Origin of the sequence: Reichenbachiella sp. MSK19-1, from assembly GCF_003590315.1 — a bacterium.
GTDB classification, from domain to species: Bacteria; Bacteroidota; Bacteroidia; order Cytophagales; family Cyclobacteriaceae; genus Reichenbachiella; species Reichenbachiella agariperforans.
Window position 1 is genome coordinate 1,153,429 of sequence record NZ_MIER01000002.1, and the last position, 115,343, is coordinate 1,268,771.

Sequence of the window (115,343 nt, forward strand, 5' to 3'; positions counted from 1 at the left end):
TGCGTAAATCGTTTTCTCAATTCTGGATTGTTCACTACTTCCTTCCATTCACATTTGTAGGTGTCTACCATGAACTCCATTTCCTTTTCTAGGTCAGCAGCTATGCCCAAAGAATCGTTGACGACCACATCGATGAGATAGTCGAGTCCTCCGTCTAGTTTGTTGAGCCATGTGGCTGTCCTGTTGAGCGGCTCAGCAGTTTTGATGTAGAACATGAGGAATCTGTCGATGTACTTGAGGCATGTTTCTGAATCAATATCTCCAGCCAATAGCTGTGCGTGCTGTGGATTAGATCCACCGTTTCCACATACGTATAGGTTCCAGCCTTCTTCGGTAGCGATGATACCGAAATCTTTACTTTGCGCTTCGGCACATTCTCTTCTACAGCCTGATACACCTCCTTTGAGTTTGTGGGGAGACCTGAGTCCTCTGTACCGTTCTTCCACCTCGATAGAGAAGGATACAGAGTCGTGTAGACCGTATCTACACCATGTAGACCCAACACAACTTTTGACTGTACGTAGTGACTTGCCATAGGCATGGCCGCTTTCGAATCCTGCGTTGATCAACTCCTCCCAGATATCTGGCAACTGATGAATCTGCGCACCGAATAAGTCGATTCTCTGTCCACCAGTTACTTTGGTGTAGAGATCATATTTTTTAGCTACCTGACCTATCACGATCAATTTGTCTGGTGTGATCTCTCCACCTGGTATTCTAGGTACTACAGAGTACGATCCACCTTTTTGGATATTGGCTAGGTACTTGTCATTGGTGTCTTGTAGCGAATCTTTCCCTTTGTCGAGGATCATCTCGTTCCATGTACTGGCTAGGAGTGAAGCGACCAATGGACGACAAGTTTCACATCCATCACCCGTACCGTGATCATTGAGCAGCTGGTTGTAGTCTTGAATCTTCTTGATTTTGATGATGTCTAGAATCTCCTGTCTACTGTAGTCAAAGTGTTCGCAGATGACGTTTTTGACGGTTTTTCCCATCTTGGCCAATTGCTCGTTGAAGATGTCTTTGACGATAGGGTTACAAGCGCCACAGCCAGTGCCCGCCTTGGTGCACGTTTTGACTTGCTCGATATCTTCGAACTCATTGTCGATGACTGCTTGGCATATATCGCCTTTGGTGACATTCTCACACGAACAAACCTGGGCACTATCTGGTAGCTCCATCTTGGTCTCTTCACCACCTCGACTACCTAGGATTAGATCCTCAGGGTTAGGAGGGAGCGCCATCCCGTTGAGGGTGACCTGGAGTAGCATGTTGTACGCCTCTGCTTCGCCGACGAGGATACCACCGAGTAGACGTTTACCATCTTCAGAGATGTTGATTCTTTTGTAGATACCTGTGTGTTTGTCTTCAAAGACAATAGGTTTATGATCTTCGTTTTCACATAAGGCATTGCCAAAACTCGCCACATCTACACCGATCAACTTTAGTTTGGTGGACATGTCATAGCTTTTGAAGCTTTTTTCTTCACCACCTATGAGTTGGTTTACCACGACATCTGCCATTTCGTACCCAGGCGCTACTAATCCATAAATGAAGTTCTTGTGCAAAGCACACTCACCAATCGCGAAAATGTCCGTGTCATCTGTTTGCAACAGATCGTTCACTACGATTCCTCCTCTTTGTCCTACAGCCAGACCACACTGAGTGGCCAACTCGTCTCTCGGTTTGATACCGGCAGAGATTACGAGCATTTCTACATCTAGATTAGAATCATCGGCGAACTCCATGCCCGTCATTTGACCTTCTCCAGCTATATTTCTTGTGTTTTTATTTAAGTGTAATTTGATGCCTAGCTCTTGCATTTTGGTAAGTAGGGCATCAGAACCTGCATTGTCTAACTGTCTCGGCATTAGACGTGGGGCAAATTCGATTACGTGTGTTTCTTGTTTGAGGTCCATCATGGCTTTTGCAGCCTCTAGCCCCAGTAGACCACCACCCATGACGGCAGCTTTTTTGGTCTTCTTACTATATTCTATAATTGCGTCGAGATCTTCGATCGTTCGGTAGACAAATACCCCTTCTTTTTCAACCCCTTTGATAGGAGGGACGAAAGCGCTCGATCCAGTAGCAAGGATGAGTTTGTCGTAGGGCAACTGTGTACCTTTGTGTGAGGTCACGGTTTTGTTGTTTCGGTCTATGGCGTTGATCATTTCGCCTGAGATCAGGTTAATGTCGTTTTCTTCGTACCAAGACCTTGGAGCCATTTCGAGATGTGATACAGAGGGATTGGTAAAGTACTCGCTCAAATGCACTCTGTCATAAGCTGCATGAGGTTCTTCTCCAAAAACTGTGATCTCAAATTTGTTCTTGTCAGCTTTGGCTCTTAGTTTTTCACAAAACTTGTAGCCCACCATGCCGTTACCGATTACAATTATTTTCTCCATGATTTTAATGTTATTACGTAATAGTACGTATTAAATTCTGATATGGAAACAAAACTACGTATTAAATGTATAAAAAGCTATATCAACTACGTAATTATGTTAGGGTGTAAACTGATAATTGACAGGAAAACACAGGAATTATAGAACACGAAAGAATATGACGTATGATAGATAAACTGAAAACAATCTTTGCACAAATAGATGAGGTCAATACACAAGACCCAAATATGGAGGCAGTAGATGGTCAACTCATTCCTAAAGAGTTGATATATGGCCAACGAATGACCGATATGCTCCAAGTGTATGAGGCAGATGCTTCTCCAGAATTACAAATAGCCGCTAGAGGGCAGCATATCAAAAGATGGCACATCCCACGCAGTGATTATCCCATGGATAGAAAGGGGTATCTCAAATGGAGGACGATGCTCAAAATATACCATGGAGAATTGCTCTCCGAAATGATGGAAAAGCAGGGGTTCTCTTCTGACTCTATTGATCAGGTCGTAGAACTGGTCAATAAAAAGAAGCTCAAGACGGATGATGAGTCCAAAAAACTGGAAGATGTTGTGTGCTTGGTCTTTTTGAAGTACTACTTCCATGCGTTTGGAGCGAAACACGATGAGGCTAAACTCATCGATATCGTACAGAAGACGTGGGGTAAGATGACGGAAAAGGGGCATGCGATGGCGTTGGAGCTGGACTACTTAGATGAAGATCTGGCGTTGATTCAAAAGGCACTGGCCTAGAACAACAGCTGGGCGATGACTGATGCAGGTCAAACTGTGTCATAAAATCAACAGGTGTGTAGGAAAGGGGACGGATTGAGAGTCGAAATGGTCTTGAATTCTTATCCTAGACTACAATTGGCGCATGGCGTGGTTTTGGGTGTATCTTGTTAGTCGGTAGACCATGAAGGTCTGCTGACTAGTGTATACTCAAACCTTATTTCATGACCTTATCATTCAAGAAGCTGTTTTTTGTCCTTGCCACGGTGCTGCTCAGTATATATATGCTGTTTGCGGCTAAGTCTATTTTAATCCCCGTGGTTTTTGCCATGCTGGTGGCTTTCATTCTCTACCCACTGGTCAAATGGCTAACGAAGCGAAACATCGCGTTGATCTGGTCTGTCATTTGGACAATGGCCAGCGTGACCATTGTCGTATTGGGGGTACTGTTTCTATTTTCTGCACAGATCGTATCGATCGTCAAGGAATACTCAGGCTTTCTAGCACGCCTACAAGAGGTGATGGACAAAGTCATTGTATTCCTCAATGAAAAGGTTAGTATCATCCCACCCATTGACTCTCAGATGATCAATGAGCAGATCACCCAACTGTTTTCGGACAGTGGTCTGTTGATCGTGTCGGATACCATAGGCGTGACGAGTACGTTGTTCACCTATCTTGTACTGACTTTCATCTATTCCTTTCTAATTCTACTCTATCATAAGCACTTAACCAAAGCTTTGATCCATTTCAATCCAAAGGAGGATCAACCTGCTTTTAGGGAGATGCTGAAGGAAGTGCAGGAGATCGGGCAGAAGTACCTTACTTCTATGCTGACGCTAGTACTGGTGCTGGGAGGGCTCAATAGTCTCGGACTGTGGCTCATCGGTATTGAGTATGCGCTGTTCTTTGGCTTCTTAGCGGCACTACTGGCCATCATACCTTATGTAGGTACTGTCGTAGGTGGATTGATCCCAACACTGTTTGCGTTGATCACTTATGATAGCTATTGGTATGCGATTGGCGTGGTAGCCATGTTTTGGTTTGTTCAGTTCTTAGAGGGGAACTTCTTGAATCCCAAAATCGTAGGGGGCAACCTGAACATCAACGCATTCTTTTCTATACTATCATTGATCGCTGGCGGTTTGCTTTGGGGTATCCCTGGAATGATACTGTTCTTGCCTATGGTGGCGATACTCAAAGTCGTCTGCTCATACTACACGGAGCTAAAGCCTGTGGCTTTGCTACTGGGAGACTCTGAAGAGAAGAATAGCCATCCGATATTCGAACGAATAGAGCAATGGGGGCAATCCATTATATCCAAAATCACTAAAAAGTAACTTCTATGAAACAACTTAGACCATTCATTATACTGGCTTTCGTTATCATCACGACTATATGGCCTGCACAGGCACAGTCGGATTACGAAAAAGCGGAACGTTACTTTGCAGACCGTGGAGATAGTGCTCAGGGGCTAGTGGCACGCAAGCGAATGATCAATCGTGCCATTAAATATTACAAACGTGCGGATCAGACACCTGAGACTGTTGCGGCACTACTCCGTGCCTACGAGTTCAAGGGGAGCTTTACGCGATTGAGCGAAAAGAAAAAACTAGAGACTTACAAGGCAGCGGTAGACTTGGGTAGAGAATACATCCATCGATATGCCTCTGATGTGGGGGTAAAATACTACTACATGACCAATCTGGGTCGCTGGGGCAATACCGTAGGCGTGATGACGGCTGCCCAAGAAGGAGTATCAGATGAGATCAAAGCACTCGCCGAAGAGGTCATCGAGATGGATGATCTGTTTGCTGAGTCGGGCGCACAGCGTATTCTTGGGATTATGCACCTCAAGTTGCCTCAAATCCCCTTTGTACTCTCTTGGCCCTCGGAAGACGAAGCACTACGTCTCTTAGAGACTGCCTACAGCCAATCACCCCAAGATCCTGCCAATGCACGCTTCTTTGCCGAAGCATTGATCGCGCATGATCAAAAGGATAAAGCGCAAGAAGTATTACGAATGGCACTGAAAAGCGAACCCAGAACCTCAAAGCTGATAGAAGACCGAAACAACCTAGATGCCATCGAGAAGATGCTCTCTCAGAATATCTGAGTGTGAGTGGTAGGCTATGGGGTTTTGTTGAGGTATCCCTTCTAGGGGTTGTTACTAATTTATGATTGCCAATACGCTCATACTCTATTGACCTGAGTTCGGTTCTAACAAAGAACTCAATAGCAGTATTAAAGCCTTTTTGTTATTTCGAAGCACAGTAGAGAAATCTAAGGTACTATCGCATAGATTTCTCCTATCATCGAAATGACATCCTGTCTAGGGCAGAAGTATGCTGATAAGAGGCTCAGATAACCAATACAACAATAATTAGTCGAACACAGGTTGTTGGGTTCGATAGACCTTGAAAGGGGGCTATGTATTATAAATACTGAGCCCCTCCAAGGATTAGGTATTTTTAATGAACCGTACGGGTATGAATGATAGCCTTGATTTTATTGCTAAACCCTTGGAGGGTTTTCTAGATATTGGTTTGAATGTGATTGCTCTGCCTAATGCATTATTCAGGCTCTAGTATTCATAAATCTAATTTATCTTAGAGGTGAAAACACAAATCTAAACCCACCTAAGATGAGTCAAGAATCGACACCAGAGGAACTAGCCGAAATAGAAAGACAGCTCAGTTGTCCACAGGGAGAGAATGGTATCAAGATGGCAGCAATGATGAACGAGACCAATGCGGGCATGATTACTACCACGATAGAGTCTTTGGAGATCACAGAGAATAATTATGTGTTGGAGATAGGGCATGGCAACTGTGCCCATCTGTCGACGATACTGGAGCAGGCACATGGGTTATCCTATATAGGAGTGGAGATATCTGAGACGATGCATGAGGAGGCGTGTCGTATGCATGCTGCTTTGATTGAGTCTTCTGACATAGCGTTTGAGCGCTATGACGGAGCAATCATTCCATTGGCAGACCATAGCGTAGATAGAATACTGACAGTGAATACGCTCTACTTTTGGGGTGATCCTGTGGGATTTTTAGAGGAGCTATACCGGGTGCTCAAGCCCAATGGAATACTCTCTATTGGTTATGCACAAAAACAATTCATGGATCAATTGCCCTTTGTAGCAGATAGGTTTACACTCTATGACAATCATGATGTGAAGACGCTGGTAGAGCAGACCGATTTTGAGATCATAGATATACTGGATCATCAAGAGCGTGTCAAGAGCAAGGCAGACGAGTGGGTGGATAGAGATTTTTCAGTGGTGAGATTGACCAAAGCTTAAGCCTTGCTTTTATGTAAGCATCTATAGCATACGAAATCACTGCTTCGGACTCAATTTTACATAACCTTTTTGGATCATCCGAGTTTCTAATTGAGGAATAGATTAGGTGTCGCCTTGACACCCGTTAGGATGAATATAAGTGTAGTAAGCCATTCGAGTAAATGAACAAAGATTTTAAGCAAATACCCTTATCCGTTTTGGATCTGGCAGTAATATGTGAAGGATACACTCCTTCGGATTCTTTTCGCAATAGCCGTGATCTGGCACAGCATGTTGAGCGACTGGGCTATCAGCGCTACTGGCTGGCTGAGCATCACAACATGCCCAGTATAGCCAGCTCAGCTACTTCGGTGCTGATCGGTGATGTAGCTGGAGCGACCTCTACGATACGTGTGGGCTCTGGGGGAATCATGCTCCCCAACCATTCGCCACTGATGGTCGCAGAGCAGTTTGGGACTTTGGCATCTCTCTATCCAGGACGGATAGACTTAGGGCTGGGGCGTGCCCCTGGCACGGATCAGCATACTGCTGCAGCACTACAGCGAGACGATCAGGCAGCCTACAAGTTCCCTACGTCAGTGCGTGAGTTACAGAACTATTTTTCTGCCGATAACGAACATGGTCGTGTACGGGCCATACCAGGAGAGGGGTTAGATATACCGATGTGGATACTGGGGTCTAGTACGTCTAGTGCGCACATTGCTGCTTCACTGGGCTTGCCGTATGCCTTTGCTAGTCACTTCTCACCAGTACAACTGCATCAGGCACTGGATATATACCGCAGTACCTTTAAGCCCTCATCAGTTTGCAAAGAACCCTATGCCATCGCCTGTGTCAATGTCACAGCAGCAGATACGAGCGAAGAAGCGCATCTATTAGCTACATCGATGCGAAAGATATTCATGGGTATACTGACCCAAAACAGAAGTCCACTACAGCCACCAGACAAAGACTTTGTACTACCGCCAGAGTTTGAGCAGGCATTGCAGCAGTTCTTGACCTATTCATTCATAGGTAGTCCAGATGAAGTAGAGGCTTCTATCTCTCAGTTCGTAACAGATACAGCCATCGATGAACTGATGGTGGTCTCTCATATCTATGACCATCAGGCAAGGCTTAGGTCTTATGAAATCCTAAAACAGCTACAGGATAATTAAGGTTAGACACTTGATTGTTTGTAGGTAGATTTTAGATGGGTATCATACCATCTGCATAGTCTTAGAAACGAATATAACAAAACAGCCCCTATGAAAGTACTTTCATAGGGGCTGTGTAGTATAATGGGATGGTCAATGATGCATCTAGAGTTTATCCTTCTAAGACTACACGATCACTCCTTAGTAGGCTATAGTTCTAAGCCTTCTAAGACTAATGTTCGGTGCCTTCTAAGGCAAAAGTCTGTAGTGTATCATTGTCAGTTACTTTAATCCGAATGATAACCAAGCTTTACTGTACTGTCAAGTCAGTAGAGAGTGTACCACTCCGTATGGTTTTGCTCTTTTGGAATATCGTACGAATATCTATTTGATAGATACCTGCCGTCAGTGTGTCAGGTATCATAAAAATCAGATTGCTGGGCATGTTTCGGATATAAGTCGTCACACGAGTCTCTGTGCCATCTGCTCCTATGATGAATATACCCTGCTGAGTGTCCTCTTGATTGACTTTGAGTCGACTACCTGTGAGTACACCTACTCCGCCTGGGCTTAGGGTTTCGTTAGAAGTCGTTTTGACATCTGTAAAGTCAACAGGTGTAGGTTGAGGCGCTTTGGCTGTTACTTTCTCTACTTTTAGTACATTAGATATTTGGGAGATTCTACTACCAGAGGTGACATTGAGCCTTAAGATATGACGACTCCTATCAAAGTTGTCTTGAGGATCAGTAAATACACCTTGAATCGACGGTGATATTCTCAAAAGTGGAGTGGATATACTATAGCCCTCTTCTAATGCCTCCTGTACAGATGCCTGATATTCCTCTAATACGGCGAGGGCTTCTGCTTTGGTAACGGTACTCCCTCTACCGATCATACGATCTATGAGTTCATCTAGTGTTTTTGTCTTTTGGTTTTGAACCACCGCCATATAGTCTTCTGAATTGGTGAGGTGGTTAGCGTATAGCGAATAATTTATAGCCATTGTTGTATTGTTTATATTGTAAAAGAAACCATTTCTCAAGCTGCTGGGTTTAAAAAGGGTTCTTACATACAGTCTAGCTAAGGGGGATGATGTATAGGATAACTCAGGGTATAATCACCGATGGTAGTAGTTGTGATACTAGGCATCTTTTGACCTGAGATGTTTGGGGGTATGTTGTATTACAAAAGAATCGAATACAATAGATCGTGCCATCTAAGCGGGTTGGTTTAGGCATGGAGGTTGGTCTTTCAGGTAATGCTTGATGAAATATAATCAAAAGTGACTGAAATACAAACATATAGATAGTCTCTTGACAGGACTATTGCATAGAAATCATGATACAGAAATCTCTCCAAGGGTTTAGCCATACCACGATTAACACTACCACTACTGTCGTATCCAGATGTAAGATTGAGGTATCTTTCACGTCTAGCAGGATGATGGATTTATCATTTATCACTAGTGGATTCTCATGTCAGGCGAGGACATGGGAGAGAGGAAACAAACTAAAAAGGGAGTCCACATTATGTGGACTCCCTTTTTAGTTTGTTCTAGTTAATGAAGGAGGGGAGATGATTATGGATTTACAATCACTCGCTTCGTTACTATACTGTTATTGGTTGTTAGCATCACTAAGTAGATGCCCGACGCATAGTCTTCTACATTGACCACCAAGCCCTGTGCGCTGATGTTTTCTTGAAGGAAATATTGTGCGCCAGATACGTTTGTGATGCGTACAGATAGCTCACTGCCACTATAGTTAGACAAATCAATGTTTAACTGATGACTGGTAGGGTTAGGATACAGCGCGATCTCCGTTAGCTGTAGTTCGTTGCTAGGAGTACTTGTAATCACCTCATCTACTTCATCCACATCAGTGACAGTGATGGTCACGTTTTGGTTTGCGGTATTCAGCCCATCACTTGCAATCACATTGATGACATAGTCATTGTCTTCATCCGTATCCGCAGGGCTCTCAAAGTCAGGAGAAGTCTTGAAAGTGACTACCCCTGAAGTTGAAATTATATTAAATATGGATTCGTCATTACCTGAGCCGAGGCTATAGGTAATCGTGTTTGCATCAGTAGCAGTCACGGTGTAGGCTGTACCTGTTTCGTTCTCAATGAAACTGGCTGTAGTTGCAGAGGTGAATACAGGATTGGTATCATCCACATCAGTGACAGTGATGGTCACGTTTTGGTTTGCTGTGTTCGTACCATCACTCGCAATTACATTGATGAGATAAGCATTGTCCTCATCTATATCCGCAGGGCTCTCAAAGTCAGGAGCAGCCTTGAAGGTTACAACTCCCGTGCTACCTACTATATCGAATAGTGCTTCGTCATTGCCAGAACCGAGGCTATAGGTAATCGTGTTTGCATCAGTAGCAGTCACGGTGTAGGCTGTACCTGTTTCATTCTCTATGAAACTAGCTGTAGTTGCAGAAGTGAATACAGGATCGGTATCATCGACATCAGTGACAGTGATGGTCACGTTTTGGTTTATGGTATTCACTCCATCACTTGCAATCACGTTGATGACATAGGCATTATCCTCATCCGCATCCGCAGGGTTCTCAAAGTCAGGAGCAGTCTTGAAAGTGACTACCCCTGAAGTTGAAATTATATTAAATATGGATTCGTCATTACCTGAGCCGAGGCTATAGGTAATCGTGTTCGCATCAGTAGCAGTCACCGTGTAAGCTGTACCTGTTTCATTCTCTGCAAAGTTGACAGCAGTAACTGAAGTGAATACAGGATCGGTATCATCCACATCAGTGACAGTGATGGTCACGTTCTGGTTTACGGTATTCACTCCATCACTCGCAATCACATTGATGACATAGGCATTGTCCTCATCCTCATCCGCAGGGTTCTCAAAGTTAGGAGCAGTCTTAAAGGTTACAACTCCCGTGCTACCTACTATATCGAATAGTGCTTCGTCATTGCCAGAACCGAGGCTATAGGTAATCGTGTTTGCATCAGTAGCAATCACGGTGTAGGCTGTACCTGTTTCGTTCTCTATGAAACTGTCTGTAGTTGCAGAGGTGAATACAGGATCGGTATCATCCACATCAGTGACAGTGATGGTCACGTTTTGGTTTGCGGTATTCACTCCATCACTCGCAATCACGTTGATGACATAGTCATTGTCTTCATCCGTATCCGCAGGGCTTTCAAAGTCAGGAGCAGCCTTGAAGGTTACAACTCCCGTGCTACCCACTATATCGAAGAGTGCTTCGTCATTATCACTACCTAGACTATAAGTCAATGTATTTGCATCAGTGGCAGTCACGGTGTAGGCTGTACCTGTTTCGTTCTCTATGAAACTGGCTGTAGTTGCAGAGGTGAATACAGGATCGGTATCATCCACATCAGTGACAGTGATGGTCACGTTCTGGTTTGCGGTATTCACTCCATCACTCGCAATCACGTTGATGACATAGTCATTGTCCTCATCCGTATCCGCAGGGCTCTCAAAGTTAGGAGCAGTCTTAAAGGTTACAACTCCCGTGCTACCTACTATATCGAATAGTGCTTCGTCATTGCCAGAACCGAGGCTATAGGTAATCGTGTTTGTATCAGTGGCAGTCACGGTGTAAGCGGTACCTGTTTCATTCTCTATGAAACTGGCTGTAGTTGCAGAGGTGAATACAGGATCGGTATCATCCACATCAGTGACAGTAATGGTCACGTTTTGGTTTACGGTATTCACTCCATCACTCGCAATCACGTTGATGACATAGTCATTGTCCTCATCCGTATCCGCTGGGCTCTCAAAGTCAGGAGCAGTCTTGAAAGTGACTACCCCTGAAGTTGAAATTATATTAAATATGGATTCGTCATTACCTGAGCCAAGGCTATAGGTAACCGTGTTTGCATCAGTAGCAGTCACGGTGTAAGCTGTACCTGTTTCATTCTCTGCAAAGTTGACAGCAGTAACTGAAGTGAATACAGGATCGGTATCATCCACATCAGTGACAGTGATGGTCACGTTCTGGTTTACGGTATTCACTCCATCACTCGCAATCACATTGATGACATAGGCATTGTCCTCATCCTCATCCGCAGGGTTCTCAAAGTCAGGAGCAGTCTTGAAGGTTACAACTCCCGTGCTACCTACTATATCGAATAGTGCTTCGTCATTACCACTACCTAGACTATAAGTCAATGTATTTGCATCAGTGGCAGTCACGGTGTAAGCTGTACCTGTTTCATTCTCTGCAAAGTTGACAGCAGTAGCTGAAGTGAATTCAGGATCGGTATCATCCACATCAGTGACAGTGATGGTTACGTTTTGGTTTGCGGCATTCACTCCATCACTCGCAATCACGTTGATGAGATAAGCATTGTCCTCATCTGCATCCGCAGGGTTCTCAAAATCAGGAGCAGCCTTGAAGGTTACAACTCCCGTGCTACCTACTATATCGAATAGTGCTTCGTCATTGCCAGAACCGAGACTATAGGTAATCGTGTTTGCATCAGTAGCAGTCACGGTGTAGGCTGTACCTGTTTCGTTCTCTATGAAACTGGCTGTAGTTGTAGAGGTGAAGACAGGGTCGATGTTGTCGAGGTATTCATAAGCTCCCATATCAATGATATCTGTACTAGGTATGCCATCATAGAGACGTGCGTTTCCTGCTATGTCCACATCATTGGCTAAGTCCCCACCAGCGTCGGTGTATAAGGTATTGCTTCCTGAGTTTACGGCTATACTGGTGCTTTTAAGACTATAGTCCCCGTTGGCAGGATCAGTAAAGATGTCCGTATCAGTCAAGTCAGTAGCGTCTAGGTTACCATTAGAGGTATCGCTAGTTCCTTTGATTAGGCTGTTCTGAGCTGTGTAATCTCCAGTGACCACATCCCAAATGATACAGTTGTTTAGCGTGAGAGAGGAGTTTTGAGATACACAACTAGGCACTTCCTCACTGCTAACAGAAGCCTCATTGCCTACAATAGAAACATTGGTAAGCGTAGGTTCTGATTCATCTACATTGTACATTCCGCTACCATTTTCACTCGCATTGTTGCTTTGAATGGAGACATTCAAAAGTGTAGGAGAAGAACTCTCTTGGTTTGTTATTCCCCCGCCATCTTTGGCTTGGTTGTTTTTTAGAATAACCAATTGAAGAGCTGGTGAAGACATGTAACTAAACATCCCTCCACCAGATTCTGTACAGCTGTTGTTGTGTAGTGTTACATGCTTATAAGTGGGCGAAGAGACCGAGTTGTAGACTCCTGCACCAGAGCATTTGAATATCTGCTTACCATTGACATAAATGTCAGAGTAATCATTGGCATATCCATCCGTGATGCTAAACCCATCTAGGCTAGCGGTACCTACATCTCCGGCACTCACGAGTACGTTGTAGGTGTTGTCGGTCGCATCATCTGCAGTCCCAATATCACCACTCAATATCGTCCCTGCTGTTTCGTCAGAGGAGGGGAGGATACGTGTGTCAGTTAAGTCTTCAATTCCGTTTGCTGGATCAAAACCGCCATACAACTGGATATTTTTGACCATAGAGAAGCTATTGTTACGCCCTTGGTCAGTACCGAAGTTGGCACCATCCTCAGGACTGTACAGGGGCTTATAAGTACCTTTGGCCACATATATTTTTAATGGGGTAGTAGCCCAAGCATCATCGTAGTTGTCTTTGGCCCATACGAGCGCATCGGCCAATTCAGGAACGGCATTGATCCACGAACTACCTCTTTCATCACCACCACTTGCATTTTTGTTGACGTACAGAATATTGCCCGTACCGATAGTCCTACCTTTAGCGACTTTTAGTACAAAAGACTGTGTGGCTGTTCCTCCCTTACCGTCACTAGCAGTAAGTGTTACATTGTGATCTCCTATTTGATCTGTTGCATCTCCTGCAAGTACTGTTTTGTTACTAATCTGTCTAATTTTCTTATTCATCAAATCAGACACATACAAATGGCCATTCTGACCTACAGCTACTGTAACTGGGGTATTGAAACTTGCATTAACTCCATTCTCATCCGTACTGCCCGGGTTTCCTGAGCCTGCCAAGGTCGTTACATCACCATCGGTGCTGATCTTGCGTATTTTATGGTTTTTGGTGTCAGCCACATATAGATTGCCCGAACCGTCTACAGCAATTCCTACTGGCTCATTGAAGCTTGCACTGGTTCCATTGTCATCTGTATTGCCTGCAGTTCCTGATCCTGCTAGTGTTGTCACGTCTCCATCAGGAGTTATCTTACGCACCGCATGACCATAAATACTTGTAACATATAGGTTGCCAGCAGCGTCTATGGTCAATCCACGGGGACTTATGAAACTAGCATTCAGTCCATTGCCATCAACACTTTCATTGACTCCAGAGCCTGCGAAGGTCGTTACCTCTCCGCCGGGGGTGATCTTACGTATTTTTAGCCCCCCATCATCAGCTACATAAACATTGCCTGTAGCATCTACAGCTAATGCAGCTGGATAATTGAAACTAGCACTCACTCCACTACCGTCAATACTCGCCACATTTCCTGATCCTGCTAATGTAGTTACGTCTCCACTAGGGCTTATTTTTCTGATTTTGAAATTATAAGTGTCTGCTACATATACGTTACCTATGGCATCTATGGCTAGCCCCTTTGGAAGATTAAACGTAGCGTTTACACCATTGCCATCGGTATCTCCAGCAACTGCTGAGCCTGCTAGTGTGGTGACATCACCGCTGGGGCTTATTTTTCTTATTGTATTGGCATCAGTGACGTAAATATTCCCTGATGCATCTATCGCCATTCCAGAAGGGTTATTAAAACTGGCGCTAGTGCCGTGACCATCTTCGCTTCCTGAACTACCTGAACCTGTAAAGGTGGTGACCTCAGCATCAATATTGGTTAAGGCTAACCAACTGGGTTTAGTTGTCGCAGTTACTGTTACCCTATCACGGTCAGAGTCAGAAGTAAGGGCAGTGTATGAATATGCTACATTGTCATTTGTTTCAATAACAGGTATAGAGGTGAATACTGGTGCTTGATTTTGGGCATAGGATACTGAGACCATCGACAGGATGGCGAGCATCAAGAGAAAACGACGTAGGTTATCAAAGAACTTAATTTTACACAGGGTGGAGTGTTTGTACATTGTGACCATTGAAATTTGCTGTTTGTTTAACTGTGCAGCAAGCTATCGCAATGGCTAGGTCAACGACAAAAAAGGAGGGGGTGGTTTTTCCCACCCGTTCGGGTAATTATCTTATTATGAGAGGGTTAAATTTGAGTCGTTGTTGAGGGGGCATCAGCGGGATGCATGAGTTTGTTTCCGGCTTCTTTGCGGTTGTTTACATTCAGTTTTTCGAAGATGTGCCTGATGTGGTACTTGACTGTATTTTGACTGATGAAGTGTTTGTCTGCGATTTCTTTGTTGGTGCACCCGTCTGCTATATCCTGGAGAACTTCTACCTCTTTGAGCGTGAACCGGTAGCGCTTGATGAGTTCTAAGGTTTGCGCTTCCTTTTCATTGGGCTTGTCATGTAGCTTGTTGAGCTGATTGGTATAGTCCACGATCGTTTGTCTCATCTCTTGGTTTTTCAAGGCTATCTTTTTGGATTGAAACATAATGGCGTAGGTGAAAATCGCCATTTCGAATACAGACCCGACCTTGTACCACATAAATGATATATTCATAAAGTCTAAGCCGAAGTAGGGACTCAGATAGTATCCATGCGCTACAAAGAGCGGTATGCCATACGCCACGGAAAACCAGCCAGACTCTATGGTTTTCGTTTTCCTCCAAAGCAAAAAGCCTGATAGCCAGAATGTGTCTAATGCCAACAGAATAGCCAAGTCGGTGGAGACATAGAGGGAGAAAGCCCCATGTGTCAGGAGTACGCCAATATTGAGCAACTGTGACAGGACGACAAAAGCAATGCCGATTCGATACAATCGGGGATAGTGTCGGTTGATACTGAGGTAGCTCTCAATACAAAAGACACAAGTGATCGCCAAAATACTGTTGAGGGTAGGTTCGATGTATTCATTGAGACCTATAGAACCAAACAGAAGCGCAAAAATGCCGTCTTTGTACACAGAATTGATGGACATACCGATGGGCATGAATAGGTATTGAATATAACCCTTGTTTCCGAAGATAATGAAGGAGATGAGATTGATAAAGACCACACAAATGACCACTCCGTAATAGACCCCCATGCTTAGGAATTCATATTGTTCGGATCTATGATAGCGCATTGATGGCTCTATTTGTAGCGGGATTCTGGCTTCCAATCGACAGTTGACCCTCAGGTAGTAAGTGGTTGCGCTAGGAGAAGGGGCGATCGAGAAGCTCCTATAGCGTGTGTCAGCTAAGGGCAGAATCTCGTCTTTCCCCTGATAGAGTGATGCTCTAGTGATATGAGATTCGGGAATGGTGACTATATGAGATTCCGTTGATGCGGGAATTTCTATCCTAAACCAGTAAATGCCATTGGCAGTTCCTTCATAGACAGGCTCTGTATAATCTATCCACTGGTCTTCATGTAGTTGTTTGATCTCATGCAGAGAAGCGTCCTTCTTGAGGTACTGTATCGTATGCGGGTTTGCAAATAATTGGGTAGACAGGAGGATTAAAAACAGCACTAAATGCGATGATTTTAATGGCATTATTTGTAGGGTTAATTATGTCTCGCAAGTATAGTTTCTAAGTAGTAGGAATGAAACACCAAGACTCAAAAATGTCATGGAAAAGAGAGGTTGTTATTGTGAAATAGTAAGGGATTCTGGTTGGTTCGATGCGAAGGGTATTTGTACTTACGACTAGAGGATTCATCATATCAACCTTGGTGCTATGATTACGCTTACTGGTTACTCCAAGACGCTACTGATTTTCCTTGTTTTATGACTAGCGAGTATATCGAGACCTGGAAATAATAAAGGCGGCCCCAGAGGAGTCGCCTTTGCATGTGCGGTAGCACACGCGCCTTAGTTCACCTTCACTACTTTTCTCACTGCTCGTTCTTGCCCTTGGCTAATTTCCATCAAATAGGTGCCATTCTCCAGATCTCCGATATTCAGTTTTTGATGGCTCACGGTCGCTTCTTTTACGAGTTTCCCGTCCAAGGAGAACATTTTCACTGCACTGTGCTCTGCTCCAGTGATCACCAATTCGCTGATCGCAGGATTTGGATACACACTTATTTTTGAGTCGAAAGTGGAAACGGCAGTTATGAGCTGTACTTCAAACGTTATGCTTTCAGATGCTGCGTTGTGATTGATGTCTCCTGCCTGTGTCACAGTGAGCGTCACGGTACCATGAGTGCCATGGAGGCTAATGGTCGTTCCAGTGATGGTCGCAGGGCCAGAGATGTCATAGGTGAGCGTCAAGCCAGAGGTCACAGATGCCACCACGTCAAAGTCTACATCCGTTGGCGCCTTGTCATCAATCTGATCTATACTGATAACCTGGTCTACCTTGTTGATTGTCAAGGTACCATCCTGTAGCGAAATGTCGTAATTATCTGAAGCACCACCTGAAAGCGTGATAGGGTAAGTTCCCGCATCACTGGTGTTGTTTGTTGTTGTGATAATGGTTGGTTCAGATAATAAATCATTTCCGCTTTCGCCATTTACTAACCCCGCGTAAGTAAATGTTAATGAAGGAATGGCATCACCATAAGTGATGGACAGGTCATCTGCTGTGACGCTCAATGGAGCTTTGTCTACCACAAAACTCTGCTGTGCTACTGCTGCGAGGAAATCGGTATCTCCAGCTTGAGTCGCTTCGACTACTACCGTGCCAGTGCCTGTAATCGATAGTGTACTTCCGTTTAGCACCGCAGGGCCTGATATTACATGGAAATCGATCGATAATCCAGAGGATGCGGTGGCAGTCATGGTTTGATCAAGTGCCCCGTAGGTCAAATCAGGAATGTCAGTAAACACAATGGTCTGAGCTTTCTTTTCTACTACATCGAAACGAATCGCGTCTGAAACCGCATGGTAGTTGCTATTCCCTGTTTGGCTTACCGTCACTTCTACAGTGCCTAACGATCTATCTAAAGTAACTACATTTCCCGATAGGGTGGCAGGACCTGTCACGGCATAGTCCAAGGCTAATCCAGTGTCTACCGATGCATTGATCGTTATGGGTGAAGCACCTATCGACTGGTTGGTAACATTCTCGATGTTAAGTATTTGCTCAGCTTTGTCTACAGTGATTGTAATGGTTTCCTGTAGGGGCGCATAGGTGTCATCTCCGTTGTTGGAAACGGATATCGTGGCGATGCCTGCACCGTCTACGGAAACTGTTGCTGAATTTGAGTCAGATGTGACAATACTCAGATTTCCGCTAGTTACTGAGAAGGTTACAGGTAGTCCACTATCGACCGATGCAACGATGTTGAAATTTGAATCGCCAAACACTTTGTCCGCTATACCAGTAAAGGTTACGTTCTGTTGCTCTTTTTCAGAAACAGTGACGGTTGCAGTACTCGTATTGTTATTGCCATTGGCGTCTGTTACAGTCAAGGTTACGGTGTTTTGCCCAAGATCATTGATGTCAAAAGTGGTTACATCCAGACTAAGTATTAGGTTAGATACAGCTGTGCAATTATCACTGGATCCATTGTCAATATCCGCAGGAGTAATAGATGCATTTCCACTTCCATCTAATACGACTGTAATATTTTGTGTATTAACTGTTGGTTTTGTTATATCCACTACCGTCACATCGGCTGTTTCTGTGGTGGTGTTTCCACTGAGATCGGTAATTGAAAGGGCTACTTGACTGGTCGTACCGATGTCCGTACAATCGAAGGATGTCACATCAAGACTCATGACTAGATCATTAACTGTAGTGCAATCGTCCGTTGACCCATTGTCTATGTCTGATGGACTGATAGTAGCTGCACCATTGGCGTCCAATTCTACTGTGATGTCCTGAGTCACTACGGTCGGAGCATTTCCGGAGATGGTTACGGTCACGTTCTCTGTTGCCGTGTTTCCATTTTCATCCATCACCGAAAAAGTCACTATGTTTTCTCCAACGTCAGTACAGTCAAAGGCAGTTTGGCTTAAGCCAAAAGTTAGCGTAGCGCTACAATTGTCGGATGAAGACGTATTGATAGAAGCAGGATCAACGGTGATATTACCAGTGGCATCAAGTGCAACGGATAGGTTTTGGGAAGCGACCGTAGGAGCGGTAGTGTCTACGACTGTCACCGTCGCTGTGGCTGTGGACTGATTGCCACTGCCATCCTCAGCTGTGAGGATCACGGTATTCGCTCCCAGGTCAGCACAGGTAAAGGTGCTGTTGCTAAGGTTCAGGGTCAATGTAGAGCAATTGTCTGATGATCCATTGTCAATGTCGGCAGCAGCTATGCTCGCATCGCCGTTTGCGTCCAGCGCGATGGTGATGTCCTGAGTCAAGGCGTCTGGATCGGTATTGTCCGCTATCGTGATACTCACCTCGGTGCTCATTTCTAGTTGGCAGCCGGGTGTATGCTCAGAGAGCCAATCCGTGGATGGATCCATGTTGGTCAGTGATGCGTGGATTGCCGTAGCGGAAGCATCGGTGGCTGTGGTGCCAGCAGTTTCGTCAAATGGGAAATAGCCAACAAGGTTAGACTCTGACCCAGTGATGCCGTTGACCATGTTACTTTGAATGGTCGCTTGATCCAAGGCGGTGTTCCAGAAGGTCAATTGATCAATCGCTCCCTCAAAAAAGAATGTTGAGTACGACCCAATGATGAGATCCGCAGTGGTCGCCAAAGTTGCTCCCGATACATTCATTGTACTATTCTCCAGTACACCGTCTACATAGATCGCCCAGAATCCGGTGGATATATTTATCGTACCTGTCACATAGTGCCATTCATTGTCATTGACGGCAGTGGTGGAGAAGTTGGATGTCTTATAGGCATTGCCATCACCTGCTGTGATGGCTACCGCACCTGATGTATGCAAGTACATCAAGAGCCCGTTCGTACCGTCGTATTTTTGGGCAATGGCCTGAGTGGTCGATGCAGATGTTTTGATCCATGCGGACACGGTCAGTTCTTGCGAAATCCCTCTGTTATCGTTTCCTGCGTTGACTTGATCATCTACTCCATCAAAGTCAAGATAGTCTCTTGTAAGCCCCTCTGATTCGGCCAAAACATTGAAGGTCGTGGATGTGCTCGTCGATCCAGTGGAGAAATCCAGTGCGCTCCCTGTCCCAGCTATTGGGCCGTCCAGTACGCTATCGTCGCTGCTGTTTCGGAGATAGTAGTTTACCCCCACGACTGAGCTAGCCACGGAGACGGTAGTGCCAGAAGCGCCTGATGGGCAAAGCTCCGTCTCAGATATGGTGACCGCTTCGTCCTCGATGACGGTCGTCACGGTGACAGTTGCGTTGGCGGTGGATACATTGCCTTCTTCGTCCGTCACGGTGAGTGTCACGGTGTTGGTGCCGATATCATCGCAGGTAAACTCCGTTTTGTCCAATGCCATCATTAGGTTGCCTGCTGCGGTACAATTGTCCGACGATCCATGGTCTATATCTGCCACACTCAAGGCCGCACTACCTGTGCTCCCTAGCAACAAGGTGAACGCTTGCGCAATGGCAGTAGGAGGTGTATTGTCTCCAATTGTTACCTCAGTGACCATTTGGTATTCGCACGCTTTAGCCGCACAGGATGGGCTTATGACATCAATCCAGTCCGCATCGTCCATGCCTGACAATGTCCCGTCTATAGCTGATGGGGATTGATCGGTCAATGTCGTACCAGACCCGTCTTCGAAGATGAAGTGCCCGACAATGCCCGTTTCCGTACCGGTCAGGCAGGAGGTGAAGTGTGAAAGAATGTCTGCTGCTCCCAGTTCCATATTCCAAACTGTGACTTGATCAAGACTACCAGGGAAATAGATGGCCGATTGTGCCCCAATGTAGAAATTGGCAGGGGAGGCCAGGGTGGCACCAGTAGAATTGGTCACTCCGTTTTCTTGGATTCCGTCGATGTATATCCTCCAGTTTCCCGTGGCTAAGTTGGCAGTACCGACTACATAGTGCCATTCATCGTCATTGATCGTTGTTGTAGAACTCCCTGAATTTTTGGCGCCAGACCCATCTCTTCCATAAAGAATGGCTGTTCCATTTGCATTCATCTGTAAGTAAAATCCGTTTGTGCCATCATACTTGGCCACCATGATTTTAACCACGCTTGCTGTGGTTTTTACCCACGCGGCGATGCTGACTTCAGTGGTGATGCCTCTGTTGTCTGTGCCGGCATATACGTAATCGTTTACCCCATCAAACGCCAAAGCGGTCTGGGTCGGCGTTCTTACTTTTTCTGTGAGTACATTGAATGTAGTCGTTTCACTCAAGTTTCCGGTGGCGAAATCAATGGCACTGCCTGTACCCGCATAGGGACCATCTACTATGGCGTTGGATTCGCTGTTTCTCAGGGTATAGTTGAAGCCCACAACCGAACTGCCTGTGGATATGGTGGATCCTGCGGTACCATCAGGACAGAAATTGGCGTTTGCAGCAGTGATCGATTCATCTGTCACATCGGAGGTCACGGTCACGGTGACCTCTGTCGTGCTGATGTTTCCGCTGGCATCCTCTACGCTAAGCGTTACGAGGTTGTCTCCTGTGTCCTCACATCTAAAGATGGATTTGGAAAGCGATTTGATTAAATCTCCATTGTTGTCGCAGTTGTCCGTAGAGCCGTTTTCGACCATGTCAGCGGTGATCATGCCTAAGCCTGTGTTGGCGTCTACAGGTACGGTGATGTTTTGACCAGCGGCTATAGGTGCCAGGTTGTCCTCCACTGTCACGGGGACAGAGAGTACGCCGATTGGGTTTCCGTTGTATTCGGCGGTCAGGTTTACATTGTTGACCCCTAAGTCTGAGCAAGTAAAGGCCGTTTGGTCGAGACTGAGGCTGGATAGCGCATGGCCACAGGACGTGACAGAGCTCACGTCTACATCGCCAACAGATAGACTCCCATTGCCTGATGCATCCAAGTCTACTGTGATGTTTTCATTGATATTAAAAACCGGAAAATCTGTGCTAGGACATCCGCTGATATAGCTAAGATCATCTACGGAAATGTTTCCATTGGAATAGGGTCCGTTGGTCACGAGGATAGCGATATATTGATACGTTCCAGTATAGCTTCCGAAATTTACTGTTCGCGCAACTGTACCGCTTGTATTGATCGTTCCACTTGATATCTCTGTAAATGAACCGCCATCCCCAGGGCTGGCCATCACGCCGACTTGGTAATGACCCAAACCGGAAATATCAAATGACAATACCCCGCTGGCGTTGTACACGCGAGGCAATACGGCGAGAGATCCGATGTGTCTAGGAAGCATCCGTAAAACACCATTGCTAACGCCAGTGAAATTTTCTGCAATATTGTTTCTAGCGGTGAAAGTCCAGCAGCTCACTGGATTGTTGAAATCTTCGGTTATGTTTTGAACGGCCAGATGACATTGGGCCATTCCGTTGAATGCGGTTAGGGTGATGAACCCTGCGATGATTGTTGGTAAAAGGTATCTCATGACAAGTTTGTTTTTGTTTAAGGCTGATCAAACAAAAAGCATATTGACAGGAGTAAATTTTCAATTGACTGTTCGGGTCTACCTATTGAAAATTCGTTGGACTATTTCTATTATTCGTTTTGGGTCGAATTCGATTTGTCGAATGTCTAGCATCGAATCTTGTGCCCACAGGATTTCATTGCAAACCTTTAGGGCTCATTCCCTTGACGTTTAACTTGCTTAGATCGACTCCAATGAGGAGAGTAGCGCGTCTTTCTTTCGTACAGCTACGGGTAGGGTACTGCCATCTTTCATATGTACTACGCCACCATCTTTTTTCTCGTATCGGTCAAAATGCATGAGGTTGATCAAGTGCGACTGATGCGCTCGAAAGAAGTACTTGCTTTCAAAGAGAGCGTCGTATTCTTTCAACGTTTTCGAAACGATGATTTTCCGACCATCTGAAATGAAAAACCATGTGTAGTTTGCTTGAGACTCGCACCGAATGATATCCTTGATGGCTATCAGGTAGATGGTTTCCGCATCTTTGAGAACGATCTTTTTATCGGGCAATGTGCTGTCTTGATTTTGAAACAGGTTGGTGAGTTTTAGATTTTCTTCCTGGGTATCCATGGCTTGCTTGGCACGGGCAATCGCGTTTGAAAGCAACTCCGGGTCAACAGGCTTGAGGAGATAGTCAATGGCGCTAAATTTAATGGCCTTGATTGCATAGGCATCATGTCCAGTGATGAAGATCACCTTGAAGTCAAGTTGTCCATAGATCGCGAGTAGGTCAAACCCCGTACCGTCTTCCATTTCTACATCCAAAAGTAGGAGGTCAGGTTTGTTCGCCTTGAGGCAGGCAATCCCTGCCTGCACTCCGTCTGCTTCACCGACTACTTCTGCCTCTGGAGCATACATTGATAATAAGGTCTTTAGATTGTCTCTGACGACATCATTGTCATCCACCAGAACTACGCGCATAATTGTTTCTTCACTAGCTTATTCAAATGTAACTGAAAGGAACCTTCAATTCTACTCTCGTACCCTCAATTTCTCCTTGGTCATTTTTGATGTCGCCCAGTACCAATTGGATTTTGGTTTTCAGGGTTTTGTTGAAGAGGGTCATTCGCTCCTGAATGATGGTAGAAGCCAGTGAATTATGTCCTGAATGGGTCTTCTTGATGAGTCCTTTTCCGTTGTCCGTGATTTCTATCGCAATGTGCTCGTCATATTTTTTGAACCTAAGGTCGATCTGTCCTCCATTCTTTTTGTCTGCTATGCCGTGCTCGATGGCATTTTCGACAAAGGGCTGTACGAACATCGGAGGGATGGTGTCGGTCTCAGGATCTACTGCCTTATCAATCTCAATACTGTATGCAAAGGCATCGTTTAGGCGCATTTTGTGTATGTCGAGATAGTTGGTGATCAGCTCGACTTCAGAGGCCAGTGGTATGAACTCTTGTCTCGAACTCTCCAAAATCTCTCGCATGAGTTTGGAGAACTTGGTGAGGTACATTGCGGCTGTTGGTCCATCATTTTTCAACATGAAATTCTGAATGGCCATCAGTGCATTGAAGATGAAATGAGGATTGAGTTGGGAGCGAAGGAAGCGTTGTTCTAGCTCGGTTTGTGCGCGTTCCTTCTTGAGTGACCGCTCTCGGTATACAAAGTAGGCAATGACGATCACCAGGATGAAAACGACCAATCCAATAAGGATTGCAAGGTTTTTTTGTTTCAATTCCAGCGCTTGAATAGCCGCCTGCTGAGAGAGCGTGGCTATTTCTGCTTCTTTTTTTTCTGTTTCGTATTTGATCGCCATATCCTCGATCGCCTTTACTTTTTCGGAATTGAGTAGACTGTCCTTATAGCTGTGATACCGCTTGAAATCCTCCAGTGCTGCTATAGCATTGTTTCGGTGCTGATGAATCATCGATAGGGTGTAGTAGAGGCTGGCCAGTTGCTCTTTTTCTCCTAGTTGCTGCGCTAGGTTGAGGGCTTTGGAGATCAATATTTCAGATTCATGGTATCGCCCCATCATGTTTAGAAACTCGATTTCCGATACGGATTGGAGGAGCACCTCATTTTTGACATCCTTGGAGAGATAGTATGATTTGACCTCTCTGATTACGGCCAGTGCTTCAGACAATTTGCCTTGTTTGGCAAGGGCTTTGGCCTGCACAGACATGCCTTTGTGTACCCCAAAACTCGAGCCTAGTCTTTGGGCCGAGCGGATCACCGTGTCGGCATAGACCATTCCCAAAGAATCATTTCCTTGCTTGATCCGAAGCTCAGCAATCTGAAAAGCACTCTGCATGATGACAGGCTCTATGCTATGCTTCTGCGCCATGTCGTAGGCCTTCATGGCGCTTTCTAGCGTCTTGTCATCATTTTTGAGATGCGCGTACACACCTGATATGTTGAGATGAGAGATCGCAATGCCTTCCGTATTGGCTCTGGCTTCTTCAGCCTTTAGCCCTTTGATTTGAGCCTCTAGTGCCAAATCAAAATCACCCAACCGGAGGTAGCAATTCCCCATATTGTTATAAATGTTGGCTTCTCCTTTGAGATCTCCTTGATTCAGTGTCAAATTTTTATCATACATTTCAAGTGCTTGCTTATCATCTCCGCTTTTTGAGTAGTAGACGGCCATCATGTTGTTGCCAGCGATGATGCCTGACCTGATGCCTTTTGCTTGAGCGAACTGCAACATTTCCTCAGCTGCTGCCTTTACCGAGTCGGGAGTTTGGTAGAGCGACTTTTTCCATCGTCCACGGATTTCCTCCATTGTCAATGAATCTTGAGAGGAGGTGATAGGTTCCAGTTGTGCGCTTTGTTTTTTGGAACAAGACAAGGAGAATATGGCTAGGGTGAATAGGGTAAAAAGGGCTTTGCTCATTGTATGCAGAATTTTGTAGTATCAGAGGCAGTGAGGCAAGACGTGCTGCCTCTTGCTGGGTCTGAGATTCATTACATCTTGTCAGTTGACAGGATTCAATCGGTTGATAAACCTATGTGGAGGTCAAGCAATCTTCCATTTGCATGGGGAATGCGACGATCACTTGATCGGGAAATACTCCCTGTCAGTGTTTGCTGAAAAAGCAAAGAGCTAGAATAGTTCATAGGTAATAATTGGTTGAAGCAACGATGCTACGGGTGACGTCCTAAGCTTTGATTAAGTCAGAAAGATAGCCCAATCGAGTTAAAGGACAAAGGCTTATTTATCCATCTTGGATAAGTAAGGGGTATTGTAGGCAGAGTGTTCACTTGGGTAAGCTACAACCTGAGTTCGGTTTTAAATTTCATTAAAACCTTTTCTGTAATGCTACAATCCTACTTTGTCTTCAAGTCAGACAAGCCATGCTTACCGGCAGGTAAACGCTTCTTTTTTCATTGCCAAAAAAGGAAGCAAAAGGGCCAGAAAGTCATAAACTCGCTATCGCTCAAACAGTATAATTTTCAAAACATTGAATAAAGCAGACAACAGATGATTTGTAGTGATTATGAATCGAACTCAGATCTACAGCTTTTTGGGTCGAGCGTCTTTTGGCTTGCGTATGCTCACGAGTCAGGCGGGCTACTACTGGGTTTAGACAAACTATAAGGTTTGCTTAGATCTTGTAACTCTTGTTTCTCCAAATCAGAAAGCCTGTGACGGGTAGGCTGGCGATGATCAGGCAGGCGAGGAAGGCGAGGATCTTGGTGGGTAGGCCGCCTATGCTACCGACGTGTATGTCGTAGTTCATGTTGCTGTAGTGTTCGCCGTTGGTGAGGTCTTCTCTGGTGTCTGTTTGGAGTAGGCCTCCAGTTTGGCCGTCGTAGTAGTGTACCACGCGGTGGTAGTAGACATCTTTAGACATGTAGGCTCTTACGACATAGGAGAATTCTGGTTTTCGGGGTAGTTTGACTACATAGGAGTCTGCGTTGGGCGTTTTGAGGAGGGATGCTTGGAAGGCAATATCGATCGGTTGCATGTCGGAGTTGGGGATCACCTCGGCGGTTGTGGGAAACGGACGCTTGATGGTTTGGCCACCGTTGGCGATCCATCGGAGGCTGTCACTCACGAAGTGAAAGGAGTAAAAGAGCCCAGAGATGGATATGATCAAGGCCAATGCGATGATGTAGAAGCCCAAGACGACATGGAGGTCAAAGTTTTTTCTTTTCCATCCGAATTCAGGTTTCCAGAGGAAGGTCAATCGTTTTTTGCGTACTGTTTTGTTGTTGGGCCACCAGAGTATGAGACCCGAGACGATAAGCAGTACAAAGCCCAGTACGCCCCACGCCACGATCGTACCTCCAAGGCTGTAGTTGAGCAGCAGGGTCATGTGTAGCCACATGATCACGTTGAAAAACGCCCATTTGGTATTTTCTACTTGCAGCACCTCGCCCGTGTAGGGGTTGAGGAAGACGGTTTTGTAGGTTTCCATGTAGCTGTTGTAAAACAGCGCGTCAGGGTTGAGCTTGCGAAAGGTGAAGGCGATGGAGGATTTGGGGTCGTTGGTTATGAAAAAGCGCAGCAGAGAAGCGTCCTTTTCTTCGATGGCTTCTTGCGCTAGGGCTTGCAGTTCGCTAGCAGGCATGTAGGCTACCCCTGGCTCTCCAGGTATTCGGTGTTTGTCCGCATCCACCCATTCGGTGATCTCACCCGAAAAAACATAGATCGCTCCTGTGACTCCTTCGATGAAGACGACAAGACCTGTGAGTAGACCGATCCAGAGGTGGAGTTGGAGGATGAGTTTTTTGAGTGGTTTTTTCATGCGTAGGAGTACTGACAGTTTATGAACCAAACAAATCACACAGCTCGTGATGAGCCGTGTGATTACAATCAGTGGTTTGGAATAGGTTGTTTTAAATCTGGTTGCTTAGAAGTTTCTAAACAGCGCATTGACAAATACATTGCTACCGTCAAGTTTAGCTCCTTTTGTGAATCCATCTGCCCCACCGCCTCTGTTGATTTCGTAGATGTTGGCGTCTCCTCCGGTCACACTTACAGGGATGTAGAATTTACCGTCAGTGACACAATCCAAAGAGAAGATATTGACAAAAGATGCTTTTGGTAAGTTCAACTCCGTCACCGACTTGGTTTCCAAGTTGATTTCTACTAATGTACCAGTGTTTTGAGAAAGGTCACCCCATTCAGCCAAATCACCTACGCGAGTAACGTTAGCATACGCTATGCCATCGCCAGCATACCAAGCATTCCAGATGGCGATAGGCTCATCGAACTCGGCAGAGATATCTAGTACATAGTCGTCATAGTCTCCATCTTTGATTCTCACGAATACGGATGGCTTGTCAGCTACTTCATCATGGCCATACCACAGCGAACCAGTGATGTTGTATTGGTAGATGTCACCATTTTCTGTTACGAATGATCCGTTGGTACGGTAACCTGCGGTCATGCCCGCAGATGCAGTCGATACGAGTATCTCAGGATTGGTTAAAGAAGGGTAGTCGTACTTTACGGTAACCAATGAATCTGCCAACTGTCCCCAAGTCGCTGCATCTCCATATAGTGACCCGAAATACATTGAACCTCCTTGCACAACGGCGTTCACCCATAGGTTGCTTTTATCGTTGATAGTGGGCATCTCGAGGTATCCTTTGCTGGTAGCAGAGAAAGTCTCTAAGTCTATGATAGCATATGGAACTGAGCCTTCATCATTTGGGTTGGTTGACAGGAATAGTTCACTATCATTGATCGATTGAATATAGCGGAAGAACCCCCCAGCAGTCAAAGCTGAGTTGGAAATTTCATCTACCAAAACTGGACCAGTGGCCGTCAGTTCATATTTTTCAGTCAGACCTTCTGTGTTGTTAAGGATATACATGTATCCATCCACGCTCACTGATAGGTTGGCCCAGCCTTCGGATCCACTCCCAACTATCGATATGGTGCCAGTCATGAGGTCGTCGGTAGTGGTGTAGTAGCCTTCGCCATCTACATCCGCTCCTACGGTATATTTGGTGTTTTCTGGTCCTTTTACTTCATCTACTCCATCGTCACAAGAGACGAATGTAAATCCGGCAGCTAAGAGGGTACCTATGAAGAACAGCTTTACAAGTTTGTTTTTATACATAATTATAGACTTAAGTTATTTTATAATTTGATAATTGATTTTTAAGAAAAAAGCCCTTCCAGGTTTTTGAAGTAGAAAGTTGTCATAAACCTGCTCATTGAATAGGTTAGATACATCGACAGCCAGCGTCAATTTTTTGGAAGGGAAAGTGTACCCAACACCTGCGTCACAGACGAGTTGTGAAGGGATAATACTCTTGTTGTTTCTGCTTCCTAGGCTAGGCCAGTTGAGGAAGAACTCGTGCACATAGCTGGACTGCAGATAGGCAAAAAACCGGCTATTCTTTTGAATAAGGTTCATTACATTATATTCCAGCCCTGCATTGGCCATGAGGTAGGGGTCATTTCTAAGTCGGTCGCCATAGACGATGTTTTCCCTGCCATGCTCGTCTGTCTTCTGGTTGTTTCTGAAGTTTAGATAGGTTCCGTTTAGATTAAGTTTTAGTTTTTGATCAAAATCATAGACAATATCTATCTCAGCACCTGTTCCTTTCACCTTGTTTATGTTTTCGTACTGTCCTTGCTCCTGACCTCCCTCTACCAGTAGTTTCAGTTTGTCAGTTACATCTCTGTAAAATGTGCTTACCGCTATTTTTACCCCATGTCGAGCACCCAGCTCATACCTGCCCAGTACAGCTCCTATATTGGCATTGAAGGTTTGCTCAGGCCTTATCGAAGGATTGTTTTCAATGGTAACCCCATCACCTAGCGCCTCTGTAGCGCTGGGCAATCGGGTAGCTTGTTCTATGGAGGATTTGATTAACAGGTTTGGCTGGATCAGATAGGAAGCTGCAAAGCCACCACCCCAATTGGATATATCATTTTTATGTTCTATTATTTCATACTCAGTCGTGTAGACCAAATCATTGATAGTAGACTTGAAAGCATACTTTTTGAGAAATACATTGGCGTGAAGCTTGTCATTGAACTTAGATGTCTCTAGTGACAAGCCCGCAAAATGAGAACCGATTTTTTGTGGCTCCAGATAAGGAATTCGATAGGAGGGTGAAAAAGGGTCGTTTCCTGTACGGTTTGTGCTGGTGTACAGGTAATTAAATCCCAGTCTAAAACCTAAAGGCAATTGATAAGTCGTATTGAATCGCATGATATATGACTTATCCTTGATGGTAAATAAGGATTTACTGCCGCCTCGTCCTATCTCCCCTCCAGAGGGGTTGTTCCCAATTACTTTTCCCCGCCAGTCATATCGGTTGGTGGTGGTGTCTACCGTAGTGCCTTCTATGTATGAATATCCAGCAAATGCATTAACATCTAATCCATTGGTAAATAAATCCTTCTTTTGATAGGTGATGCTGGGCATCAGTACCTGTTCATTGTTGCGCATTTCACCATAGACATGTCCCATGGTTTGCCCTGTTTGTACTCCCTTTTTCTGATCGGAGGTCAATATGCTGACAAACAACTGGTCTGCCCATTGTTTCTGCGTGAAGCCTACGTCAAACTTGACAGTGGCAGTTTGAAAATCGTCATTGAATCTTTCGGCCGGATCATCTTCGGTAAAATAGATGGCTTTGCCTGTATCTTCATCACCATAAAAAACGCCTTCACCCCATACCTTATAGTTGTTGTCAGAATAGGTGTAAAAGGTAGAAAGTCGGGTGGTGAGACCAGAATCAGTCCTCCACTGCCCATTTAGTGTTGCTTGATGGGTGTTGAATGAGCCAAATGAATAAGAGGCAGAAACGTAGTTGGAGACTTCTTGATTCGTGACCAAGTTGATCGCTCCACCTAAGGCATCTGACCCTAGCGCTACGGGCACTACACCTTTGTATATATCTATTCGTTCTATTAGTGTAATGGGGATATTGTTGATAGAATAGGACGATCCAAAATAGTCCATCGGAACACCGTCTATAAAAAAGCGAATGGCATTGCCAGACAACCCATCTAGGGAATAGTTGAAGTCTGCACCGACACCTCCAGATTTCCTGACACGCACCCCTGCGGTTCTCCCCAGTACATTGTTTATTTCTAGGCTTTGAGATTTGATTTTCTGCGTTTCGATAGCATCCACACTAAAGCCTTTTTTTTCTACTAGGAAAGATTCCGATTCGGCTACTACCTGTATGGCATCTAACTCAGTAGCGCTGTCTTCCATCTGGATGTTCACTTGCTTGGATCTGAAGGAATGATCGACCAGCATTTCTTGCGTTTTGAGTCCGACTCCTCTGAAAAGCAGAATACGCTTTCCTCCTGGGATTTTAACCTTGAACTTCCCTTCAGCATCTGTAGATACCCCATTCGTGCTCCCTTTAATAATCACGTTTACCCCAGGGATGTTTTCTCCTTGCTCATTGGTGACTACACCTGATATATAGTATTCCTGCGCATTGGCGAGGAAAGAAACTAAAATCAACGTGATGCTAAGGATTAATATTTTCATAGATAATGATTTGTACTCAGTAGAATTTAATATTAAGTAGCTTTTATTTATTTAGACTAATTATGAATAGCAAAAATGTATTTTTTCTACATATTTGAAAGTTAGTTTCTGTCAACAACCGAAAAATTACGGTGAACGACATGTGTTTGTGTCAGGCTGAGAAAATTGTGATTGATGTGAAGACAGAATAGAATTATATGACTTGTTTTGAAGATGAATAAATGGACACGCAGAGAAATACTCTACCAGTTGGCTGTCATGCTTGTACTGCTTTTCTTCTTTTCGTATGTGCAGGATTACACTTTTGCGATAGAGCCATACAAGATTGCATTCTTTGCCAACTACATGGTAGCTGCTATGGTGATCAACTATGTATTGCTGCCGAAGCTCTACTATCGCAACCGCATGCTGCTGTTTGTCGCAGCAGTGGTGACGGTGATTGTATTGGTGATCTTGGTCGATGAGTATGGCTTGGAGCAGCTCTACTTTCCAGATACTCGGGGTACGTATTTTCCTGGATTGGTATTCACCTTGAGTGAGACTCTGCCGATCATGGTCATCTTTGTGGCTTTTAAGTTGGCGTGGGATTTTATCAAGAAGCAAAAGGAGGTAGAGGAACTGCGATCCTTGGCACAGGAAAACGAGCTACAGTTCCTTAAGTCACAGATCAATCCCCATTTTTTATTCAATAACCTCAACAACCTGTATGCCTACGCCATAGAGAATTCACCCAAGACTCCTTCGATTATCTTGGAGCTGTCTTCGGTGCTCCGCTATATGCTGTATGAGTGCAATTCGGAGCAGGTCAATCTGATACAAGAGGTCAAGCACCTCCAGGACTACATGGCGCTCAACGAACTGCGGATCGAGCATAGGGGGGAAGTGTCGTTCACATCCGAGGTGGATCATGAGGGGTTCATGATTGCTCCGTTGATACTGATTGTGTTTGTGGAAAATGCATTCAAACACTCTACATCCAGTCAGTCCGACAAGATATACATCCATGTGCGCATGGAGGTGAGTGCAGAGGGTATTTTGAATTTCGTATGTATCAATAGTTATTTACCCCATACCAATACGGAAAATTTGGCTCATGGTATTGGTTTGTCCAATGTCAAGAAGCAATTGGGACTGGTCTATCCGGATAGTCACCGCTTGGAGATCCATGATCAGGGCAATGCGTTCGAAGTACGGTTGCAGCTAAAGTTAAAACAGTCAGATTATGCTTGAATGTGTGATAGTAGAGGATCAGCCACCAGCGCAGCGCATCCTCAGCAAGTTTATAGGGGATCACCCTGGTTTGAGTCTAAAGGCGACCTTTTCGGACGCAGTGTCGCTGATGGATTTTATGCAAAAGTCTAAAATAGACTTGATCTTTTTGGATATCCATTTGCCTAAGATGTCAGGGTTGGAGTTTTTGAAGTCTCAGGCCGATCATCCTCCGGTGATCCTTACCACCGCCTTTCCTGATTATGCCTTGGAGAGCTACGAGTACCAGGTGATAGACTATCTGCTCAAGCCTTTTTCTGTAGAGCGCTTCAATCTGGCAGTGTCCAAGGTTGTCAGTACACGTCATACCGAAGACGACAAGGACGAACGGACGATAGTTATCAAGTCCGGGCATGAGCTCATTCGCATGTCGCTAGATGATATCGTACTGATCAAGTCTGACGCAGACTATACGGAGATAGTAGGAGAGGATACCAAGCACCTGAGTGGCTACCCTTTGCGACATTGGCTCGAAACACTGGATGACAGTTTTTGCCAAGTACACAAATCCTTTGTGGTGCACCTCAAGCACGTCAGAAAGGTATCTCACAACAAGATACAGCTTTCTGGCAGCCATACAGTCCCCATCGGACGGGTGTACAAAAAAGCCTTCATGGAAAACATGGCGTCACTGGAGTGATATGGGTTGTGATTGGGGTTTAGCGCTGAGGATTCTTTCCCCGTGACGTTAGGAACAAACCCGAACACTACGAAACACCTATTCGATTAGATATTGTCACTGTAGTGGGCTAAGCGTATCTATTTCTCTTATTGAATTGTTGTATGTCATGCATACATGATGGTATGTCAGAGCGATTGTCAGTAAATTCAGGTGTTAATATTTGCTAATCATACCGAATTGTTAGGTACATTTTATCTGTCTCACTCGGTGGCATTCAGAAATGCGATCAAACGGGATATACCTGGCTTTTCTCTTAAAAATCTAAGGTATAGGTACTGTTTGGAAAACTTAAGTTTACCACAACGCAAATGTACCTTTACCGTGATCCAAAGGTTAGTTTATCTATAGCTGGAGGTAAACTTACCTTTTTGGCTTTGTCCTCATCAGGGTGCAAAATCAGAAATCAGAGGTTTAGCAACTTCGCTACATGTATATCCATATCAACTTCCGTGAATTCGTAAAGTGCAATCTTAAATTATGGGTATCTGATTAAAAATGTCGGTTATCATTGATAGACGCTCCCCCTTGACACTTCGAAGTGTACAACCGTCGGGCGCATGGAGATATCAGTGAGCTACTTTAAGAGTATGCTGCAGGGCTTTTCAAGCATAACCTTTTTTTAAAGTAGACATTTTTGATAATGAAGCATTGAATAAGAATTACAACTCTAATAGGAATCTTTTTCCCATACCAGTTTGCCTCTTAGTATCAAATACCCGTTTCCACGACGAAAGGCTCGCTGGTCGGCAATAGCTTTAGAGGTATCTGATCACAACGAAGGGTTGGGAGGGGGCTTCAAGCCCCATTGGATAGGTAGGCTATGGATTTAATGTTTCCTTGAGTAGATATACTTCATTAGAACAGGATCTCGCGCTACTCTTTTTATTTCAGGGGGTAATTAGTAACTGGGAATATGTAAAAAAGGCACCACTCGATATGATCCGAGTGGTGCCTTTATGGTTATAGCTTAAAGTAAAGAGATGTTTATTTTTTGATAAACTTCTGAGTCAGATGTTTATCGGAGTGGTTGTCTAATTTGATCAAGTAGATACCAGCAGGTAGCTGAGAGATATCGACGGTGACCGATACATTGGACAATAGATCGACGGTGACGCTATGCACCTCACTGCCACTGATGTCATATATTTTGAATATGCCAGTATCTAGTGATTCGGTCATTGTGACCAGTACATTGATTTGGTCATTGGCCGGGTTCGGATATACACTCAGTGCATTCATATCCAAATTATACACTTCCGTATCTGAGTAGGCAGTGGTTCTAGCAGTACTAGGGTATGAATAGTGATTATCATCTCCTTGACTATGTAACAGCGCATTGGCTAAGGTACTCCATTTTGTATCTGTGTTACCGATATTCTGCAGGGTTACCATTTCAGAGATTCCAAAATGATCAGCTTCACTGTCCAACAGTTTACCAATTAGTAAGCTTTCAATAAAGAGGTGCTGTCTATCTTGTTCGTCTATAGCGATCATTGAGGCAAGCTGTACCTGAGCTTGCTCATAGTTGGACTGATTGGCTAGACGATAGTAGGTAAGCCATTGGTTGTCTTGATGAGAAAGCCAGTTATGCTGATTCACAAAGTCTACGAGTCTGGATTGATCTGATTCGTCAGTGAGTGTATTTACCATTTCGAAAGTGGTTGATACGACTTGGTCTAGTGATTCTTCAGCTTGTCTTAGCAGTATTTCTTGGTAGTCATCATTCAGGCTTACCGTATTGCCATGCTGTTCAGCAATAGCTGCTTTAGGCTTATCAGCCCAATTCTCGTTTTCACAATAGTCGATGAAATTCTTTTTCAAGCTACTGCCTGCGTCTTGGTTGCCACAGCTGGTGACCGAAGGATAATCAATGTGTGTAGCATACACAGTGCCATTGCCACCAGCAGTAGGTGCATTATCTATTCCAAAGTGACTTAGTTTAGAGACAATAGGTAATTGATTGTTTGGAATCACCAGAGGAATCACTCGGTTGGAGTGAATGTCTGCTACTGCTTGTGGTTGGTTGCTAATGAAGCTATTGTTTTGCTGTACCGTGCCATGAAAATCCGTGATGTCTAATCCCGCGTACCTATAGTTGTAGAGGTAGTTGTTTTCCATTCGAATCATGAGTGGTAGCGTAGATGAAGAGCTAGGGGCAGGGTTAGTGTGTACCAATTTGACTGCCGAAGTAGTGTTTTTGATACAGTTGCCGAATAAAAACACGTTGGAGATAATCTTACTATTAGAGGCTGGATTAGTAGAGGTGACTGTTGTGGAAGTATAGTCCAAGTAATATCCAACCACACCAGATGAGAGGGTATTTCCAGGTACGTTGAGCAACATGTCTATCGTGTTACAGCCAATGAATGACGTGTAAATTTCAGTAGTCCAGCGTGTATCACGCTGATAGATACCATAGGTGTGTGTCTGTATGTCATTGTTGACGATACGACTCAGGATACCAGCAGACTTGTGATTGTCTATGAATATGCCAATCTCATACCCGATTATTTTGTTGGACTCAATTTGGACTTTACCACCCTTAGATGCATAGATGGCTCCTGTACCTACGAAATTTCCATTGCTGTTGGTGGCATTGCTTTCGTACAGCAGTTCTGCTGAGTTCAGTATTTCATTGTTTTGGATCAAAGCATTGAAATCGTAATTGCCCACACCGTCAAAGCTGATTTGATAGGTGCCTAAATCTGCATTGGACCTACGGGTGACTTCCATGCTATTGTTTTCTACTGTTACATCAATGACACGGAGCATGATGACACTGCGATCATTGTTGGTGAATTGATTGAATGAAATACTGGTTCCTACCGTACCGATCATATGAATACCATCGAACTGGATCAGTTTACTTTCTTCGGAAATAAGGTTTATTCCTTTTACAAAATCGTTTTGTGCGATGACGTTGTGATTTATAACCGAATAGTTCAAGTATTCATTACTAATGAGCTTGATCCCACCAAAGTTGACCGATGGTGAACTATTAGGTTCTTTCTCACCACAGTAGTGGAGCTCAGCTACTTGCTTTTCTATCTTAAAGGTATTTCCAGTAATAGCCCCCTCGAAATAGTCATTAGCTATTTGAACGCCTGTCTTGTTGTTTAAGAACAAATTGTTTGTGATCTCAACTTCCACAGGGATACCAGTGTCTATTTGGTTTGCTCGTCTGATGCCAATGCCTGTCGTAGCATTGATAAAGGTTGATTCGGTAAAACTACCAGTAGGGGCAGACTTTTCTTCGAAGATGAACTCTACACCTTGCCACGTTTGCATTTCATCACAGGGTCTCAGTACAGCATTGTTTGCGATTATCCTTGCACCGTTTCTTACTTCTATTTTGGCACATTCCCCAAAGACTACATCACAATTAGTGATATCCAGAACACTTTCTTTGCCTGATACGACTACTGTGAGTCCAGGGCCAATATATACTTTGTCTGGCCAAATTATGTAATCACCATTAGTGACGAGATGGTTGCCTGATTGGTAATCAGTAATTTGAAAATAGTCCTCGTCTTTCTGTATAGGACAACAGGAGGTCGCACGGACATCTATGGTCTGTGTCGTGGAGCACCCATTGGCATCTGTAACGGTCACTTGATAGCTGCTCACACCTACAGAGCTGGTTACTTGTAGTACATTGCCAGTGTGGGTGTTATTGCCGTTGTTGTATACCCAGTCAATCGAATAAGGTGGTACTCCACCATCGGCAGTAGCTTGGAGTTCTAAGAGATCTCCGGCACACAATTCCGTTTCACCATTCACTATTAGTATCGGTGCGTCTTTTAGATTCAACGAAACGGTAGCCATGCTTTGGCAGCCATCTGGAGAGCTAGCTACAGCGTATACTGTACCCGCTGGGCCTATGTATGGTGTAGACGTATTGATCTGAATAGTTTGAATGGCATCTTCCCACCACGTAAAGGTCAGCCCAGATAAGGAACTAATAGCACCTTGCGTTGCAGCTAGATCAAATATCCCTGTACCATTGCCGATATCACATCCATCTATACTGATGTCATTGAGCGTAAATGTATTTGTACCTGTGACAGTTGCCGATACAGACGCTGTACACGACCCGCCAAAATAAGTGATCGTAGCAGTATAAGTACCGTCCGCTGTGGCCTGATAGGTTTGACCAGACCCGATTACGATACCATTGGCATCATTCCATATGATGGAAGCAAAGGCATCAATACTCGGTATACCTGTTAAGCTAGAAAAATTCGGATTAGAAAGTATAAGGTCTCTAATAGCAAATACGTTATCAGTTACCGTCAAATTATGACTACAATCGGAGAGGGGATCGATCACTATGCTAGGATCTATCTCAGGTACTATTATCAGTGCTGCTACTGTCGTGTCTTCACCACATAGAGAGGTAAGTGTATGTTCTACGTCGATAGCTTCAGCATTAGCATTAGGCGAAATAGCACCGTAGACAATGTTATTGATACTGAATTGTGGGTTTACGCTAGTACTGAAAGTTTGTAGGTTAGAGTTCTGTTCATCAAACTTCCAATTGTGGCCAATAGATGACCTTTGGTCTACAGGTATAAAATCAATGTCGTTAGGACTACAAGTAAAGATATACTGCCCAAAATCATCATCTGGAAGCTGAGATCTAAAATCCCAATACAAATATGGGCTGGTACTTGTCGCTGGGTCGAAATTAGGATCTATACTATTGGCGTCCGTGTCTATTGTTAATATAGATTCATCAATACACCCAGTCACTGGGTCTATTACTTGATAAACTAATGTAGTAGGAGTAGCATCAATACCTATAGAGGGACTAGCGTTACAGCCCGTATTTTGTCCTGACACGTATGGGTAAGTAGTAGGTGGCCAACTAGCTGGAGCAGGATAGTTTGTGCTATTGAGCTCAGTGCTTGCGCTTACAGTGCCTACATACCAAATGCCATCTGTCGATCCAGCATCCATTATACTTAGCATATAACATAGGTTAATAGAAGGTAGCCCAGTACAATCCGTAAAATTATAGTCATTACCGGCAGGAAACGAAATGTTAAAAGTCTGCTCGTAAATCAAACATCCACCTTGAGTTGAAAAGCCTTGTAGTGTGATAACCTGTGGTTCTGTTAGGGCTACTGTCTCAAATATGCGTGGGTCGCTGGTAGGAGTGACCAAGTTGGCAGGGGACCAGACCATGTTGGTGTTCTGAATCGGGTAGGCAGAATCGATATTTAATGACACAACTGGATTGCTACCACAAATCACCTCTGTTGTATTGATCAACCCTCCATCACAGTAAGTCGCACAAGGAAACTCGGTCGCCAAAGTATTGGTACCATTCGCGAGGTTTACACCACTATTATTAGCTGTATGGGTGATTACTGGTAGTGTTGTTCTTAGTGTATATCCGTCTAATGCTTCAGTTTCTTCATTCGCTTGACATGCAGTCATTAAGTCTGTATTGATCTTGATGAAGGTTAGCTTATTGGTATGATCAGGGAAATCATTATCTCTACCACCTACTACAATCATATATCCTCCATTGGGGCTCAAGGTTGTACTTTTAGGAAAAGCATAGGCATCACTGTGGCTGTCAAAGCCGTAGATGTTTTGGTTGTGCCATACATTGTCAAGATGAGTATCAAACATGTTTACATTGAATCTACCTGCCGTTTGATTTGTAAAAGTGAGCTTATCTATTCGGTCTGCAGTTGGTTGGAAACCATCCCAGTGGGCATAACCAGTTAAAACTAAAGAATCACCTGCAGCATTTTCTAAGAGTTGTGTTCCTAAATACTCTTCTATATTACTCAATTTACTATCGTACCAACCCAATATATTGCCATTTGTAGGGTCTAACATAGCGATTACATTTCCATGTTTTTCACTATTGAAAGAAGACTGATAGATCACATTTTGGTTAGCGTCATAAAGTGCATCATATGCGAAATCTCGCTCGTTACCTTGCCAAGTATCATTCCAGATGACTGTACGAGTAGTTACGTTGTCTGTGAGTAACATAGATGTATTGCTATGTTGAAGACCCGAAAGTGTCATCCTGTTCCTTGATCCACCTAGAAAATAAGCATTGACGCCAGTCCCGTTATAATTAGGGATTTCTAAAATCGAATTGGCCACATCTAGGTCACTAGTACTGTTGTTAGAGTAGTCGTATCGTTCTGACCATGCAACAGAAAAGTTTTGATTTAATTTGACAATCAATTGCTCTTTGGCGTCTGCAAATTCTAACCCTGCGCCTACATAGCCTGCTAGTGCAAAACCTCCATCTACAGTATTAATGATTTCGAAAGCAGCGGAACTGTTTTGTGTTGGGCCTGAGGAGATGTTGATAGAAAAAGGATTACCTGCTACAGATGTAGGATTACCCGATTCATCGATCTCCATGACCAGTATGTCGTCGTTGCCTGCGGTACTTTCTACAGACCCTGCAATGATATATGTATCGGTGGTACTGTTGTTTCGGATGATGTCCAACCCTCTGATGTTTTGACCATTGTTGTCGAAAGTTCGTTCCCAGAGGATATTGCCAAACAAATCTGCCCGTAATACAATCGTTGAGCTAATGTCGGTAGTCAAGTTCCTGTTGCTACCTGATACGATATAGCCATCTCCTGCGTGTGTGGTGACGATGGACATATTGTCCAAGTCTCCTTCAGGGTATTCATAGCTACGGGTATACTTCTGTGCCGAAGCGGTACAATCTTCTATTAATATAGGGTCATTCAGTTGGTAGGAAATCGTCGTGGTGGCACTACTCGGATCGGTGATGATCATTTCCGAGCTCATAGTAAAGGTACCTTGTCCCATGCCTAAAGTCGGAAATGAGGTGTTAATAGCACCTGTGTTGTACGTACTCGCCGAGGGGACATGGTGTGTGGTCGTACCATCTGTGAGCGTCAGACGCCACTGTAGACTGTGACCTGCAGGTAGAAGGGCTATATCTAGCCCTTCTACTTGTATAGATTGGGCTTCACATAATATGTTACTGTCGATTTCAAATTCCGCTGTAAAGGGAATAGGGCTATTCACACATCCATTCTTCTCAATACCTGTCAAGAGTCTGTTGGTATGTGAATGTATGTTTTCCAAAAAATTATCAAGATATAGGTGCATCCGCTGAATTTGTCCTAATGTAAAGGGCATCACCGAACCATTAGGTACTTTACAATTATCGGTTGTATAATCCATGTGGTTGTTACCTGGAACTAGCGTGCTAGTACATGAGATCATATTGGTCGTGCTGCACTGGAGGGAAGGATTATTTTGCGGAGGGGTATCCGCGACAAAGTCTCCATGAGGCATAAGGTGTGGTGGTAAAGTTAGATTGGTACATGCGCCATCCGTGGCAAAGGTGTGCCATAAAGAAAGCCAATGGCCGACCTCATGTACCGCAGTCTTGCCTTGTTCGTATTGAGGAGATACACTTGCAGGCAAAAAATAGTTGGGGTTGTTGCCTGTATTGTCACCGAACAAAAATTGGGATACATAAATCCCGTTACCATCAATCCCGCCAGGGAGAGCATAGCCGCCCACTGTTTGATTTCCCAAAGCGGTAGTTTCGGTAACGTATACATTTAGGTATTGAGGTTCGTTGGCCTGGTTGAAGGGCAATGCCTGCTCCAACTGTATGGCTTGTGCACTGATCATTCCGTTCATATGTGCTAGCGTATTGTCAACCGTATAGGTCGCACCAGCTGTTTCAAAGACAGTTCCAGTGGAGGGATCAGTTATCTGCTGCCATGGGAAAGTCTGTGGGGCAAGCTGTGCACTACAAAAAGAGATGTTGGCATCCGAAAATTCTGTATTGATTCTCGCTAGTTGATCCAAGAGCCGGTTGCTACTGGCGCTAGCACCACCATCATAGAATGCCTTGTACATTCGGTATTCATCAGTCCACCCAGGCCCGTTTGGGAGTTGGCTTAGTGTGGCTTGGCTAACTATAAAGTGAAACACAACGGGGATATGATAAATTCCATTGACTGCACTAGTTGTCATGGCCATTCGTGCACTTTCATTCATCCGAAGCTCAATATCTTCGTTCTGCTTCTTTAGTTGTTGGCTAAAGTCGGAGTTTTCAATCTCCATCCAGTTGTTGAGTAAATCTTGTCCACAGTATTGGACATGGCTTGTTGATTTTTGTGCATGGGACGTGTATATCGCAAAGCACATCAAAATGGACAATAGGGTTTGTCTTATTTGTTTCATGATAAGGTTGGTTTAAAATCGTAAATTATAGTATGTATAAAATTACGATTTCCCTTATTTAGATTCCCGAGCTTTGAATAAGTGTCGGGTTTAAAAACATATTCGTATAGGGTTAGTTATTATTCGTTCATATCTGTTTTCTTGATAGGATCCCTACAAGAGGAAGAAAAGTTTCCAAGGTGCCGACTCTCACCATATATACCTTTCAGCATAGCAAATTCCTCTTCCTTAACGTGTGGCACACAAGCCAAATCAACGCTATATCAATACCTGTTTTATGCCTCAAAAAAACGATCTAAAGGACAGGTTTTGATATCGTTAAGTATATCTGAATTATGGCTTAGCCACGATATCCAGTTTGATGGTGATGTCATCTGATAGGATCATATCCTCCATGTAGTAAACCCAACTCACCTCATAGTTGACAGTCGAATACCAATTTAGCTGATGAAGTCAATCCTTCTGGCGTTACTACTGATTTGATGGTAGCTTTTTGTTCTTTGGTGATCCCTTCTACAGTCAAATTACCCACAAGCTTACTGTCTTCTTAGCTTTTGATCGCGAATTTATGGAGGAGGCTACATAAACAGCTGAATTCTGTTTAGACAGGTTTACCCAAAGTGCACAACCTCTGCTCCTTTGTTGTTCAAGCTAAGATCTGTGGTTGCGCAAGCTTTGACCTTTGGTTGTACAACCTTGAGGTGTTTGTTGTAAACCCTTTTTTAAATCGGTGGTACGGCCTTTTTCAAAGAGTAGCCTTTCAAGTAGAAAAGACTTCTATGGCATGTCTTTGAATGGAATTAATTGGAGACCAGTAATTCTGTTTTATAGTCCCAAACAAAAAAACCGATCCAAAGGATCGGTTTTCATATTGTTAATTATGTGGTTGGATTATGGCTTAGCCACGATATCCAACTTGATGGTGATGTCGTCTGATAGGATCATATCCTCCATGTAGTGAACCCAGCTCACCTCATAGTCCTGACGGTCAAATACCAACTCAGCTGATGCAGTCAACCCTTCTGGTGTTACTACTAGTGATTTGATTGTCGCTTTTTCTTCTTTGGTGATCCCTCTTACAGTCAAATCACCGACTAGCTCGCTGCCTTCTTGGCTTTTGATCACGAATGTAGAAGTAGGATTTTCTTCAACCTTGAAGAAATCTTCAGTAGATAAATGAGCCACCAAATCAGATGCAGGATGCTCCTCAGAGTAAGATGCAGAGTCTAATGGCTGGATAGTCGTCATGTCGATTACAACGGTACCACCAGAGATGCTGTCTCCTGCTGTAGTGATGGTGCCTTCTGCGATTTCGATTACACCGTTGTGACCATATACGCCGGCGACTTCTCCTGACCAGGCCACTGTAGAAGCTGCTTTGTCTACTGTATAAGAAGCTGCTACAGCTGTGGATGCTTCTTCCGTAGTAGTGGTTTCAGTACTTGATTTTTTGTCTCCGCATGATGTCATGATGACAGTCGCTACGATGGCGAGTACTAGACTAATTTTTGAATTCATAGTAGTTGTGTTTTTAGTTTGGTATAAAACTACGAAGAAATACTGAGCTCAATAGATGTTGCAACACCTATTTTGAGCAAGTTTAGTTTAAACCTCCAAAAAAATCTTCGAGAGATGTCTGTGAGGCTTCATTACAAAACAATACTGGGGACTCTAGTTTTTTGATGGTGGATTCCAGATTAGTGAAATTGGACTGAGGGATATGCAATGGAATCTTATACAGGCGTGTGTCTTTTTTGTCAAAAGGGCAAGCAACCGAGGATTGGTATAGATAAGGTATCAGCGTCTTGTTGCAGTCTAGGGCTATGCGCTCCACTTCGAAAGTCTCTAGCAAATCTGTTAATGTCGCATTGATGTTTTCGAAAAAATCCAGGGTGGAAGCCAATCGAACTCTAGAGCCAGCTCTGGATTTTCCCTTCTTATTTAGGTATTTGATTTGACTGAAACCTTGCTTCTTGCGAGTCATGTAAGACGAGAAAGTCGTATGAAATACTTGATGTGTTCCTTGCATAATGCATATCGCAGCATTACCAGATTCAATGGTCAGATACAGTACGGTAGTTTCTTCGTCTGCGATGGCAAGTGACGAATCTATTGATAGATGAAGCGGTATACGAATGTATGCTACGGTGTGATTGGCTTCACTGATTTGTACCAGATGTTTTTTGTAATCATAGCTAGCGTCTGGATATTCGTCGCGCACTTCTTCGAGTAGCTCATCTATAGAGATATGTGACAACTTTACCTTGCTTTGTATCATTGGATTGACCGTTATTATTCGTCGATGCAATAATATGATACGATCAGCATACTAACAGATAAGATGTGAAATACTTACTTTCAGAGGCTCATGACCCATCACATCGACCATTCATGAACTACAAGAAAGCATCGAACAACCGACCTTATGTCGTGCCCATTCGGGGCGTTTGGTGTACCACTTTTCATACTGGGGTTGTTCGTTGTAGGGTTGGCGTAGCATTTGGTAGAGTTCGTTTACCAGCGTATAGTCTCCCTGCTCTGCTGCATCGATAGCAAGCTGTGCCATGTAGTTGCGCAGGACGTATTTTGGATTGACTGCATTCATTTTTTTACGACGTGCATTTGACTCTTGGTTTTCGGCTAGGAGCAAATCACGATAACTAGCATGCCACGACTCCCATTGTGTGTGCAGTGGAGTCATCTCATGGGCTTTCATATAACTGGTTCGTTCTAGCATTTGCCAAAAGGTAGCCCAGTCACTCGAATCAATGGCTGATAATTCTCTGAAAAACAAAGTCATATCCTGCTCCGACTGACCAAGCAACTGTGTCAAGCGAGTGATTATTGTCTCTTCTACTTTCTCTGTTTGATCCAGCCCAATCTTAGCACACATCATCTGGTGATAGTCCATCAGGTAAGCATCTTTGTATCCGTCTAAAATTTCCTGTAGTGGCTCTGCTTCGTCGATCAATGGATAGAGTGCATTGGCGAGCTGCATGAGATTCCATACGGCGATGTTGGGTTGATTGCCAAATCGGTAGCGGCTCTGCTGCGCATCAGTCGTATTGGGTGTCCAGCTAGGGTTATAGTCTTCCAGCCATCCGTATGGGCCATAGTCTATTGTGAGACCGAGGATCGATAGGTTGTCCGTGTTCATGACTCCATGCACGAACCCCACTCTCTGCCAATGAACGATCATGTCTTTGGTACGGGTCACTACTTCTTGGAAAAACGCCAAGTAGGTCTCTTTAGAAGGAGTACCCAGATGAGGAAAGTGTTGTTCTATGGTGTGATCGACCAACTGTCTTAGGACTTCTGTCTCGCCTCGTGAAGCAAATATCTGAAAGCTTCCAAAACGGATGAAAGAAGGTGCAGTACGGCAGACGACTGCTCCTTGCTCTTGTGCAGGGTTACCGTTGTAGAGCATGTCTCGCATGACGAGATCACCTGTTTTGACCAGAGACAAGGCACGTGTAGTCGGGATACCCAAATGATGCATCGCTTCACTACACAGATATTCTCTAATCGATGACCGGAGTACCGCAAAACCATCCGCAGTTCTAGAGTAAGGTGTTGGTCCTGAACCTTTCAGCTGTAGTTGCATGGGCTGATTATGGATTAGGATGTCGGCTATATTGATGGCTCGACCATCACCGAGTTGTCCTGCCCAGTGCCCAAACTGATGCCCGCCATAGCACATAGCATAGGGGATGAAATCCTGATAGGGCTTTGCACCGCTCACCACTCGAAGAAACTCCTCTTGATCGGCTATATTCAATCCCCACTCTTCTAACAGTACCTCAGAATAGTGTATCATCTCAGGATGACTAGGCGTTTTGGTCTCTACAGGTGAATAGCATGCCCCATGTACCTGTCGTGGATAGTTCGCTGCTATGGGATCGGCAGGAAGTGCTTCGATGAAACGAGGGTTGATGGGCTGCTGTAGTAGATCACTCATAAGGGATGTCAATAGTTTCCTGTACGAAGTTAGGAGGATTTGTCTATCCTCCATAAGACTACTTGCTTATTCCTAAAGACATTTCAACTACAATATGACTTGTTTACAATATTGTCTCGGCAATATTCTGATGTTGGGTTTGGATAGCATCTGTGGCTCGTCGGGTGGGGTGATAGAGTGTTACATAGACCTCTAGTCGAGCGGATAGAGTCGATTCACGTGTGATCGTTAGTGTTCGAGAAGGAAACGTAAGGTTTGTTTTGTGCTTTTCGCTCATTGTATTTTATATAAAACGTTGTTTGTTACGCATATGATTTTATATCAAATTTTGAACGGTAATCTACAGTGTAGTACCATGCTGAAATATTTAATTTCTAAGGGTTAAAATGGATTCTGATTAAGGGTACTATTAGTAGATGTGTGTTTTATCGAGAGGTATATGGCTTGTACAATAACATTGGTACTGAAGGGGTGTTTTTGGGGTGTTTTGAAACAGTTTATTTACTGTCACTAAGTAAACCTCCTAGATAGAATATAGGGGGATATACCAATATTATTAGGCATGGCTCTGGAGTATATTTGCTGACATATTGTTTAAATATTTATACAAAATACTGGATGTAGTCAATATTTTGTTACTACACCGGATGTCTCACTTTCTAATTATTGATCAGCAGCAGCATCATGAGAACTAAGAACCATTTACTACTTATTGTTTTTTTGCTTTTTGGTATATCCAGTCTATATGCACAGGAACAAGACCCTCCTCCAAAAAAGAAGGGGGTCGGGATTATCATTACACAATCGCCAAAAATCATTGTTTCTTTAGAGGCAGTTACTGATAACGTTTGTCATGGGGAGGCAAAGGGAGCTATCAACATTTCTGCAGAGGGAGGGTTCCCACCTTATCAGTATTTCTGGAGCAATGGGAGCACCACACAAGATGTGGCAGCACTCGAAGCAGGAGAGTATAAAGTAGCCGTCTATGACAACTTTAGCTGTAGTGATACGCTGACAGTCGTGGTAAAGCAACCGCAAAAAATGTTGCCGAGAATAGTCGAAGTAAAGGATATTCTGTGCTACGGCTACAATCAGGGAGAAATTGATATTGAGGTAGAAGGGGGAGTAGCGCCCTATACTTACAACTGGAGCAATGGTGCGAAGACACAAGATCTCAAGGGAGTTATTTCGGGTGAGTATTCAGTGTTGGTGACAGACGCTAACAACTGTCAAGAAATAGTCAGGGGCTTTATAGATGAAAAACCGCTCATCGTCAGGTCGATTGACGATGTGAAGAATATATTATGTAATGGAGATCAAACAGGAGAGGTAGATATATCTGTACAAGGGGGTAGTCCTCCTTATACTTATAGTTGGAGTAACGGAGCATCTACAGAAGATCTAAAGGATCTGAAAGCCGGAGAGTATGAAGTGCTTGTTAAAGATTCGCAGGGATGTACAGAAGTATCTACGACGAAAGTCCTAGAGCCAGAATTGTTGACTATTGGTTTTGACCGAATCAACAATGTAAGGTGCTATGGCGATAATGGGGGGTCTATCAATGTCAAAGTAGATGGAGGGGTATTCCCTTATGATTACAAATGGAATACGGGTGCCGAAACACAGGATATAGCTGGAGTGAAAGCAGGATCATACGCCGTAGAAGTAAGTGATAAAAATGGCTGTAAAGAGAGTGTGTCTGTAGAGATCACCCAGCCAGAAAACCTGCTAGTGACATTGGTGTCTTCTAGTGACGTGTCTTACTACGGAGGTCTTGATGGTGAAATCGATATAGATGTGACAGGCGGTGTAGCGCCGTATAAGTACAAGTGGAATAACGGTAGTTTGACACAAGATGTAGAAGGACTGAACTCTGGTAACTACAATGTGAGGGTCTCTGATGCTACGGGTTGTAGCAAAATCATCAATGTAACGATAGGTCAACCATCCGCCCTAAATGCTAGAATCGATAAGGCAGTCGATATCAAGTGTAATGGAGATGAATCAGGGGAGGTATCCATCTATGTTTACGGTGGAGTGAAGCCATATTCATTTTTGTGGAACAACGGGAGTACTACAGAAGATATTAGTGGGCTGAAAGCAGGGAAATACTCAGTGGTCATTACGGATGCCAACAATCACAAGATTGAAATTGATACGGTGCTTAGACAACCTGAGTTATTTGAAGCGTCTGTTGTTTCTGTAAAGAACATTCTTTGTAATGGAGAGAATAGAGGAGAGATTGATATTGAAGTGAAAGGTGGGGTAGAACCTTACAAATATCACTGGGGAAATGGTATGATTTCACAAGATATCATAGACGTGCAAGCAGGAGATTATTCTGTGACTATCATGGATGCCAATAGGTGTCAGTTGGAATTGTCTGCTTCTATTACTCAACCCGATGAATTGATTGTCAATATAGAAAATACAGTTGATATCCTATGCTACGATGATGCTTCAGGTTCTGTTGATATTACTGTCACTGGTGGAGCGACTCCATATCAATTCGAATGGAGCAATGGAGCTAAAACCCAAAATATAAGTGGCGTGAAGACAGGTGACTATCAGGTAACTGTCACAGATGCTAATGGATGCATTAAATCCGTGAAAACAAAACTGACTCAACCTGAGTTGCTTGTAGTTAGAGAAGGGGAAGTAAAGAATATTGATTGTTTTGGCAACAATACAGGTCAGATCAATTTGAACATATCAGGAGGGGAACTGCCCTATAAATACCTCTGGAACACGGGAGACTCTACTCAAAACATAGCGAACTTAAAAGCAGGAGATTATTCTGTGACTATCACAGATGCCAATGGCTGTCAGGTCAAATACGCCAAAGAGCTAACCTCACCAACCAAGTTAATATCGTCTCTATCTGGAACGGTAGATAACTTGTGTTTTGGGGAGAGCAATGGTGAAATTAATATTGATGTTTCGGGTGGTGAAACACCTTACAAGTACCGCTGGAGTACAGGAGCTACATCACAAGATGTGACGGATTTGAAGGCGGGTGAATACAAGGTCGAAATCATAGATAGCAATGGTTGTACCGATGAACTGTCTGCTTATGTCGAAGAGAAGCCATTGTTGGAAGTTGGTATCGATGTGACTAACATACTGTGTTATGGTGAGTCCAGTGGTGCCATCGATCTTACTGTTCAAGGTGGAGTAGCACCATACAAATATATGTGGAGCAATGAAGCTGTGACACAGGATATCAAAGGTCTCAAAGCTGGCCAATACTCTGTAGTGGTTACAGATGCCAATGGCTGTTCTGATATCAAAGATGTGATGATTTCTCAGCCATCTAGATTTATTGCCATCTTAGAGTCTGAGGTCCATGTCAAATGTTTTGGACAGAGTACGGGTGCTATCAACGTTCGCGTTAGCGGAGGGGTTCAGCCTTACACCTATACTTGGAGCAATGGCGCTTCATCTCAAGATATCACCAATATTCCTGCGGGAACTTATAAGTTGACAGTGACAGATGCCAACGGATGTACAGAATTGATTAATTCAACCATTAGACAGCCGTCCGAAGTGATTTATACAGTCAATGAAGTCACTGATTTAAGTTGCCATGGCGATAACAGTGGTGCAATAGATATTTCTATTATTGGGGGAGTAGGGCCGTATGTGTACAGCTGGAATAATGGAGCGACTACTCAGGATCTTGTAGGGGTTTCTGCAGGTAATTATTCTGTTGAAATCTCAGAAGGAAACGGATGTAAAAATGTACTACAGGCGCAAATCAAAGAGCCTGAGGTATTGCTGATGAAATTGGATACAGTTGGACACGTACTTTGTAATGGTGACAATACGGGGTTGATCCAAGTATCTGTCAAAGGTGGTGTAGCACCATACGATTATAGCTGGAGCAATGGTGAAACCACAGAGGATATTTCGGGTTTAGGTGCAGGCAAATACACACTAACCGTGACCGATGCGCATGGTTGTACCAAGACTGCATCTACAGAAGTGAAACAACCTAAGCCATTTTTAGCTAGTTTGTTGTCAGTAGAGCATATCAAATGTAATGGAGATGACGAGGGAGCCATTACACTCAATGTCAGAGGAGGAATTCAGCCTTATGTATTCGCATGGAGCAACGGAGCGACTACACAAAATCTTTCCAACCTATCTGCAGGGAAGTACTCTGTCAAAATAACGGATGCCAATGGATGTATTCAGGAGTTAGCGACTGAGATTACAGAACCGATGCTGTTGACTAGTGCATTGGTAGAGTCTACCAATGTGTCTTGTTTTGGAGGGTATGATGGTAATATAAACATCACTGTCAATGGTGGAGTTACACCCTATGCATACCAATGGAGCAATGGGGCGGTATCTCAAGACTTGACCAATGTGCCGCAAGGAACCTATTCAGTTCAAATCACAGATGCCAACGGGTGTACAGACTCACACATCTCTGTGACGATTACTGAACCAGAAAAACTGAATGCTCAGATTGTAAGTGTGACGAATGTGATGAATTATGGAATCAGCAGTGGTGCCATAGATATCAACGTGACAGGCGGTGTAGCACCCTATGTATACAGTTGGAGTAATGGAGCTAAGACTCAAGATATTTCAAAAATACAAGCGGGTAATTATTCTGTGAATATTGTTGATAATCAAGGGTGCCAAGCATCACTCAATATGAATGTGAAGCAGCCACCAGCATTGAAATTATCTATTTTGTCGGTGGTCAATATTGCCTGTAGTGGAGAAAGTACTGGAGCTATCAATGTCAACGTGACAGGGGGAGTGAGACCCTATAGATTCGAGTGGAATCATGGGGATAGTATCCAGAATTTGTCCAATGTACCGGCAGGGGACTATGCCTTGACTGTCATTGATGCCAACAATCACAGGGAGGTAGTGACTTCTAAAATATCTGAACCAGTGCCTATCAATATCATCGTAGATGATGTCAAGAATGTACTATGCTACGGAGCTGAGACAGGTTCGGTGGCACTCACGATCACTGGAGGGCAGGAGCCTTATACCTATAGCTGGAGCCATGGTGCAACTAGCCAAGATTTGAAGAATATCCCCGCTGGTAGCTATGATTTTGTGGTAACAGATCGGAATGGATGTGAGAAATCTAAAACCATAGAGATAGCTCAGCCTAATGAATTAGTGGCTAAAATAGTTGACGTAGAAAACGTCAAATGTCACGGAGATAATAAAGGGGCTGTCAGGATCGAGGTGTTAGGTGGTGTGGAGCCCTATAGATACAGCTGGAGCAATGGAGAGAAAACCCAGAACCTTACAGAAGTAATCGCAGGAGAGTACTCTGTCAAGATTTATGATGCCAACGGTTGTGTCGTTGGATTGAGTACGGTCATTTCCGAACCACCAGCTTTAGTTGCTAAAATCACAGAAGTGGTTGACAACAGTTGCTTCGGAGAGAAAAAAGGCTCTGTGTCACTAGATGTGTATGGTGGGTTTGGAAGCTATACCTATAGCTGGAGCAACGGAGATAGCATCCAGGATATATCAAATCTTTCCGCAGGTGTATATGACGTTATTATTCGTGATTCTTTAGGTTGTCAACAGACTTTAGAAGCGACGATCGCCGAACCAGAAGAAATGAAGGTGAGCATAGCTTCGATTGACAATGTCGCATGTTTTGGAGACCAAAAGGGTAACGTTAGCATAGACGTCAAAGGAGGATCAGCACCATTCAACTACAAATGGAGTAGTGGTGAGACCAGCCAAGATTTGAAAAAAGTGGTAGCAGGGCAATATTCACTAGCTGTCACGGATGCCAAAGGGTGTGTCGGAGAGATTCAAGCGCAGGTACTACAGCCCGCACAGCTGGTGCTGGCACTGGATACCATACAAAACAATCTTTGCAAAGACGATGAGAAGGGCTTGGTAGATATTACAGTCAGTGGAGGTGTTACGCCATACCAATACGCTTGGAGCAATGGTGCGCACACTGAAGACCTGGTCAATGTAATCGCCGACGAGTACAGTGTCAATGTCAAGGATGCCAATGGTTGTATCCAGAAGTTGACCGCAAAAGTTGAAGAACCTCAGCTACTAGTATTGAGCATAGACTCTGTATCTAATGTTAGCTGTTATGGAGATGAAACGGGGTATGCCAGTGTAGCAGTAAAAGGAGGTGTAGAACCCTATACCTATCACTGGGACAATGGCGTGAATACACCGTATCTTCAAGATGCTTTGGCGGGAGATTATGATGTCACTGTGACGGATGCAAATGGTTGTTCATCGGTGATCAAAACAACTATAGAGCAACCTGTCAAGTTGATACATACGATTGATGCGATTACCGATATACAGTGTCACGGAGATAGTACAGGATCTATATATGTCACAGCACTGGAGGGTGTCGGTCCTTATGATTTTGAATGGAGCAATGGTGAGAAAACGGCAGACATTACTGGTTTGGTAGCGGGGCATTATGAACTGAAGATCACGCAAGCCAACGGTTGTGTCAATCACCTAGAAGCCACCATCGAACAGCCTACTCTGTTTGTGTCCAATTTGACGGATGTCAAAGATGTGAAGTGTTTTGATGATGAGACTGGGGAAGTGAAAATAGACGTAAGTGGAGGGGTAGAACCTTACGCTTATGCGTGGAGCAATGGAGCAGTTACAGAGGATATCTTGGGGGTCAAAGCGGACAACTACTCAGTGATGGTGACAGATGCCAATGGATGTTTGAACACCATCAATGCTTTCGTGAACCAACCTGATGAACTGAGAATGAAGATCGACTCGGTTCACAATGTCAAGTGTTGTGGGGATCAGAGTGGAGCCATCTTTATCTCAGTCTATGGTGGGGTAGAGCCTTATCAGTATGAGTGGAGCAATGGCGCAACGACGCAGGATATTCAAAACTTGATCTTGGGTAAATACACTGTCAATATCTCTGATAGCAATGGATGTGAAATCAGTCCATTGGATGATGATGCGCTGAACTTGTATGAGCAGATTGTTACCAATGGTAAATTTGTCACCAGGGGAATCCAGTTTGATATTGGAAAGACAACACTTAAGCCTGAGTCATTTATCGTAGTGAATAGAATTGCTACCTTGATGAAGGAACATCCAGATTTGGTATTCCGAATCGATGGACACACGGATAGTGACGGAACAGAGGACTCCAATCAATCCTTGTCAGAGAGACGCTCTGAGGCGATCAAGGATGCCTTGATTAAGTTTGGTATCTCTGAAGCAAGGCTATATACCCAAGGATGGGGAGAGTCTAAACCTATCGCGACCAATGCTACATCAGCAGGTAAAGCGGAGAACCGACGTGTAGAGTTTATCTCATTGACAGGTACACTCAGTGGTCAGATGATCGAAGAAAGCGGCATTCAATAGTGCTCTTGATTTATAACAACAAAAAAGGCGAAGAAGACCTCTTCGCCTTTTTTGTTGTTAGGTTATTCTGCTTATACCATCATTATATTCTTTTCAGGACCATTGTTATGGGTGTCCATAACCTGCGCGGGTTTGAGCTAAAGCCTGCGCAGGTTTACACTCAGATCTGCGCAGGTTTGAATGTAAACCCGCGCAGGTTTACATTCAAGTCCCCGCGGGTTTGTGGTCGTACATTTCCTGATCAGATTTTGTATGCACGCCACTTTAGATTGATAGCTGTCATCTTTCCTTTTTTGAGGAAGGGAATATGTGAAATAATAAGAACTATATGTACAATGTCTAACCATCAGACTTGATTGTATATATTAGCAAACCAAAAAATGATTATGACGATGAACGAGGCGAATGCACATGAAACTCCCCAGCTGATGGGGCATCCAAAAGGGTTGTTTTACCTTTTTTTTGCAGAACTATGGGAGCGATTTAGTTTCTACGGCATGCGTGCACTGCTGATGGTCTATATGACCGAGGAGGTTTACCGATCATTGGTCGAACGTGATGCGATCGCGTCTACGATCTATGCGGCCTATGGGGCACTCGTGTATGCGACGCCTGTGATCGGAGGTATGTTGGCTGATCGCCTGTTGGGCTACCGTAGAGCGATATTGCTAGGTGGTATAGCGATGGCACTGGGACATTTCGTTCTAGCCTTTGATAATCAAATCTGCTTTTTCTTGGCCTTGGCTTTGTTGATCGTAGGCAATGGTCTCTTCAAACCAAATATCTCATCTTTTGTCGGAGCACTCTATACAGAAGGAGATAAACGTAGGGACTCAGGTTTTACGATCTTCTATATGGGGATCAATCTAGGGGCATTCGTCGCACCGCTTCTATGTGGTTGGTTAGGGATGGCCTATGGTTGGCACTATGGTTTCGGTGCGGCAGGTATCGGTATGTTAGCAGGTGTGATTGTATTTCAGTCTGGCTTGAAGACTGGCGTGTTTGGATCGCATGGTTATGCACCGGATGAGGCTTATCTGAGCAAGTCAGTCGCAGGTTTTCGTATTAAACATTGGGTCCCGATCATCGCTACAGTACTGGTACCTATGATTGCTGTGATCATGTACTATGGAGAAATGACCTTGCCACTGTTGGGTACTTTTCACTATGAAGGACAGATTGTCGAATATATATTTTATGCGATATTGATCGTGATACTGGGAGTGATCTTTAGTACGATGGCTCAGGTCAGTAGGCCTGAGAAAGAAAAGCTACTCGTGATCGTACTGCTCACGATGTTTATGACGATGTTTTGGGGTGGATATGAATTGTCGGGGAGTACGTTGACATTATTTGCACTTCGCAATGTGAACCTAGTAGGGATCAATGCCTCACAGGCCAACTCCATCACTGCGTTGTATATTATAGCTTTGGCAGTTCCATTTTCATGGATATGGGTCAGGTTGTCCAAAGTTAAAGCCAATCCTTTCACACCATTCAAGTTTGCCTTCGGTCTGTTGCTCTTAGGGGGAGGATTTGCTGTTTTTGCCTGGAGTGGCAGTTTCGCAGATGAGTTGGGTAAAGTACCGATGTGGTTTTTATTGCTGGGCTATTTACTGTTCTCGACGGGAGAGTTATTTATGTCGCCCGTAGGCTTGTCTAAGGTCACGGAGCTGTCTCCCAAGAAAGTCGTGGGATTCATGATGGGCGTATGGTTCTTGTCTTCTGCCTTTGCGTTTAGAATCGTCGGAGCAGTGGGTAAACTGCTGGCTGTGGGAGGAGCTGCCGAAGATGCTGACCCTTTGGTCTCACTACAAATCTATACCGATGGGTTCGAGAGTATTGCTTTCGTAGTACTCAGTGGTGCTGCTTTGGCCTTTGTATTGGCTCCTTTGATGCGAAAGATGATGCACGGTATACATTAAGTCTTTCTCTCTGAAGAATATTTAACTAACACAGGTTTGCGAATTTGGTATGGTTTTTTCTAAGGGTATGTAAACAATTCATTCCATACTTGTATGCGCAAACCTATAGCATTTTTCCTGTCTCTAGTATTTAGCCTACCTCTTTATGCTCAGATGTATCCAGGGTTCAAAGCACAGGAAGCCAAAGATTTCATTGCGCTGTGCAATAGTTTTACCTACCTCGAACTCTACGATAGTGATATGGTGATTATTCCTTCGGGATATGAAAAAATCTTTACGTCTGGTGTTTTTGGGATGGACAACAAGTATCAGGTCTATACCAATGGTAACCATGGTGTAATTTGCTTTAGGGGATCAACTGCTGATCAAAAAAGCTGGTTGGCGAATTTTACTTCTGCCATGATCCCTGCTGCTGGGGATATCAAAATAAAGAACGAACCTTTCAACTATGTGGTGTCTAATGTTGAGGGAGCTGCGGTACATTCAGGATATATGCTCGGATTGGGATATTTGCATGCATCTGTCTTAGAACAGATACGGTCACTCAACAGGCAGGGGATCTTCGATATTTATCTAACTGGACATAGTCAGGGAGGTGCTTTGTCTGCCTTGCTGTTGGCATACCTAGATGGTCTACCTAAGGGAACCATCTCCTCCAGAAACCAATTCAAGAATTATTCATTTGCTAACCCCATGGTGGGAAACAAACGATTTGCGCAGGCATATAATGAGAAATATGCCGAGACAGGCTGGAGTATGCGTGTGATCAATCCAGCTGATCCAGTGCCTAAACTACCTATGAACTATATGGAAGAAAAGGCATTGTCAAAAAGAGGAATTCTTTCTCTATTAGAGGATGAAAATGGTTTTGATACAGGGCTATTGTTGAAAAGTGCATTCGTTCAGACATTTGAAGGGTTCGCGACTAATAGGGTTCAATCCATGAGTGTGTCAGCAAGCGAACGACTGGCCAAAGATTTAGGAGATATTGTATTCCCTCCTTATGTAGATGATATCAACTATTTTCAGACGGGGCAACTGATTACGCTACATCCGTTTGCCTATCCCAGGATGTACAAAGAATGGGTAGCAGCGTCTTACGATTCGTTGGCCGAAACAGCTGTTAGAGATTCAGAAGGTTATTTTGTGGATGAATCATATTACGAAAGGCCTCCTATGTTTTATCAACACAAACCGCACAATTATTATGTCGCTGTTTTGAAAGCCTATTTTCCAGAAGAATACGATGCATTGATGGTCAAATACTTGCCTGAGGATTTATAGTGTCTATTTCTTTCGTTTTACACCGCTGATGGCTTGTTCTTGCCAAGGGTCTTCTGGCCATACGTGTTTCGGATAGCGTCCTCTGAGGTCTTTTCGTACCTCAAAGTAGGCATTGTTCCAGAAGCTATTGAGGTCACTTGTGATTTGCACTGGTTTGTAGCCAGGAGACAAAAGGTGCATTAAGACACTGGTTTTTCCCTCATTGATTTTAGGCGTGTCGACTAGCCCGAATACTTCCTGTAGGCGAACGGCCAGTATCGGTGCACTGCCATCAGCAGCATAGTTTAATTTGATATGTGAGCCACTTGGCACATTGATTTTTACGGGAGCAAGCGCATCTAGCTTGCCCTGTAGGTCATAAGCTAGCGAATGCTGCAGTACTGATTTCAAATCAATCTTTTTAAGGGCTTCTGGTTTTTTAATTCCTTCAAGATAGGGGGCTAGCCATTCATGGTTAGTAGCGAGTAGCGTAGGAGTACTAACATCAGGCCATCCTTGGTTAGGATTCCATTGTCTGAGGCTGAGTACGCGGTTTTGCCACTGGGTCACGTTTTCTTCCCAGTTCAATAGGCGCTCACCTTCTTTTTTGAGAGTATCGCAGATTGCCTCTACAAGTCTTGATTCGTCGGGATTTGATAGCGGGGTAGAGCGCAGGGTGATGCTACCGATACGCAAGTCTAGTGAGGCTATTAATCCGCCTTGTCGTGTATCCCATGTGATGATTTCTTTCTCTTCGACCATAGGCATCAGGTCACGAGGGTTGAGCGGAGAGGCCATGAATATTTTTCCCATCCCGTCACGTGCGTCCATGTGCGCGATGGCCAACCAAGGTTCGTTGGCGAGATCATCACGGTGTCCGAGCATAGCATATTTTCCATTGGAAAGTTGAAACTGAGCATTGTTGCCCGGTCGAGCATAGGCGATGCGCTCGGGATAGGCGTATGACAACAGTATGCCTGTTTCATAAGGATCGTGGCTGTCGTTTTCTGCGTCGAGCGAAAAGAGTTGTCTGTATTGTTGAGCTACTTTCTCTATTCGTGAAAATTTCCGTCCGAGTCGATTGTCACGTCTCAACCTTCGGAGTACTTCGATTCGCTCGTTGATGTCTGTACCGGCTTCTTTGCCGAGGGGGTCACGTTCGTCAAGTAGTGCCGCGATATCAGAGGCGAGTGCGATGAGGCCTTGCTCTTCAGTCATGCGTAGCATATGAGCAATTCTCGGGTGGCAGGGAAGTTGATGCAGACGTTGCCCATGTGGTGTGATCTTGTTGTTGTCGAGTGCTCCGAGTTGGTGTAGTAGCTCTCGTGCCTGTAGCACAGCGGCATTGGGGGGAGGAGTGAGCCAGGTCATTTCTTGGACGTTGCTGATACCCCACTGCGCCATGTCGAGTACGAGACTGGCGAGATCGGCTTCCATGATCTCTGGTGTCAGGTGTTTTTGCAACCGGTCTTGTGTGGCTTTGCTCCATAGTCGGTAGCAGACCCCTGGACTGAGACGTCCAGCACGTCCAGCTCGCTGGTCAGCTGAGTCTTGGCTGATTTGTACGGTTTCTAGTTTGGATAGGCCCGATTTGATGTCAAACTTGGATGTACGCCCAAAACCTGTATCTACGACGATCTTGATCCCCTCGATAGTCAAACTCGTCTCTGCGATGGAGGTCGCTAGGACGATTTTGCGTTTGCCGTCTCGGTTGGGCAGAATGGCTGCCATTTGTTTGCCATGTGGCAAGGAGCCATAGAGTGGGTGGATGGCAAAATCATGCATGTCCTTGCGCAGAACCTCTTCACATTTAATAATCTCTCCCTGACCAGGGAAAAATGCTAAGACATCTCCATCGTGTTTTTTGGTGGCCTTACTGATGATACGTGCAGCGATCTCTGCCATCATCCATTCGTCCTGCTGGTCTTCATAAAATACGTCGACTGGATATTGGCGTCCCTTGCTTTCTATGAGCGGCGCTTTGAGTAGTGCCGTCAGTTCAGTGGTGTTCAGCGTAGCGGACATGATCATGAGCTTGAGATCAGGGCGGAGGATGCTTTGAGCCTCCCGGCACAGAGCGAGTGCTACATCTGCATGTAGGTTACGTTCGTGAAATTCGTCAAAGATCACTAGTGCTACATCTTCGATGGCATTGTCACTATGAAGCATGCGTGTGAGGATGCCTTCGGTGACGACTTCTATTCGGGTGTGCTCACTGACCTTGGTGTCAAAGCGAATGCGATACCCGACGGTTTTGCCGACTGGCTCACCGATCAACTCCGACATACGTACGGCAATGGATCGTGCAGCGAGTCGCCGGGGCTCTAGCATGATGATCTTTTTGCCATTGAGCCAGTTCTCTTCTAGTAGTGATAAGGGTAGCAAAGTACTCTTGCCAGCTCCGGGAGGTGCATGCACGATGAGTGTGTTTTCCTGTGCAAGATGCTGTCGGGTAGGAGCTATGACCTCCGTGATGGGAAGGTCTATCTGATATGGGTCAAAAGACATATTGTTCGCTTAGCTATGAAGCTACGAAAGTACACAGTCTGGTGTATATAAGAAGTGGGGGAGTGTAAACTTCTAAGTACTCTAGTGTTGATTTTGCAACAACAAGTAATGGTATTTCAGATGCACTATCTAATTTAGCTTTAGTGTAAGACTTAAATTTCCAACACCCAATAACGAACTGTTCAATTAATTGTAAGACCCCAAACCAATTCGCAGCTATGAGAATTACTGTTTTATTCGGGCATTTGCTTGTCGCGATGTTCGTGATGACAAATGATGCCAGACCCCAAGAGAACATGGACAGTCTGCGATATGCGCTTTCTCTCCACAAAGGGGACACGTCTGAGGTGCGGGTTCTTAATGAGCTCTCTAGTGCATATTATGGTCAAAGCAATGATTCTTCTATCTGGACAGCACAAGAGGCATTGGTCATCGCAAAGAGGATCAGTGATCAATCAGGTAAAAGAAGGGCTTTTTATATGCTGGGCTTAAATCATCAAGACTTAAGGCAGTTTGAATATGCTTTGAGTTACTATGATAGCTCTCTGGTAGTCAACGAGCAATTATACGATTCTGCTTGGAGTGCTATTTTGTTAAATGCGAGGGGTAAAGTGTATAGATCCACGAGCAGGTATCCCGAATCCCTGGCATCTTACCTAGAATCGCTTACGATAAGACGTGCGTTGGGAGATTCTCTTGGTGTTTCTATGGTGCTTAATAATATTGGTAGCGTTTATTGTCTCCAGAACAACTATGATAAAGCGCTGCGATATTACCAACAAACTCTGGATATAGAAGAATCGATGGGTTCTTTGATGGAGCAAGCGTCTACATTGGGTAATATTGGGCTGATCCATATGAGTGTCGATAATTATTCAGAAGCGCTAGACTATAGCTTGAAATCCTACAGACTGTTGGATTCGCTGGGCGAGTCATGTAGGTTGCCATATCCAGCAATAAATATAGGGCATACCTACCTTGAGTTGGGCAGGTTGGATGAGGCACTTCAGTACTTGAAAATTAGCTATGACTGGTCTATAGTTTGTCATATCCCAGAGGGCGTTTGTCAATCTTTGTATTCTATGGGACAAATCTATTTTAAGCAGGGACTATACGATCTTGCCGAGCAAAAATGGAAAGAGGGGTATGAGCTAGCAGAAGAGTATGATTTAAAAACCTCCAAAATGAGTTTAGCCGAGTCGCTATTTGAGTTGTACAAATCCAAAGGTGCTTCTGATCAAGCCTTGCATTATTTGGAGATCACGTTCAAACTCAATAGTGAACTTTTCAATGAAGACATGACGGAGCAACTGACGACATTGGAGCTCAACTATGCATTCGAGCAGGAGCGTGACTCACTGGAGTTTCAAAAGCAATCCGAATTGCTGTCGGTCAATGCCCAACTAGATCAGCAGCGGTTGATGAAGTATGTAACGATAGCTGGGTTTATGATTGCATTGATTTTTGTTTTTGTGATCTATCGCTACTATCGACTGAGCCAAAAAGCTAAATCCATTCTGGAAAAGAAAAATAAAACGATCTCTGAGGCACTAGACGAGCGTGAGGTGCTACTTCGTGAGATTCATCACCGAGTCAAGAACAACCTACAGGTCGTGAGCAGTTTGCTCAATATCCAGTCCAAATATTTGAATGACGAGCTGGCCAAGAAAGCCGTACTGGAGGGGAGGAATAGAGTACAGTCCATGGCATTGGTCCATGAAAAGCTGTACCAATCCGAAAATATGTCCCAAGTGAATGTCAAAGAATATCTACAAGAGTTGGCCAATGCGCTGTTTCAATCCTACGATGTGTCCGAAGATAGAGTGAGGTTGTCAAGTCAGATAGAGGTAGTAGACTTATCGATCGACACGACGATTCAGATTGGGTTGATTATCAACGAGCTCGTATCCAATGCTTTGAAGTATGCTTTCCCTGATACAGAACAGGGTATGGTATCCTTGTCTCTCCGCAAAATAGAGGCGGTATACGAATTAGAGGTTTCGGACAATGGTATTGGTATAGCCTCGCCAGAGGATTTGCTGAAGTCGTATGGGTATAGAATAGTAAGATCTATAGCTAGAGGACTGGGAGGGACGATCACGATGCAGCATGATCAGGGGACTGTTTTTAGACTAACGTTCTAATTATGAGTGAAAAACGAAGAATATTGATCGTAGAGGATCAGCCGATTATTGCAGATGATATAGCAATTTGCCTCGAGCAAATGGGACATGAGGTGGTGGATATATGTGATTCGGCAGACCAGGCGTTGATGGCTTTGGATCAGCATGACATACAGTTGATTCTGTTGGATATCAAGATCAAAGGGGACAAAGATGGGATTCAACTCGCGCAGCTCATCCGCCAAAAGACAATGATACCTTTTGTATTCATTTCATCTCTATATGATAAAACCACGATCACTCGTGCCAAAAATACCGAACCCTCTGGGTACATCGTCAAGCCCTTCAAAGATGAAGATATACAAGTCGCAGTGGATATGGCATTTGCCAAAAATAAAATCGAGCGTGTGAGCAAACCTAACACAGAGCAACTCAACTTGTTCGTCAGGGAAAAGAATGCCATCGTACCACTAGATTTCAATCAGATATTGTACATAGAAGCATCGGACAACTATTCCATTTTTTATACAGAAGGAGACAAGCATGTAGTGTCTCAGACACTCAAGAATGTAGAGGAGAAACTCAGCAACCAGGGGTATTGCCGCATTCATAAGACCTTTCTGGTGAACTTGAGGAAAATCGATCGTATCGAAAATAGTGTGGTTTTTGTCGACGGCAGCCCGTTGCCTATTGGTAAGGTGTATAGAAAGTCCTTCATGGATCGTTTGACTGTGTTTTAGGGTCGTTTACTCACTGAATGTTCCGTTTGCCCCAGTCTACTAGATAAGGAGTCTTTGGGGTGGTAATTTAGCATTTACACCTATCCAATTAGCGAGACAGATAGCTACATTTTCATGTGTGAGTTATCTCTTTGACTGTTGGTTTTGAAACCTAAATACCGAGAAAAATGACCGAACCAAGGAATTCTCCTATACAACTGAGGGGCAATTGGAATAGCCTATCAATACTAGTTCAGATATTTGCTCGTTGTACACCGAACGATTGAGTAGATGAAGCCAGCAACACAATACACCAAGAGTGGGCATATCAATATAGCCTATCAAGTATATGGATCAGGGCCGATCGATTTGGTCTATATTCCTGGATGGGTTTCTAATATAGACTGGATGTGGGCATGTCCAGAGTTGGTTTATTTTTTCGAGGAGTTGGGCAAGTTTGCTCGAGTCATATTGTTTGACAAGCGAGGGACAGGGTTATCAGATCGTATCGTAGAGCTATCAACCATCGAGGAACGAATGGATGATATCAGGGCAGTGATGGATGCTGTAGGTTCTCCGAAGGCCGTATTGTTTGGACACTCAGAGGGAGGTTCTGTATCGGCATTGTTTGCAGCGACTTACCCGAACCGAACGATATCTTTGATCACATTTGGCGTGTTTGCCAAACGAAGATATAGTCCTGACTACCCATGGGCACCTACGGATGACGAACGTCAGAAAGTCTACGACATGATCGAAAACAGCTGGGGGAGTGGTGAAATGGGGTTGGAATCTCTCGCACCTTCGCAGGCCAACAATAAGGTTTTTATGGATTGGTTGGCTAATTATTTTCGATCTGGTGCTAGCCCAAGTGCCGCCATGGTGCTAACCAAAATGAATACAGAGGTGGATATTGTGGATATCCTAGGCTCTATCAAAGTACCTACTTTGCTCTTGCAGCGCACGCATGATGTAGATGTCAAAATACAAGAAGGAAGATTTGTCGCAGACCGCATAGAGGATTCTATCTTTGTTGAGTTAGAAGGGAGTGATCACTTGTTTTGGGCAGGTAATACCGAAGAGGTTTTAGAAGAGATACGGGCATTTGTGACTCATGTGACACCAAAGAGGAATTATCAAAAAAGACTTCTTACCATCTTGGCTGGACGGGTTCTTCCATCAGAAGACATGAGTCATCAAGATATAGTTGGTCAATTTGTGACGCAGTATCGTGGAAGTATTATCCAATATGATCAAGGTGTTTTTATTGCAACTTTCGAGGGGCCGAGTAAGGCGGTACACTGTAGTCTAGAATTACAAAAGGCAGTGAAGCGTTCTGTAGCAAAGTTAGCCATAGGCATCCATATTCTAGAGGGAGCAGTAAATGAAGCGCATTTTATTCGTGATGAAACAGAGCAATGCGTCAATGAAATTCTAAGACATACGCTGCCTAATCAAGTATTGATTACACAAACGGTGAAGTACCTGCTCTCAGGGGCAGGGCTAAATTTCGTCGAAGATAAATCAGTTTTTGAAACTGTATCGAACGACAAGATGAAGTTGTTTAGCGTGATGGATCATACTGGAGTTGATAATACTCAAGACTTTGTTCGGGTACGGGCCGATAATAGAGGGTCTTTTTTAGAGGATATCTTGGCTTGTATTGATGAGCATATAAGTGATGAGTGCTTTGGAGTAGAAATGCTATGTAGGGAGGTGGGCGTTAGTGAGCGTCAGTTGCAACGAAAGCTCAAGGCCATTACCAACAAGTCTCCCAATCAACTGATCAACTCGGTACGACTTCACCGGGCCAAAGAACTGATTCTTGGCCGTCATGATTTCAATATCACCGAAATCGCTTTTAAAATGGGGTTTTCCAACCCATCCTACTTTTCTAAATGTTTTAAGAAAGAATTTGACTTGTCTCCCTCAGAGTTGTTGCAAAAAGAAAATCAGTACGCGTCGGTTGCTAAAACCATAGCAGTATCAGATATGCTGTAAGTGAGAGGGCTTCTGTGTCGGAATTGTTAAAGGATTCGGCGGATTTGTGATAGTCCGTTAGTAGCTGATCACCCTAATTTTACTTCCATTGAATGTATTGAAAAATGAGAGTACTGGTTCATGTAAACTGAGCTGTAGTATGATAAAAATCAAGACCCACAACACAAAATCGTTTTGGTTGAATCCAGTGGATTTGGCTTTTGGGTGACTATCAGGGTCACCCTTTTTTTAACGCGTAGTAGCGACAGCATGGAGGGCATTTTTTGTATGTCCTGAATGGTATGCGCTATGGATTTCTTCATTTACAACAATTAACCAACTAAGATTTAAATAATGATCCATCTAAAATTATACAGACAGCTATGAAAAATTCATTTCTATCTATTGTCCTGAGTCTCATGCTTTTTCAACCGCTATTGGCTCAAGAAGATTTTCAACCATTTGTCTCATCATGGAAACTGAGTGCCATTGATGAAAGTGTGACCATTGCACTGAATACGAATTTTACCTATGATTTTACCTATGCATGGGTGCATGAGGGGGACACTATATCTGACGGTGCACACCAGTCGGTAGATGGTGATTTTGCTACCGTGTTTTCGGCGGGTGACTTCTCTGCTTTTGGACTTACTGAACCTGATACTGTTGCGTTGTATATAGCAGGTGCATTCCCTCATCTTACAGGCTACTCCAAGAGCCAATTGGTGGATGTAAATCAATGGGGGGATATTGTCTGGGGGAGTTTCGATCAAACCTTTGCAAATTGGGGAGGAAGTACATTTTCTGCTATTGACGCACCCATTTTGAGTAGTGATGGGGTGAGCTTTTTTAGGATTTTTCGGCAATCAGGTAGTTTCAATGGAGATCTCAGCCACTGGGATGTTAGTCATGTCAATAAATTTAATGAGGCTTTTCAGAGTGCTCGTTCCTTCAATTCTGATTTAAGTTCATGGGATCTGACAGGGGTCGATAATTTCGGGAACTCGTTTAATGGTGCCAATAAATTTGAGGGACATGGTTTAAGCCAATGGGACATCAGTAATGCATCAAGGTTTAATGGTACTTTTAATAGTACTTCTATCTCAACCGCTACTTATGATGATATATTAATCAGTTGGGCAGCACAGGAGGTAAAGAGGGGAGTCGAATTTGGTATAGGAAATATTGAAGTCTGTAGCACGGAGGCTGAAGTAGCAAGAGAAAGGCTTGTCAAAGATTTTAATTGGACGATCACAGATGGTGGAACCTGTGATCAAGCTACTAACATTCTTTCTTTTAAACTCTCTGAAGGTCAGGTAGATGAAGCATTGATCGACTATAGTAATCATACGATAGAACTTGGGGTGCTTTCAGAGGTGGATGTTACCACTTTGTTGCCTGTATTGACATTGTCAGAAGGAGCAATAAGCGATCCTGAAAGTGGTGTCTTGCAAGATTTTACCAATGCTGTGACTTATACGATTACAGCCGAAGATGGATCAACTTTACAGGATTGGACAGTCAGTATGAGTGTTACTAGTCAGCGCCCATTTATCACCTCATGGTCTGTGACAGCAGAAGAAGATATTACCATTGGGCTCAATGACGACCTTCTGTATGATTTTAGTTATATCTGGAAAGATGATGAAGGAAATGTAACAGACTTTGGTAGCCATCGGTCTGAAGATGGCGATTTCAGTACTGTTTTCTCAGAAACAGGAACGTACACCCTTGAGGTTTTTGGAGGTTTCTCTCATTTGACTGGCAACTATCCCAAGGATCAGCTGCTGGACGTTTTGCAATGGGGAGATATTGTATGGGAAAGCTTTTATCAAAGTTTTAATGAATGGCCAGGTGCTGATTTTAGTACCACAGATCTACCTGACCTGAGTCAGGTAGATGATATGAGCCAAATGTTTTTTCAAGCAACGAATTTTAATGGTGATCTCAGTACATGGGACGTCAGTAAGGTTACCAATATGTCCAGAATGTTTGAGAATGCTGAAAGTTTCAGTGAGGACCTTAGTAACTGGGATGTAAGTCAGGTTATCAATATGTCACGAATGTTTTTTGGGACGAGTGTTTTTAATAGCGACCTGAGTCTCTGGAATGTGGGTAGTGTTACCAACATGTCATCTATGTTCGAGAATGCCAGTGTTTTTGACGGTCATCTAAGGGACTGGGATGTGAGTAGTGTCACCAATATGTCCAGAATGTTTGAAAATGCTGAAAATTTCAATGAGGATCTAAGTAACTGGGATGTCAGTCAGGTTATCAATATGTCACGGATGTTTTTTGGAACGAGTGTTTTCAATAGCGATCTGAGTCTCTGGAATGTGGGTAGTGTTACGAATATGTCATCTATGTTCGAGAATGCCAGTATTTTTGACAGTGACCTTAGTGATTGGGATGTGAGTAGTGTCACCAATATGTCATCTATGTTTGATAATGCTAGTACCTTCGACAGCAACCTTAGTGACTGGGATGTAAGTCAGGTGACTACTTTTGAAAGTACATTTAGAAATGCTACAGCGTTTAATGGAAACGTAGACAACTGGCAAGTAAATGAAGCAACGAATATGTTTTTGATGTTTTCTGGTGCAGAAAATTTCAACCAAGACATTAGCGGTTGGCAAACAGGTAATGTCACGGATATGAGAGACATGTTTTCTAATGCGCAGGCCTTTAACCAAGATATCTCTCAATGGGATGTAAGTAAGGTTACTAATCTATCCCAGATGTTCAAAAATGCAACAGTTTTCAATAGTGACCTAAGTTCTTGGGAAATCGGTGCAGTTACAGACATGGGCGAAATGTTTTCTAACTCAGGGCTGTCTCCTCAAAATTATGATAAGGCACTTATGGCTTGGTCTGCTCAAGAAGTCCATGATAACGTGTCCTTGGACGCAGAGGACATCACTTTTTGCAAAGGAGCAGAGGCCAGACAGGCTTTAATCGACAACCATGGCTGGACTATCGGAGATGATGGGCAGTTTTGCTCCAGCGAAACAGATATTCTTAGTTTGGCAATGCTGAACTTCAATAAGTCTGCATCAGTAAATACTACCAACCATACCTTGAGGATTGTACTTCCTCAAAACACGGATGTAAGTGTTTTGCAACCTTTGATGACGCTTTCTCCTGGAGCAACTACTTCACCGGCTAATGAGGAGGTGGTAGACTTTACCGATCCTGTTACCATTACTGTCACTGCCGAGGATGGAACCACGACGCAGGATTGGATCGTCACGGTGAATGTCGTGCCAAGCAACGACTTCTGCTCAGATGCTATCACAGTCACCATAGGAGAGACCGTGTCTGGCAATACGACTTTTGCCTCCAACGATGCAGCGGTGGCTTCAAGTTGTGGTAATAACGAAGTGCGAAATGATAATGATGGCGAAAATGGAGGGATATCGGTTGGCGTCTGGTATAAATTGGTGGGAAATGGCGAAACCATTACATTAAACACCTGCACAGGAGATAAATATGATTTTGATGATACGAGTTTGAGCGTGTATACAGGATCTTGTACTACAGGTCTGGTATGTTTGGCAGGAAATGAGGATGGAGAGCAAGCCGAATGTGGAGGTGATGGCTATTTAGCTAGGCTAAGTTTCAATTCCGTATTAGACGAAGAATACTTTGTGTTAGTGGATGGGTATGGAGACGCTAAAGGTGAGTTTGATTTAATCACATCAAGTGTGCCCACCACCCCACCTCCAGCCAATGACAACTGCTCAGGAGCAGAAGTGCTTACGGTATTTGCAGAAGGAACGGGAACGCCTACAAATGGAACCAATGCGCATGCGACCGCTTTTACTCAAACCCAAGAGTGTGATCAGTACGGTACTATAAACGACGTATGGTATCGATTCAATTCGGGTACTAATGTAGAGGTGTCTGTTACGGTGGCGTTGACAGATACTGATGCAGACGGTCCATTGGTAGTGGCAGAATCCATACAAATCGACGGATATGAAACATGTGGTGGAGAATCACTGGATATTTGTGAGGGAGAGGGTACGTTCACGATGGATGTTGAACCTAATACAGATTATAAATTACAGCTTTGGAATGGTATCGATGAAGAAGGGACGTTTACTATTCAGATCAATGATGGATCCAATACCGCAGCTACTGTAGAAGATGCTGAGGTGTCGATGAGCCGCTTTAGTACCAACGGCAGTTTAGTAGAAACGGTGATTGCCAGTGATGAAGAAGGACATAAACAGCTATATAGTATTACTGCAGGTAATGAAGAAGGAATCTTTGCTATCGATGAAGTTACTGGCGGAATAACTGTTATTGACGAAACTGTTCTACAAGCATCAGCTACTACCAGTTTTGAACTGACCATACAGGCGGCAGACCAAGGGCCAGGAGCGTTGACTTCTACAGGTATCGTTACGATAAATATAGTAGACAATGAATTTCCAGTAATAGCAGATCAGGAGATCACATTGGATGAAAATTCAGCGAATGGTACGGTAGTTATACAAGTAGTCGCTACCGACGATGACGGTATGGATTTTGCGATAATTGGTGGCAATACAGGGTCTGCCTTTGAGATGAGTTCGACAGGTGAAATCACAGTCAATGCGTCAGAGCAATTAAATTTTGAGGAGCAATCCGTTTTCATCCTAGAGATAGAAGTCACAGATCAAGACCTAGAACTCCCACTTGCGAGTAGTGCGAAGGTTACTATCAACCTAAATGATGTCAACGAGTCACCAGAGGTCAGTGATGTCAGTTTTAATATTAGTGATGTCAGCCCAAATGGTTTAGTAATTGGAACCATTGATTTTGCTGATGAAGACGTTGATCAGTCGCATACCTTTGCCATTACCGTAGGGAATGACGATTCTATTTTTGGAATAGACGAAACGACAGGCGTGTTGACGGTTGCTGACAATAGCAATCTAGTGACCGATACAGATTATTCATTGACCGTAGTGGTCACGGACAATGGTAACCCGACACGTTCAGGGAGTGCTACAGTGGGCATCTCATCATTCACGAATACGCCTCCTGTCATCGCTCAACAGTTTTTTAGTTTGGAAGAAAATACTGCAAATGGCACAGTAGTAGCTGTAGTGCAGGCGACTGATGATGATGAGAATGAGCTTTTATTCTCAATCGTAGGAGGTAGCGGTAGGGATGTGTTCTCGATAGATACGGATGGAGAATTACAAGTAACGGATCAATCTGTATTAGACTTTGAAACCCAGTCATCTTTTGACCTTCGAGTGAGGGTGACAGATGATGGGATTGGAGAATTATTTAACGAAGAAATCATCACGATCAATTTGACAGATGTCAACGAAGCACCGATTGCAGATGACTTGCGCTTGAACATGAGTGCCTTTGTGCAAAATGGACATGTGTTGGGAAGTGTGTTGGCCGCTGATCCAGAAAATGATGTATTGACTTATACGATTCTGTCAGGAAACGAAGAAGGTGCATTCGCTGTAGGACCGAATACTGGAGTAGCTGCTGTCATAGACGCTAGTCAAATTAATGTAGAAAACACCCCGCGTTACGATTTGGAAGTAGAAGTGAGCGATGGGCGTTTGTCAACGATAATCACAGTAGAGGTATTCGTATTTGTCAATCAATTCCCCAGCTTGCTTGCTACGGAATTTGATATAGACGAGAATTCTCTTTTAGGGTCAGTTATCGGTACTTTGGAGTCAGATGATACGGATGGTATAGACTCGTTTGAGATCATATCTGTCAGTGAGGAAGGGCTTGTGTCTTTGGATTCTGAAACAGGGGAGATAACCCTAGGAGGTAATGGCGATGCTGTTGGGACGTTTAGTTTGGATTATGAAAGTATCCAAGAGGTAGAGCTTCAAGTAAGGATTACAGATAAAGGTATAGGTGCACTGGGGACGATCGAAACCGTGACGATCGTGGTGAATGATGTTAATGAATTTGCACCATTCGTATCTAATGTAGAGATCAATGACTTGGAAGAAAATGCCAGCGAAGGAACAGAAGTAGCTATAGTGACGGCTTCAGACGAAGATAGCTTCCAGACATTGACATATGCAATTATTGGAGGGGATACTGGCGGAGCGTTTGCTATCAGCAACGAAGGGTCTATAACAGTCAATACTTCCTCAGTCCTTGATTTTGAAACCAGTCCCTCATTCATTTTGACAGTCGAGGTTAGTGATAGTGGAGAGCCAGCTAGAGTTGTAGAGCAAGAGGTCACTGTTGCGCTCACAGATGTGAACGAAGCACCGGAATTGACGGCTATTGGGGCGCAGACAGGTAGAGTAGGAGAAGAACTGTCTTTTACGGCTAGTGCTTTGGATGTTGACCTACCAGCTAATACATTGGTCTATTCTATTGACTCGAATTCCGAAGATAAAGGAATGAACATAGATGCTTCTACAGGCGTTTTGAGTTGGACAGCTTCTTCTGAACAAGCTGGAGGTCATTCGGTGGAGATATTGGTAAGCGATGGAGAATTCTCTGATTCTGAAATTGTTGCAATTACTATTCATAGTATCGCCACTGAAGTGCTAACTTTTGTACTAACAGATCAAACAGGAGCAGCTACTATCAATACAACAGATCATACCGTAGCTATCGAAGTAGCCTTTGGGACAGATGTGAGTGCATTGTCGCCAGAGTTTACTTTGTCATCTGGTGCGACGAGCGACCCTGTCAGTGGAACAGCGGTTGATTTTAGCAGTGCGGTGACTTATACCGTGACAGCTGAGGATGGCACTACCACACAAGACTGGGTAGTGACCGTCACAGAAGCGGCTAATACTTCAACTGATATTTTGACATTCGAATTGAGTGAACAAACAGGAGCAGCAGTTATCGATGCTACGAATCATACTGTAGCTATCGAAGTGGGTTTTGGGACAGATGTGAGTGCATTGTCGCCAGAGTTTACTTTGTCATCTGGTGCGACGAGCGACCCTGCTAGTAGTACATCGGTTGATTTTAGTAGTGCGGTGACGTATACCGTGACGGCAGAAGATGGGGTTACCACACAAGACTGGGTAGTGACCGTCACAGAAGCGGCGAATACTTCAACTGATATTTTGACCTTCGTATTAGCAGATCAAACAGGAGCGGCAGTTATCGATGCTACGAATCATACTGTAGCTATAGAAGTAGCCTTTGGGACAGATGTGAGTGCATTGTCGCCAGAGTTTACTTTGTCATCTGGAGCGACGAGCGACCCTGCTAGTAGTACATCGGTTGATTTTAGCAGTGCGGTGACATATACCGTGACAGCTGAGGATGGCACTACCACACAAGACTGGGTAGTGACCGTCACAGAAGCGGCGAATACTTCAACTGATATTTTGACCTTCGTATTAGCAGATCAAACAGGAGCGGCAGTTATCGATGCTGCGGATCACACCGTGTCAATAGAGGTGCCTTTTGGTACGGATGTCACTGGGTTGATACCTACGCTTACCTTATCAGAGGGCGCTAATAGCAACCCTGCTAGTGGGGCATCAGTTGATTTTACAGAATCGGTGATTTATACAGTGACGGCAGAAGATGGGGTTACCATTCAAGATTGGTTTGTGACAGTGACTGTAGATAGCGAAGACCCTGATACGGATACTGATATTTTGACATTCGAATTGAGTGAACAAACAGGAGCAGCAGTAATTGATGCTACGGATCACACCGTATCAATAGAGGTGCCTTTTGGTACGGATGTCACTGGGTTGACACCTACGCTTACTTTATCAGAGGGAGCTATTAGCAATCCTGCTAGTGGATCATCAGTTGATTTTACAGAATCGGTGACTTACACAGTGACGGCAGAAGATGGGGTTACCATTCAAGATTGGCTTGTGACAGTGACTGTAGATAGTGAAGCCCCTGATACGGATACTGATATTTTGACCTTCGTATTAGCAGATCAAACAGGAGCAGCTACTATCAATACAACGGATCACACCGTGTCAATAGAGGTGTCTTTTGGTACGGATGTCACTGGGTTGACACCTACGCTTACTTTATCAGAGGGCGCTATTAGCAATCCTGCTAGTGGATCATCAGTTGATTTTACAGAATCGGTGACTTACACGGTAACGGCAGAAGATGGGGTTACCATTCAAGATTGGCTTGTGACAGTGACTGTAGATAGTGAAGACCCTGATACGGGTACTGATATTTTGACCTTCGTATTAGCAGATCAAACAGGAGCAGCAGTTATCGATGCTACGGATCACACCGTGTCAATAGAGGTGCCTTTTGGCACGGATGTCACTGGGTTGACACCTACGCTTACCTTATCAGAGGGCGCTATTAGCAACCCTGCTAGTGGATCATCAGTTGATTTTACAGAATCGGTGATTTATACAGTGACGGCAGAAGATGGGGTTACCATTCAAGATTGGCTCGTGACAGTGACTGTAGATAGTGAAGACCCTGATACGGATACTGATATTTTGACATTCGAATTGAGTGAACAAACAGGAGCAGCTACTATCAATACAACGGATCATACTGTAGCTATCGAAGTAGCCTTTGGTACGGATATCACTGGGTTGATACCTACGCTTACCTTATCAGAGGGCGCTATTAGCAATCCTACTAGTGGATCATCAGTTGATTTTACAGAATCGGTGACTTACACAGTGACGGCAGAAGATGGGGTTACCATTCAAGATTGGCTTGTGACAGTGACTGTAGAGGCGGAGGAAGTATTAAGTACTAGCGAAGAGGTAGCATGGAGTTTTTATCCAAACCCAGTTCATGATATCCTAAAAGTGAAGTCATTGAAGGAAGTCACAGTGTATGTGATGGATTTAAATGGTCACCAAGTACTCTCCGCACAAAAGGGTACTGCGTTGGAACTTGATGTAAGTGGGTTAGGTCAGGGTGTTTATTTGTTAATTGTCCAAGATGACAAAAGAATAGTGTCACATAAAATCGTCAAAGAGAATTAGGATTCTGCATTTACACTTTACACACATGTTGAAGCGTGGCTTTTGAGTCACGCTTTTTTATCTCTCCATCCATGTGTCGGTTTTGTGATAGAATTAGTTGGGTAAATAGATGGTTTTGGCGGTTTTGTGTCAGTGTGATAGCTTACTGGTGAACTACTTTTGTTAAAGTCAAATGCGCACAAATAGAGTGAAAAAGATCGGCTACTTGTTGATAGCAGTCTGCGGGTAGGTCGATCTTTTAAACCAAAAATTGGAGGGTGGGGATTACTGAGAATGCATAATCATGGAGATATAGTTGATCAATTAACAGAAGAGAAAAAAGGTATAAGAATACGGTTAGGTTAGGTCAAATTCATTTAAGTATGAATTTGAAGGGTGACTAGTTGAGTCACCCTTTTTTTATTGAGTGGACTCTCTGGGTAGAGAACAAGTAACACTTGGTCAATGAAGCATCTACTAAATAATCTCTCGACCCAAGATTTATCGTGTCGGAAAAGTTATCAGATTCGGCGGAATAGTACTAGTCACAGGAGTGTGTCTCAGCCTTTATTTGTGAATGAATAGTTGTAAAGGGATTTGTAATATGTGAAAAATGTAATGTTGTAATAGTGCGTTTTCTGACAAATTTCAGATTACGTAATAATACAATTTGTAATGACCTAATATCTAAACTAAAGAAAAAATAAGCCATGATTAGAAATTTACTTTTTATCACAGTCTATGTTGGATTGCTTGCCAGTACCATGTCGTGTACATGGGACCAAATGACTCCTACAATAGACTGTTCATTATCTCCAGTTGTCGTGGAGCTACTAGAAACACAGGGTACAGGGTGCGGTGCTGCCAATGGTGGCTTTACGCTAGCAGCAACTGGTGGTGAGTCTCCATATAGTTTTGACTCTGGGGTTGGTACCAACGCCGATGGTGTGTTCGCTAACGTCCAAGCGGGTGTATATGCAGTAGAAGTGACTGATGTCAATGACTGTACTGCGGAACTAAACGTGATAGTGCCCAATCTTGGTGGCGTTAATCTTGATGAGGTGAAAACCAATGATGCAGGGTGTGGTAGCAGCAATGGAAGTATTGAAATCGTGGCATCTGGTGGGGAAGAACCTTATGCGTACACTTTGGACAATGGTAGTGCACAGGCGGATCATGTGTTTTCTGGTCTAGAAAAAGGAATGCATACTGTAGTGGTTGCGGATCAGCTAGGGTGTGAAATCAGTCAAAGTGTAGAGGTTCTGTCTGGTGTGAGTTATAACAGCACGATCCAGGGAATCATAGAGAATAGTTGCGCGATTTCGGGTTGTCACAACGGAAGTGTCTTTCCTGATTTTAGATCATTCGAAACCATTCAAGCCAGAGCCAGCAGTATCAAATCCAGGACGGCCAACGGATCCATGCCCAAAGGATCTACCCTGTCACAGACACAGATCGATCAAATAGCCTGTTGGGTAGATGATGGGGCACTGGACAACTAGAAACTAACAAAAACCTATTTACATAAACTTAAATAATACCCTATGAAATCAAAAATGTTACTATTTGTTATCGCGTTGTTTGCTATGACTCAAGCCATGGCACAAAATACCTTAATTGATCGCGCAGGGGTTGCTTCCTTCTTTTCGGAAGCGCCAATGGAAGATATCGAAGCAGTCAACAAGGAAGTATTGGGAGCCATAGATTTGGAAAAAGGAACCCTAGCGGTATCTATGTTTATCAAAGGCTTTCACTTTGACAAGAGCTTGATGGAAGAGCATTTCAACGAGAATTATCTAGAGTCTGAGAAATATCCTAAGGCAACATTTAAGGGCAAGATAACGGACTATGCCAACCTAGACCTGACCAAAACAGGAACCTATACGGCAGAAGCTGATGGAGAGATGGAAATCCATGGTGTCAAGAAACCGCTCAAAACCAGGGTAGAGTTCAAGGTGACAGCCTCGACTATTGAAGCGAAAACGGCTTTTGAAATATCGGTGGCGGAGCATGACATTGAGATTCCTACACTGGTGATCAAGAACATTGCGGAGTTTGTCGATGTAAAGGCTTCATTCAAATTCGCACGATAAGATGATGATCAAGAAAATATTCGCAGGAATCATCGTGTTGGCTTATTCTTCAGCACTTTGGGCTCAGGATGATTTACTGGCTAGTTTGGAAGCGGAGCAAGCAGATCAAAAGATGCTGGTAGAGGCTACTTTCAAAGGTACGAGACTGATCAATGGTCACTCGATTGAGACACGTAAGAAAGGTGTCATGGATTTTATGATTTCGCATCGTTTCGGGACCATTGATGGAGGGTTTTATGAGCTTTTCGGACTGGACTATGCACAGATACGAATCGGGTTAGAGTATGCCGTGACGGATAGGTTGTACGTAGGATTGGGACGAAACTCGTTCGAAAAGACCTATGATGGCTTTGCGAAGTATCGTGTGCTACGTCAGTCGACGGGCAAGGGGAGCATGCCTATATCTGCGACGTGGCTGAGCTCTATGGCGATCAAGACGCTAAAGGATCCCGAAAATGATCTGGCGTTCACAGACAAACTGTCCTTTACACATCAGTTGCTGATTGCGCGAAAGTATGAGAAGCTGTCGTTTCAGATCATGCCTACCTGGGTGCATCGCAACTTGATAGGTGAAGAGGATGATACCAATGACATCTTAGCAATGGGTGTCGGTGGACGTGTCAAATTCTCTCAGCGTGTGGCCCTATGCGTAGAGTACTATTATCAGTTCGAACCACTCAACAATACAACGACCAATGCCTTGGCTATTGGTTTTGACATAGAGACTGGAGGGCATGTTTTTCAACTCCAGTTTACCAATGCTACTGCGATGGTACCGAGTAGCTTTATCACACAAACCACCAACGACTTCTTTGAGGGTGAAATCCACTTTGGTTTCAATATCTCAAGAACTTTTCAGGTAAACTAAAACACTCTTTTATACCAATAATGACCCATGCCTGATGCGTCCAGAGAATTTTCTGGATGTGTCAGGGTCATAGGTGTGTCCAAAAAATTAAACAAAACCTTATTATTTAAACTTAAAGTAAAGAACAATGAAGAATGTAGTAAATCAATTTAGCCTTAGGCTTATGTTGGCTCTTGCCTCTATAGTATTTGTCACTTCGTGTAGTAGTGATGACAATACAGAGGAGCCAGACTTATCGGCCAGTGCCAAGATTCAATTGTCTAATGACGCTGCTTTGGGCGAAATTTTGACAGATGCCAATGGCGTCACGTTGTATGTTTTTGCCAAAGATGTAGCAGGTACTAGTGCTTGTTTGGACGGATGTCTTGATGCTTGGCCAATATACTATGCTGAAGATGCAGTGATTGGTACGGGATTAGAAGCGACTGATTTTAGCAGTATCACCCATAGCAATGGGGAGAAACAGACAACCTACAAAGGGTGGCCACTGTATTATTTTTCTCCATCTGGTGATGGTGTGATCGAAACGGCTGGTAGTACTGCTGGTGATGGTGCTGGATCTGCATTTCATGTAGCCAAGCCTGACTATACCATTATGCTAGCCAATACACAACTCGTAGGAGTCGATGGCAAGAACTATACCTCGGAGTATGTAGAGGGAGAGGGTGCCACATCTTATTTTGTCAATGCAAGCGGTCGCGCACTCTATATATTCACGAATGACACCAAGGATACCAATAATTTTACGGCGAGTGATTTTTCCAATGATGGCGTATGGCCAGTTTATACCAAAGAGATCGAAGCAGTCGTGTCTTCTATTAATGCAGATGATTTTGGATCAATCGATGTATTCGGTGAGAGTCAGTTGACTTACAAAGGATGGCCGTTGTACTACTTTGGTCAGGATACAGACCGAGGTGATACCAAAGGCGTGAGTGTGCCTGCACCGGGTGTGTGGCCTGTGGCTACTACCGACCTAGCAGCGGCTGAGGAAGTAATAGTAGAAACGACCATAATGTTGAGTACGGACAATGCATTAGGAGAATTACTGACTGATGCTGAGGGGCATGTGCTGTACTATTTCGCCAAAGATGTAGCGGGTACTAGAAACTGTACAGGAGGATGTGCTGATTCATGGCCTGTGTTTTATACCGCTGATATCGAAGTAGGTGAAGGACTCGATGCTGAGGACTTTGAAAACATCGAGCAGGATGGCGACATGATCACGACCTACAAAGGATGGCCGCTATACTATCACTCCGAATCGGGTGATGGTGTGATAGACGCAGTAGGCAATGCCTCAGGCCAAGGACTAGGGGGTGTATGGTATGTGATGAAAGACTACAGCATCATGCTAGCCAAAGGACAGCTCATCGGTGCGGATGGCAAAAACTATCTAGAGGACTACACTGAGGGAGAAGGCGAAACGACTTACTTCACCAGTGCTTGGGGCAAAACGTTGTATGCATTCAACAACGACAGCAAAGACACCAATACTTTCACCAACGAGGACTTCAGCAACGACGGCTCTTGGCCTATATACCATGTGACGGTAGACCAACTCCCTGCAGCGATGGACGCGGCGGACTTTGGGGAAATCGAAGTGTTCGGTGAGATGCAACTTACCTTCAAAGGCTGGCCTGTATACTACTATGGGGGAGACAGCGACAGAGGAGAAAACAAAGGCGTGAGCGTACCCAGCCCGGGTGTTTGGCCTATCATCAACAACAGTACTGTAGCAGCAGAATAGTTGTAGTATAAGATAATTTAAGTTGAACTGTAGTCGCTAGCTACATGTAATGGGTGTGCTCTGGATTGTCGGAGCACACCTTCTTTATTTATGGAGATGCTGATTAGGATGGGAGCGTCTAATTCCCTTCGCCTAGGGTCGGTTGGTTATAGCCTTATAAAATCATTCGATATTCATCGTTTAAATCTCGAGTAGAATCAAATTATCCCTAATTTTGATCGTCTTCGCTTGATGAATAGAGCGTTGATTTATCACTCTCCAAACACACACGAATGAGAATCCTGCATACTTCTGATTGGCACATTGGACAAAAACTCTACGGCCAAGACCGATACGAGGAGTTTGAATACATGCTGGATGAGATGATTGGGGTGATAGAGGAGAATAAGGTAGAGCTACTGTTGATCTCTGGCGATATCTTCGATGTGCCGTCTCCATCCAATAGAGCGCAAGAGTTGTACTACAATTTCATCAAGCGACTGCTCAATACCTGTTGTAGACATACCATCGTCACTGGAGGAAACCACGATTCCATCTCGACTCTGAATGCACCCAAAGAAGTATTGAAGATGGTCAATGTTACGACGATTGGTGGAGTGACCGAGTCCTTGAGCGACATGATCGTCCGAGTCTTGGACAAGGATGGCCAGCATGTCCTGAATGTGGCAGCCATCCCATATCTCAGGGACAAGGACGTCCGAAAGAGTGTAGCAGGGCAAGATGCATCGGATAGTGAAAAGTCAGTAAAGAATGGCTTGGTGCAGTTCTATGATACGATTGAGGCGCTGTTGCATGACGACACCAAGCCCTGCATAGGTATGGGGCACCTTTTTGCTCATGGGGCGACTACCTCAGACAGCGAAAGAGACATCAATATCGGTAATCTAGGGGCGGTCAATGCCAATGAATTTCCCCAATCATTTGATTATACAGCCTTGGGGCATATTCACAAGCCACAGGTGATCGGCAAAAATGAGATGATCCGGTACTCGGGATCTCCACTACCTCTAAGTTTCTCGGAGCGAAAGGACCAGAAAAGTGTCGTGCTATTGAACCTAGTCAACGAAAAGCTGACCATAGAAGAAATCATCCCACTTCACCCCGCTCGCAAACTGGTGAAATTCAAAGGCACTTTTGCAGAACTACAAAAAGCGCTACTGCAGTATGAATCCAAGTCCAATCTGGTGGATTGGGCAGAGGTCGAGATTGTGGAGGAGGAGCACTCACCCCAACTGAGGATGGATTTTGAAGCTTTTATGTCAGAGAGTACGTTTCAGGTCGAAGTACTCAAGTACCGTTTTTCGGTCAAAAAGGGAAAAGGAGATACCGGAGACTTTTTCCAACAAAACAAGCTACTGGAAGATCTCAAACCGCAGGAAGTCTTTGAGAAAAGGCTGGCCAATGTGCCAGCAGAGGAGCACGAGGAGTACAAGGAGTCATTTAATGAATTGTTGAAAGAAATGAACGAGGCAAAGAATGAAGATCAATAAGCTGAGACTTAAAAACCTGAACTCCCTCAAGGGGGAACATGAGGTGGATTTTGCGTCGGGACCACTGTCAGAGAATGGCATCTTTGCGATTACTGGCCCTACCGGTGCTGGCAAGACTACCTTGCTGGATGCCATCTGTCTGGCGCTGTACAATCAAGTTCCCAGAACACTGAAAGTCTCTAAAACCCTCTTGGTACAAAGTGGCGCGATCTGCACGCGAAACACCACTGACAGTTATGCAGAGGTAGAATACAGCGTCGATGAAAAGGAATACCGATCGTCATGGTCGATTAGAATCAATAAGCGCGGCAACCTTGCCGATTATGAAATGACCCTGGCCGATGTAGCGACGGGTGAGTTTTATGATCTGAAAAAGAGCGAAGTGCCTAGACACAATGAACAGATCATAGGGCTGGGGTTTGAGCAGTTCCTCAAGTCTTCGCTGCTCGCACAGGGTGAGTTTGCCAAGTTTCTAAAAGCCAGTAAAGACGAACGAGGCAAACTGCTAGAGAACATCACAGGCACCACCATATACCGAGAGATCGGTATGGCTGCCTATGACAAGCAAAGACTGGAGAAAGACAAGCTAGAGCTGCTAGAAAAAGGAGTGGAGTTAATTGAGCTTTTGTCAGAAGACCAACTAGAAGAATTAAAAGAAGAAAGTAAGGCCAAGGAGGAAGAAAGGAAAGCCAACGCGCAGCAACTCGCCCAATCTACCCAATCCAAGCAGCTGTTTGAACTCATCCAAAGGGATCAACAGTCCTTGACGCAAAAACAACAGGAAAAGGAAGAGATGCAACAGCAAATCTTGGCTTTTGAATCGGAGGAAAAGCAACTTCTACATCAGCATCGTAAAGTAGCTGTGCATCAGGAACTAATGGGTCAATATGAATCCTTGGCCAAGGATACGGCGCAGATGACTCATGGGCTTGATCGAGATGCCGAACAGAAGCGTACGCAGCAAAAGGCAATGGATCAGTTACAGATCGATATCCAACAGCTCGCTCTAGCACTATCCACCAAAGAAAAAGAGCGGGACGCCCAAAAGCCAATATGGGAGCAAGTCAGGCGATGGGATATTGAAATAGCCGAAGAAGGTCGGTTGCTTGCCAATCAATCTACTGAATTAGCTGAGTTGAAAGCCAAGTTGGACGAGCAGACTTTGGAACTGTCTCAACTGCAGGAGAGAAAAGATGCCACGACAACATCAAGGGCCAACTGTGCGCTGTATCTGACTGAAAACGAAGGATTAAAAGGGTTGTCAGGTGCCTTGTCTGGCCTGGAGAAGCAATATAAACAGGCACAAGATTTAACGGGTGATTGCCATCGATTGAGAGATCAACTTCTGCTCAACGACCAGGATCTATCCAAGGCTGTCAAGGAACTGAAGAAGCCAGATGAGATCCTGCACTATATCGACGAATTGACGGCTGGATATCAAGGGGCAAACAATATTCCTGCACAGGTCGAGAAACAGCGTAATCAGGTTAAAGAACTAGGACATAGATTCAATGCGTATAAGGAACTGCACGAAAAGGCAAAACACATCCAATCAGATCAAGTAGAGCTAGAGCAAGTCACTGCTAAAATAGCTTCAGACACATTGGCTCTTGAGAATTTAAAGGAATCGGTGGATCGATTAAGCCATGAACAGGAGGTTAAAGGATTAACTGTTGAAGAGTTGGAAATCAGGCATCAACGCCAGCAGTTAGAAGCGAAATACGAAGAGGATAGAGAAGCATTGGTTGAACATCAACCCTGTCCATTGTGTGGCTCTGAGCAGCATCCATTCGTCACACACTATACCCATTCGGTCAGCAAGACTGCCGAAGAGTTGACGCGTGCCAAGCTGGACTTGGAGACGATCAGTACAGCGTTGATCCAAAAACAAGCGGCTATCAAGTCTACCCAAGAGAAACTCGCCGAGGCGAAAGACAAGCAAGCCTCATTGGCATCAGCCTATGAAAGCATGATGGACGAACTCGAATCTCTTTGTTTGGCAGTAGACACGTCGGTAGACCTAGCAGCGCTAGCGAGGACTGCCTTTGTATCAGATGCGCAGCTGCTACTTCACGAGGCGGAGGAGGAGCTCCAGGGATTGATCCAGCAGGAGAAGAAGCAACAAGACCACATGGCCATGGCCACCGTTCGATCTGCAGCACTGAAGGCCAAACAAGCCGCTGATCTCTACAAAGCTGAAGTTGCACCATACAGTGAGATTGTTGGCAGTGCGAACTTAGATAAGCTCAAGGAAGCCACCCGCCAGTATGAAGAAAATCAGGCTAAGCTACAGCAGATCCAGTCCGAACTACAAACGATAGCAAAAGAGGAAGATTTAGTTACCAAATCCATTGCAGAGAGTAATACCCATATTACTAAGAAAGCAGAAGTACAGACAGCCCAAAAGAAGCAGTTGGAACTAAAGCAGAAACAGAGAAGTGAAGCCTTCGGTACCAAAGATCCAGAGCAAGAACAAGCGGCCTTGGCTCAAGCAATGGACGATACCAAAACCCAGCTCAACGATACCAAAATAGAGAATGCGCGCTTATCGGAGAGTATTCAGGCATTGAGCACCTCTCTCTCAACACGAGAGGAGGAACTAAAAGACAAGCAGCTACGGCTCGATACGACTACTACAGCGCTCTCTCGAGTCGTCCAAAAGCTCAACTTAGAGTCTATTGAGCAGCTGCGTCAGTGCCTGTTGTCTCCCTCTCGGGTCGAGGAGATCGAAGAGAAAGACCGCACGCTAGATCGCAAAAGAGAAACGATCCAGGCAGAGATTGTTCGCCTGTCCCAGTCGATTGAGAGCCAAACTGCCCAGTTACCCAATGGTTATGACCATGAGGCTGTTATAGCCATGATAGAAGCGCTGAATACCGCCCAAGAAGCACTGCTCAAAAGAATCAACGAGATAGAATTCAAGTTAGCGGATCACGAGAAAAACGAATCCAAGAATCAAACACTTCGAGCTGAGATCAAAACCCAGCAGACGGTGTTTGCCAGATGGAAAAAGCTATCCGAATTGATCGGATCGGCAGATGGCAAGGTATTTAGCACCTTCGCACAGAACTTGACACTACAGCATCTCATCTTCCTAGCCAATAGACATCTGAGTACACTGAGTGATCGTTATGTACTGATCAAAGACGCCAATGATACCAACAAAGAAGACATCTATATCCGAGACCAGTGGCAAGGCGATACCGAGCGATCCGTATCTACACTGTCCGGAGGAGAATCATTTATCGTCAGTTTGTCCCTAGCACTTGGGTTGTCAGAGATGGCCAGCAAGAATGTCAAGATAGAGAGCCTGTTCATTGACGAAGGGTTTGGCACCTTGGATCAAAATACCTTGGAAACCGTCCTGACCGTGCTAGAGCAACTCCAATACAAATCCGCCTGTAGTATAGGCGTCATTTCCCACGTAGAGCAACTCAAAGAGCGCATCACCACTCAGATCGTCCTAGACCTAAATGCAGCCGGCCATAGCACGATATCGGTGGTGGGTTGATTGGATACTTTGACTGTCCATTAACGAGGTTACTTTAAGTAACCTCGTTAATGGAAGACCATTTGATCTACCTCCAAAAACCCGTGCGGGTTTACGTCAAAGCGTAGTGTAGTTTGTGAGAAAACCTGCTGTTGTTTGTGTGAAAGTCTGCCTAGGTTTGGGAGTAAACCTGCCTAGGTTTGAGAGAAAGTCTGCGCGGGTTTGGGACAAAGTCTGCGCGGTTTTGAGGCTAAGTCTGCGCAGGTTTTGAGGGGCATGTGACGAGACCTTATTGTCCTCATGGGGAAGTCTGCCAAACAATGATGCCGTTATTGTATCATGGTAATTGATGGTTTCTCCGTGACGGCTTCTTTTTTTGGGATTATATGGAATACAATGAATCTAAGTTCGCTTACCCCAACGATGCGGATCTCGCACTGGTGGGGTTATCCATAGCCTAGGAATGAGGTGATCACTATGGAGGACGGTAGAATCAAAAAGCCTGATTGTATCACACAATCGAGCCTAATAAAAATCATGCGCTCAGTTTAAAAACATTCGCTTGCAGTAGGGGCTTGTTCTGGGCTAGGTGAAGAGTTCTCACCAAAGGTGTTACAATAGATGACACTCGAAGTGTCCCAACCTGATAATCTACTTTTTATTCAGAGACTTTTTAGCCCTGCTTTAGGTCTCTAGGACGTATCGGTCGCCTATTCAGTTGAAACTGGGTAGGCGATTTTGTGTGGTTAAAATTCACTACTCTTAGGGATTGTGCTTTAGGGAGAGTCAGGCATACATTTGCACCTTATTTTAATCGAGTCTAAATAAAGGTAATGTATAAGTCAGTCCTACTATTTGCCAGTTGTCTGGTTCTAACGCTACATGTGCAAGCACAATCGATCCATGGTGTGGTCAAAGATAGTGAGGGTGAGGCAGTACCTGGAGCTACCGTCATGATCGTAGGGACTGGCCTAGGATCTGCAGCGAATTTTGAAGGGGTATATCGTATAGACTCAGCTCCTTCAGGTCGTCAAAAGCTTAAGATATCTGCTATTGGTTTTGAGGAGCAGTTTGTAGAACTCCTCGTCAAAGCGGGACAATCCCATCAAGTCCATATCGACCTAGAGGCTAGTTCGACCAGCCTAGAGGAGATTACTATAGTTGGTAAATCTGAAGCGACGCAAGTACGAGAGCAAGCGTATGCCGTCTCAGTGGTAGAAGCGAAAGCATTGAAAAATTCTAGTGCTGATGTCAATCAAATTCTTAACCGCGTGTCAGGAATCAACATCCGGCAAAACGGAGGGATGGGCTCTAATTTTAACCTTTCACTGAATGGCCTCTCAGGCAATAGAGTACGGACATTTATCAACGGCGTACCGATGGACTATTTCGGCTCTTCTTTGAGTCTCAATAATTTTCCTGCCAACCTGATCAGTACAATAGAGATATACAAAGGAGCTGTCCCGATTCATTTGTCTTCGGATGCTTTGGGTGGGGCGATCAACATAGTGACTGATACCCGAGCGATGAGTTATCTAGATGCATCGTTCTCCTATGGATCATTCAATACGCAGACGGGGGCACTCAATGGTCAATGGCATGATAAAAAAACAGGATTGACCTTTAGGGTTAAATCTTTCTACAACCACTCAGATAATGACTACCCGATAGATATCAATATCTTAAACACCGAAACAGGTAATTTAGACGAAGAGACTACCGAAGTAAAGCGGTTTCATGATGCTTACTCTTCACAAATGGTATGGGCAGAAGTAGGGGTGATGAATAAGTCGTATGCAGATGAACTGATGGTAGGCGTGGTTTTGTCTGGTAACTATAAAGAACTACAGCAAAACCCCTACGCAACAGGCACTTCTGCTTACCCAGTGGGGGAAGCAGAGACACAGTCTGATATTAAGATATTCAACTTGTCCTATCGCAAAAAAGACTTGTTTGTCAAAGACCTAAACGTACGTGGATATGCCGTGTATCTAGACGCGAACGAAGAGTACGTAGACACGAGTTCGAACCAATACGATTGGTTTGGGGACTATAGACCAGATGTGCATGTGACGACAGGGGAGCTGGGACGAAAAACGCACTTTTATCTCAATAGGACTAATTTTTTGGCAAATGCCAATGCAGAATATGCCATTAGCTCCAATCACAATCTGTCCGTGAACTATTCGATCAATAGAATGGAACTACAGGGGCGTGATGATTTTCAACCACAGAACAATACCCAATTTAGTAATCCCAACATAGTCAACAAACAAGTGACAGGTTTAGGCTATACCCATACGATGCTGGCGGATCGCTTGAGTACCACTTTGTTTGCCAAAAACTATGACTATTTGATCCAGAGCAATATCGCTAGCTATGATGGAGAGGAAACGGAGTTTTTCGAGACCAAAGAAAATAGGTTAGGTTATGGCTTGGCGTCTACCTTTTTCGTCAATGATAACTTTCAGGTGAAAGCTTCTTTTGAAAAAGCATTTCGATTTCCTGAGTCCTATGAGATGTATGGTGATGGACTCAATGTCATCCCAAACCCGTCTCTCGCGCCTGAGTCTAGCAACAACTACAATGTCGGCATACGCTTCAATTCTATTTCTCAGCGACAGAACCAATATATGTTCGAGCTGAATGCCTTTGTGAGAGATAGTGAAAACTACATACGATTCGAGCCTAAGCTGAACCGCAGCACCTATGTCAATGACAAAAGTGTCCTAGCCCGAGGCATAGACTTGGCCTTGCGCTATGCGATTCGAGACCAGTTCTCTATAGGTTTTGGGGGTACATACTTGGATCTACGAAACAGTGATAAGGCGTCTGGATTGTATGGTGACCGTTTGCCCAACGAGCCATATATCTATAGCAATCTAATCCTGAGTTATAGCATTTCGAATCTTCTAGGTTTGGAAGATCAGTTGACCATCACCAATATCAACCGTTATGTGCATGACTTTTATCTCAAGTGGGAGAGTCTGGCATCTCAGGACAAGTCAGTGATCCAATCACGACTGACTAATGATTTACAATTGACCTATTCGCTCAAGAACGGGAGGTACAATGTATCGTTTTTGGTTTCGAATATGTTTGATGCCAAAGTCTACGATAATTTCAACCAGCAAAACCCTGGTAGAGCCTTCAACTTAAAGCTCAGATACTTTATTAGCAAAAATTAATTATTAGAAATAGATCATGAAAAAGCAATTTTTGAATATAGCAGCTGGGGTTCTCAGCGCAACCATCGTTTTGACTTCTTGTTTAGATGATGATGGAAGTTCGGCCACTACGTCACACTTGATCGTGGGGATCGAGGCGGAGTCTGGTACTGATATATTAGTAGGAGCGGATGATTTGATGTCGGGTACGATCTCTCCAGTGGGACGAGGTGTCGAACAGCCTGCTTGGATGTCGTTTTATCAAGTAGGTAACACGCTTTTGGCCAGTGGATATACGAGTGATAACATGACGACTGGCTATCGAATGATAGATAGTGTACTGACAGATGTAGGTTCATTCATCACCGAACTCGGCGTATATGGTATCGCTGAGATAGATGAGAACACAGCGTTGGTAGCAGGTGTGACACGTGCTGGGTTTGAGGATAGAGTTTTCTATACGATTGATTTAAATACCATGTCTATCATCAGCAGGTTCAATACCAAAATAGACGAGCGTCAGGAAGAGGGGCTAGTCGCTTGGCCTACAGGTATGATTAGACAAAAGAACAAACTCTATATCTCCTATTACCTCATGGGAGCAGGTGAATTAGAAGAAGCACCAGCATTCTCTACTCCTAACTCTAATCAAGCCCGTGTGGCGATCTATTCTTACCCAGAGATGGAGTTGCTAAACATCGCTACGGATGACCGCACCTCTGATATTGGATTGTATTCTGGCGAAAATGCTATTATGGAAACAGAAAACGGTGACATCTACTCGTTTTCAACTTCTGGATCAGCTTCATATTTCAAACCTGTACCTTCTAATCCATCAGGCTTCTTGAGAATCCAAAACGGTGAGACAGCGTTTGATGACAGCTACTTCTTCAACTTCGAAGAGGCTAGTGGTGGGTTCAAAATCAACCAAGCCTTCTATGCTGGTAATGGCAAAATGATTGTCAAAATGATCAAAGAAGACTCTAACAACCCAATCTATTATGGTGCAAGTTTTGGCGTCTATCCAGAAACCCCCATTTGCTATCTAGCCGTAGCGGATTTAGAAAACCAGACCGTAACACCCATAGATGATATCCCAGCCAATGGTGGCGGATGGGGAGTCGCTCACATGGTACATGATGGCAGAGTGTACATCAACGTGTGTAATTATAAGACCGAAACATCAACCGAGGCTTATATCTATGAGATAGATCCTGAGACGGCTACCGCAGTGAAGGGTGCCGAGATAGATGGCAACTATGCCAAATCGATCAACTTGCTTTACTAAGACAATACATATTCCATGAATAGTAGGTTGTCCTGATTTCGGTCAGGGCAACCTTATTTTAATCATAGGGCGATGGCCTGTTGGGCTAACTACCCAGACAAATTAGTATATACAGATGAAGAAAATATTAAGTTTAGCACTATTGCTAGTGGTCTCATCGACTGCTTTTGCACACTACCTCTGGATCGAAACCAATGCGACGGGTACTGCCAATCAAGAACAGGAAATCAAAGTCTACTTTGGGGAGTATACCTACGGGGTGAAAGAGAAGATCGGGGAGGATGCCTTTGAGCGTGTCAAAGATTTTGAGTTGTGGGTCGTCGACCCCAAGGGAAACAAAATACCCTTGGAAGTAACCGCTACCGAAGATTACTATCTCGCCAAATATACCCCCAAATCGAAAGGAACACACACGGTGATCATGGACAATGCCAACATCGATGTGATCGATTATACCAAATATGATTTTGGGATCTTTAAAACCCACTACCATAGTATAGCCAATATCCAAGTAGGTAAAAAGGATACAGATACAGTTGCACAAAATGAAACAGGTATTACTGTTCAGCGTGTCGCGTCAGCTGATGATGCGGTGACCCTGCGTGTATTGTTTCAGGGAGAGCCTTTGGCTAAAAATGAACTGACGGTTTTCGTCGCAGATCAGTGGAGCAAGACGCTGCACACTGATGAAGCGGGTTTGGTCTCGTTTGATCTCCCATGGGAGGGTACCCAGTACATTATCGAAACGACGACCAAGGAAGAAGTGCCAGGTACGTTTAGAGGAGAAGACTATCAGTTCGTATGGAACTGTGTGACCTACAGTATTCAGAACTAATCATACAAGGACTATGGTGACATTGACGGTTATATTGGTAGCTATTGGGTTTTATTTTTTCTATCAAACCTCGGAGCGCGCTTACCCATCACGTACCCTGCGGGTGGAGCGATGGATGTATATGAAACAGCAGCCGGCTAAGTCGCTAGGAGCTATATGTCTCATCACCGCGATATTCCCTGCGATAGCGCACTGGGGTGCGGTAGCGGGCGTGTTGTTCTTTTTAGTCACGTTGATGACCGTAGGTAGTCTAATCGTCCTCTTGACACCACTTCGTATTATAGGCTACCGCAGTCTCGCTGTGGTAGCACTTGTTTCTCTCCTGATCGAAATCACTTTCTAATATGCCTGCAAACCCAAAACACCTGACCAAAGCTATCCATCAGCGCATGGCTAAGATCACAGCAGCCATCCTCGGTGGATATTTATTAACGACCGCTGTTCATTTGGCTTTGGCTACTTGGCTGGACAAAGGAACAGTCTTGATTACCTCGACCTATACGGGGTTTATCCTGTGGGTCGCACTGATGATCATCGCTTTTCTGGGACGAAATGGGTGGAAGACCTGGGGAATCTATCTCTTGCTAACGGGGTTCTTCTCTATCCTCGTTTATGTGAATAAAATCTATTTTACTGTCGAAACTGCACTATGAGTAATCGCGTCTACAACATCCTTTTTCACCTCCATACCGTTAGTGGTATTGTCATAAGTGTACTGCTCTTTGTGATCTTTTTTGCGGGTTCATTTTCATTCTTTCGAGACGATATCGTCAACTGGGAGCGAGGGCATACCGTAGAGCAGACCGAGCGTATCGATATGGATCTCGATGCGGCGATGGACTCCTTGTCACAGCATTACAACCTACACGGTAGAGATGTATCGATTAGCAAGCACTATCTGGAGCGAAGAATAGGCGTGAGCCTCAGTGCCTCTCATGATTCCCTGGCGAGCGAAGCGGACAAGGCTCGTGCGTTTTTTTATCTAGATATGAAAACTACAGAGACGGCTAGCTATGCGAGCTCCTATTCGCTAGGGGAGTTTCTCTATCGTTTGCATTTTATGGCACAGATACCTCACCCAGTAGGGTATTATTTGTCAGGTTTTACGGCACTGTTTTTCCTCTTTGCGATCATCACAGGGATACTCGTGCACTGGGACAAGATCGTGAGCAATTTCTTCCTGTTTCGTCCATGGGCGAAGCTCAAAGCCATGTGGACAGATGCACATACTGCTTTGGGGACTTTGGGACTCCCGTTTCAGTTTGTATATGCGGTCACGGGTGCATTCTTTATGATCAAAGCGCTTTTGATCGCGCCGAGTATTTTTGTGCTTTACGATGGGGATCAAAAGCAGTTTTATGCAGATCTAGGGTATGGTGAGCCTACCTTCGAATACAGCTATCAGCCGCTCAGTAGTTCGTTTAGTTTCAACGACATGGTGCGCGAAACAAGTCAGGACTGGGCAGGATTTGATGTTAACCACATGCACATATTCAACTATGGTGATTCGACCATGCATGTCGCAGTAGAAGGGGAGATGAATAGAAATGTGAAATTCACCGGGCCTGGCAAGCGTATCTATCAGGTCGCTACTGGAGAGGTGATCGAGGAGCAAAGTCCTCTAGTCGCTGCGAGCTATATGGATGGAGTCAAGAACTGGCTCTATCGACTGCACTATGGCGACTATGGAGGCTATGCGCTGAGGATTGTCTCTTTTTTCTTGGGAATCGTGTCCTGTTTTGTTATCATCTCTGGGATCATGATATGGCTCGTAGCGCGCAAGAAGCAGAGTATTCCTGAACGCAAACGGAAATTTAATCTATGGGTGGCTCAGATCTACATGGCGATATGCCTCAGTATGTTTCCAGTGACGGCTCTTACCTTTGTAGCAGTCAAACTTTTTGATGGCTATGGAAAGCCCTTTATCTATTCGGTTTACTTCCTGACTTGGTTGTTCGCGTCGGTCTTATTTATCATCAAGCGCGACATAGGCTTTACGAACAAGTATTGTTTGTTGTCTGGTAGTCTGATAGGACTATTGGTGCCGATCGCTAATGGCATCAGTTCGGGGCAGTGGATATGGATTTCTTGGAGAGAAGGTGCTGATCAGGTGTTGTTCATAGATCTGTTTTGGATAGGGCTGTCTGCACTGGCGTGGTTGGCCTATCGAAACCTGAACAAAAAGCAGGGTCAGAATACAGAGTCGAACGCTGCTATACCTGAGGACAAAGAAGAGTCTGTAGCAGAGCTGGTGTGATGTTGTAGGAGAGAAATTTTTGTGGATCAGACGATCTGATGCTTTACTTGAATACAAATAGCCAATGGAAAGTTCGTAGCTCTCTTCTGGACAAGAATTATTCTACTCATCCTTGCGATTTAGGATTCGTTGTGCTGCTGACCGCCATCGCCCTGTTCCTCTTCATTACCCTCGTATATGCTCTTCCTTACTTCGTTAAACTCTGTTTCGTATTGGTTCATGTAGCCTTCCTTTTCTAGCATGACAGACATTTTTTTGGCGATCCCGTCCATCTCTACCGTGGAACGCTCGATGTGTTCGATGTAGAGATCACTCTCTTCTTTGCTGTGCGTGAATTTGAGCAAGTTTAGCAATCCTAAAATACGTGATAGTGGTGCTCTCAGTAGGTGAGAGTTCATGAAGGATTGCTGTGCCAGTAGCCAGTTTTGTTCTTTGGTGTAGTCTAGATATTCTACCTCCAACGCACGTTTCTCCTTCTTGAGGACATTCATTCTGTCACCAAGCGCAAATGCGAACAACACCGCTTCGATAGCAAAACCATAAAAGAATGACTGCTCTACGAAATCAGTATAAGGGATGATGCCGTTGGTGGATAAAATGAAAAGTACCATGCCAGCTATGGCAAATAGCCAACCCAAAACATAATAATGTGCATGTTCGATGCGCCCTTTGATCCATACATACAATCCCGAAAACCAAAGACTAAGATTGAATACTAATGAGGTTGTAGAGACGATTTTGGCCATGATACCCACATGAAACCACCTGGATACGTCTAGTAATGGAACGATCACGACCAAAATGAAAGTGAGTAGTATGATCCATACCCGAAATCGTGGGGCGGTGTTTTTGAGATCCAAATAGAGAATCGCGAATATGGCGCCTGTGAGGTAGCCAATGCCTGTCCAAACGGTATAGAAAGGGTTGCCCTGCCACATCCACTCCTCACTGAAGAGAACGTACCCATTATGAAACGGAACAGCATAGGTTACAAACAGCAAGTAGAGTAGGTAGGGTAGGAATACGATATCGCGAGTGGATAGGAACAGAAATACGTTGTAGATGAATATACATAACATGAAACCGATGAATATCAATGGAATCGTGTCCTTGTGCAGTTGGTAATGACTCATCGTAGAGAGATCCCCAGTCTTTAGGATATAGTTGCGGTGTCTGCGTGCAGCTAGGCGTAGTAGTAGCAAGTCATCGTTGAGCTTGTCTGGTAGCGGGATGGCTACAGTTCGGAATGGCAGACCATCGGGTCGTGTATCACTTCTAAGATGATCAAAGTGAAAATAGGGTTGGTATTGACCCACAGTATCTAGAGTGTATAAGGTAGCTCTCCAGATGGTAGACTCACTGCCAGGACTGAGGTACTGGCGGGCTTGGTCAGTTAAGGGACGTCTAAAGGCGAGCCAAACCACAGAGTCTTTGATAGGTAGGTTGATTATTTCGCGATTCACTGGTTGGAATTTTCCCTCTGCGAACATCTTCACTACCGTATCTATTGGCAAATCAGCAGCAGTATCTACGAGCAGATAAGTTGGTGTGATGCGGCCAAGAGTATCTTTACCTGTAGCATCATGGGCAAACGTGTCCTGAGCGGTTAACCCAATACCTAGACATAATACGATGACCTTTACGAATCTCAAGATATTCCTCACGATTTGGTTTATAAACTTAATGTCAAACACATACAAAACGACCAGTGGCCAAAGTATGCTAGGGATTATGGCAGGTGTTGTTTGTCAGGTAGTTATAGTGTTCTGGATTGATTCTATCCTGACGAGAGCAAATCTAGGAGAGACGATGGCAACTGGCAAATCTTTTCAGCGAGAAGATTTGAGCTTAGCGCTTCTTTCGAGAACAGTAATGCTTGCTACTTTATCAACTTGTGCTAGTTTTGGCATTTGATTACGACATACAAATCATGGATATAGGAGCAATGATAGATAAGCTCTCTGGGGATCTCGGAGACAAGGCATACGAAGTATCAGATTCGCTCGCTCGAATCGGTACCCAAGAGGTGTTGGAGGCCATGATCGTACTACTCAAAAATGCCAACCCAGAATCACGCTACATGGCAGCCCGTACGCTGGGGCTGATGGAGGATAATGAAGGAGGACTAGCAGCAGTCTTTGAGGCGATCAAAGACCAGGAGAATCAAAATCAAGTAGGAGAGTTGCTATCTGTATTAGAAGGCTTTGACGTCAGCGAATACTATGTAGCGCTTTTCAAGCTTTATCTATTTGGTAATTTTAAGGTATCGATGATTGCCAAGGATCTGTTGGATCACAAAGATTTTGATATCACCCATCGTGTCATCAAAAAGGCTACCAAGCACTGGAATCACTATAGCAACAATGTCAAACATGACGAACTCTATGAGCTCAAAAAGATAGAAGTAGAGGAGATATTCGATGATCTCAGTGATTTTCTAGATGACAAACAGGTGATGTAAGGAAGGGGGGAGTGTAGCATATACTCTGCAACCCGTAAGGCTGATGACAAGGAAAAACAGCAGTATACTACTATTCTTATCCAGTGATCAAAGAAGTTGACAGTACCGAGACGGCTTGCTATATTTATGCAGATTAAAAAGAATCGTAGGGATTGTCATTCCCAATGGGTCATATATGCGTATCAGATTAATTGCTATCGAAGTATGTTCAATAGAATAAAGTTTAGAGAGTTGAGTGATGATGATATCGATAAATTATTTGAAATTTATTCAGATAAGGATGCGATGAAATACAGAGTTAGTCAACCGATGGGTAGTCTTGATGATGCTGCTAGGTTTGTGGAAAATCAGAGGTTACAAGAAGGCAACATACTAACGATCAGAAAGGGAGTCGAATTGAAAAAAAACAAGACCCTAATAGGAACTTCAATGTACAGATATGATAATCGTAGAAAAGAGGAGTGTGAAATAGGTTACTCAATAGGTCGTGCATTTTGGGGAGATGGTTTGGGACAGGAAATTGTAAAAAAAATGGTTGAAATGTTAGCCTTGAATGAAAAAAATAGGATAGTGACGGCTTGGTGTAGTAAAGAGAATAAAGCTTCAATCAAAGTTTTAGAAAAAAACGACTTTTGCCTTATGGATCAAGATATAAGTGGTTATAATTTTTGTTATCAAAAAAGAATAGAATGAATCCCGAGGTAGATGCATTTTTTGGGAAGGCCAAGCAGTGGCATAAAGAACTGGAGCAGTTGCGCAGGATCGTGCTGGACTGTGGGTTGATTGAGGAGCTGAAGTGGAGGGTGCCCTGCTATACGATCCCTGTTGGTGGGAAAGGGAGTAATGTCGTTTTGATCCACGGATTTAAGGAGTACTGTGCGCTCAATTTCTTTAAGGGAGCACTGTTGCAGGATGCTGAGGGTATACTGGTACAGCAGACGGAGAATGTCCAGTCTGGTCGTCAGATTCGGTTTAGTACGCTGGACGAGATTGTGGAGCAAGAGGCTACTTTGAAAGCCTATATCTACGAAGCAGTAGAAGTGGAAAGAGCTGGACTAAAAGTAGCACCACGCAAGAAAGAACCGCTAGACCTACCTGAAGAGTTTGAAAACAAACTGAAGAACAATGCTGCGCTCAAAGAAGCATTCGAAGCATTAACACCAGGACGCCAAAGGGCCTACAATCTTTACTTTTCGGCAGCCAAGCAGTCCAAAACACGAGAAACACGTGTTGACAAATACACCCAGCGCATTCTCAATGGATTTGGTCTCAATGACTGTGTATGTGGGCTATCCAAAAGAATGCCGAACTGTGACGGGTCGCATAAGCAAGCCAAGTAGGTGCTGTCTTATTCGTTTGGTGTGTTCAGTAGAGGTCTGGTATAAGTATGTTAAAATAATCACAGAATTTTTTAAGTTCGATAGATCAAAATATTGATTTTAGAAACTATCTATGTTCCGATTAATGAAGGAACAATGGATTGGTAGGTGTGATATCGGTATGACCGTTGACCTCTGAGGACTGTAGCCTTTCGTAATTTGAATACCATGGAATCAGACAAGAAACGTATCATTGAGATCAGTGATCAGTTGCAGGCCGCTTCTAGTTCGGTGCGCATTCTCCGTAATATAGCCTGGGATCAGGAGGTGAAAGATCAGTTTTTCAAAGCCAAAGCCACGCGTCTACCTGTAGTGAGCTATGATCATTACGATCCAGCAGCGGTATTGGCGCAGATCAAGGCGATCCGCGAATTGATCGATCCGAGCATTCAGACGCATCGATGGGCTGCTAAGATAGCTGACAAGGTCGAGTATAGTGCTTTGCTACTGAGTAGCCGAGGCACATCAGATTTTTACAAGTATTCCGAGCTACTTTATGGGCAGCCTTCAACCCCGTTGAAGAATATCGGTCATACGACTTTGGAGTTGGCGCAGCATTTTGAGACGATGTTTGACCGAGTCAAAGGTGTGGATTTGGGTGCACCACTGGAAGCGCACTTTTCAGCTGAGGATTTAGCGGACGAGATGAAGCGCGTCGTGGCAGATAAGTTTGGAGACATGGCACCAGAGATCGTGATGGATGCCAGCCTCGCCTCTAATGCCCTCGCAGGTAGGAGAAGAGTAAGTATTCGTCCCAGTGCCCACTTCACGGACAAGGATATCGAACAGTTGATTCATCATGAACTGTTCGTGCATGTAGCGACCTCCCTCAACGGCCACATGCAACCGCTGAAAATATTAGGAGAAGGGCACCCAGGGACGACCAAGACCCAAGAAGGTCTGGCAGTGTTTGCGGAGTTTATTACTGGATCGATTGATTTGTACCGTGTGAGACGATTGTCCGACCGTGTGATAGGGATACAGATGGCCATTGATGGTGCAGATTTTATGGAGGTGTATCGGTACTTTTTGGGGACGATCGATAACCCTGATCAGTCATTTGAGAGTGCCAAGCGCGTCTTTCGTGGAGGAGTAGTGACGGGTGGAGCACCTTTCACGAAGGATATCGTCTACCTGGAAGGCTTCATTACGGTACACAAGTTTCTCCGAGATGTAGTACGCAAAGGTAAATGGGAGTATTTGGATTTACTGTTTGCTGGCAAACTTGACATTTCGGACTTACCAGCTTTGCATCAGCTCTCTGAGATGGGCTTGATCAACAAACCGATTTTTACGCCTCCATGGATCGCAGACAAGCGCTTTTTACTCACACACTTGAGTTACGCCTCGTTCCTCTATGGTTTGGGAGGAATGAAATGAAAAAAGTAAGATGTTGATCAATAGCGGTTAGTTTCGAAGGATGTTGCTCAAAGGTCTGTGGCACACAGACCTTATTTTAGATAGTTGGATATTAATTCATTTTACTTATTTAAACCTCACATAAGGAGATAGATAAAATTTAGAGTCTGATAACCTAGAATTTTGATTCCAAGGTAAACCTGTATTCATCCTGTTTTACCTAAGGTCTAGGTATATTTGTGATCGATTTGTTTCTATAACCCCGAAGAAAATGACCCATTGCCCGTGCTGTTCGAGAAAGCTATTTAGCGAATGTTGCGAACCCATCATCTCTGACCAATCTGCTCCTACAGCACTGGCGTTGATGCGATCGCGCTACAGTGCCTATAGTATAGGTGCCGCAGAATACCTCGTAGCAACGACTCATTCGCGTACTCGGTCGCAGTATCAAGTCGATGACATCCGTCAGTGGTCCGAGTCCAACCATTGGACAAAACTGGAGATCATTAGTGTAGAACATGGTCGGGTCATGGATAGTCGCGGCGTAGTGGAGTTCAAAGCGCATTTTAGAGATGCCAAAGGAATCGAACAGGTGCACCATGAGCGTTCGGTGTTCCTCAAAGAAGGCACGCAATGGTTTTACCTCGAAGGTAAAATAAACCCGCAGGCCGTAGACCTGACAAAGAAGATTTCTCGAAACGATCCTTGTCTCTGTGGTAGTGGCAAGAAGTATAAAAAATGCTGCGCTTGATGTCTTTGCTGTCTCATGATAACCCTACTAAATTGATCCCCTGCCTATGAAAGTCTGTATCGCTGAGAAACCAAGTGTCGCCAGAGAGATCGCTCATGTGATCGGTGCAAAGGATCGCCACGAGGGCTATTTCGAAGGAAATGGCTATCAGGTGACATGGACTTTTGGGCACTTCTGCACGCTGTATCCCCCGGAGGATTACAAACCCCACTGGAAGCGTTGGGACTTGAATACATTACCGATGTTGCCAGAGCGATTCGAGACCAAAGTGATGGATGATACGGGAGTTAAGAAACAGTTTAGGGTGATCAAACAACTGCTGGACAAGGCAGATACTGTGATCAACTGTGGTGATGCAGGGCAAGAAGGGGAGTTAATCCAACGATGGGTGATCAAGGAGGCGCAGTTCGAAGGAGAGGTGCAGCGGCTATGGATCTCGTCACTAACGACAGAGGCGATTCGCGCAGGCTTTGAGCAACTCAAGCCCGCGGAGGAATTTGATAATCTCTACTATGCAGGCAGTTCGCGTGCGATAGGGGACTGGCTCTTGGGTATGAATGCCACGCGACTCTATACGCTCAAGTATGGAGGGTTCAAACAAGTACTGTCCATCGGCCGGGTACAGACGCCTACTCTCGCCATGCTAGTGAATCGCCACTATGAAATTGAAAACTTCCAGCCCAAGCCTTACTGGGAGTTACAGACAGTCTACCGGGAGACCAAGTTTAACAACACGACAGGTAAGTTTCATACTAAGGAAGATGGTGAGAAGCTCCTGAACCAGATCAGTGGCAAGGACCTACAGATCACTGCCATCGAGCGAAAAGACGGTAAGGAGTATGCCCCCAAGCTCTTTGATCTGACGAGTGTGCAAGTCTATTGCAATAGCAAGTTTGGCTTTACAGCAGAATCTACGCTGAAGATGGTGCAGTCCCTCTACGAGATGAAAGTGGTGACCTATCCGAGGGTCGATACAACTTTTTTGCCCAACGACATGTATCCTAAGATCACGGGGATTCTGCAGGGGCTCACGAATTATGCGCAGTACACGGGTTCACTCATAGGGCATAAGATACGCAAGTCTCCCAAGGTTTTCAATGACAACAAAGTCACCGATCACCACGCCATCATTCCTACGGGCGAAGAGAAACCACTGAGTGCAGATCAGCAGAAAGTCTATGACATCATCGTCCGTCGATTTATAGCGGTTTTCTATCCTGATTGTAAAGTAGCCAAGACTCAGGTCGATGCAGCGGTCGAAAAGGTCACTTTTGTGGCGAGAGGAAAAGAGATATTAGAAGAAGGCTGGCGTGTATTGTTTCCAAAAGAGAAAAAAAGCAAGGAGGACGAGGACGGAAAAGAAGAGGAGGAAGAAAGCATCCTGCCGACGTTTGAACAAGGGGAGCAGGGACCACACGAGCCTTCTTTTATTGAGAAGACGACCAAACCACCGAAGAATTATACGGAAGCCTCATTACTAAGAGCTATGGAGACAGCGGGCAAGCAGGTGGAGGATGATGAGCTCCGTGATCTGATGAAGGCCAACGGGATCGGGCGTCCCTCGACGCGTGCCAATATCATAGAGACACTGTTTCGGCGCAAGTACACCGAGCGTCGAAAGAAGCAAGTCGTACCAACCGTAATGGGCATCCAGCTGATCGATACGATTCAAAACGAACTTCTCAAATCCGCCGAGCTCACAGGTCTATGGGAGAAGCAACTCAAGGAAATTGAACAAGGCGAGTATAGTGCGGGTCAGTTCATCATCAACATGAAAAAGATGGTGGATGAACTGGTGTATGAAGTGCGCATGGAGACAGGTAAGCCTCGACTCGCTACTGAGTCAGAGGCTAAAGCACAGAAAAAAACAACGGCTGCTGCAGCGAAGACAGGTCTGGTGGGGATGACTTGCCCCAAATGTAAGCAGGGACGCATCCTCAAAGGCAAGCAGTTTTATGGCTGTAGTGCTTTCAAGGCGGGGTGTGATTTGAGACTGCCGTTTAAGTATCTGGACAAAAAGCTGACAGAAAAGCAGTTGCAGCGACTGGTAGAGAAGAAAGTGACAACTAAACTCAAAGGATTTGTACTAGAGGGAGAGAAAGTAGATGGCATCATCAAACTCACCGATACATTCGAATTGACTTTCGAAAACAAAGCACCTGTGTCTCTGAAACCCAAACAGGAAGCCATGCCTCCTTGTCCCAAATGTAAGAAGGGAACCCTCATCAAAGGACAAACAGCCTATGGCTGTAGTCGCTGGAAGGAAGGCTGTGATTTTCGCTTTGCTTTCGGAGACATCAAGACCCAAGCCAACGGCCGAAAACTCACCAAAGAACTGGTCATAGAGATTATCCAGCAGTGATTAGGGTTCTTTATCCATAAAAAAAGCTCCTTGTATGGGGATACAAAGAGCCTTGATTAGCATGATCATGGGAAGATCATTGTGCTAATACTGTTGTTATTTGAGTTCTGTAACGAAATCTTCTTTCGCTGTTCGAACTTTTTTCATGTTGACCAACCAGTCATTTTCTTCATCTCTATAGCCCAGCGCGAGAATCAATGCGCTTTTCAACCCTAGCTTATCTAACTCCAGCAGCTCATCTACTTTAGGAGGCAAGAAACCTTCCATAGGTGTGGCGTCTACTTTTTGTTCAGCAGCAGCAGCGATTGCCAGCCCAAAAGATATGTAAGCTTGTTTAGCAGCATGTTGCGCTTGCCACGCTTGACCTAGCGGCTCGTATAGTCCCCAGATATTCTTTCGATAGTCGTCCATGGTCTCATGCGGTAGCCCTCTTTCGTCTAGCGTTTTGTCGAAAACCGATTTGATTTTTTCTTCTGTATATCCATCCCATGCGGCAAACACCAGAACATGCGAAGCATCGATGATTTGACTCTGATCCCATGCGACAGTTTTTATTTTCTCCTGTAGGGCTTTGTTAGATATCACGAATACTTGATAGGGTTGCAATCCTGACGAAGAGGGTGCTAGTCTAGCGGCCTCCAGTATGTAGTCCAGTTTTTCTTTTGGTACGGTATTCCCGTTCATTTTTTTAGTAGCATATCGCCACTGTAGGTCTTCTATTAAACTCATTGTAGTTGTTTTATGATTTTTGAGCAAACTTAGTTAAGTTTACTATACTTTAGTAAGTAGTGTACAGGGTTATAGTACTATACTTTGTTATAGTTTGTTTCATTAATTTTTGATTTATGGAAGCTAGAAAGATAAAAGAGGCTGATAATCAATCAGTAAAGCCTCAGGAAAAAACACACAGTGGCTGTGTGGGGATTATACAGCCTGTACAGGATGCGTTGTATGTGTTGAGTGGGAAATGGAAGTTGCCCATTATCATTTCATTGACATTTGGAAACAAACGCTTTGGTGAGATGTCCAAAGAAATCCCAAAAATCACTGACAGGATGCTATCCAAAGAGCTTAGAGAACTAGAGATGAACCAACTGGTCAAACGTACCGTCTACGACTCCATCCCAGTAGTCGTAGAGTACTCGCTCACGGACTATGGCAAAACCCTTAATCCTGCCATAGAGGAACTGTACAAATGGGGCAAAGCACACCGCCAAAGAATCATGGGGAAGGGGTGATGGAACATTTAGCGCCGTGGAGTTGAAAGGCGTATCTAAAAACTCACCAAAGCTTCGACTGACTTAGTCAAACAATCCAGCCGACCACCGTCACCGTTACAAAGTACAGCTTCCCAGTTCATGTGCCTTGTATTTGTCCGATTATACAATGAATCTAAATTCTTCTCCATCGAATTGCAAATATTATGGGAAATCGGCACGCTTTACAAAAGCGTGCTAGGGGACACTGGTGATTTATGATAATTACGAATAAAACACCTTCTTGAAAGGTTAATTTCATATTGAATTATATTAGTTTAGACGATTATGTCAGGATCCCGAAGCACCATGATTTCTAGGCTTGAAAATATAAGTGAGTACAAAACAATATGACCGTAAAAAGAATTAAAAAGCACTTTTTGATTGTTTCCAGAAGACTAAATCAAAAGGCTGAATTGAGAAGGATAGCAAAGCACCAAAATCAAACTTTGGAGAAAGTTTTGACTTCCTTTTTGACTGTCAAGCACAGGAAGATTGATCATGAAGATCAGAGTGCATTTGAACATTGTGAAAATTACAGAAGCACACTTTTTGATGACAAAACGGAAGTGTCCTACGATATATTTGGTCTTGATAAGACCGCACGAGTAATGGAAATTTGTAAAAATGCTCCGTCGAGTAAAAGATGGTGCGAGTTTTTGTACTTTATCATTAAAAATACGAGTGCACCTATTTGCCTAGAGATCGGTACAAACCTAGGTGTGTCTGGATCTTATATCCTTGAGGCAATGAAGCATAAGGAGGCAAGTAAATTTGTGACCATGGAGGGCCTTCCTCAGTTGTGCACTATTTCGTCTAAACAATTTTCCAGTATCGTACCTGCTTCTAAATTTGAAGTAAAACAAGGATTATATGATCAGACATTCCCTGAACTTTTAAAAGAGAACATCAATTTTAACATCCTATTTATAGACGGTAATCACAAGAAAAAACCTACTCTTGAGTATTTTGAGCAACTAAAATCTAACGTGAGTTCGCCAGCTATATTCATTTTTGATGATATCAACTGGAGTGACGAAATGAAAGAAGCCTGGGAGATAATCAAGAAAGATCCAGAGGTGAATTATACTTTGGATCTGTACGAACAGGGGATTGTAATCATCGACAAAAACGAATCAGAGAAGAATGTCGATTTTAGCCTTCACCTAGCGTACTAACCAGTTCTACGGATACGCTTCTGCAAATGTGACTGAGTGGATTGATGGACTTGAACTCTGATAATTAATCTAGTGATATGGCTATTCCTTATACAGTAGTATGAAGCGATCAACTCATGATAGGTTAGGTCAAATGTATGTTAGTTACTTAAAATGATTATTTATAGATGGTTTGAAATGTATGTTTAAACATATTTTTCATAATCTTCGTAAGATTGAAAAAGCAACATTGTACAGGGAACAGATGAAGACAGAGAAGAAGATAGGAATGATGGTGATGATGACGATGATTTTGGTATGGGGAGCCAGTTGTCATAGGCAGGAATATTCAAGGAATTATGTGTCGGCCGATTCTGCAGATTTTCAGCATTATAAAAAGGAGGCGAGTAATAGACCTTCACCGCCTGCTCGTGCGGATCAGATGTTAGGGGATACGCATGTGTATATCACCTATAGTCAACCAGGCGTCAAGGACAGAGACATCTGGGGTGACTTGGTCAAGTATAACAAAATATGGAGAACAGGAGCGAATGAGGCCACTGTATTCTCTACTGATAAAGCCCTTGAGATTGAGGGGCAGTCACTACCAGCGGGGGATTATGCCTTGTACACGATACCGTCGGACTCTAGTACGTGGGAGGTGATCTTGAATAGAAAGTATGATGTTTGGGGTGCCTATGACTATGAAAAAGAGCTGGATGCTCTGCGGTTTACCGTGACCACTTCTAAAGTGAAAGAACTTCAAGAAAGGATGAATTTCGAAATAGCTCTGGATGGCCAAGTAACCTTTGCTTGGGAGTATCTCCGTTTCAGTTTTGCTGTCAAGCCAGCATGATCAATTTATGATCCCCTAATAATGGTTGACAATATCGCTTTAGTGTATGTTGTTTTAGCTTTTGCCAATCTCATTATAAGTTGTTCTTACAAAGCGTGCTGCAAGGTTAGTCGGTATTAATATCGGCTATAAATCCGATATAGGTTAATATCGGTTCTATATCCGATATGTTTGGGTATCGGTTTATAATCCGATATCTTTAGGATATGAAAAGCACAAAGGCGGTCATCACTGGTGATATTATTAACTCTCGAGCAGGAGATACTTCAGAATGGCTTATCCCACTCAAATCAGCATTGACTCATTATGGACGATCTCCACAGCAGTGGGAGATATATAGAGGAGATAGCTTTCAGCTTATTTTACCCCCCGAGCAGGCACTTTTAGCGGCTATTCATATCAAGGCCAGTGTCAGGCAGAGCAAAGCACATGACGTACGTATGGCGATAGGGCTAGGGGATCAAGACCACACAGCCGAGAAAATCACAGAATCTAATGGGACAGCTTTTGTACGATCGGGGGAGTGTTTTGAGTCTCTGAAAAAACAGACACTCGCTATTCGCTCCAGCCATGATGTGCTGAACGAACCGATCAATTTGATGCTGAGTCTGGCACTGTTGACTGCCAACCACTGGAGTGCTACCGTAGCAGGAGTGGTGACGACAGTATTGATGCACACTGATAAGAATCAGATTGAGATAGCAGAGCGCTTAGGAAAATCCCAGAGTAGTGTGAGCGAGGCACTCAAACGAGGAGGATTCGAAGAGATCATGCAGCTCAATGCGTATTATCAATCCAAACTTAGCCAACTATGATTGTATTTGCACTTCAACTCTTGATCGCCCACGTTATAGGGGATTTTGTATGCCAACCGAATGCATGGGTGCTCGACAAAATCGCCAAAGGGCACAAGTCTCGATATCTATATATACATCTAGCGGTGCATATCGTGGCATTAGCTGTGCTGCTGCAGATGGATTATTGGCCAGTGCTATTGATTATCGGAGGGAGTCACGGGCTGATCGATGTGGCCAAGCTACGATTGATGAACCACGTGAACCATCTATGGTTATTTGTATGGGATCAGTTGGCACACCTGACGGTCATTGCAGCAACCGTACTTGCATACTATCCTGTTCAGATCAATTGGACTGAAGTATATTCTACTCACTTATTGCTGCTGGTGCTGGCATTGCTCATGCTCACGTCGGTCGTCTCTGTGGTGATGAAACAGGTGATGAGTCGCTGGTCATTAGATGAGGATGACGCGACGGATTCTCTCGCAGAGGCAGGCAAATACATCGGGATACTAGAGCGGTTATTCGTCTTTGGGTTTATCATCCTAGATCAGTGGCAGGCGATAGGTCTCTTGATAGCTGCCAAGTCGGTGTTTCGTTTTAGCGATCTGTCACGTGCCAAGGACAGGAAACTCACGGAATATATCTTGATCGGAACTTTATTGAGTTTTGGCTTATCCATTGTGATCGGGTTGGCATATCAGTATGCGGGCGCTTATTGGATGAAATAAAGGGTGATCTCCCTCCACAAGAAATAAACTTTTGACCTCTGAATAGAAAAGATGAAAAAAACACGAGCCGCTATATCAACCGGTCCAATGAACTCTACAGCACCTGGCTCACTGATATTCGTCGGAGAGCAGAAAATGGAGCACCCCATCATACGAATGATCCAATATGATACCGAATCATATCATGAATATGAACTAGACGAAATCGACAAGGTGTTTGAGCGAATGAATCTCAATCAAAAAAACTGGATAAACATCGACGGACTCCACGACGAAAAAGTGGTAGAGCAGGTTGGTAAACAGTTGAATCTAGACCCACTAATGCTAGAGGATATTTTGGATACTTCACAGCGACCGAAATGCGAGATTTACAATGGACACTTGTATTTGGTACTACGGATGATACGCTATGACGAGCATCAGGATGTCACGACATCAGAGCAGTTTAGTATGGTGCTAGGAGAGAACTACCTCTTTACCTTTCAGGAGGTAGAAGGGGATGTGCTGGACTCTGTCCGGGACCGCATACGTCAGGAGATGACAAGAATACGTACTCGGACGATTGGCTATCTTGCGTATGCCCTCATCGATACAATTGTGGATAATTATATCTACTCTATTGAGCAGTTTGGGGTACGTATCGAAGAGATTGATCAAGAAGTTTTGGTCAATCCCAAAAAGGAGATTTTGGAGCAAATCAACTACTATAAGAAGCAAGTCAATTATCTACGAAAGGTCATTCGCCCAGTGCGCGAGGCAGTGTTTCAATTTGACAAATCAGAGTTTGTTGACAAGGAAAACAAGAACTTCCTCAAGGATCTATTTGATCACGTGACCATAGCAACAGAGTCGATAGAGACCTATCGCGAGCTACTCAACGAACAGCTCAGTGTCTACCATACCAATATGTCTAACAAACTGAATGAGATCATGAGACTCCTCACGATCTATTCGGTTATATTTATTCCGCTGACATTCATGGTTGGAGTATACGGAATGAATTTTAAGTACTTCCCAGAACTCAACTACAGATATGCTTATCCCGTATTTTGGGGTGTCATGATCATGCTATCTGTTACTATGATCGTGTATTTCAAAAGAAAGAAATGGCTTTAGTGAAATGAAATAGGGATACAGTATTACCTTACAAAGTTCTTTTTCAATCACCTAAAAAGTAAAAAGAGATGAATCTATTTAGTAGAAAGTTTCGCCCCACAGAAGAGGCCGAGCCAGGGAGACCCAAAGAGGTCAAACAGATATTGGAGGAGCAGATAGATATGAGTATGAAGGAGTTTAATCGCTCTAGCTCAGGGCTGTTCATGTCGGCGTTTACTGCTGGACTAGAGATCGGTTTTAGTGTCTTGTTCATGGGGACAGTGTTTACGATGTTTGGCGATTTGGTAAGTCCTGAGGTGCTCAAAATCATGCTGGCCATGTGCTACCCTCTTGGTTTTATTTTTGTAATCATAGGTCGGTCGGAGCTGTTTACGGAGCATACTGCACTGGCGATATTGCCCGTTTTGAACGGGTCGATCAAATTGAAATTTATCTTCAAACTTTGGGGGCTGGTGTATTCAGGTAACCTGATTGGAGGATTTATATTTAGTCTACTGATCGCTAAAATCGGTCCTGCGGTAGGGTTCATCGATGAACCCGTATTTTACCATCTAGCCCATGAAATGACTGACTACCACTGGGAGGTGATATTACTCAGTGCTTTGCTGGCAGGCTGGATGATGGGGCTACTGGGTTGGCTGGTGACTTCCTCTCAGGAGACGATTAGTAGGATTCTGATGATCGGGATGGTGACGTCTATCATTGGTATGGCGGGACTGCATCATTGTATCGTTGGGTCTATCGAGGTGTTCTCAGGGATGATTACCAGTGAGGATATTACTTTTATGGATTATCTCAAATTTCAGTTTTGGGCTACCGTAGGCAATGCAATTGGAGGGACGGTTTTCGTGGCAGTACTCAAGTTTAGCCATGTTCGATTCAACTCATAATTGCATCCCTCTGGCATTCCTATTACCTTTAGGTGTATGAATGTATTGATAGTAGACGATGAGGAAGATATAGGTTTGATGGTGTCCATGTTTTTAAAAAAGAAGGGAATATCGGTAGATTATGCAGATCGTATTACCAAAGCCAAGAATATGATCCAAGCGCATGCGTATGAAGTTTATTTCCTGGATTTGAATCTGCCTGATGGAACGGGGTTTGACTTGATGGATGATATTAGGAATGCATCTGAGGGAGCTAAAGTGATCATTATTAGCGCCTATGATGGTGTGGTGGAGACACGGCGAGCTGCAGAGATGAACATAGATCATTTCATCAAAAAGCCATTTACAAAGAAACAGATTATAGATGCGGTCAACGCATAAACGAATAGCATATCGATGAAGAGAATTTTGATAGTGGATGATGAGGCAGATATTTGCCTGCTTTTAAAGAAGTTTTTTGCCAAAAATGGTTTCGAAACAGATACTGCAGCGAATGGAGAAGAAGGAATCAAAAAGCTGAAGGAGCAGACATTTGATTTGGTGATTTGCGATTTTAAACTACCGGACTACAACGGGTTGGAGATCCTGCAGAAGATCAAAATCATTAATGCGAAGACTCAAGTGATTATCATCACAGGATACTCTGATGTGAGAATAGCGGTAGAGGCTCTGAAAAAAGGGGCCTATGAGTATGTAACCAAACCGCTCTACCCTGAGGAGATTTTGATGATTGTCAAAAACGCACTCAAGCAAGAAGCCAAATCACCTAATTCGACCAAACCAGTTAAAACTTCTACTACAAAAGCCACGGCTCCTAATCAATATGTCGTGGGAAAATCACGACATGCGCAGGTTGTGCAAAAGCATATCGAGTTGATCGCACCGACGGACATGTCTGTGATTATTCTGGGTGAGACAGGGACAGGTAAAGAATATGTAGCCAAGTCTATTCATTATAACAGCAAGCGAGCGGATCAGCCTTTCATAGCGGTGGACTGTGGCGCTTTGCCAGACGAGTTGGCGGGCAGTGAACTGTTCGGGCACATCAAAGGGGCTTTTACGGGGGCAATCAATGATAAAAAAGGGTGCTTCGAATTAGCTGAGAGGGGAACCTTATTTTTGGACGAACTGGGTAACCTCAGTTATGACAACCAGGTCAAACTACTCCGAGTACTACAGGAGCGATATGTACGTCGGGTAGGTGGTGCGAAGGATATTCCTGTAGATGTCAGGGTACTGGTAGCGACTAACGAGAATTTGAAAAAGGCAGTTTCGGAGGGTAATTTCAGAGAGGACCTGTATCATCGAGTCAACGAATTTGTGATCGAACTATCTCCACTCCGAGAGCGCACGGATGACATACCGATGTTTGCCGAGCATTTTTTGGGTGCAGCGAATGAACAACTAGATAAACAAGTGATGGGATTCGACAAAGGCGCTATGGCGATGTTCAAAGCACACCACTGGCATGGGAATCTACGAGAACTTAGCAATGTCGTCAAACGGGCTGTTTTACTCTGCCAGTCTGATAAAGTCAATGATGACTGTTTGCCTGTGGAGCTGATGAGCCCTGAACCAGTATCCAGTGGCAATATAGATGTCGATTTTAATGGGACATTGCCAACCAGTCTTAGGGCAGTAGTAGAGCATGCAGAGAAGAGTGCGATTCTAGAAGTCTTGAAGAAAACCAATAACAATAAGTCTAAAACCGCTGAATTGCTAGATATAGATCGCAAGACTCTCTACAATAAGCTGACGTTGTACAATATTGATAATTAAGCCTGAATTGCTTAGTTCAGGAGCTAAAGTTAAAAAGTAGATAATCAATATTATAAACAGCATTTTACTAAGCGTGAGATTTTAATCCTATTATGCAATAGGAAATCTATTCCGATCCAAAACAACTGTGAATCAGTTGTTTTGCTTGAATTATATTTGACCAAAGTTTTAATGAACTTTAGATTCTAATATTCTTAATCCATATCTATGCTCGAAAATTTCAAGAATGAAACCAATAGTTCGACTGAGGAACTACTCAAAAGTATACTGGATAGTGCCTTTGATGGGATCATGTCATTTGATTCGATTAGAAATGATCGAGGAGACATCATTGATTTTGAGTGGCTGTTTATCAACGACGTAGCAGAGGAATTGCTTGATTTAGAATCTGATGACGTGATGGGGGAGCGGTTGATCAGTGTCCTGCCATTGTATCAAAAATATGGAATAGTGGATAGGCTCATTGATGTGGTTCTTAGCGGTAAGAGTACGACCTTCGAACAGCAAGTCGTGGATGAGTCTAGTAACAGGTGGTACCAGATGTCCATCGTAAAGTTAGGAGATGGCTGTACGATGACTTTGCAGGATATTACAGATGAAAAAGAGGCAATAAAGGCAGTAAAGTCAAGGGAAAACAAATACCAACGACTATTCGAAGAGTCTATAGATGCGATCTTTTTTGTCAATCATGATTTCTTTTTTGTAGATGCCAATGAGGCTTTGATTCAGGCCTATGGTTATAGTAGTATAGAATTGTCTCGAATGTCATTGGATATGCTATTTGAAGATCAAGCTGATTTCTTGGCATTAAAGGCCGAGCTGGAGCAGAATGGTAGACGTGAGGAGTATGAAACGGTATTGTTAGATAGAAATCAGTACAAGCGTTATTGTACAATGAATAGTGTTTCTATTATTGATTTGGACACAGATCAGCAAAACTATATAGGTGTCATTAGGGACATGACTAAACGTAAGCAGGCTGATCTAGAACTCCTGCGGGCTGAGAAGCTGTCAATGACGGGCAAACTAGCGCGTACCATTGCCCATGAGGTTAGAAATCCTTTAACCAACCTGTCTTTGGCCTTAGAGCAGTTGAAGGATGAGATTCCAGAGGAAGTAGCGGAAGATGCTGAACTTTATTTTAATATTATCTCTAGAAATACTGACCGTATTGGCAAGCTCATTTCGGATTTACTTAATTCCTCTAAACCTAAAGAACTACAACTCGTCAATCAATCACTCAATCGTATCGTATCGGATACCCTAGATTTGGTCAGAGATAGGCTTAACCTGCAGAGTATGACACTGGAGGAAAGTTATGAAGCTGCCATTCCTGATTTTCCATTAGATGCTGATCAACTCAATGTGGCGATACTGAATTTATTCATCAATGCGATCGAGGCAATGAAGCCTGAAGTGGGGGTTTTGACAGTCACAACTGTTCTCGAAAAGGGTAAGGCAATTTTGACCATTACTGACAATGGTAAGGGTATAGACCAAAAAAGCATAAATCATCTCTTTGAGCCATTTTTTACAGGTAAAAAAGAAGGTACAGGTCTTGGTTTGACTACTGTTCAAAATATTGTTCATAGTCACCAAGGAGTTATTTCTATCAACAGTGAGCTAGGAGTGGGGACTACCTTCTATGTAACCTTCAACTGTTGATAGTTGTGGTGAGTGTAGAGAGTCTTCCCCAGATACAGGGGGTATTCTACACATAATACAAGACGATAGCTAGATTAGAGCTCTTGAGAGCTGTTCGGATTTCTGGAATGCAATTCGCAAGTAAATAAGCGAAGAACTAAACACAGAAATTATGAGCAACAATACATTAGAGTTATCCAAGACGAAAATATCAAAAGATAGAAAGCCACATGCTAGGTTGGGCTATACCAAACTAGAGACAGCGGAGTTGGTAGAGGTTATGAATCGACTACTGGCCAACTTTAGCGTACATTATCAGAAACTTAGAAATTTTCACTGGAATGTCAAGGGAGCAGACTTCTTTGATGTCCATGAAAAGTTCGAGCAGCAATACAATGATGCCAAAGTCGCAATCGATGATGTCGCAGAACGTATTCGAGTGTTCAATCAAACACCGCTCAGTACAATGCGCGAATATCTCGAAACCTCCGAAATCAAAGAGTCTGGTACAGATCTCACCGCAATGGAAATGGTAGGAGAAATTATAAAAGATTATGAAATCCTACTGGAGCACATGTTTAGTGTCATCGAAATGGCAATCAACCATGGGGATAGTGGTACAGAAGACATGATCAAAGGTTTTGTCAAACAGACTGAAAAGAACCATTGGATGATGACTGCCTTTTCTCACAATAGTTAATATTTCATAATTGTTAAACTCATTTTAATCATAATCGTTTCTATGTATTGTAGAGCGATCATTTTAACACCTTAAATAAATAAACAATGAATACTTTAATAAAAACCACAATCGCATTAGTAGTAGGGGCAGGAGCAGGATTGGCTGCAGGATATTTAACCGCCCCAAGAGACGGTGCAAAATCTAGAAAGAAACTCACCAAAGAGATCGATTCTATGAAGAAGAGTTTAGAACAAGCTGCCACTAGCAAATTAGAAGAAGCCAAAGATATACTGAATAAAACAGTAGAAAAGCAAGCTCAAAATGGTAAGACAGCTATTGAAAAGGTTAAAACTGCTGCGAAGCTGTAATTTAAGTATTGTGATATTTAACACACAAGGGTTGCTAATTTAGCAACCCTTGTGTGTTTATGAGGCTTTCTTATTCAATTTCTAATCTACAGGTCTCTTTGTCTAGCTCTACTTCTATCGTGCAGTGCTCGAAATGATAGGGACTTAAAGTAGCTCTAATCTCTTTTTTTACCTCTAGCAAGGCAGATAAGTCGCTAATCGTCTCTAATTTGATATGTGCAGTAAAGACATGGTCTTCACCATTGAGAGACCAAAAATGACAGTGATGTAGTGAAGTTACATGGCTTACGTTACATAGTTTTTCTTCTATCTCTGTGAGAGAAATATCTACAGGCGTTCCTTGTAGGAAAACAACAAGTGTTTGTTTGAGTCTCTTGATGACATTCCATAGAATGAAGGCGGTGATGAGTAGAGACAGGGCAGGGTCGAGGTATAGGTTTTGGTAGAATTTGAGTACAATAGCCACTACCAAAACCGTAGCCCAGCCGAGCACATCTTCTATCAAATGCCACGAGAGTACTTTTTCATTGAGGGATTTTCCGCTGCTTAATTTGTACGCCGCATATCCATTGACCAGTACACCTATGATACCAAAGACTATCATGCCATTGGCATCCGAAGGCTCTGGGTTGATCAGGCGATTTACAGCTTCTGATACCACATAGATAGATCCACCGATCAATACCAGTGAGTTGATCAAAGCGCCCAAGAGCGAAAAGCGGGAATAACCAAAGCTGAACTGAGAGTTTGCCTCTTGTTTGGATTTTTTGTCGAGATACCAAGATAGCCCTAAGGAGAGACTATCTCCTAGGTCATGCACTGCATCCGAAACGATGGCGATACTATTGACATAAAACCCACCAATGAACTCAAAAATGGTGAAGGAAATATTGAGGAAGAATGCCCACTTGATATTTGTTTCACTATCATGATGTGAATGGTCGTGTTCCATATCCTCGTCTAACTAATTAGTCTCTTACACAACGAATACTGTTTCGGTGGGTGCCATCGATGCTGTCGTCCGTGAAGTAGTCGACACCATTATGTATAGTTAATAGCCCTGGGGTACGATCCTCTTTGTTTGCCCTCTTCCAGTAGTAGCCATTAACCCCTACGTCGATGAACGTGCCGTTTGCTTCGCCAAAACCAGCCATTAGTAGATTGAGCCCGCTTTCACCACCTTCTTTGAAGGTCGCTCCGGCAGATTTACTACCTCCATGCTTACTCGTCAAACTACCAATCTCCACATCATCTGGTAGATGCCATCCTGCAGGGCATGCTTCTAATGCAGCTTTCCAGTTGTATAAACGCCCAAAGGTATCGCAGTATTCCTCATAGTTTTTGTAACAGAAAGCGCCTTCCATGGGGTAGTTTAGATTTTGACCAAGCCATTCTTTGACTACTGATGCGCCACCTTCTAATTGTAGTTCGATGAATACGGTTTCATATTCTTGTCCATCTCTGGGGTCAAAAAATACTCCTGTTATATCCTGAGCTGACAAGCCATGGCTTATTGCTGCTACCAACCCAATGATGAACGTTGTGATTTTCTTTTTCATAGTCTAAAATTTGTGGCCATTAAAGAGCTTACCTGTCTTGATGCGTACCTTTGGGTATTTGACTCCATGATTGCCAGAGGTAGTATGCCCATATCCGTGGTGCTCATGACTGTAATGGGTGATAATTAGTTTTCCAGATTCTTGACGATTGATCGTGTAGAAGAAGTCTTTGTATATTTTTTCTTTGGGGTATGATTCGACGATCTCTGAAACTCTGAGTCCTCCAAAGATGAAAGGCTTGATATGTGAGTTAAAATTACTCTCCTTCATGTTATTCGTGAAGTGGTCTGTAATCTCTAGATCTATGTCAAAAAACTCCTGATGATCAAATTGATAGGTTCTGTCCTTTCCTCCTCCGAAATCTATTTTAGCTATGACTCCTTCCTTGATATGATCTATTGAATAATGCTTGGTCTTGCCTTCTTCTTGCAGTAGTTTTTCAGGTTGAGAATAATTAAAGTAGTCTGAGGGTGTGATATTGGTCACTTTATCTTCTCCATTATAGTAACCCCATAGATCTCTAGCATGACTTTCTTTCGAGGGGAGACCATATTTTTCGACGTACTCAAACCCCATGTGCTTTGTCTCTCCATGTTTAGTGAGTAGCATACTGTCCAATTTCAATCGGTGATTAAGTATAGGGTTGTCTACTACTTCATAAGATTTGAATTTTGAGAATTTGAAATCAGCTGAAGTAATAGAGTTTCCCCCTTGGAGGATTTCTAGCTTGTCAAGTTGTTGTCGTCTGTAGTTAGGAGCAACTGCTTGGATGAAATGATTGGTGCCAGCTCCAGTGGTGCTTGAGGATCTGATACCATCTTGTTCGGATTTACTAAAGTGCGCCACATAGTCACCTAGAGTGATGGACTCCAAGTATACATCTGAATGAAGGTATTCTGAGGTGACACGAACGTTTTCGATACTGTCTGGAAAACAATAGGAACTATAGTGTACATCCCAAAGTTCTTCGTCGTTGATGTTCATTTTGTGATAAGCGCTATTGCTGAGGTATTTGGACACACCGTCTATGTTTACATCATATTTGAAGGTTGCTTCCACTCCACTGGGAGAGATGATCTTACTCATGTGCCACGACGTAGTAGCTGTTTGACTATTGAAATCAAAATCTGTAGACTCAGTTTCGAACTTATAGTCCAAATAAGTACTGATTGATTTAGTGATTTCTTTCTGTTTGAAGATGTATTGATAGCCCATTTGGTCAGATATCTTCCAATAGTTGTCGGCCATGTAAAACTCAGCAGTCATCTGTCTTGGACGGACAAGTTCTATTTTGAGAATCTGGGTCGTACTGTCATGATCAGGAGTCAAAAGGAATTTCCCTTTCATGCCTAGAATGTTGAAGAAGAATATGTCTGGATCTGAGTCAATCTCACCAGCGCATACCTTTTCGTGGAAGTCATCATTTTCATTTTCTTGACAGTCGTCAAAACAAGGTTTGATATGTTCGAAGGGGTAACCCAATGCTTTACTATTAGATGCTTTGTCAGCTAGGGCGAGATCGTTTTCGCCTCTGATCAGTCGGGTTATTGTACCACCAGCTTCCAGATGCCAGCCTAGTCCTGCCCATGTAGCTTCTTCTTCTACCTTGATACCTATCGTGTGATAGTTGAGGCTGATGGGTACAAATAAGTCGTCTTTGATGAGGGTCTGAATAGGGATTTTTATTTTAGGGACGCCATATTTGATTCCTACAGGGTGATCGCAGTATTTGATAATCGCCGCAGCATTGAAGGAGGGAGGAATGACCCTGTCCACTCTAAGTTGTGCGTTCACAGTACCAGTACTGATCAATAGCGAAAACAAACTAACAAGTAAGTGTTTTTTCATAGTCTAGGAATTATCCAAATAATCTGTGGTGGATTATATTTTTCGGTTTTGGTTAACTTCTCTAGGTCATAGAACAGAATGATATCAAAGTAAGGGACATTTGTCGAGGAATAAAAAAAAGCGATGACCTTTTTAGATCACCGCTTTTCATATAATAGTGTTTATGACTAGATGAGATTAATATTCATCTGCATTTTGCCAGTTCATTAGATACCTGATTTCTAAGTCTAATCCTTCAATGCTTTGTAAAAGTTGCATTTTTTCAGGGCCTAAAAATACGATTTCAAATTGAAAAATTTGAGTGCTTTCACCTGCCTCTGTTAATGTAAGACTAGTGTCAGTCGACTCCCATGTTCCATAGAAAAGAACTCCATTTTCGTCTTCTAATAAGAAAGAACCATCTCTTTCCAATGTAAATCTCTCCAGGATAGAGTTGCCATTATTTTGACCGTCAACATAGTACTGCTGAACTTCCCAATCACCGTAGGGCTTGTTTTTAGCAGCGGTAAATTCCTCAGGATCGGTACATGAGAAGGCTAATGCAGCCATCCCAAGTACGATTATATAATTTATTGCTTTTTTCATGATTACTTAGTTTTTAAGAATTCTGATGTTTTCTAATTCATCACCTTTCTTGATTTGTAGGTTATACAAGCCTCTCTGAAGGTGGCTGACAGAAATAGTTTTTGTAAACTCTTCTACGTTTTTATCCAATTCTTCATAGACCATTACTTGCCCTGACATACTCATGATGCTAACAGTATAGGTTCCGAAGTTGGTACCTAGTACTTCCACATTGAGTTGATCACCAGTCGTTGGATTAGGGAAGGTAGTTGTATTGACACTGAGTCTACCGCTTTCTTCTGGAGCTGGAGCACTAGGTGCTAAATCTACAGAATTGGAAGTAAGTGTACAACCACCTTCGAATAGGACTTCTATGGTATATGAAGCGGCATCAGTTATAGATAGAGAAGTACCTGTAGCATTTCTCAATAATACATCATTTCTATACCATGAATATTCCAAGTGATTACCAGAAATAGTGGCCATTAATGTGTTGCCTTCTATTTCTAACATGACACTATTTGGTATGATATTGTCAACATAATCAGCTTTATCCGAACAGCCTGAACCATCTGTATAGCTAACCTCTACACCCAAATATGTACGTTCAACTAGACCTGAAAGTGTTACGTTAACCGTTCCTGAAGAACTTCCTGAGAATGCAGACCCTACATTTTGACCTGTTTCTCTATCTGTTAGTTGATAGCTAAGGTTTGCATCTGTGTTGTATACATCTACAGTGACGTCACCAGTCGTACAATCTGTTTTCTCATTACCAAAAGAGATGTTAGTAGCTGGTAGATAGTTTATTTTTACTTCTATCACATTTGATAAATCACTGGCACTACATGTCACTTCATCAGTAGCGTGTGCCATCACTTGATAACGTCCTTCTTGGGTGACCGTAATCGTATTAGCCCCTCCTTCTGAACTATTGATTACACTACCATTTCTATACCAAGTGAAATGTGGAGCGTCACTTGTAGTTGATAGAGTGATAGACTCACCTTCACATACTTCGAGAGAACCATCAGCGGTTAATACCGGAGTAACATCTATTTCATCAAATAGAATGATCTCAAATTCACCAGTAGACGTAGTACATGAGATATCTAAATCATCACTAATCCATTCAGCACGGTAAATACCAGATGTATTGATTACGTAGTAGTTATTATGTGTTCTAGCAATCTCTGTCCCATCTTGGTAGATTACAACAGTTCCATCATTTCCATATGAATTGTTTTCAAAGAAGTATAGAGTATAGTTTTCACAACTGTATTTAGTATCTCCTTCATAGATATTATAGCTAGTAGAAGTTGATGTACTGTTTTTTGTTGTGAATTCTGGTAAAGCAACGTCCTCTACAATGACTTGTTGAGAATATGGACTTGCACAACCTAAACCTGCTGGTTGGTTTGAAACTCTTACACTGTATGATCCTGCTTCTGTTACTGTCACAGTTCTAGTGCCTTGTCCATTTATTGATCCACCGCTCCACTCGTATTGAGTAAAACCTTCTGGAGCTTCTAGTACTACTTCTATGCTACCTTCACAGGCAATTAGGTCACCACTTACTACAGTTACGGTTGGTCTTTCTGGACTTTCGATCACTGTGATCGTGATAGTTTCGGTAGTATAGATACAATCTCCATCTTTTACTCTTGCAAAGTACTCTCCAGATTGAGAGAATGATGTAAGGTATGTACTCGTGCTTACAGGCGTGTTGATATTATCTCTAAACCACTCAACACTAGAAGTCATAGACACAGAAGTACTATTGCTAGAGATTCTACCTGCCGCTAATTCTACTCTAGAACTTCCTTCGCAGATTGTTTCTGAGTTTCCAGTTGCACTGACTATATAATTGTCGCCATAATCACGGCTTCTATATAGAACATAACTAGGTCGTACTACTAGTTCATCTTCATAGATTGATGTGATTGTATTACACTCTGTACCTGTAGAAGAAGCAGAAGTTATCATCAATCCTATTTCTATAGGGTCTGTCAATGCACCGATATTAATTTCAGTTTCATCTACTTCTGGATCGTAAGTCAATGGGGCACCTAGGGTACTACCATCCTCTTTATTGATCAACTGATAAGTAAAGTAGTTTTGAACATTATCAATAGTCACCATGATATCTTGTGTATCACATAGCAATTGATCCTCAATTGTAAAATCTGTATCTAATAGGATAGGAGCAACTACCTCTAAATTGAAATCAGAGTAGACACCTGTCACTTCGAAATCTTCATCGATGTCTTCGTAGGTGTTATCCTCAGCCTCAAGGTTAAATAGGAAGAACGCATTATTATCTCCAGAACTTAATATGTCTGATGGGAGATTGAAACTAATGTCACCAGTTCCTTCTACGATGCTGAACTCATAGCCACTCAAAGCAGTTGTACTGCCATCTCCATCTTTAAAGTTAACAGTTACTATATTTCCCGCGCCAAATTTACCACGAACTTCGTAACTCAGCGTTACTTCACTTTCATGACAAGCCTCTTCCGAAGCGATAGCTGTTACCAAAAGTGCTTGCTCTGCAATCGTTTGATCGTCACTGATATAGTCGAATGGAAGAATCTTAGCTGGTAAGAACTCAAGGAATCCAATAGACACGTCGATATCGTTCCTTTCTTCTTGTCTGAACCTGAATTTTACGTCATTTGACTTCATCTCGTTAGTGACAACAAACTCAAAAGTTTCATTATCTAATTCTTCTTCTTCACCATCAAATAGGTCATCATAGATATTTTGATTGGGGAAAGAAGAAACCTCAGTATAAGTAGAACCACCATCAATAGAGTATTCAAAAACAAGGACTTGATTAGATGCCATGTTATTGAGTACTTCTTCAAAGCTTAAATCAAAAGAAACTAACTCAAATCTTTCAAGATCACCAGCTTTAAACTCCTTAGTTGAAATCAAACCTCTGCCAAAGTCATTATCAAAAGATACCTCGTCTCTGATTTCTGCACCTGTAGGGAAATAATAAGTGCTAGTTTCCATGCTGGAAGCGTAGCTAGCAATTTCTACATTA

General features: G+C 43.7%; 67 protein-coding genes (2 of these 67 only partly in view). 44 read left to right on the top strand and 23 right to left on the bottom strand.

Going from position 1 to position 115,343, the window contains the following annotated elements:
- Positions 1 to 2,408: the 5' portion of a nitrite reductase large subunit NirB gene (nirB, locus tag BGP76_RS04880; RefSeq protein ID WP_119843812.1), read on the bottom strand. The gene continues 85 nt to the left of window position 1, outside the view; the window shows 2,408 of its 2,493 coding nt (coding positions 1–2,408); its start codon is at positions 2,406 to 2,408; its stop codon lies beyond the left edge, outside the window.
- Positions 2,409 to 2,572: 164 nt separating this feature from the next.
- Between nirB and BGP76_RS04885 the strand changes: the two genes are divergently transcribed.
- The 5 genes from BGP76_RS04885 (at position 2,573) to BGP76_RS04905 (ending at position 7,603) form a co-directional block, all read left to right on the top strand.
- Complete coding sequence (locus tag BGP76_RS04885; protein ID WP_119843813.1) at positions 2,573 to 3,154, top strand: DUF4202 domain-containing protein; 582 nt, start codon at positions 2,573 to 2,575, stop codon at positions 3,152 to 3,154.
- 203 nt (positions 3,155 to 3,357) lie between these two features.
- A complete protein-coding gene (locus tag BGP76_RS04890) occupies positions 3,358 to 4,473 on the top strand; it encodes an AI-2E family transporter (protein ID WP_119843814.1) in 1,116 nt (371 codons plus the stop codon).
- 5 nt (positions 4,474 to 4,478) lie between these two features.
- Positions 4,479 to 5,249, top strand: coding sequence for a lipopolysaccharide assembly protein LapB (locus BGP76_RS04895; RefSeq protein ID WP_119843815.1), 771 nt, complete (start codon positions 4,479 to 4,481; stop codon positions 5,247 to 5,249).
- A 528-nt stretch (positions 5,250 to 5,777) separates the two neighbouring features.
- Positions 5,778 to 6,446, top strand: a complete 669-nt coding sequence (locus BGP76_RS04900; RefSeq protein ID WP_119843816.1) for a class I SAM-dependent methyltransferase — start codon at positions 5,778 to 5,780, stop codon at positions 6,444 to 6,446.
- A gap of 161 nt (positions 6,447 to 6,607) precedes the next feature.
- Entirely contained in the window at positions 6,608 to 7,603 is a 996-nt protein-coding gene (locus tag BGP76_RS04905; protein ID WP_119843817.1) for an LLM class flavin-dependent oxidoreductase, read from the top strand.
- A 289-nt stretch (positions 7,604 to 7,892) separates the two neighbouring features.
- Here the strand turns inward: BGP76_RS04905 and BGP76_RS04910 are convergent, their stop codons facing one another.
- The 9 genes from BGP76_RS04910 to BGP76_RS04950 form a co-directional block, all read right to left on the bottom strand.
- A complete protein-coding gene (locus BGP76_RS04910) occupies positions 7,893 to 8,585 on the bottom strand; it encodes a DNA-binding domain-containing protein (protein WP_119843818.1) in 693 nt (230 codons plus the stop codon).
- Between the two features lie 576 nt (positions 8,586 to 9,161).
- Positions 9,162 to 14,702 carry a T9SS type A sorting domain-containing protein gene (locus tag BGP76_RS04915; RefSeq protein WP_158584058.1) on the bottom strand — a complete coding sequence of 1,847 codons (5,541 nt, stop codon included), beginning with the start codon at positions 14,700 to 14,702 and terminating at the stop codon, positions 9,162 to 9,164.
- A gap of 125 nt (positions 14,703 to 14,827) precedes the next feature.
- On the bottom strand, positions 14,828 to 16,219 hold the full coding sequence (locus BGP76_RS04920; RefSeq protein WP_119843820.1) for a LuxR C-terminal-related transcriptional regulator: 1,392 nt from the start codon (positions 16,217 to 16,219) through the stop codon (positions 14,828 to 14,830).
- A 318-nt stretch (positions 16,220 to 16,537) separates the two neighbouring features.
- On the bottom strand, positions 16,538 to 22,105 hold the full coding sequence (locus BGP76_RS04925; protein ID WP_119843821.1) for a LamG-like jellyroll fold domain-containing protein: 5,568 nt from the start codon (positions 22,103 to 22,105) through the stop codon (positions 16,538 to 16,540).
- 219 nt (positions 22,106 to 22,324) lie between these two features.
- Positions 22,325 to 23,068 (bottom strand): LytTR family DNA-binding domain-containing protein, encoded by a 744-nt coding sequence (locus tag BGP76_RS04930; RefSeq protein ID WP_099598292.1) that lies wholly within the window; start codon positions 23,066 to 23,068, stop codon positions 22,325 to 22,327.
- Positions 23,069 to 23,090: 22 nt separating this feature from the next.
- Entirely contained in the window at positions 23,091 to 24,983 is a 1,893-nt protein-coding gene (locus BGP76_RS04935; RefSeq protein ID WP_119843822.1) for a histidine kinase, read from the bottom strand.
- A gap of 712 nt (positions 24,984 to 25,695) precedes the next feature.
- Entirely contained in the window at positions 25,696 to 26,841 is a 1,146-nt protein-coding gene (locus BGP76_RS04940) for a PepSY domain-containing protein (protein ID WP_119843823.1), read from the bottom strand.
- 105 nt (positions 26,842 to 26,946) lie between these two features.
- Positions 26,947 to 28,164 (bottom strand): hypothetical protein, encoded by a 1,218-nt coding sequence (locus tag BGP76_RS04945; RefSeq protein ID WP_119843824.1) that lies wholly within the window; start codon positions 28,162 to 28,164, stop codon positions 26,947 to 26,949.
- A 15-nt stretch (positions 28,165 to 28,179) separates the two neighbouring features.
- Complete coding sequence (locus BGP76_RS04950) at positions 28,180 to 30,567, bottom strand: TonB-dependent receptor (protein ID WP_119843825.1); 2,388 nt, start codon at positions 30,565 to 30,567, stop codon at positions 28,180 to 28,182.
- A 213-nt stretch (positions 30,568 to 30,780) separates the two neighbouring features.
- On the opposite strand from BGP76_RS04950, the gene BGP76_RS04955 reads away from it, so the two are divergent.
- Together BGP76_RS04955 and BGP76_RS04960 are read left to right on the top strand one after the other, a co-directional pair.
- Positions 30,781 to 31,797, top strand: a complete 1,017-nt coding sequence (locus tag BGP76_RS04955) for a sensor histidine kinase (RefSeq protein WP_119843826.1) — start codon at positions 30,781 to 30,783, stop codon at positions 31,795 to 31,797.
- Positions 31,790 to 32,476, top strand: coding sequence for a LytTR family DNA-binding domain-containing protein (locus BGP76_RS04960; RefSeq protein WP_119843827.1), 687 nt, complete (start codon positions 31,790 to 31,792; stop codon positions 32,474 to 32,476). Before BGP76_RS04955 ends, BGP76_RS04960 begins: the two co-directional genes overlap by 8 nt.
- Positions 32,477 to 33,502: 1,026 nt before the next feature.
- Here BGP76_RS04960 and BGP76_RS04965 read toward each other — a convergent pair.
- From BGP76_RS04965 to BGP76_RS20225, 5 genes are all read right to left on the bottom strand, one after another.
- A complete protein-coding gene (locus tag BGP76_RS04965; RefSeq protein ID WP_119843828.1) occupies positions 33,503 to 40,735 on the bottom strand; it encodes a zinc-dependent metalloprotease in 7,233 nt (2,410 codons plus the stop codon).
- An 891-nt stretch (positions 40,736 to 41,626) separates the two neighbouring features.
- Entirely contained in the window at positions 41,627 to 42,253 is a 627-nt protein-coding gene (locus tag BGP76_RS04970; protein ID WP_073118737.1) for a YceI family protein, read from the bottom strand.
- A gap of 82 nt (positions 42,254 to 42,335) precedes the next feature.
- Positions 42,336 to 43,013, bottom strand: coding sequence for a hypothetical protein (locus BGP76_RS04975; protein WP_119843829.1), 678 nt, complete (start codon positions 43,011 to 43,013; stop codon positions 42,336 to 42,338).
- A 111-nt stretch (positions 43,014 to 43,124) separates the two neighbouring features.
- Positions 43,125 to 44,693: a YdiU family protein gene (locus BGP76_RS04980; RefSeq protein WP_119843830.1), complete on the bottom strand. Its 1,569-nt coding sequence runs from the start codon at positions 44,691 to 44,693 to the stop codon at positions 43,125 to 43,127.
- Between the two features lie 103 nt (positions 44,694 to 44,796).
- Complete coding sequence (locus tag BGP76_RS20225; protein ID WP_158584060.1) at positions 44,797 to 44,970, bottom strand: hypothetical protein; 174 nt, start codon at positions 44,968 to 44,970, stop codon at positions 44,797 to 44,799.
- Positions 44,971 to 45,377: 407 nt separating this feature from the next.
- Here BGP76_RS20225 and BGP76_RS04985 point away from each other — a divergent pair, with 407 nt between their 5' ends.
- The 3 genes from BGP76_RS04985 (at position 45,378) to BGP76_RS04995 (ending at position 55,270) form a co-directional block, all read left to right on the top strand.
- Positions 45,378 to 52,061 (top strand): OmpA family protein, encoded by a 6,684-nt coding sequence (locus BGP76_RS04985; RefSeq protein WP_147407375.1) that lies wholly within the window; start codon positions 45,378 to 45,380, stop codon positions 52,059 to 52,061.
- Between the two features lie 386 nt (positions 52,062 to 52,447).
- On the top strand, positions 52,448 to 53,986 hold the full coding sequence (locus tag BGP76_RS04990) for a peptide MFS transporter (protein WP_255416063.1): 1,539 nt from the start codon (positions 52,448 to 52,450) through the stop codon (positions 53,984 to 53,986).
- Positions 53,987 to 54,079: 93 nt separating this feature from the next.
- Positions 54,080 to 55,270, top strand: coding sequence for a hypothetical protein (locus BGP76_RS04995; RefSeq protein ID WP_119843832.1), 1,191 nt, complete (start codon positions 54,080 to 54,082; stop codon positions 55,268 to 55,270).
- Between the two features lie 3 nt (positions 55,271 to 55,273).
- On the opposite strand, the gene hrpB is transcribed toward BGP76_RS04995, so the two are convergent.
- Positions 55,274 to 57,757 (bottom strand): ATP-dependent helicase HrpB, encoded by a 2,484-nt coding sequence (gene hrpB / locus BGP76_RS05000; protein WP_119843833.1) that lies wholly within the window; start codon positions 57,755 to 57,757, stop codon positions 55,274 to 55,276.
- 218 nt (positions 57,758 to 57,975) lie between these two features.
- Here hrpB and BGP76_RS05005 point away from each other — a divergent pair, with 218 nt between their 5' ends.
- From BGP76_RS05005 to BGP76_RS05080, 16 genes are all read left to right on the top strand, one after another.
- Complete coding sequence (locus BGP76_RS05005; RefSeq protein WP_119843834.1) at positions 57,976 to 59,901, top strand: tetratricopeptide repeat protein; 1,926 nt, start codon at positions 57,976 to 57,978, stop codon at positions 59,899 to 59,901.
- 2 nt (positions 59,902 to 59,903) lie between these two features.
- A complete protein-coding gene (locus BGP76_RS05010) occupies positions 59,904 to 60,620 on the top strand; it encodes a LytTR family DNA-binding domain-containing protein (RefSeq protein ID WP_119843835.1) in 717 nt (238 codons plus the stop codon).
- A gap of 270 nt (positions 60,621 to 60,890) precedes the next feature.
- Positions 60,891 to 62,600 carry an alpha/beta fold hydrolase gene (locus BGP76_RS05015; RefSeq protein ID WP_119843836.1) on the top strand — a complete coding sequence of 570 codons (1,710 nt, stop codon included), beginning with the start codon at positions 60,891 to 60,893 and terminating at the stop codon, positions 62,598 to 62,600.
- Positions 62,601 to 62,962: 362 nt separating this feature from the next.
- On the top strand, positions 62,963 to 71,518 hold the full coding sequence (locus tag BGP76_RS05020; protein ID WP_119843837.1) for a BspA family leucine-rich repeat surface protein: 8,556 nt from the start codon (positions 62,963 to 62,965) through the stop codon (positions 71,516 to 71,518).
- A gap of 689 nt (positions 71,519 to 72,207) precedes the next feature.
- Positions 72,208 to 72,999 carry a SprB repeat-containing protein gene (locus BGP76_RS05025; protein WP_119843838.1) on the top strand — a complete coding sequence of 264 codons (792 nt, stop codon included), beginning with the start codon at positions 72,208 to 72,210 and terminating at the stop codon, positions 72,997 to 72,999.
- 42 nt (positions 73,000 to 73,041) lie between these two features.
- Complete coding sequence (locus tag BGP76_RS05030) at positions 73,042 to 73,590, top strand: YceI family protein (protein ID WP_073118717.1); 549 nt, start codon at positions 73,042 to 73,044, stop codon at positions 73,588 to 73,590.
- A 1-nt stretch (position 73,591) separates the two neighbouring features.
- The gene (locus tag BGP76_RS05035) at positions 73,592 to 74,458 is read left to right on the top strand and encodes a DUF5777 family beta-barrel protein (protein WP_073118715.1); all 867 of its coding nucleotides are present in this window, start codon (positions 73,592 to 73,594) and stop codon (positions 74,456 to 74,458) included.
- A gap of 127 nt (positions 74,459 to 74,585) precedes the next feature.
- Positions 74,586 to 76,208, top strand: coding sequence for a hypothetical protein (locus tag BGP76_RS05040; protein WP_119843839.1), 1,623 nt, complete (start codon positions 74,586 to 74,588; stop codon positions 76,206 to 76,208).
- Positions 76,209 to 76,480: 272 nt separating this feature from the next.
- Entirely contained in the window at positions 76,481 to 77,698 is a 1,218-nt protein-coding gene (locus BGP76_RS05045) for an exonuclease SbcCD subunit D C-terminal domain-containing protein (protein ID WP_073118711.1), read from the top strand.
- Entirely contained in the window at positions 77,685 to 81,209 is a 3,525-nt protein-coding gene (locus BGP76_RS05050; protein WP_119843840.1) for an SbcC/MukB-like Walker B domain-containing protein, read from the top strand. Before BGP76_RS05045 ends, BGP76_RS05050 begins: the two co-directional genes overlap by 14 nt.
- Positions 81,210 to 82,021: 812 nt before the next feature.
- On the top strand, positions 82,022 to 84,376 hold the full coding sequence (locus BGP76_RS05055) for a TonB-dependent receptor (protein ID WP_119843841.1): 2,355 nt from the start codon (positions 82,022 to 82,024) through the stop codon (positions 84,374 to 84,376).
- Positions 84,377 to 84,392: 16 nt separating this feature from the next.
- Complete coding sequence (locus tag BGP76_RS05060) at positions 84,393 to 85,643, top strand: DUF4374 domain-containing protein (RefSeq protein WP_119843842.1); 1,251 nt, start codon at positions 84,393 to 84,395, stop codon at positions 85,641 to 85,643.
- Positions 85,644 to 85,758: 115 nt separating this feature from the next.
- A complete protein-coding gene (locus BGP76_RS05065; protein ID WP_119843843.1) occupies positions 85,759 to 86,478 on the top strand; it encodes a DUF4198 domain-containing protein in 720 nt (239 codons plus the stop codon).
- A 13-nt stretch (positions 86,479 to 86,491) separates the two neighbouring features.
- A complete protein-coding gene (locus BGP76_RS05070) occupies positions 86,492 to 86,821 on the top strand; it encodes a hypothetical protein (RefSeq protein WP_073118701.1) in 330 nt (109 codons plus the stop codon).
- Position 86,822: 1 nt separating this feature from the next.
- Positions 86,823 to 87,131: a hypothetical protein gene (locus tag BGP76_RS05075; protein ID WP_073118699.1), complete on the top strand. Its 309-nt coding sequence runs from the start codon at positions 86,823 to 86,825 to the stop codon at positions 87,129 to 87,131.
- Complete coding sequence (locus BGP76_RS05080) at positions 87,128 to 88,735, top strand: PepSY domain-containing protein (RefSeq protein ID WP_119843844.1); 1,608 nt, start codon at positions 87,128 to 87,130, stop codon at positions 88,733 to 88,735. Before BGP76_RS05075 ends, BGP76_RS05080 begins: the two co-directional genes overlap by 4 nt.
- A 119-nt stretch (positions 88,736 to 88,854) precedes the next feature.
- Here the strand turns inward: BGP76_RS05080 and BGP76_RS05085 are convergent, their stop codons facing one another.
- Positions 88,855 to 90,387: a 7TM diverse intracellular signaling domain-containing protein gene (locus BGP76_RS05085; RefSeq protein WP_147407376.1), complete on the bottom strand. Its 1,533-nt coding sequence runs from the start codon at positions 90,385 to 90,387 to the stop codon at positions 88,855 to 88,857.
- Positions 90,388 to 90,638: 251 nt separating this feature from the next.
- Here BGP76_RS05085 and BGP76_RS05090 point away from each other — a divergent pair, with 251 nt between their 5' ends.
- The 6 genes from BGP76_RS05090 to BGP76_RS05115 all read left to right on the top strand — a co-directional run bounded on the left by BGP76_RS05090 (position 90,639) and on the right by BGP76_RS05115 (position 97,047).
- Positions 90,639 to 91,196 carry a HEAT repeat domain-containing protein gene (locus BGP76_RS05090; RefSeq protein ID WP_147407377.1) on the top strand — a complete coding sequence of 186 codons (558 nt, stop codon included), beginning with the start codon at positions 90,639 to 90,641 and terminating at the stop codon, positions 91,194 to 91,196.
- 204 nt (positions 91,197 to 91,400) lie between these two features.
- Positions 91,401 to 91,889, top strand: a complete 489-nt coding sequence (locus BGP76_RS05095; RefSeq protein WP_158584062.1) for a GNAT family N-acetyltransferase — start codon at positions 91,401 to 91,403, stop codon at positions 91,887 to 91,889.
- A complete protein-coding gene (locus BGP76_RS05100) occupies positions 91,886 to 92,536 on the top strand; it encodes a DUF1801 domain-containing protein (RefSeq protein WP_119843848.1) in 651 nt (216 codons plus the stop codon). Before BGP76_RS05095 ends, BGP76_RS05100 begins: the two co-directional genes overlap by 4 nt.
- A 207-nt stretch (positions 92,537 to 92,743) precedes the next feature.
- Positions 92,744 to 93,955, top strand: a complete 1,212-nt coding sequence (locus tag BGP76_RS05105) for a flavohemoglobin expression-modulating QEGLA motif protein (protein ID WP_119843849.1) — start codon at positions 92,744 to 92,746, stop codon at positions 93,953 to 93,955.
- Positions 93,956 to 94,205: 250 nt separating this feature from the next.
- Positions 94,206 to 94,685, top strand: a complete 480-nt coding sequence (locus BGP76_RS05110) for a YchJ family protein (protein ID WP_119843850.1) — start codon at positions 94,206 to 94,208, stop codon at positions 94,683 to 94,685.
- 46 nt (positions 94,686 to 94,731) lie between these two features.
- Positions 94,732 to 97,047, top strand: a complete 2,316-nt coding sequence (locus BGP76_RS05115) for a type IA DNA topoisomerase (RefSeq protein ID WP_119843851.1) — start codon at positions 94,732 to 94,734, stop codon at positions 97,045 to 97,047.
- A gap of 96 nt (positions 97,048 to 97,143) precedes the next feature.
- Here the strand turns inward: BGP76_RS05115 and BGP76_RS05120 are convergent, their stop codons facing one another.
- A complete protein-coding gene (locus tag BGP76_RS05120) occupies positions 97,144 to 97,776 on the bottom strand; it encodes an NAD(P)H-dependent oxidoreductase (RefSeq protein ID WP_073118681.1) in 633 nt (210 codons plus the stop codon).
- Between the two features lie 116 nt (positions 97,777 to 97,892).
- Between BGP76_RS05120 and BGP76_RS05125 the strand changes: the two genes are divergently transcribed.
- The 12 genes from BGP76_RS05125 (at position 97,893) to BGP76_RS05180 (ending at position 108,323) form a co-directional block, all read left to right on the top strand.
- A complete protein-coding gene (locus BGP76_RS05125) occupies positions 97,893 to 98,285 on the top strand; it encodes a helix-turn-helix domain-containing protein (RefSeq protein WP_119843852.1) in 393 nt (130 codons plus the stop codon).
- 467 nt (positions 98,286 to 98,752) lie between these two features.
- Entirely contained in the window at positions 98,753 to 99,481 is a 729-nt protein-coding gene (locus tag BGP76_RS05130) for an O-methyltransferase (RefSeq protein ID WP_158584064.1), read from the top strand.
- 244 nt (positions 99,482 to 99,725) lie between these two features.
- Positions 99,726 to 100,316: a DUF2911 domain-containing protein gene (locus BGP76_RS05135; protein WP_158584066.1), complete on the top strand. Its 591-nt coding sequence runs from the start codon at positions 99,726 to 99,728 to the stop codon at positions 100,314 to 100,316.
- Positions 100,317 to 100,522: 206 nt separating this feature from the next.
- Positions 100,523 to 101,131, top strand: a complete 609-nt coding sequence (locus tag BGP76_RS05140) for a transcriptional regulator (protein WP_119843855.1) — start codon at positions 100,523 to 100,525, stop codon at positions 101,129 to 101,131.
- Entirely contained in the window at positions 101,128 to 101,844 is a 717-nt protein-coding gene (locus BGP76_RS05145) for a DUF3307 domain-containing protein (protein WP_119843856.1), read from the top strand. Before BGP76_RS05140 ends, BGP76_RS05145 begins: the two co-directional genes overlap by 4 nt.
- Before the next feature lie 51 nt (positions 101,845 to 101,895).
- Positions 101,896 to 102,960, top strand: a complete 1,065-nt coding sequence (gene corA / locus BGP76_RS05150) for a magnesium/cobalt transporter CorA (RefSeq protein WP_119843857.1) — start codon at positions 101,896 to 101,898, stop codon at positions 102,958 to 102,960.
- Positions 102,961 to 103,028: 68 nt separating this feature from the next.
- Complete coding sequence (locus BGP76_RS05155) at positions 103,029 to 103,850, top strand: formate/nitrite transporter family protein (protein WP_119843858.1); 822 nt, start codon at positions 103,029 to 103,031, stop codon at positions 103,848 to 103,850.
- A gap of 36 nt (positions 103,851 to 103,886) precedes the next feature.
- Entirely contained in the window at positions 103,887 to 104,231 is a 345-nt protein-coding gene (locus BGP76_RS05160; RefSeq protein WP_119843859.1) for a response regulator, read from the top strand.
- Between the two features lie 15 nt (positions 104,232 to 104,246).
- The gene (locus tag BGP76_RS05165; protein WP_119843860.1) at positions 104,247 to 105,629 is read left to right on the top strand and encodes a sigma-54 dependent transcriptional regulator; all 1,383 of its coding nucleotides are present in this window, start codon (positions 104,247 to 104,249) and stop codon (positions 105,627 to 105,629) included.
- Positions 105,630 to 105,836: 207 nt separating this feature from the next.
- On the top strand, positions 105,837 to 107,294 hold the full coding sequence (locus BGP76_RS05170; RefSeq protein ID WP_119843861.1) for an ATP-binding protein: 1,458 nt from the start codon (positions 105,837 to 105,839) through the stop codon (positions 107,292 to 107,294).
- A gap of 151 nt (positions 107,295 to 107,445) precedes the next feature.
- Positions 107,446 to 107,973, top strand: coding sequence for a Dps family protein (locus BGP76_RS05175; protein ID WP_119843862.1), 528 nt, complete (start codon positions 107,446 to 107,448; stop codon positions 107,971 to 107,973).
- A gap of 86 nt (positions 107,974 to 108,059) precedes the next feature.
- A complete protein-coding gene (locus BGP76_RS05180) occupies positions 108,060 to 108,323 on the top strand; it encodes a YtxH domain-containing protein (protein ID WP_073118659.1) in 264 nt (87 codons plus the stop codon).
- 70 nt (positions 108,324 to 108,393) lie between these two features.
- On the opposite strand, the gene BGP76_RS05185 is transcribed toward BGP76_RS05180, so the two are convergent.
- The 5 genes from BGP76_RS05185 to BGP76_RS05205 form a co-directional block, all read right to left on the bottom strand.
- Positions 108,394 to 109,275: a cation diffusion facilitator family transporter gene (locus tag BGP76_RS05185; RefSeq protein WP_119843863.1), complete on the bottom strand. Its 882-nt coding sequence runs from the start codon at positions 109,273 to 109,275 to the stop codon at positions 108,394 to 108,396.
- 16 nt (positions 109,276 to 109,291) lie between these two features.
- Positions 109,292 to 109,882: an FISUMP domain-containing protein gene (locus BGP76_RS05190; protein ID WP_073118655.1), complete on the bottom strand. Its 591-nt coding sequence runs from the start codon at positions 109,880 to 109,882 to the stop codon at positions 109,292 to 109,294.
- Positions 109,883 to 109,885: 3 nt separating this feature from the next.
- Entirely contained in the window at positions 109,886 to 111,730 is a 1,845-nt protein-coding gene (locus tag BGP76_RS05195; protein ID WP_073118653.1) for a hypothetical protein, read from the bottom strand.
- Between the two features lie 177 nt (positions 111,731 to 111,907).
- Entirely contained in the window at positions 111,908 to 112,315 is a 408-nt protein-coding gene (locus BGP76_RS05200) for a hypothetical protein (protein WP_073118651.1), read from the bottom strand.
- A 6-nt stretch (positions 112,316 to 112,321) separates the two neighbouring features.
- Positions 112,322 to 115,343, bottom strand: the end of a protein-coding gene (locus tag BGP76_RS05205) for a T9SS type A sorting domain-containing protein (RefSeq protein ID WP_119843864.1). Its footprint extends 4,103 nt past the window's final position; the window shows 3,022 of its 7,125 coding nt (coding positions 4,104–7,125); its start codon lies beyond the right edge, outside the window; its stop codon occupies positions 112,322 to 112,324.

What these genes read in the sequence shown, in the direction of transcription:
- BGP76_RS04885 (WP_119843813.1), top strand. Translation starts at nt 2,573, where the DNA reads ATGATAGATAAACTGAAAACAATCTTTGCACAAATAGATGAGGTCAAT.
- BGP76_RS04890 (WP_119843814.1), top strand. Translation starts at nt 3,358, where the DNA reads ATGACCTTATCATTCAAGAAGCTGTTTTTTGTCCTTGCCACGGTGCTG.
- BGP76_RS04895 (WP_119843815.1), top strand. Translation starts at nt 4,479, where the DNA reads ATGAAACAACTTAGACCATTCATTATACTGGCTTTCGTTATCATCACG.
- BGP76_RS04900 (WP_119843816.1), top strand. Translation starts at nt 5,778, where the DNA reads ATGAGTCAAGAATCGACACCAGAGGAACTAGCCGAAATAGAAAGACAG.
- BGP76_RS04905 (WP_119843817.1), top strand. Translation starts at nt 6,608, where the DNA reads ATGAACAAAGATTTTAAGCAAATACCCTTATCCGTTTTGGATCTGGCA.
- BGP76_RS04910 (WP_119843818.1), bottom strand. Translation starts at nt 8,585, where the DNA reads ATGGCTATAAATTATTCGCTATACGCTAACCACCTCACCAATTCAGAA.
- BGP76_RS04915 (WP_158584058.1), bottom strand. Translation starts at nt 14,702, where the DNA reads ATGTACAAACACTCCACCCTGTGTAAAATTAAGTTCTTTGATAACCTA.
- BGP76_RS04920 (WP_119843820.1), bottom strand. Translation starts at nt 16,219, where the DNA reads ATGCCATTAAAATCATCGCATTTAGTGCTGTTTTTAATCCTCCTGTCT.
- BGP76_RS04925 (WP_119843821.1), bottom strand. Translation starts at nt 22,105, where the DNA reads ATGAGATACCTTTTACCAACAATCATCGCAGGGTTCATCACCCTAACC.
- BGP76_RS04930 (WP_099598292.1), bottom strand. Translation starts at nt 23,068, where the DNA reads ATGCGCGTAGTTCTGGTGGATGACAATGATGTCGTCAGAGACAATCTA.
- BGP76_RS04935 (WP_119843822.1), bottom strand. Translation starts at nt 24,983, where the DNA reads ATGAGCAAAGCCCTTTTTACCCTATTCACCCTAGCCATATTCTCCTTG.
- BGP76_RS04940 (WP_119843823.1), bottom strand. Translation starts at nt 26,841, where the DNA reads ATGAAAAAACCACTCAAAAAACTCATCCTCCAACTCCACCTCTGGATC.
- BGP76_RS04945 (WP_119843824.1), bottom strand. Translation starts at nt 28,164, where the DNA reads ATGTATAAAAACAAACTTGTAAAGCTGTTCTTCATAGGTACCCTCTTA.
- BGP76_RS04950 (WP_119843825.1), bottom strand. Translation starts at nt 30,567, where the DNA reads ATGAAAATATTAATCCTTAGCATCACGTTGATTTTAGTTTCTTTCCTC.
- BGP76_RS04955 (WP_119843826.1), top strand. Translation starts at nt 30,781, where the DNA reads ATGAATAAATGGACACGCAGAGAAATACTCTACCAGTTGGCTGTCATG.
- BGP76_RS04960 (WP_119843827.1), top strand. Translation starts at nt 31,790, where the DNA reads ATGCTTGAATGTGTGATAGTAGAGGATCAGCCACCAGCGCAGCGCATC.
- BGP76_RS04965 (WP_119843828.1), bottom strand. Translation starts at nt 40,735, where the DNA reads ATGAAACAAATAAGACAAACCCTATTGTCCATTTTGATGTGCTTTGCG.
- BGP76_RS04970 (WP_073118737.1), bottom strand. Translation starts at nt 42,253, where the DNA reads ATGAATTCAAAAATTAGTCTAGTACTCGCCATCGTAGCGACTGTCATC.
- BGP76_RS04975 (WP_119843829.1), bottom strand. Translation starts at nt 43,013, where the DNA reads ATGATACAAAGCAAGGTAAAGTTGTCACATATCTCTATAGATGAGCTA.
- BGP76_RS04980 (WP_119843830.1), bottom strand. Translation starts at nt 44,693, where the DNA reads ATGAGTGATCTACTACAGCAGCCCATCAACCCTCGTTTCATCGAAGCA.
- BGP76_RS20225 (WP_158584060.1), bottom strand. Translation starts at nt 44,970, where the DNA reads ATGAGCGAAAAGCACAAAACAAACCTTACGTTTCCTTCTCGAACACTA.
- BGP76_RS04985 (WP_147407375.1), top strand. Translation starts at nt 45,378, where the DNA reads ATGAGAACTAAGAACCATTTACTACTTATTGTTTTTTTGCTTTTTGGT.
- BGP76_RS04990 (WP_255416063.1), top strand. Translation starts at nt 52,448, where the DNA reads ATGACGATGAACGAGGCGAATGCACATGAAACTCCCCAGCTGATGGGG.
- BGP76_RS04995 (WP_119843832.1), top strand. Translation starts at nt 54,080, where the DNA reads ATGCGCAAACCTATAGCATTTTTCCTGTCTCTAGTATTTAGCCTACCT.
- hrpB (WP_119843833.1), bottom strand. Translation starts at nt 57,757, where the DNA reads ATGTCTTTTGACCCATATCAGATAGACCTTCCCATCACGGAGGTCATA.
- BGP76_RS05005 (WP_119843834.1), top strand. Translation starts at nt 57,976, where the DNA reads ATGAGAATTACTGTTTTATTCGGGCATTTGCTTGTCGCGATGTTCGTG.
- BGP76_RS05010 (WP_119843835.1), top strand. Translation starts at nt 59,904, where the DNA reads ATGAGTGAAAAACGAAGAATATTGATCGTAGAGGATCAGCCGATTATT.
- BGP76_RS05015 (WP_119843836.1), top strand. Translation starts at nt 60,891, where the DNA reads ATGAAGCCAGCAACACAATACACCAAGAGTGGGCATATCAATATAGCC.
- BGP76_RS05020 (WP_119843837.1), top strand. Translation starts at nt 62,963, where the DNA reads ATGAAAAATTCATTTCTATCTATTGTCCTGAGTCTCATGCTTTTTCAA.
- BGP76_RS05025 (WP_119843838.1), top strand. Translation starts at nt 72,208, where the DNA reads ATGATTAGAAATTTACTTTTTATCACAGTCTATGTTGGATTGCTTGCC.
- BGP76_RS05030 (WP_073118717.1), top strand. Translation starts at nt 73,042, where the DNA reads ATGAAATCAAAAATGTTACTATTTGTTATCGCGTTGTTTGCTATGACT.
- BGP76_RS05035 (WP_073118715.1), top strand. Translation starts at nt 73,592, where the DNA reads ATGATGATCAAGAAAATATTCGCAGGAATCATCGTGTTGGCTTATTCT.
- BGP76_RS05040 (WP_119843839.1), top strand. Translation starts at nt 74,586, where the DNA reads ATGAAGAATGTAGTAAATCAATTTAGCCTTAGGCTTATGTTGGCTCTT.
- BGP76_RS05045 (WP_073118711.1), top strand. Translation starts at nt 76,481, where the DNA reads ATGAGAATCCTGCATACTTCTGATTGGCACATTGGACAAAAACTCTAC.
- BGP76_RS05050 (WP_119843840.1), top strand. Translation starts at nt 77,685, where the DNA reads ATGAAGATCAATAAGCTGAGACTTAAAAACCTGAACTCCCTCAAGGGG.
- BGP76_RS05055 (WP_119843841.1), top strand. Translation starts at nt 82,022, where the DNA reads ATGTATAAGTCAGTCCTACTATTTGCCAGTTGTCTGGTTCTAACGCTA.
- BGP76_RS05060 (WP_119843842.1), top strand. Translation starts at nt 84,393, where the DNA reads ATGAAAAAGCAATTTTTGAATATAGCAGCTGGGGTTCTCAGCGCAACC.
- BGP76_RS05065 (WP_119843843.1), top strand. Translation starts at nt 85,759, where the DNA reads ATGAAGAAAATATTAAGTTTAGCACTATTGCTAGTGGTCTCATCGACT.
- BGP76_RS05070 (WP_073118701.1), top strand. Translation starts at nt 86,492, where the DNA reads ATGGTGACATTGACGGTTATATTGGTAGCTATTGGGTTTTATTTTTTC.
- BGP76_RS05075 (WP_073118699.1), top strand. Translation starts at nt 86,823, where the DNA reads ATGCCTGCAAACCCAAAACACCTGACCAAAGCTATCCATCAGCGCATG.
- BGP76_RS05080 (WP_119843844.1), top strand. Translation starts at nt 87,128, where the DNA reads ATGAGTAATCGCGTCTACAACATCCTTTTTCACCTCCATACCGTTAGT.
- BGP76_RS05095 (WP_158584062.1), top strand. Translation starts at nt 91,401, where the DNA reads ATGTTCAATAGAATAAAGTTTAGAGAGTTGAGTGATGATGATATCGAT.
- BGP76_RS05100 (WP_119843848.1), top strand. Translation starts at nt 91,886, where the DNA reads ATGAATCCCGAGGTAGATGCATTTTTTGGGAAGGCCAAGCAGTGGCAT.
- BGP76_RS05105 (WP_119843849.1), top strand. Translation starts at nt 92,744, where the DNA reads ATGGAATCAGACAAGAAACGTATCATTGAGATCAGTGATCAGTTGCAG.
- BGP76_RS05110 (WP_119843850.1), top strand. Translation starts at nt 94,206, where the DNA reads ATGACCCATTGCCCGTGCTGTTCGAGAAAGCTATTTAGCGAATGTTGC.
- BGP76_RS05115 (WP_119843851.1), top strand. Translation starts at nt 94,732, where the DNA reads ATGAAAGTCTGTATCGCTGAGAAACCAAGTGTCGCCAGAGAGATCGCT.
- BGP76_RS05120 (WP_073118681.1), bottom strand. Translation starts at nt 97,776, where the DNA reads ATGAGTTTAATAGAAGACCTACAGTGGCGATATGCTACTAAAAAAATG.
- BGP76_RS05125 (WP_119843852.1), top strand. Translation starts at nt 97,893, where the DNA reads ATGGAAGCTAGAAAGATAAAAGAGGCTGATAATCAATCAGTAAAGCCT.
- BGP76_RS05135 (WP_158584066.1), top strand. Translation starts at nt 99,726, where the DNA reads ATGAAGACAGAGAAGAAGATAGGAATGATGGTGATGATGACGATGATT.
- BGP76_RS05140 (WP_119843855.1), top strand. Translation starts at nt 100,523, where the DNA reads ATGAAAAGCACAAAGGCGGTCATCACTGGTGATATTATTAACTCTCGA.
- BGP76_RS05145 (WP_119843856.1), top strand. Translation starts at nt 101,128, where the DNA reads ATGATTGTATTTGCACTTCAACTCTTGATCGCCCACGTTATAGGGGAT.
- corA (WP_119843857.1), top strand. Translation starts at nt 101,896, where the DNA reads ATGAAAAAAACACGAGCCGCTATATCAACCGGTCCAATGAACTCTACA.
- BGP76_RS05155 (WP_119843858.1), top strand. Translation starts at nt 103,029, where the DNA reads ATGAATCTATTTAGTAGAAAGTTTCGCCCCACAGAAGAGGCCGAGCCA.
- BGP76_RS05160 (WP_119843859.1), top strand. Translation starts at nt 103,887, where the DNA reads ATGAATGTATTGATAGTAGACGATGAGGAAGATATAGGTTTGATGGTG.
- BGP76_RS05165 (WP_119843860.1), top strand. Translation starts at nt 104,247, where the DNA reads ATGAAGAGAATTTTGATAGTGGATGATGAGGCAGATATTTGCCTGCTT.
- BGP76_RS05170 (WP_119843861.1), top strand. Translation starts at nt 105,837, where the DNA reads ATGCTCGAAAATTTCAAGAATGAAACCAATAGTTCGACTGAGGAACTA.
- BGP76_RS05175 (WP_119843862.1), top strand. Translation starts at nt 107,446, where the DNA reads ATGAGCAACAATACATTAGAGTTATCCAAGACGAAAATATCAAAAGAT.
- BGP76_RS05180 (WP_073118659.1), top strand. Translation starts at nt 108,060, where the DNA reads ATGAATACTTTAATAAAAACCACAATCGCATTAGTAGTAGGGGCAGGA.
- BGP76_RS05185 (WP_119843863.1), bottom strand. Translation starts at nt 109,275, where the DNA reads ATGGAACACGACCATTCACATCATGATAGTGAAACAAATATCAAGTGG.
- BGP76_RS05190 (WP_073118655.1), bottom strand. Translation starts at nt 109,882, where the DNA reads ATGAAAAAGAAAATCACAACGTTCATCATTGGGTTGGTAGCAGCAATA.
- BGP76_RS05195 (WP_073118653.1), bottom strand. Translation starts at nt 111,730, where the DNA reads ATGAAAAAACACTTACTTGTTAGTTTGTTTTCGCTATTGATCAGTACT.
- BGP76_RS05200 (WP_073118651.1), bottom strand. Translation starts at nt 112,315, where the DNA reads ATGAAAAAAGCAATAAATTATATAATCGTACTTGGGATGGCTGCATTA.